We start from the raw sequence: 110,977 nt of genomic DNA on the forward strand, positions 1-110,977 counted from the left end.
CGGTACAGATCCGTACGAGACATTGAAGGAAACTGGACAATCATGTCTGGCATGACCCTTTCGGACCTACGGGCCATTTTGGCCATCGCTGACAAAGGGAGTTTTCGCGGTGCGGCAAAGGCACTTGAGATTGCCGTTTCGTCGCTTAGCCATCAGGTCGCGAATGTCGAAAAGCGCGTCGGCGTTCGGCTGTTTAATCGCACCACGCGCAGCGTCTCGCTCAGCGAAGCGGGCGAAGCCCTCGTGCGACACATTCGCCCGGCTCTCGGCCAGATCGACGCCGCGCTGGAGGCGGTAGACCATCTGCGAGCAACCCCGATGGGGGTTCTACGGTTGAACACGTCTGAGGGTGGCGCGGAACGCGTTTTGCCTCTGGTGCTAGATTTCCTTGCCAGCTACCCTGACATGAAAGTTGATTTGGTAACCGAAGGGCGGCTTGTAGACATTGTCGCGGAGGGATTCGATGCCGGACTTCGTCTTGAGGACGTCATTCCCAAAGACATGATTTCCGTTTCCCTCGGTCAACCGGAATCATTTGTTCTGGTCGCGTCTCCCACTTACCTCGCGGACAAGCAACTCCCCGTATCGCCTGGTGACCTCCTGGTTCACGAATGCATTCGTGCCCGACTTCCGAGCGGCTCCCTTATTGCATGGGAGCTGGAGCGAAACGGTGAGGCGCTGACCGTTGACGTTAAGGGTCGCCTCATCGCGGGAAGCACCGATCTGAGTATTCTTGCCGCCCGACAGGATGCCGGCATCGCGTTCGTCTCCCTCCGTTCGGTGCAGGAGGACATCGATAGCGGGCGTCTGATACAGCTGCTTCCAGATTGGACGCCGCCCTATCCCGGCATAGCCCTGTTCTATCCGAACCGCAGACTGCCTTCCGCCGGGCTTCGCGCGTTCATCGACCACGTTCACGCTTGGCGGAAGGCGCATAGGTAATTAAACCAAGCGGATAAAGGGGACCGACCCTGGACGGGTCGGAGTGCGGCGACCATCCATGATGGCGTCGCAAATGCTTGGGGAGCCTCTTAGGGAAGGTTAAGGCCGACCCCTTCGACCACGTGATGCACCCTATTGGCAGAAAACTTGTCCGCCCTCGCCTTGCTTTCCGTGACCGGGATAACGCCTTCGAAATCGCCGTCAAGGGTCACGGTGGAAACGGTGATCACTGCCTGGGCCGCGAGGCGCGCCTCGAGTTCGGCGTAGCCGGGATACCCCGTCGGCGGTGCCGATAAAAATGAACCACAACGTCGCTATAGTCCGGGTTATCGAAGGACGGTGCGGATCCTTCGAACAGCGCTTTGCCGAACGTCCACGTCGGAGAGTTGTCGTGCCACATGATTTGGGCGATATCCCTCCGGTGGGCGTCCAGCCCTGCCCTTCCCCGCTCGATTTGGAAATAGAACTGAAACCAAAAGCCACGCTCCACTATCGCCGGAGCGGGCAGATTTGACTGGCGATGTCCTGAATCAGATATCCGCTGGCCGAAACTAGGAGATCACGCCGCTCCAGCTCGACGCGTCGGCGAAAGCGCCGTGGACGAGAACCACCGTTGGCTTTGAGCCGCTTGCGAATACGGGCAAGGCTGCAGCGTAAAGAAGCGCTGTCACGAGCAGGGTTTTGGTTGCTTTCAACATTTCCAACTCCTTTTTTTTTGATTGATACGCGACCGTCAACGCGGTTTGAATCGAATGACCGTGTGGGTACGGACACCACTGGTAGAGACTGCGCCAACGCAGTCGGACGAGGATCAAGCCGAAACTGAATCTAGCTTTTCCGAAGAAACGGGTAAGCTATACGGAGGTTTGTCAGGTTCGCCGTGCGGGGAACCATGCTTATGGCGAAAGATCGCCTCGGGCACGCTTATGCTGTGGTTTCGGGATAGCTCGATACGAAGCTAGCAACCCCTGCGAGGGGCGAAGCTTCACGCCTCGAACTGCTGCAATCGCGCAAAGCGCTCGACCAGAAGATCGATAAAAAGCCGGACCTTCCTCGGCAAGTGATTGCGGTTCGGAAAAATGGCGCTGATCGTGAACTCCACGCCCTTGTATCCTGTCATGACGGATAGGAGTCGGCCGGCCGCGATCTCCTCGACAACAACCGGGCTCGGAGCGAGAAAAATGCCGCGTCCCCTCACCGCAAGATCACGCAAGAGATCGGCACTGCTCGAGACGACATTTCCTTTCGCCCGGGCTTCCACGATTGAACCGTCCATGTCGACGAAGCGCCACATGTCGCCGAAGGCGTATAGGGCATAACTAAGGCAGTTGTGATCAACAAGGTCACTGGGTTTTTCTGGCGCTCCGTGCCGTAAGACATATTCCGGCGAACACACGAGCAGATGCCTCCAGGTCGCCAGCTTTCTTGCGATCAGATTCGAGTCCGGCGTCGTCATCCGTATAGCCAGATCGTAGCCGTCATCGATCATGTCCACCATGCGTTCCCCGATATCCAGGCTAATGGTTACTTGAGGATAGCGTTCGACGAATTCGTTCGTTATCGCTGCCAAGCTCTGGACCATCGATGAATTGGTGTAGATGCGGAGTTGCCCCCGAGGGGTCGATGACAACGCTACGACGGCCTCGTTTGCCTCATCGAGATCCATCAATATGGCCGAAGAACGGTCGTAATAGAATTTTCCGGCTTCGGTCAGGCTTAGCTTTCGCGTCGTACGGTGGAGGAGCAGGACGCCGAGCCTCTCCTCAAGGGCTTTGATGTGGTTGGCGACCATCGTTGTGGACATGTTCAACTTACGTGCGGCAGCTGAAAAACCGCCGGTCTCAACGACCCGGCCGAATACTTCCAAACTGGTCAACCTGTCCATGATCTCCGCCCACCTTAAACCGACACTTGATAATCCTTTCATATCTTCGCCGATTATCACAGCTTCAATTCGAGGGCATTTTACGGGCCAAAAGCCGAGCGTCGGATCGTATGCCTTTAGATCGGGAGAATCAAAATGGTTGAAGTGCCTCGACCGGAAGCATTCACAGTCGCTGAAACTGAGAAGGGACTTCGAATTGGCGGGCCACCCGAATTGGCCGCTCCGGTTTCATCGATTTCCGGTAAGCATCCGCTTCAACGTGCGAAGCGCAAAAGATTCCGCTCGCTCATGCTGGCGTCAGCCGTTATTGCAGCGTTTGTCATAGGCGGGCAGACGGGGTATCGATATTTCGTCGTCGATCGATACGTCGAAACAACTGACAACGCCTATCTCAAGGCGGACTCCACCGCCGTGGCTCCCAAGGTTTCGGGATACATTCGAGAAATTCTGGTCAACGACAACGACCCCGTCAAAGCAGGACAACTGCTGGCGCGCATCGACGACAGGGACTTCCAGATTACGCTATCCCAGGCGCGTGCCGACCTAGAAGCGGCAGACGCCGCAATAAGGAACATCGATACACAGGTCAACCTGCAACGCTCTCTGGTCCGGCAGGCAGAGGCTCAATTGAACGCATCCAAAGCCGCTTTGGTTTTCGCCGAGGCAGACGCGGAACGATGGAGCAAGCTTATCACGAACGGTGCGGGTTCTCAATCACGTGCGGAGCAGACCGTCTCCCTCCGGGACCAGGCAAAAGCGGCTGTGAAGCGCGACGAGGCGAACGTGGTTGCGACCAGAGACCGAATTCCGGTGCTTGAGACGCAGAAAAGCCAGGCTGCCGCTCAACGCCACAAGGCCGAGGCTCAGGTTGCCCAAGCGGAACTGAACCTGGCCTACACGCGGATCGTCTCACCTGTCGACGGTACGGTTGGCGCGCGAACTCTCAGGATCGGACAACTCGTGAACGCTGGAACACAACTAATGTCCGTAGTTCCTCTTCATTCGATCTACGTCGTCGCCAACTTCAAGGAAACACAGCTCACGGATATCAAGGTCGGCCAGCCCGTCGTGATCAGCGTCGACAGTTTCCCCGGCATTCAGATCGGCGGCCGTGTGGAGAGCCTATCTCCAGGCAGCGGTTCGGAGTTTTCGCTGCTCCCTACCGATAACGCCACCGGAAACTTCACGAAGATCGTCCAGAGGGTTCCCGTCAAGATCACAGTGGACGCTGGCGATCTCTCAGGCAGCCTGAGGTCCGGCATGTCCGTGGTCCCGCGGATCGACACAGCAGACGGGCGTTCCACGTTCGACGGACTCTGGCCGATCCAGGACTAATGAGTATACCGCGGTTTACATAGATCAGCGCATCCGGGCGTGTATTCTCGCTGTCGCAGATCGCGTCCTCGTAGACCGCCTCTACAGAAGAGGTCCCCGCAATCCTCGTCGGCAGGGACCAGCGAACTGCACGCGATAGCAGGGTCGTCCATCCGCCGGGACGGCTCTGCTCTATCCGTTTCGAAGATATTTGCCCTCACCATTCAAAAGGCAAACCGACGTATAGCTTCCCTTGGAATTGGCGGCCGCTAGCTTGAACGCGCCGCCTTGCATGCAATTGCGCTTTTTCGCTTCGAAGGCATGTAGGCGTTCAAGGCCGATCGCGTGGCCATCCGGCCACCTTGGAGACGAAGTCAATGGTTTTGGTAGAGCAGATTCTCGACAGGGCGAAAGCCCGCCTTGTTAAAATCTCCCCTGACGCTCCGGTGCTCGACGCCGCGACGTTATTCAGGGACGGAGCTGAAATGGTACTGGCGTGCCGCGAGAGCGGGCGACTTGCCGGAATAATCACAAAGAGCGATCTCATGCGCAGCTTCGTACAAAGCGGCAGGCTGGATCTGGCGGTTCCGGTCGCGTCCGTGATGCAGAAGGAAATTGTTAGCTGCGAGCCTGCCGATAAACTTGAGCAGGTCTGGCAGGTGCTTAGCCAAAACAGCTTCAGACACCTTCCGGTCGAAGATCAAAACGGATGCGCGATCGGCGTTGTAAACGCCCGGGACATTCTAGGTGGCCTGTTGCGGGAGGCCGAAAGCGAGGAGGAATTGCTGAAGGAGTACGTTATGGGTGTCGGATATCGCTGAACGAGCGCATAGTCCGCCAGCTTAGGTCCTCGCGCTTTCCTTCATCGCGTCCGCCGTGGCCAGCAGATCGTAACGGCGCACCAGTTCGCTTAATGTCCGGCACTCCATCTTCTTCATCATCCGGCCGCGATGCAGCTTCACCATGATCTCGCTGATCCCCAGCTCCCAGGCGATCTGCTTGTTCAGCAGGCCGTCAGTGACGAACTTGAGGACCTCCCGTTCGCGGGGCGTCAGCTTTCCATAGCAGTTGAGAGCGTTGTCGAGGTTGACACGCTCAGTCCGACGTTCGCTATCGAGATTGATGGCCTTGACGGCTGCGGCGACGACTTTCTTACTATCGAAGGGCTTGAGAAAGAAGTCGGTCGCCCCGGCCTTCATCGCGTCAACCGAAATCCTGACGTCTTCGAAGCCAGTTATGAAGACGACTGGATGGCTGCAGCCCATTGCAGACAGCCTTTTCTGTAGTTCAAGCCCGTTGAAATCAGGCATGTTGATATCGAGAAGTATGCAACCCGGACGCCCCGGATCGAAGCCCGCAAGAAAATCGGCAGGACCGTCGAAAGCTACTGCGGGCATATCGAAAGAGCCGAAAAGATCGATCAACGATTTGCGGACGATGTCTTCGTCATCGACGATTGTGATTAACGGTGAGGCATTCGGCAGTTCCATCGGGTGTATCATTTCAGGTCCTCCCATACTTTCCGTCTATTCTGCGAGTTGTCGGCCCGCCACGGTCTCCGGTGCATCATCATAGCCCGTCTCGACAAAAACGAGAGGCAGCCAAGCTTCGAATGACGCGCCACCCTCAAAGGTGTTTCGCGCCGAAATCACGCCTCCGTGGCTGTGGACGATGGAACGGCAGATCGACAACCCCATACCCATTCCCTCCTTCCGGGTCGTGAAGAAGCTCTCGAAGATTTCCGTCGCAATCCCTTCCGGGATGCCCGGTCCCGTATCGTGAACTTCGATGAAGGCCCGCTCACCGTCGCTTCGGGTGGTGACTTCCACCCGCCCGAACTGCGCTTGCGTCCTCTCGATCGCCTGCATCGCGTTGACGACGAGATTGACGATAAGCTGTTGGATTTGAACCGGATCGACCTCGACCGTCGCGATTTCGGCAGACAGATTGCTGCTGATCGTCACGGATCTGCGGGTCGCTTCCTTCTTGACGAACGTAAGCGCTCCGGCGATCAGTCGGTTGAGGTCGCATGTTTGCCTCTCGGGCACCGCCTTGCTCGCCATATCCTGGACACGCTTGATCACCTCATTCGCGCGCCGGACGCTCTCCTCGATCCTTCCGACGAGTTCCCGCACCTTGGGCAGGTTCGGATCGCTTCGCTGAAGCCAGCGCGCCGCGGTAGCGGCGTCATTCGCGACCACCGACAATGGCTGTCTGACCTCATGTACGATCGCACCGGAAAACTCGCCGAGAATGGACAGCTTGGAAAAATGGGCGAACTCGGATTCCATCTTCTTGAGCTCCCTTTCGATACGCACCTGCTCGGTCATATCGATGATCATCAGCACCGATGTATCGAAATTGGCAGCCGACTGCGGAAAGGAGACCATGAGAGCGGCGTCGATGGTCCTGCCGTCGAAGGTCTTGATTTTAAGCCTTTGATAATGGTTTGGCCGTCCTCGAAAGTGGGCGGACATCACGTTCGAAGAAGCCTCTGGCGTTCCAGCGAAGACATAGGCGACGGGAGCCAACAATTGAGAAATATCCGTGGCTCCGAAAAGTGTCAGCGCGACGTCATTTACCCCCCTCACGATCACAGAATTGTTGGCCTGATCGACTAGTTGCGGATTCTCGACCAGAAACGCGTCGATATCCTCGACACCGCTATGCTTTAGGTTGGTGAAAGCCTCTTCCACGTCGCTTGCGTCCACCTGCAACACTGCGGCTGGGACGTTGTTGAACAGCGTCCGGTAGCGGGCTTCGCTGACCTCAAGCTCTTTGAGCCGACGGCTCATTTCCCTCAAACATGTTGGGTCGAGGTTGTCATTAGGGAACGTCGTCATATTCATATCGTTCACTCCGCCCTTCACCGTCGGTCGAATCGGTACCCGAGGACCGAACACAGCGATGCTGCAAGAATTTAAGTAAGAAGACACCAAATGCGACTAAATGCGATTACGGTTACGCTGGTGAAATTCGAATAATGAATGCTTTGCTCACGACCCTACAGGTCGATTCTTTTAGCAAGTACTATTCGGTCTCAAACGATCCAGATAATGAGCGTCGCGCTCGGCCTCCCCCATGGATCGGGGGATCAACCGTCGTCAGGCCTCGTCTCGGAGAACCACCAACAGGACGATCTTCTCGAAAGAAAGCACGAAATAGAATTTGTAGAGCAGCGGTTCTGGTAGCCCGCGCTTGTCGAACTCGCCGTCCACGCTGCCCTTCATGATGGTGCTGCCATAATGCCGATGGATGGAAATCGCCTCGATCGACAGGGAGACGCCCGCGACATCAGTCTTCGCCCACTCTCCGATTTCGGCGAGACCCTGAACTTCATTCAACTGGTCGTTCACTATCGCGTCGGCGGCGAAGAGTCCCAAAAGGCGCTCGATGTCGCGCGAGTTGATCGCTTCGACAAAGTCCGTAATGACCTTGCGATTCATGAGTTCAGGGGTTGAGTGTGCGTTCATCGGTTCGCCGACCTTCCAAGAGCGGTGTATCATTACGTGGCTGTATCTATTGGCATTTGAGGCATGCTATCGCCTCGTCTGCCGCGTTAGGTAGCTTTGCTCGACTGCTTTCCACACTGTCACTGTCTCATGGACGCATCGGAATGGCATGTGAAACGATGTGAAAAGGCGCTCGTGAGGACAGCGGTTATTTCCCGCCTATTTAACGGCGAGACATAAACTCGGGATCGGGCGTGAAAACGTGTACCGGGGCGAAGCGTCTCCGGGATACAAACCTAACCTACCAGCTAGGTTGGCGGAGGGTATCGGGCCTTTTATACTGAGATTGACTCAGTGTGACGGCACCATGATCTACTCGTTCGGACCATATCGCTTCTTGGCGTCCCAGCGCTCGCTACAGCGCGACGGGGAACCGTGCGAAATCGGCAGCCGCGCTACGGACATCCTGACCCTGTTGCTGGAGCACGCCGGGGAAGTGGTTTCGAAGGACACCATCGTCAGTCACGCCTGGCCTTCAAGTTTCGTTGAAGAAAGCTCGATCAGGGTGCAGATTGCATCGCTCCGAAAGGCCCTGGACGACGGCGACCGGGAGAAGTACGTTCGCAACATACCGGGGCGAGGCTATTGTTTTATCGCTCCGGTCGAAAGGGAAGCGCCGCTAGAAGCGGTCTCGCGTACCTCCCTTCCCGCGACGTCCGCAACACGCCCGACCATTGATGTCCCTCCTCCGCTAAAACGTATTATTGGGCGTGACGGTGTTGTCGCGGAGCTGGTCGCCGATATCCTCGATCGTCGCTTTGTCACCGTTGTCGCATCCGGCGGCATCGGAAAGACGACCGTTGCCGTCGCGGCGGCACACCAGATGCTCGACGAATTCGAGGGCGACGTCTACTTCTACGACTTGGTCGCTCTCAAGGACGCCGCGGAACTTCTGACGGGTCTGGCGAACGTTCTAGGTGTGAACACCTCCGCCCCGAATCTCCTGACATCCATCGTCGGGAACCTGGACGGCCGCCGCCTCCTGCTGGTTTTAGACAACTGCGAGCATATCGTCGAAGACGTCTCGATACTGGCAGAATCACTGTACGATGCCCTGCCGGGTCTTCACATACTCGCCACCAGCCGCGAAGCACTGCGGGTGGAAGGCGAGATACTTCTCCACCTCCAGCCACTCGAAGCACCACCTCCGGGCGCGGCCATTTCAGCTGCGGATATCGAGAACTTTCCCGCCGTCCAGCTTTTCTTCGACAGGGCTGCCGCTGCGGGACTGAGAGGTGAACCCGGCGACGAAGACGCGAGCAAGGCCGCGCAGATATGCCATCGGCTCGACGGCATCCCATTGGCATTGGAACTGGCGGCTGGTCGCGCCGGCGCACATGGGATTTCGGGTGTGGTTCAACTGCTCGAGAACCGCTTTCGACTTCACTGGCGAGGCCGACGAGCAGCGCTTCCGCGTCATCAGACGCTGAGATCGATGTTCGACTGGAGCTACAACCTGCTTACCCGCGAGGAGCAGGCGCTTTTCCGGGCCCTGTCCGTGTTCAACGGGGGATTCACGCCGGAGATGGCGATAGCGGTGGCTGCCTTTATGGAAACTACCGAAGAAGAAGTCTTCGATCTCTGCGAGAGCCTAGCGGAAAAGTCCCTCATCTCGCTTCAGACCGGACAACAGCTTTATCGGCTCACCGAGACCGCCCGCGCCTATGCAGGGGAAGCCCTTCAGCAGCACGAGGGAGAACTCGCCCGCGCCAGCCAAGAACATGCAAGCTATTTTCTTGCCTTCACGCGGAAGCTGACCGAGTTGACCCCGCCTTTCGAGAGATGGGGCGAGCAGCACAGAACCAGCGACCTCCTTGCCAATGTCCGGTCTGCGTTGAGATGGTGTTTTTCCGAGGATGGAAATGACGACGTCGGCGTCGCGCTCATCGCGTCGTCCTGGCCGCTTTTCTACGAAATGGGCCTCCTGACGGAATGCGGGTCGTGGGCGGCGAGAGCGCTCGCGGCGGCGACCGAGCTCGACCTCGCGACTGAAGCGTCTCTTTGCGAAGCCGTGGCCTTGACGGGGACGATGGCGGTACATTCAATGCTTCAGGTCAAGACGGCCTACAGTCGATGCCTGGAGTTATGCCGGGAGCTTGGAGATGTCGGGCGCGAGATGCGCACGCTAGCGGCCTATAACGTATTCATCACCAGGATAGGAAAGTATCAGGAGGGTCTTGAGGCAGCCAGGGATTTCGAGGCTCTTTCGGCCGAGGCGAACATTCCCAAGGCCAGGCTCCTGTGCGGCTGGATGAACGGGACGACGCTTGCCTATCTCGGTTCATTCGCGCAGGCGCGCCATTACCTGGAGGCCGCCGTCCCCAGATATCCCCTTCTCGACCTTTCGTTCACAGCGATGCTACAGCTCGTAAGAGCGCGCTCGCTCTACGCCCGGACGCTTTGGATAGAGGGAGAGACGGACAGGGCCCTTCAGGAAGTCGAGCTGGCGCTGGAGGAATCTCGCACATACGGCAACCCCGTCTGCCTGGCGATCGCGCTCACGCACGGAGCGGGCGTTTTCCTTTGGTCGGGAAATCTCGACAGAGCGCAGGAACTCGCAGCGGACCTTCACAGAATCACTACCAGCAACGGACTTCCTGCCTTCGAGGCCTTGGCAATCGGCATAAAGGGGGAACTGGCTTTGTCGGATGGTCGGCTGGAAGAAGCCGAGGCGTTGCTTAACGAGGCTCTCGTCCGCGCCGACGCCCAAATGCATGCGAACACCGCGACTACCATCGCCGCCGCCCAGTCGGAGTGCGCATTCCGTGCGGGACGACCGAGGGAATCCCTCGATCTGATCGACCGCGCGATCGGCCGGGCGACTGAAACGGGCGAGCGGTTCCAGCTTGCCGAGCTCCTGCGGCTCAAGGCGACGTTCATCGTTCCATCGAATGCGGAATTGGCGGCCGAAACCTTTCGCATTGCGATCTCGACCGCGCGCCAGCAGGGTGCGCGTGCCTTCCAGCTCAAGGCCGCGGTCGGCTTCCGCGACGCGCTTCTACCGGGGACGAAGGACGAAGCACATGCCGCGGTGGCCGAAGCATGCCGCTCCACGCGGCCGGATGATACTTCAGAAGCCGTAGATCGGCCTAGCGTTCCGGCCGCCTGACATCATAGACCGTTCTCGAACCTGTGGCTGATCTCGGCCTTGCCGACCACGTCCGCGATCAGACGGTCGCCCGGACGGATGTCAAGAAGGAAGGGATAGGTGCCGGATGTCACTATATCTCCTTTTTTCAGCCAGGAACCCTCTTCCCGCAGTCGTTCGGCGGTCCACAGCAATGCCCTAAGGGGGCGAACGAGCATGGACGTCACATCCCATGCAGTGCGGCCTTCCCTTTGCACGACAGCACGTACGTCCACATTTCCTGAAAGGTCTACGCACGGGATTGGCGTGGGCTCCATGATGATTTCCGCGTGATCAATCCGCGCCAAACGGCCTGAGTGGTGTCGGCAGCCGTTGAAGGCAACAAGAACCGGATACACGCCAGCGATGGCCTTCGAAACGGACTCGGTGGCGATATCCTCGCCTACAAACGGATATTCACGCGCGATTTCGAAAGCGATGTCGATCTGGTAACCCACGATGTTCTCGTGAACCGGGATACCATCGTCCGTAAACCGTCTACCGCCGTCGGCCTGCATAAGCTGGGGGCATGAAGCGCCGAAATGACGCTGGACGGGTTCGGAGAAACCGAGCACGGCATAGCCCGCCCAGCTCGCGCCGTCATGTCCGCTACCGCGGTGATCTCCACCGATTGAGTTGGGTTTCTCCGGCCTCTCGATATTGAGGGAAGCGCCGTTCGACTTGCGACGAGACCGCAACGTATGAGCGGGAAGCTCGAAGAGGCGTTGGTCACGAACACGGTTTTGAGATTGATATACCCTACCAATCTGTATTCCTGATGCAGTCGTCATGTTCGTCGCCCTCGCTGCGGTATGGTTCGCTGAAATTGCTCGGCTGCAACGCTTTGCAATCCAGCGGAACCACACTGACGTCGAACCACGGGTTACGTAACTGAACTTAGGTATGCCATCGGGGTCACGGGTGCATCTCATGCTCGTTCCATGGTGATTTACCATGTGCGGGCGCTGAGTACACCAAAGTATGCTACCCGGGCGGTTCTCAGGAAATTAGTCTGACCCCGTTCGGCGACATCCGTGGCTCATCGGACTGCAGCCTGTTTACGAGGGAGAAGATGGTGACGGCAACGCTCACAATGCATCCGCGATCATCAACCCTCGACTTGTCGGTTGTTGACGCGCTCCGGATGGCCGAGAGCTGCGCCAGTGGCGATCGGGAGCTACCTTCGCATTCGCTGCCTCATTATTCGGTACGATTCAATTCGCAGATCGTGGAGCTGACCCTGTTGGACCTCATCCACGACCCTTTGGTCGCCAGCCTCAACCGGGCGGACGGCGTCAGCTTCGAGACTTACATGCAACTGCTTCTGAGCGCGGCACGCGTCAAGGCGGAGAGCCTGTCTTAACGAAATCCTCCACGCTCCCGCAAGGATCGGCGAAGTTGAAAGCCCGATCGACGTCCAAACTGCTAGATGCGGCCCAGTCGGATCACTATAAGGCTTCCGTCCAGGTCGGGAGAAACAGTTGACCGAAATACCGTCCGATGCGTTCTACGAGCTTCCGATCCCACTCCGCGATCAGCTTCTTGCCTTTTGGGGCAGCGCAAAAGGCGTTAGACAGTAGCGCGGGCTTCTCGGGTGAAATCGTCTTTCTCGATAACGGCGATAGCGTCTTTCCACGACTGACCTGCGCTAAATTCCCGCGACGGCGCGAAGTCTTCTCACCAGCTGAACGTGCGGAGCGCTTCCTGCGTGAGATCAAGCTGCAGACGGCGGCGCATTATCACCCTAACGTACATTGGCCCTTTGACGTTATCTTTATCCTTGGCACGCCCATCGCCTTTTTCCGGCGGTGGGAGGGCGATCTGTCCGATTTCATCGAGGATCCTCGTTGGGGTGATCTCGGGCGATTGTCGTTGTTGATCCAGCTTTCGGCGAGTCTCGCGCACGGTCACCGTCGCGGCTTGGTTCACCAAGACCTCAAGCCGCAAAACATCTTCGTTCGAGACCTGAGGACGAACTTTTCGCTGCCACCGACCGATTTGTGGTTTCGCCCTTTGGTCGCGGACTTTGGTAGCGTCAATCTTGCCGCAGACATCGGCGTGTTCACTGGTTCGCGCCCGTACATGGCACCCGAACAATGGCACAAGACCGAGCTTGGTGAATGGACCAGCGTGTTCGCGTTTGGAATCATGCTTCACGAGATCATGTGGCGCGAAGTCCACCCGACGGGCGAGCGCAGCCGCGACTGGCATCGGCAGATCAACTCGGTTTTAATCGCTGGCAGAAGAACGACCGTTGGCGAAGATGAGTGGGAGACGGCTGCCCACTCGCGCGATCGCTCCCCATCACGATTTGGCGGAATTGGTGGCGGCAAGCAAATCACCCCGGCTATGCTTTTCGTCGCCGAAATTAGCGGTGGGTGTGGTCGTCCCGGTTTTCGGGAAAAATACCTCGCGTCGCCACTATGTTCAACGACGATGGCAAGACTGAGGATTGTCGACCCCTCCTCATGGCGTCGAAGGACCACCTCTCGTGTCGATACTCGGAACCACCGACATACCCGATCGCAGACGGCCGATATACTCCTTGCTATCGATGACGATTTTCACGGGGATTCGCTGGACGATTTTCGTGAAGTTGCCCGTGGCGTTGTCGGCGGGCAACAGCGAAAACTCGAGTCCGCTTCCCGGTGAAACGCTGTCGACGTGCCCGTCAATGGCCGCATCCGGAAAACTGTCCACCTTGACCGCCACCCGCTGCCCCGGCACGACGTCGGTCAGCTGTGTCTCCTTGAAATTGCCCACGACGTAGACGGCGTTGAGAGGCACGACCGCCATGAGCTGTGTGCCGGCGCTTACCAGCTGCCCAAGACGTATGGTACGCGCGCCGACCGTTCCGTCAATCGCCGATACGATGTTGGTGTAGGACAGGTTGAGCTCGGCTTGGTTTACTCCGGCCTTTGCGCGGTCCCTCTGGGCGATGGCTTGGCTGCGTTGGGTCTCAAGCACTGGAACCTTGTTTTCCGCTGCCACGACGGCCGCCTTGCTATTGTCCACCGCCGCTTTGGCCTGTTCGCTCACCGATTGTGTTTGCTCGGCTCGCGAGAGCGTCCCGGACCCGTTTGTATAGAGATACTCGGACCTTTTGGCATCGGATGACGCAAAGGCGAGATTGGCTTCCGAAGAGGCAAGCGCCGCTTTCGCCTGATCGATCAGCGCATTCTGGAGCACGATCTGCGCATCGACGTTTGCGATGGCCGCCTCGGCGGCTGCGAGATCACCGCGAGCCCGCGACACCGCGGACTGGAAGTCGCGATCGTCGATCCGCGCGACGACCTGCCCGGCCTTGACGTGCTCGTTGTCGGTCACGAGGACCTCGCTGATATATCCGGAGACCTTCGGCGCGACCGCCGTGAAGTCTGCCTTGAGATAAGCGTCGTCGGTCGTGATAATGAAACGGCCAAGGGTGTAGTACTGGAACCCCTCGTATGCGCCATAGGCTGCGGCAAGGAGGATCGACCCGCCGAGCATGAGGCGTCGCATCAATCCACGAGTACCTGAACTGGGCTCTACAGGAAGGTTGACCGTCTCCGATGCCGGAGAGGGCTTCGCTTCCCGATCGGGCTGTGGCAGCCTTAGGACTTCGGGCGAAGCTATGACTAAAGACTCTGCCATCAAAATTCTCCTCATCGAAATGACGTTGATCGCATTCTGGAGAAGTCGGCGTGGATCGACAGCTATACGTTCGGGTACCGGGGTCGCGGCACTGACCGGGAGCACTGTGGATTATCAGCCCCGCGAAGCGTCGCTACCGATGGCGTCATGGATCAATTGGAGAAGCAATGAAGTATCGATCGGCTTGGCTAGGAAGCCTGACGCGCCGTATTTCAGGGCCGTCGCCTGCATTTGATTGTCCGAGTAGGAAGTCATGATCAGGATCGGAGGGCAATCTTCCCGAGACTTCAGCAATCTGAGCATCTCGATGCCCGAAATCCCCGGCATCCTTACGTCGGCGAGAACGCAGCGGAACGATCGGTAGCGGTCACTGTCCAGGAAAAAGTCCGCCGAGCCGAAAAGTTCGCTCGTGTATCCGGCGGTATCGAGAAAGTCCTTGATCGAATTCCGTAGGTGAACGTCGTCTTCGATGATTGCGATGTGTGCGGTTTGCGAGCCAGCCATTTTTGAAACTTGTCACTTTCCGCAGCGGGATTTCAGAAAAACGCGTCAAATAATCGGTTCTTGCAACACGGGACGGCAAATCGGGACTTTTTGATCAGCATGAAAACGAGACGGTTGAGATTCAAACTTCTCCGGTTGTCGCAATACCACGCATTGCAGGAGCGCCGTTATATATACCTCCGTTTGGTTTTTGGTAGGAATAGCCGCAACTTTCAGATACCGCTTTTCGCTCAGGCCGCAGCACACATCCTATTTCCTCCACTTTCGCGCCCTGGGGGAATTGGCTGCTCGTCCACCTGCGCGAAAAACATGCCAACGCCCAGCACGAGAACCTTCAGCGGGAAGAAGACGGTTGGAAACCAATCTACCCAATCGTCTGTCATTGACCAATTCTTTACGGTTGTATGGACGCAGGGCACATACAACATTTTCGGCTTGCAAGAGACGTGCTTTTTGTTGCAGCGATTAGAACACCCGCTCCCGGAGGTCTTGGAGCACTCCACTAAGAAGGGAAGCACACGTAAAACCGCCTGCGAGCAAGGGTACCCTTTCGTACAACTGCAAAACGCCAGCGATCACCTTCACTTTCGTCCCGCAACAAGGGAAACGACCCCCCTCACGGAGAATAACATAAAAAAGCTATCGTATTCGGCTGTACTCGCGCTCTCGGCACTCCTCGCAGTTCCCGCTATGGCCATCGATCCCATTCCGGGTAGCATAACGTACGAGAGGCAGCATGCCACACGCCTCAAAAAGGCCCCCGTCGGTAGCCAGTTCAATCATGACTTTTATTCTGATGGCACTCGCTATTCCGAAACATACGTCGTGCAGTCTGACCGTTCGCTCAAGCTGGTGGACCGTGTCTGGCAGTCAAGTCACTGAACTAGGTTGTAGGACCCGGCAGTCCAGCCGAATCCCACCTAACTGCTATTGCAATTCGCCCCTTTCCAAAGTCGCGATATCGACGACGTCACTGCCTGCCGCGCCGATGCCCGCCCTTCCATTGGTCGGAAGCGTGAAAGCCACCAAGGCCCCACCCCTTCCACGGTTGCCTGCACTGAGCTGACCGCCATGGGCTTCAACGATAGATCGGCAGATGGCAAGACCGATCCCGAGAGCATCGCTTTTGGTCGTGTAGAAAGCTTCGAACACCTTTTCCGGGTCGGTCAGACCGGGACCGTTGTCACCGACGGAGACCTCCACAACCTCACTGTTCACCTTTCTCGCACGTACCTCGATTGACCGACTGCGTGACCGGGTTTCATCAAAGGCCTCGACACTGTTCTTGAGTAGATTCAGAACCACCTGCTCGATTTGAACGCGGTCTGCCAGAGTGTCGGGTAGGTCACCGTCAAGATCGACGTGGACCTTGATTTTCCCCGCGATCAACTTGTCGGCCAGCGAACTCTTCACGTCCTCGATCACTGCTTTCAGCGAAACCGCCTCGCGCTTATGCTCTGTCTGCGAGAAAATGGTTCGGATACGGCTGACTACTTCTGCCGCCGCCTCCACGTCCCGCACGATCCACTCAGCGGTACGTGTCGCCCGCTCGAGGTTTGGCGGCGTGGCCCTCAGCCAGTTCTTGAAGGCGGTTACATTCGAGACAACCCCCTGCAGTGGCTGGTTCAGATCATGTGCGATCGAAATCGAAAGCTCCGATAGGCTCACGGTTCTCGCGGCTTTGGCCAAACGCTCGTCGGCGATCCGGAGGGCTTCCTGCGCTTTCACCTCGTCGTCGATGTCCAAGTTGACGCCGTACCATTGCAGGATTTTGCCACCGTCATCCCGGAAAGGCTCGCTCCTGTCCTCTATCCAGCGATAGACGCCGTCCGCTCTGCGTTGTCTGTAACGCATCGCGTAGGGCTTTCCCTTACGGCGCGCAAGCGCCCAGCGGTTCTCGACTGTTTCCCTGTCGTCGGGATGGACGAGGTCTTCCACCGCCGGACTGATGTCGAGCCGAGAGCCTTCGCTTTTGCGAGAGACGTACAAGCCGTTGTTGTCGACCAACCTTTTGTTGACATAGACAGGCGTTCCGCTGTTGTCGGAAAGGACAATCCCCACGGGCACGGTATCTATCATATGCTGAAGGTAACGTTCGCTTTCGCGCAAAGCGGCCTGTGCTCTAACCTCCTCCTCGATATCGATGGAAACACCATACCACCGGATGATGTTGCCAGTGTCGTCCCTGAGCGGTTCGACGCGCGAGTCAAGCCATCGGAACTGCCCGTCTTTCCTGAGCAACCTTCCCTTGGTATGCAATGCTGTGCCAGTTTCTAAGGCATTCTTGAATTCTTCGGCAATGCGCCTGCTGTCATCCGGGTGTATCAGCTCCGAATACGTTGGCCGAGGTGCAGACGGATTGCTGGGGCTCGGCCCCGGTTCGATCCCGGTCCATTCGACCATTCGGTCATTGAAATGGAAGACGAAACCTTCGGTCGACATCAGCCATATCAACGATGGCACCGTATCCACTATGAGGCGCGTCTCCGTCTCGCTTCTGCGCAGCGCGTTCAGCGCTTCGATCTCGTCGTTGATGTCGAGAAAAACGCCGTACCACTGGACGATCGCCCCCTCGATATCGAGAAGCGGCTGAACGGTAGCATTCGTCCATCTATAGGAACCGTCCGAACGCCTGTGACGGTACTTGAGGCAGAATGACTTTCGTGTGGCAAAGAGCCGACTGACAGTCGCCCTTATCTCCTGACGTTCTTCGGGGTGAACCGCATCCATGAGCAGGCTCTCTAGTCCGCCGACATCTCTTTCTCCAGCCGATAGTCCAAACCATCGGATCAATTGGTCATTGACATAGTTCGTCTTTCCGTCAGGACCCGCGCGCCAGATGAGTGCGGGCACAGTGTTGATGAGCTCGCGGAGCTGCTGCTCGCTGGCCTTCAACGCCGCCTCGGCGTTTTTCTGATCGGTAATGTCGACCGTCGAACCGTACCACGCGGTGATCTTTCCGTTTTCGTCGCGAGAGGCGATCGCGGAATCCCGGAACCATCTGTAGGTCCCATCGTAGCGGCGTACGCGTTGCTCGTCGACAATGGGTTCACCCGTCTTGAGACTGTTGCGCCAGAGCGCCAAGCTTCTTTCCCGGTCATCGGGATGAACGAAGGGTGTCCACCACGCGGTGTCGGTTCCTTCCATCCTCTCCTTCATTTCCTCCGGAGTGATCCCGACGAACTCCGTGGCGGCGGGGTTCACGAACCTCATGCGGCCATCGGGATAGGCCGACCATCCAAGTCCGGGTATATCTTCCAGAGTCGGGCGGACAGTCTTATAGACCTGATCGTAGAAGGATATCGTCCGATAGGAGGTGATAACTGCCCAGATCCCGAATGCGCTTATCGCGTAGGCAGTCCAGCCCCTGATGCTCAAGTTTGCAAGATCGCCTTCTACCCAAATAAGCGCGGCAGCTGCTGCGCTTATGACGATGGCCGTAGCGATACCCCACCTCCAGCCAAAGCAAATAGTTGCGAAAGCGACGGTAATCAGGAGGCCGACAGGCTCGCTCAAAAGGACGGCAAATCCAGCGCCGACCGCACTCGCCGCAAAAGCAAACCAACGGCGCTGCTGTGATGTCTGGAAATCCATCACGCCTTCCAAGGATGATGACAGGACGCGCCGGGCTACGGTAGCGGGTCGTTCATGACCGAGTTCAACCTATACCGATGGTTCGGTGGTCGAAACCTATCTCGTAGGACAGGTAAGAGGCATGATCGGCCCCGCTATTCGACGTTCTCTCGTATATGGGAGGGCAGCGCCTGCCAGGCGGTGAAGAGCTGGTTGAATGTCGTCACCTGCATCTTCTTCATCATGTTGCTGCGGTGCAGCTTTACCGTGACCTCCGAAATGCCCAGCTCGAAACCGATCTGCTTGTTCAGGCTGCCCTCGACCACGAAGCGTAGCACCTGACGTTCCCGGGCGGTGAGACCTTGGTAGAGCGCGATATGCTTTTGCGAGTTCGTTTGAGCCTCGCGCCATTCGAGGTCGGCGCTGATCGCCCTAGAGACGGCATCAAGAAACGTTTGATCGCGCACGGGCTTCGTAAGAAAGTCCTTGGCTCCGGCCTTCATGGCCTCGACGCTCATGGCGATGTCGCCGTGGGCCGTGAGAAATATGACCGGGGTGTGGTTGCCTTGTTTCAGGAGATGATCCTGTAGGTCTAGCCCGCTCAATCCCGGCATACGGACGTCCAGCACGAAGCATCCCGGCCGATCCGGCAAGGTGGCCTCGATCACCTCGCCTGCGGACGCAAAGGATACGGTGTCGATACCGACTGAGCAGAGAAGATTTTCCATCGCCTCCCGCACGCGGGCATCGTCGTCAACCAGCGTCACGATCGGCAGCAGCTCCAACGGCCGCGTTGCAGCCCCCTCCATGGTCATCCCCTCAAAAGCGGCGCGCGCCCACGCGATCCTATCATACAGCGATGTTAACAAGAGAAGCATCGTTTTGGAACCCTGCCCCATCCGCCCGGATCCGAGATCTGGACGGACCGACGAGCTCAACACTCGGCTCCACGCGGTATCGGGCAATGACACCGGCAACTGGCGACGTGATTTTTGGCGCGATTTGTACAAGCTCCCTTGGTTGTCGGAACTGGTTACGGCGCAATTCCGGATGTTAGGATTTCGCTGTGCGGAAAGTCCGCCGGAGTCGGGTTGAGTTCATAACAGGATGCCAACATGTTGCCGGGCGGTTTTGCCTTTGCTGTCAGTCATGCGATCGCGTGTGTTTTCGCGGCGGCCCTCATTGCGCAACCCGTGGTCGCGCAGGAGGTTCTCCGGGTTCCGCTTCTAACGGACATCGCCACGTTCGATCCGGACAACGGATTTGAAATCGGTGCCATGAGCGCGATCAACAACGTCTACGAGGGTCTGGTTCAATACGAGCCGGGCACCGTAAAGGTCGTCGGCCGACTGGCACATTCCTGGGAAGTCTCCGACGATGGTCGCGAATATGTCTTCAGGTTGGTTGACGGCGTGAAGTTTCACGACGGCACCGAGATGAGTGCGTCCGACGTCGTTGCTTCCTTCGACCGAAGGAAGGACGGCAAGCTGGCTCTGTCGTACTTCCTGTCCAACGTCGAAAGACTCGAACCAGTGGACAGATTGACCCTCAAGATCGTCCTCAGGCGCGCGCAACCCTCTTTCATCGACAGCCTCGCGAGTCCTTGGGGTCCAAAGGTGATCAGCCCGCGAGCGCTAGCCGAACACGATAAAGGCGACAAAGCCACCGGATGGCTCGGTGAACACGCCGATGGAACAGGTCCCTATGCATTGGCGGAATTCAGTCGCGGTGACCGCTATGTTCTCAAGAGGAATGACGAGTACTGGGGACAGAAAGCGTTTTTCCCGGAAGTGCAGATTCCGGTCGTCCCGGACATTGGCCAGCAGATACTGCAGTTGAGAGCTGGAGACATCGACGCCGTGCCGACGGGGTATCCTATCGCGCAACTCGGCGGCATTCCATCCGATCTCGCGGTCTCGGCGACCCCGAGCGTAAGCCTCTACACCCTGTTCGCGAAATCCGGCTCGCCCCTCGATGATCCGGAAATCAGGCAGGCGGTGTTGACTGCCATCAATCCGGCTCTCTGGGCGGATGAAGCGTTCGGCCAGTATGCGACCGTGGCCAGGTCGGTCTATCCCCGCGTGGTGCTGGATCCCGGCAGACCGCTCGTCTTCCCTGTCGACATGGAGCGCGCCAAGGCGATAGTCGCACGCCGCGGTCCTGTCAGTCTCGTCATCGGCCAGCACAGCGCCACACCTGGCTATCAGAAAATCTCGGGCCTCCTGATCGCGCAGCTGGCATCCATCGGCGTCAAGGCGACGTCCTACGCGTTGCCGCCGGGAGCCGCGTTCAACTTGAAGCAAGCGACGTCGCCCCCGGACTTACTCCTTACGATCGCAGGTCCGGATGCGGCTCACCCGGTGAACCAGGCAAAGGCGTTTTTCACGAAGGACGCTCCGGTCAACTTCTTCGGACGTTCGATCGACCAAGCCGACCGCCTCATCGAGGAGGCGGGCAGTCTGGGGAACGACGCTCGACGGAACGCACTCTACGAACAAGCCGGACAGATGATCTTCGACGCCGGAATCGCCATACCGCTTGTCGAAATGCAGGATGTCGTGGTCCATACCAACGACATCCGCGATTTCGGCTTGAGACCCGTCTATCCCCCGGGAAACATAGATTACGAGAGCGTCCGCCGATGAGCGTCGGGGTAGGAGAGCTGGTCGGAACCCGTACTCCGCCGTTTGCCACGCTCGAAATCCGTGGCTTGCACGTTTCGATGTTGCGTGGAGCACAGAGGAACGACGTTCTCAAAGGGCTGGAGCTAGAGGTTCATTCCGGGCAGATAACCGCGCTTGTGGGTCGAAGCGGTTCTGGAAAGTCGACCCTTGCTCACGTCATCCTTGGTCTTTTGCCGCGCGACAGCCAGCCTCGGATTAGTGGCTCTATCCGTGTCGTCGGTGAGGAATTGGTCGGTACGAGCGAGCCCAACCTTAGAGCTGCCCGGAAGAGCCTGGTGCGGATCATCCCCCAGGACCCCTTCGACGCGCTGAACCCGACAATGAGCGTTCGAGCGCAGATGGCGGAAGTGTGCGGGGAACTCACAGCGGTCGAACGGCTGCGGTTGGCGGGGATCGCTGACACCGAACGCGTCATGGGCAGCCTTCCGCATCAGCTTTCCGGGGGAGAGAGACAGCGTGTTCTGATCGCTATGACGACGGCCGTACCCGTGCCGCTGATCGTGGCTGACGAACCCACGACAGGTCTCGACCTTGATAACAAACGAAAGGTCACCGCGCTTCTGCGGAATCTGGCAGCACACGGAGCGGCCGTATTGCTCAGTACGCACGATCTCGCAGTAGCGGAGATAGCGGATCAAACGGCAATCCTCGAAGATGGGCGGATCGTCGAGGTCGGGTCGACTTCGACGATCTTCGCCCGCCCCCGCCACCCCTACAGCGTCGGGCTCCTCGCGATCCGGTATGATGGAGCCGTCGACAAATCCGCGCAATTGCCAACCCTCGCCCGAGGCGATCGAGCTATCGACAATTCGCATTTCGAAAACATCGTGCAGCAAAGCGTTCCTTGGGCCCCGTTCTCCTCGAATCGAGAGGAAGTCGTGTTGGACATGCGCCGGGTCTCGAAGGCCTTTCGTACGAGAAGCCTCTTTCGGGTTAGCTCTTACGATGTCCTGGCCGAGATCGACCTCACCGTGAAGGCCGGAGAGTGTGTGGCGCTTCTAGGCGAGAGCGGCATCGGTAAATCCACCCTCCTCAAGATCGCTGCTGGGCTCCTTGAACAGGACCGCGGAACGGTTCGGTTGGACGGCCGCCGCCCTCAACTGGTCTTCCAGGACCCTAAATCTTTCCTGACGCCTTGGGTCCCTATCGGTGAACAGATCGTCGAAGGGTTGCGTTCCGCGAAGGTGGCAAAGGTGCCTCGCGACAAGCGCCTGGCGGAATTGATGGATTTCGTCGATCTCGAGCGCTCGCTTGCCGATGCCTTGCCTTCAGAGCTTTCTGTCGGTCAATGCCAGCGTGCCGCGATCGCCAGAGCGCTTGCGGTTTCCCCGCGGCTCCTCCTGTGTGACGAACCCATCAGCGCGCTGGACACGTCGCTCGCGGCATCGATGCTGAACCTGCTCGGCCGCATCCGCCGCATCTATGGCACCGCGATAGTTATCGCGACGCACGACCTCGCCGCTGCCAGGATCGCCGCGGACAGGGTCTATCGCATTCATGATGGAAAGCTGCTCGAACTCGCAGACATGTCGACCTCCTCGCGGGACGACCGTTGTGATCCATCCGGCAGGGACGCCGGACTATGCTGAGGCCGTTCGGACGAAGACCGACGGGACACTCGGAAGCGTCTAGCAACGGCTGGTCTTTCCGCAGGATTGACATTCCCGGCATGATCGGCCTTTTCGGCTTACTGCTGATCACGGCCACCGCAGCGTTCCCGCAGCTCTTCATGCCATACGACCCGCAACTGCGGGTGGGTCCGGCCTTGCTCCCTCCGTCGATGACGCACCCCTTCGGTACGGACGAAATCGGACGGGACCTTTTTTCGCGGGTCATACTCGGCATAAGGTTCACCTGGCTGCCCGGGATGGCGATCATCGGGGCAAGCTTCGTCGTCGGAACGGCGATCGGGTTGGTATCCGGCTTTGTCGGAGGATGGCTCGACGCGGTCTTCCGGAGGGTAAACGACGTCTTCCTGACGGTGCCGTCGATGCTTTTCGCCATCGCGTTCGCGGCGTTGCTCGGCCCCGGTGTCGAGAATTCAGTGGTCGCGATCGCAGTCTGCTGGTGGCCTTGGTACGCCTGGATCGCACGCGATGAAGTCCGACGTATCTTGGCCTCCCCTCATTACCTTGGGGCAAAGGTATCGGGCGCTTCGCGATGGAGGTTGGTTTTCAGGTACGCCCTACCAGGCGTCGTCCCGGCACTGATCGTGGCAGCCGGCGTGGATGTCTCCAACGTCGTCATGACCTTGTCGTTGATGTCGTTCCTCGGCCTGGGACAGCCTGACCCCGCTCCGGAGCTCGGAGCCTTGGTGTCGCGCTCTCTCGACAGCCTGACGATGTTCTGGTGGCTCCCCATACTCCCGTCGTTGGCGATATTCCTAATATGTTTCTTGGCGAACCTTTTTGCCGACGGGGTCCGCCATGCACTCAAGGGGCGGTAACGCATGCGGTATCTCGGGCGCAAAATCGCGGGTGGCATTCTGACGCTGATGGCGATGACGTTCCTTGTCTTCTGCCTTCAGAGCGTCGTTCCAGCCGATCCGGCCCGCCTCATCGCGGGGCCGGCGGCACCACCCGCCACGATCAAGGCCTTGCGCGCGCAGATGGGCCTGGATGAAACCGTCATCACGCGGTACCGACACTTTCTTACCCGGGTCGCACATGGTGACCTCGGCATCTCGGTCCGCACAAGGCAGCCAGTGGTCAACGATATTCGGAAGCACCTGCCCGCGTCGATAGAACTTGCGGTTGTCGCTCTGCTGCTCGGCATTTCGGTGGCCGTCACGGTGGCGGTCGTCCAGGCCACCTATCCATCGTTGCGCATGCTGCGTCTCGCACTCGTCGGGCTCGGGTCCTTGCCAGTGTTCCTGACTGGCCTGACGCTGGTCCTGGTCGTCTGGTATAAGCTTGGATGGCTGCCGGGTTCCGGCCGCCTCGGTGTCAGAGGGTTCTCCGGTCCGACAGGACTCCTTCTTGTGGACACGTTGATTTCCGGCAACCTGCGCCTTTTCGTGGACGCGGCCGCTCATCTTGTCCTGCCCGCTTCGGTTCTCGCGCTACCCGTCGCGGTCGCGGTCGGGCAGGTCCTGTCAAGCTCGTTGCATGACGTCATGAAGCACGGATACATCCGCACCGCGCGTGCCAAGGGCCTACGGTTCGTATGGGTCGCCGTACACCACGGTCTCCGTAATGCAGCGAATGCGGCGCTTACGATGAGCGGCCTCCAGGCTCGACTGTTGTTCGGTAACATGCTGGTCGTCGAACGCATCTTCGCCTGGCCCGGACTCGGCATGTACATGGTCCAAGCGCTGGCCTACTTGGATCTCCCGGCCATCCTCGGCGTTGCTCTGGTTCTCGGAGGGCTCTACGTCCTCGTCGGGATGATCGTCGAGAGCACGCAGAGGATCGCCGATCCACGGATATCGATCGAGTGAGGTGCGGCGGGCAAACCTATACGCCGGGATAGGAAGGCGCGACGTTTATATAGGTATCAAGTTCAGTCCCGAAGCGGCATTTTCAAGGTCGTATCGATCAGACTCTGGACGCGAAGCGGAATTGGAGGCGGGCGTTGACCTTGGAGCACGTTGCGCGTCTCGGCGCGGTAAGCGTTTCGACATCCGATCGCCTGTTGCCAATCAGGAACTCCGCTCGCGGAAGGAGTGGGCTGACCGATTGGCAGTGTCGCCGCGTCCGCACGTTTGTGTCTGAAAATATCGCTGGCTCCATAAAGGTCCGCGACCTTGCGTCTCAAGCCAAAATCAGTGTCGGGCATTTCGGGAGGTGCTTCACGATCGCGTTCGGGGTTTCGCCGTCCAGCTTCGTGATGGGGGAGCGCATGGCAAAGGCAAAGGCCCTTATGGCGAACTCGAACTGCCCGCTATCGTCCGTCGCCGAACAATGTGGACTATCGGACCATGCGCACTTCTGTCGCCTGTTTCGCCGCTTGGAAGGCCTGCCGCCAAGTGAATGGAGACGGCAGGCAGTGGAATTGCGCGCAGGATCCCAATCGATTCTCTAAGTGTGCAAAGAGGTCGATTCACCGCCATGCACCGAGAGCCTGTCGAACATCCGCACGACGTCTACGACAGACTTCGCATGCATCTTTTTCATCATGCGTCCACGATGCAGCTTCACCATGATTTCGCTGATGCTCATTTCGAACGCGATCTGCTTGTTCATGAGACCTTGGGAAACGTATTCCCAGACTTCCGTTTCACGCGGGGTCAGTCTGCAAAATCGCTGCATTAATTTATCCGCCTCCGCTCTCTTGGCTCTTGCTTGCCTGTCGGCCTCCATCGCTCTTGTTATCGCATCGACGACGGCCTGAGAGTTGAACGGCTTCAGCAGGAAGTCGAAAGCGCCAGCCTTCATCGCTGAAACACTCACGGACACGCTGCCGTTTCCGGTGATGAAAATGATCGGCATCGGATTGCCGCGATGCGAGAGCTCAGCCTGAAGTTCGAGCCCAGTCATGCCGGGCATTTGGATGTCGAGAAGGATACACCCGGCGCTCTCCCCGTCAGCCTCGGACAAAAACTCTTCGGCACTACCGAACCCGACTGCCTCGATCTGCACCGACTCGAAAAAGTTGAGCAGCGAGGCGCGAAGGTTTGGCTCGTCATCGATGACGTAAACCCTCTGTCGACTCACGTCTTTCTCCGGTTGAGATGGCACAGCGAAACTCCTTTTCAATGATGACGGCGAGGTCCGTCCGCGACTTTTGCCTAATTGTCTTCAAGTGATGGCGGTTCAGATTGGCTGTGGCTTCGCTCCAGCCGATCGGAAACGCGCGGCAACCTCATGCGAAACATGACGCCCGACCGACCGCGACCATATTCGAGCGCACCCTTATGGGCTTCGACGATGGATCGGCACATAACAACTTCGGAATCGGCTTTAGTGGTCCGCTTCCTTTGGTCTTCGAGCTTTCCGTTCCCCGATGTCAGGGGTGTTCCTATGTCGAGGACGATCTCGTCTCCGATGTCGGCGATGCACAAATGAACCGCATGCCTTTCCGCTTTCCGTGCGGGTTGTTGCTGTAGGGTGCTCACTAGAAGGGTGACCACCACCTGGAGAAGCTGGAGCTCGTCGCCAAGTGCCAACGCGCGACTAGGCGAGTGGGCAAGGTGCAGGGTCACCGCCCTGGAGAAGCTTTCGCACTGGCTGAACTGGACGGCGCTTTTTGCCAGGGAGTTGATATCCACCAGCGCCAGAGTCGAAACTCGCCTGGCGATCATGCGATCCGCGAAGCCGATTACTTCATCCGCCCAACGGGCACATTCGACAATGCGCGAAAGCAGTACTTCCATTTGCTTGGTCGTATCACGCCCCGAAGCCAGGAGCCTCTGGGCGGTACCGCAATCCGTAACGATTACCGCCAGAGGTTGACGGGTGTCGAGAACAAAGGAGCTTGTCATACGCCCAAGAAGCCTAAGACGCGCGGCGTGCCCACCGCTCTCCTCGAGGTTCTGTAGCCTCTGCTCTTGAGAACCCTTTTCAAACATCCGTTCGGTGTGCGGGGCAAAGTCCACGGTCGCTACCTGTTCCCACGTCGGTTGGTGAAAACCGCGCTCGCGCGCCGCGGTCCTTTCATCGATACACTGGCTGGCTATGTGGGTGATAGCCTACGTAAAATGTTCCCGCGTCGCTACCGCGCCAGTAGCCGTGGTCGACCTATACGGCGGGATAGGTCGGGTAGCTTTTTCCGCTTCGCGTCATTTGCAGACTTCGACGAACGCGAATCTGAGATCAGAAATCGGAGTTTCCTAGTTCTGAATTCCTGTCATCGGTGTCTCGCTCGCGAATGGCGGGCGACATGCAGACAGGAGCTCAAAGCATGATCCAGAAATCGCCCTGGCAACCACCGTGGAAGGCATCGTCCCCGCGTTGCTTGCCCATCTCAATTCTCTCGATGTCGACACGATGCTCAGCTTCTATCATCCAGAAGGCATTATCATCGACGCGGCGGGTAACGCCCACTAAAGGCGGAACGCGATCGGCGCGGAACTCGAAAAGTATTTCTCTCTCTGGGTCTTCAAATGTCGATCACGCAACGGCATAGTCGCGGCGGATACGGCACTTCTGATCCTCGACTGGTCCTATATCGGCACCGCCCGCGATGGCACGGAGATCAACATGGTGGCGACCGCGACCGACATCGCGCGCCGGGGCGACGATGGTTGCTGGCGGTATCTGATCGACAATCCCTTCGGCTCCCAGAAGCGGGTCCGGGCCTGATGGATAGCGCCGCTACCAGGAATCCACGTGGCTCGGACGAGCGCGGTGCAGGCACTTGGCGCGGCGTTATCACCACGGGCATCTATTGCCGGATTTCCTGTGGTTCTCGGGTGCCACGCGCGGAAAACCTCCGTTACTTCCATTCGTCGGCCGAGGCTGTGTCCGCAGGATTTCGACCCTGTCGACGGTGCCGACCGAATGAAGGTAGCTTCGAGCAGCGGCATATCGAAACCATCGCCGAAGCGTGCAGGCTGATCGATCTAGCCGACAGCCCTGTCTCAGTATCGGCGCTGGCCCATGCTGTCGGCATGAGCGAGGGTCATTTCCACCGCCTGTTTCGCAGTCATACAGGAATGACCCCACGAGCCTATGCCGAACAGAAGCGGATGGCGCTGGCCCGCAGCCAGCCCGCGCGGTCGGCCCATCACTGAGACCCTCTACGAATCCGGCTACGGTTCCAGCGGCCGCTTCTACGCCATCACCAACAAATCCCTCGGCATGACACCAAGTCACTTTAAGGATGGGGGCTCCAAGGAGACCCTGCATTTCGCTGTCGGAGATACCTCGCTCGGAGCGATCGTCGTCGCCTCCAGCGCAAAAGGCATCGCCGCCATTCTGATGGGCGACGATGCCGAGGCACTGCTTCGCGACCTCCAGGACCGCTTCCCGAAGGCGATTCTAGTCGGCGGCAATGCAGACTACGAGCGTACCATCGCCCAGGTCGTCGGTTTGATCGAGGCACCGAATCTGACGACGAATCTGCCCCTGGATATCAGAGGGACAGTCTTTCAACGACGGGTTTGGCATGCTCTGCAATCGGTGCTAGCCGGCGAGACGATCTCCTATGACGAGATAGCGCGGCGCGTGGGCCACCCTCGTGCCATCGGTGCGGTCGCCAGTGCCTGCGCCAGCAATCCTCTGGCGGTTGCCATTCCCTGTCATCGGGTTGTTAGGCACGACGGAACGTTCTTTGGCTATACCTGGGGCCTGGAGCGAAAGAGCGCACTGCTGGGTCGCGAGGGTAAAATTGCTGATTGAACAAGTTTTCCAACGTTCTAACGGCCGCATTCTCTTTGAGACCATTTGACATTTAACGACTGTTTAACGCGGACATAGTTACGCTCAGAACTCGTTGATCAGAGCCAGAAGATAACGGTTGCCGCGCGAGCGATGGCGGAGAGGAAGGCCATTGGGCATCTGTCGTAGCGCGTAGCGACACGCCGCCAGTCTTTGAGACGCCCGAACATTATCTCGATCCGGTTGCGCCGTTTGTAGCGGCGTTTATCGTATTTGATGGTTTTATTGCGGGATTTCCGACCCGGAATGCAGGGAGTGATCCCCATCGCTTGTAAAGCTTCACGATACCAGTCGGCATCATAGCCACGGTCGGCCAGTAGCCATTTGGCCTTGGGAAGTTCATCAAGCAAAGCGGCAGCACCGGTGTAATCGCTGACCTGACCGGCCGTTATGAAGAAAGTGATCGGGCGACCATTCGCATCCGTTACGGCATGAAGCTTGGTGTTCATGCCGCCTATCGTGCGTCCAATCAGGCGGCCCGAGCCCCCCTTTTTACCCGCAGGCTGGAAGCCGTGCGGTGGGCCTTGAGATAGGTCGCGTCGATCATGATGGTCGTGCGCTCTGCAGCCTCAGGCACAGCCAAGCCTTCCATCATCTGGAGAAAGATGCCCTTGTCTCCCCAACGTTTCCAACGGTTATAAAGCGTCTTGGAGGGGCCATATTCCTTTGGCGCATCGCACCACCTGAGGCCGTTGCGGTTGACGAAAATGATGCCGCTCAGAACGCGTCGATCATCAACGCGCTGGCGACCATGGCTCTTGAGGAAGTACGGCTGAAGACGAGCCATTTGCTCGTCCGTCAGCCAAAACAGATGACTCACCAGCAGGCTCCTATACGCCCGTCTGAATTATGGCCGTCAATTCAAATCAATGGGTCCTGACCCTAATCTTCAAAGTGCCGAACGGATAAAACTCTGTATTTGATTGTGCCTGCGGATCGCGCAGTGGCGCATGATTTGCGGGGCAGGCTTTGCAGCCTGCCCCTCTTGGATCAGCCGGCGGCCTGGACGAACGCCAGAAGGTCCGGGTTGATGACGTCGGCGTGGGTCGTGCACATGCCATGCGGGTAGCCGTCGTAGATTTTCAGAGTCCCGTTTTTCAGCAGCTTGATGGCGAGCTTGGCGGAGTCATCGATCGGCACGATCTGGTCGTCCGAGCCGTGCAGGATGAGCGTGGGAACCGTGATCGACTTGAGGTCTTCCGTGAAATCCGTCTCGGAGAACGCCTTGATGCTGTCGTAGTGCGCCTTCGCGCCGCCAACCATGGCCTGTCGCCACCAATTCTGGATGACGCCCTGGGAAACCTTGGCGTCCGGCCGATTGAAGCCATAGAAAGGGCCGGAAGGAATATCGAGGAAGAACTGGGCGCGGTTGGCGACCAGGTTCTTGCGGAAATCGTCGAACACCTCGATTGGCAGACCTCCGGGGTTCGCAGCGGTCTTGACCATGATCGGCGGAACCGCGCCGACGAGAACGAGCTTGGCGACACGGCCCTTGCCGTGCCTGGCGACGTACCTCGCGGCTTCACCACCGCCCGTCGAGTGGCCGATGTGAACCGCGTTGCGGAGATCGAGATGTTCGGCAACGGCTGCGGCGTCCGACGCGTAGTGGTCCATGTCGTGACCCTCGGCGACCTGGCTCGAGCGGCCGTGGCCACGCCTGTCATGGGCCACGACGCGGAAGCCCTTTTCCAGGAAAAACAACATCTGGGCATCCCAGTCGTCGCCGCTCAACGGCCATCCGTGATGGAACACGATCGGCTGACCGTGGCCCCAGTCCTTGTAGAAGATTTCCGCGCCGTCTTTCGTTTTCACAAAGCCCATGTCTTGTTTCCTTTCAGTGGTTTTCTGCGTGGCGGCCGCCATCGCGATATTGGGGATTACGGTTGCGACGCTCGCTCCGAGGCCAAGCGCCAACACCTCGCGTCTCAAGGGGCCCGTGCCCCGTGAGGTCTCTTTTTCCGTCATTTGTCTCTCCATGATCCGGTATTGACGAGCCTTGGCCCGCTCGCCTCGATGGGCAGAGCCAAACTCAGCGCGTCGAAGGTGACGCAGGATCGGGAGCTACGCGAGTTATACATCTGTATGCCGTGTGGCCCGTGGCAGGAAACGGAAGCGATTCCGCGTCAGGTGAAAAGCGACGCGTCGCATTCCCCTTTGAAAGTCGCCCCCTTTATAGGCTTCGTCCGTTCAGAACGGATACTCCCGTATATCTTCCTCGCTGCCCGCTCCCGCCTTAGCGTCCGTTCGTCGGCGAATTCCCGCTCGACAAAAACCCAAAGCTGGGAGTGATAAGATGCAACCCCGTTTCGATATCAATGCTGTCGAGCCCGACAGCTTCAAGGCGATCATGGGACTGGAGATGTACGTCCAGAAGTCCGGCATCAACAAACGCTACATTGATCTCGTGAAGATCCGTACGTCGCAGATCAACGGCTGCGCCTACTGCGTGGACATGCATACCAAGGAAGCGAGGAAAGCCGGGTTCTCGGACCAATGGATCGCCCTGATCGCGGTCTGGAAGGAATCCGCTCTCTATGACGAGAAGGAACGCGCGGTGCTGAACTGGGCGGAAAGCTTGACGAACGTCTCGATTACGGGTGTCCCCGACCCTGACTACGAGCAGTTGAGGAAGCATTTCGGCGAAGCCGAGATTGCCAAGCTGACGACCGCCATCAGCACGATCAACGTCTGGAACCGCATGGCGCTCGCCTTGCGTCTGCAGCACCCGATCGACCATCGGACCGTCCCGGCAGCGGCTTGACGTCGATCCACTATTCAAGGGCATGGTGGCGTGGCGAAGCCGATTTCGGAGCGAGCAGCCACCATGCCGGAGTGCACTACAGACCGAACAGACTGCGTATCTTCCCCGACAGGGTGATCGAGGTGCTGTTTTCCATTCCCGGCTGGTCGAGGAGATGCTTTTCCTTCTCGAGCCGATGCGCGAGAACGAACCCGAGCTCCTCGGCGATTTCCGGGCGTTGCCCGAGAAACGGAGCGAGGGTATCCTTCTTGATTTCGTATGCGGTGACCGGGGTCAACGAACGGATTTCAGCAGCCTCGATTGCCCCCATCAAAACGCCCCGTTCTCCGAAAAAATCTCCGGGGGAAAGTCTCGTGAGTTCTGTGTGGCGGCCGCTTTCCTCTATCTCGACGATAACGACGCCCTTCTGGATGAGCAGGAGCGAGGTCAAGGAGGTTCCCTGACGGGCGATCACGGCCCCCTTCGGAAAGACAACCTGCTTCATCGCAGCGCCCAATGACGCTCGCTCGTCTTCCCTGAGCGAATGAAACAGTGGAATGGATGAAAGACAGTCGACCGCGCTTTGCCCACGCGAAGCCTGTTCCCAGTATGGGAGCGGCCCCGTCCATTGTGTTGACGAGCTCAACACCAGGTTCGCGGAGCGCGCGTGACGATAGACCAGATCGTATATCTCGTTGCGAGCGTCGGAGACCTTGCCGACGTCCCTCACCCGACTGACAAGATCTATCGTGACGCCGTCGCCTTCCAGGGCGGTGATCGCCACGCTCGGAGGCGGCGAGTGGACAATATTCGTGCACCCGAGTAGCGCCGTTTTCATGGTTTCACCGATCACCTCGGGTCTTTCCGTCGGATGAAAGCGCACGGTCACCACAATGCCGTGGCTCTCGTCCGGGCTGCTGTAGTTCGTGAGTCTCGCTTTCGCCAGAATGCTGTTCGGCAGGATCACGATGTCGTTCGTGCCGTTGAGCAGATGTGTCGAACGCCAGTTGGTTTCGATCACCCTTCCTTGGAGATTGTCGTCCAGAACGATCCAATCACCGACCACGTAGGGGCGGTTGAGGTTCAGGGCGATGCCGCTGAACACGTCGTTGAGGGTACTCTGCAGCGCGAGACCGAGTACGATCGCGAAGACGCCGGACGTGGCGATCAACGTTCCCACCGGAACATTGAAGACATACGCGACTATGGATAAGGCGGTGCCGATGTAGATGACGCCAGAGAGTAGGTCCCTGACCAGTCTGCCTTCGCGAGGCCGTCGATTGAAGACGAGGAATTTCCGGACTACCGTCACCAGGAGAAGCGAGATGCTTATCCACCATGCCGCTTTGGCGATCGCCACACTGACCGCGTCTATGCCTCCGACGGCTCCGGGCCTATAGGGCTCGATACCTCTCGAAAAGAACAGGCCTGATAGGGCGACGAAGACGACGGCATCGAGGATGAGCTTGGCCTTGGTCTGGTGGCGCAGCAGAACTCTAAGCGGGACCGAGACCGCCAGAAGCAGACCGACCTGGATCACGAACTCCGACAACATCGGCATGATGGTTGTTCCCGCAGATGTCGTCGGGCATGGAGCCGCGACCCATGGTGGATTAACGCAGTCCGACCGCGTCACCCGGCATGGGTGTCACGGTCGGGTCAGGCAACGAGATCTAGGCGGCCTTGGCTGAATTCGCCCATTGCTCGATACCAGTGGGGCCAAGGCTGGCCTGGCCAACGGGGACCAGCGAGTTTTCCTCCAACGCGCAGCCGAAATAGCCTGCGCTGGAATCCGGAGTGACCTTGCGGGAATCGCCGACGGACCGGAGGTATCGACCGATGATGTCGCACATCCGGCCTTTTTCCGGTCCGGCGACATCAACGATTCCGTTGGCGGGTGCTTTGCCGACCGTATCGGCGAGGAAGCCTGCCAGATCATCCGCTGCGATCGGCTGGAAGTTTGCCGTCGAAAGGCGCGCCTCGCTGTCTGTCGTTCCGGCATCCGCGATCATTGCCATGAATTCCATGAACTGAGTCGCGCGGACGATGGTATAGGGGACGCCGGACCCTTCGATCAAAGCCTCCTGGGCTGCCTTGGCGAGGAAGTAACCGTTACCCGGAAGACCATCGGTGCCGACGATCGAGAGTAGCACGTGGTGCTGCACTCCGGCCTTCTTCTCGGCGGCGAGCAGGTTTCTGGTCGAGGTCTTGAAGAAATCCAGGACTTCACCGGGATCAAAAGAAGGCGGGTTCGTGACGTCCACGACGACGTTGGCCCCCTGTAGCGCGGCGTCCAGCCCCTCGCCTGTACGGCTGTTCACACCCGTGCTTGGCGATGCGACCACGACTTCCAAAAACCGCGCCGACAATATGCTAGCGAGCTTGCTGCCGATAAGGCCTGTGCCGCCTACAACTACGATTTTCATTTTAATTCTCCTTGAATTTGTTGGTCAGTCGAGGCGCGGCTCCAGCTGCGGACTGCCCGCGGTCTGCCTCCAGACAATCGCGCCGCACGCTGACCCTAGCAAGATATACATCGGGATGCCGCACAGCCGCTTCGTGGTTCCGCGCCCTGCCTGAGCCGTTACGGATGGGAGTGCTGGTTGGCCTGAACGTCGTCGGGCCCGCCGGGGCCGTGCGGATGTTCCACGCTGTAGCTATGTGTCGTCCTTGGGATATCTGCGGCGGGCAGCCGGCCATCCATCCCGTAGAAAGCGACGTGTAATCCCCAGTAGGCAGTGCAGAAAACGACGAGAGCGGTCGAGAGGCCGATGGGGATATTCACGAGACGCCGCTTGAGCGCCGTCATGAGATCGACGCCCGTACGGTGATCGGCCGCAACCGCGATGAGGATCGCCATGATCAGGCCGTGCCCGATGAGGTCGACCCGGCCGAAAGGCCATACGGCGGCCGTGAAGATCACGAGGAGGGCGATAGCCGACAGCCTGCGTATCAGGGGCGTCCACAGAAGGCCGAATCCGAGAGTGAACTCCGTGACGCCTGCCATCGGTATGAACACGTCCCTCGGCATTCCGAAAGTGAGAAACGGCTTCTCGACGACGAGGGGGTAGAACCAGCTCGGGAACGCGAACTTCTCGAGGCTCGACCACATGAGGGCGATCGCCAGTCCCCACCGGAGCGCCTCGAAGCGGCGTCCCCTCAGTTCCTCGTTTTTGAGCGGCTCGAGGAGCAGGTATCCCGCCACGCCGAGGCCGAGCGCGAGATAGTCGAAAAGATGGAAAAGCTCGTAGTCTCTTAGTGCGAATATCCAAAGCGCTATGATTCCAAGCCCGGCGAGCGGCATCGTCCGCCGCGAAAATATGCAGCAGGCAATAACGAGCTGAAGCCAGGAAACCCATTCGGCGGGTGTCTTGAGGTCGGGCGTCAGATACACACCACCGACGGCAAAGATCGCGACGAAAAACGCGGCGATGATCGAACGAATGTAGTCGTCCTGCCGTGCCCAGAGCGGGTCTGTCGCCCAATTGAGCGCTCCGATGGCTTTCGCGCCGAAGGGGCTAACCTCCACCAGACGCGTCAGGACGAAAATCACAAGGACAAGACATATGCCGACCCAGAACCAGGTGTCGTGTAGAGTGTTCTCGATCGGCGCTGGAGGCGCGCCCACGATATACGGGGCGAACCATTTGACGTGGGCTTGGGCCGACATGGGTTGTAACACGATGGCGGCCGCTGCGGGCCACGCCCACAGCATCGGGTGATTACGGCTTTGCATGGAAGTCGCCTTCTCGGAATGGCGGTTTGATGGATCGATCAGGCAGCGAGGAGCTCGTCCGCCGGGCCGAAGAATTCGTAGTGAACACGCTCTCCCGGAACACCTGCTCTCGCCAGAGCGGGAACCAGCGCGCGGAGGAACGGCTTGGGTCCGCAGAGGTAGAACTCGGAGGTTTCGAAGGGTGTCGCGGAGCGCAGCCAGTCGACGGTGATGAACCCGTCATAGTCATGGGAGAGCCCGACTGCGTCTTGGGTGGACGGCTCGCTGTAGAAGGTTTTCACGTTCACCCGGGAACGGGCAGCGGCGAGGCTCCTGACATGTTTGTCCATCGCGTGGGTGGCGCTGTTCAACGCGCCATGGATGAAGTGTGTTTCCAGGTCCGGATAGTCGCGAGCGATCGCCTCGAGCATGCTGACCATTGGAGTCAGCCCTACCCCGCCGGACAACAATACGACCGGAGCCTTTGGTTCTTCCGGGAGATAGAAGTCCCCTGCCGGAGGTGTGGCGTCGACAACCGAACCGATATCCGTGTGGTCGTGCAGGTAGATTGAGCCGCCCTGTCCGGAGGTCTCGCGCTTCACAGAGATGCGATAGAATTCGTCGTTCGGACCGCATGAAATGGAGTAGTTCCGCTTGGCGACCGTTCCGTTCTCCAGAGGCAGCCGGAAAGTCAAGTATTGGCCGGGCCGGTGCCGGATGACCCGACCGCCGTCGGACGGCTTCAGCACGAAGGACGTGACGACGTCGCTTTCCTTGGTCTTCGAGACGATCGTGAAGTTCCGCCACCCGTTCCAGCCGCCGTTCCGGTTCTCGATATCGGACCGCAGATCGCTCTCGCGGCCCTTGAGGATGTCGGCAAGAAACCAATACGCCTCTCCCCAGGCAGACAGAATGGCAGGCGTCGCCGCATCTCCCAGAATGTCCTTGATCGCCGCCATCAGGGCTTCGGCGACGTAGGGATAGTGCTCCGGCAGGATGTGGTAGCCGATATGCTTGTGTGCGATACGCTCGACGACCGGACCCAGCACGCTGAGGTTCTCGATGTTCCGGGCGTAACCGAGGATCGCTGCGGCTAGCGCGTGAACCTGTGAACCACCCTCGCCCTGGTTGGAATGGTTGAACAGGTTCCGGATATGCTCGTCCTTGAAGAGCCGCGCGTACATGGCCTTGGTGATGTCGCTACCATGGGCCTCGAGGGCCGGAACACTCGCCTTTACGAGTTCTATGGTTTCTGCGGACAGCTGGCGTGGCATGATCTCAATTCCTTCTTGGGTCAGTTGTGATAGGTGCCGAGCGGGTAGCGGTCGTAAAACTCGACGCGCAGCTTCACCGCTCCCACGAGCTCCAGGCTGTGGCTTGTATTGGGAGGGATGACACCCGGTATGCCGGGTTCAAGGATCCGGGGCTCGGAAATACCGGGCTCGAGGTAGTGGACCGCGCCCTCTTCGACGCGGACCACACCCCATGTCCCGGATTTGAGAGCGTGGTCGGTGAGAAGCGCGCGCGGCAAGCTCTGCTCGTCGAAGAGAGCCGAGATTTTGTAGGGCGTGGGCGCGAGCGGTATCGGCTCGCTTGTCACCGATGCGGGAAGCTCCTCGCCGCATATCATGATCGAAAAACGGGAAGCGATCCTCTTCGCTCTCGCCTGCATCTCGAACGCTATCTCCGGCGCAACGAGCTCGTCGGTCGTCTCACGCCAGATCTCCAGCCACTTAATGAACATCAACGGCCGGAACTTTTCGGCATGGGCAAGATGCATCGATAACGGATTGCCCTTGTAGCGCCCGGTGGTGAGCATCAGCGACGACCAGAATTCCGAGAGCCGCGTCAGATGTTCGGCCCAGTCCTCGACCACCGCGAAAACCGCACCGAGGTCCTCGTCTGCTTTCACCCGGTCGTAAAATTTCGCCAGTATCCGCGAAATGTCCGTCTCAGTTAGCTCTACCGACATTGCCGACTCCTAAAGGGGTATCTGAGATACTCCTATTACGTTCTACAAAAAGGTGCTATTGAAATACACCTTTTAAACATGGGCGTTTTGACGCAGGTTTCTATGAGACTGACCAAATACACGGACTACGGTATCCGGGTCTTGATACACCTTGGTACATCAGGCGGAGAGCTCGGCTCGATCCGCGAGATCGCCCGCACGTTCGACATCTCCCAGGACCACCTCAAGAAGGTCGTCCAAGATTTGTCGGCCGCAGGTTTCATTGAATCCGTGAGGGGTCGGAACGGGGGAATCAGGTTGGCCCGTCAACCGGACGAAATCAATCTCGGGTCTGTACTCCGCCACACCGAGAGACTGGATGAACTCGTGGAATGCGGTGGATGCCCCATCGCTCCCGCCTGCGGCCTGCCCCCCATCCTTGCGGAGGCGTCGGCAGCATTCGCCGCCGTGTTCGACAAGTACACGGTTGGCGACCTTGTCAGGCGGAGACCTGAAATCCGGCTTCTTCTCCGGTCAGCGTAGAAAACACTTCGGAGGTGGACCGGATCGAAAAGCTCACACGAGCGCCTACGTCCGTGTTTTCAGCCCAGATCCGTCCTCCGTGGGAAGTCACAATCGACTCGCAGATCGAAAGCCCCATTCCCATACCGCTTTCTTTGGTAGTGAAGAACGGCATGAAAATTCGGTCGATATCCTCGATTCCGCTTCCGGTGTCCGAGATCTCGACGACTGCGCCGAGGTCGGACGCCAGCGTCTCTACCGTTATCATGCGCTCGCGGCCCGTCGCCACCGCCATCGCCTCGCTGGCGTTATGCAGGAGGTTCACGAGTACCTGCTGTATTTGAATGACATCGATGGAAATCGGATCCAGTGATCTTTCGAGCTTTAATTCCAGGCGAACGCCTTTCGATGCCAATTCCTCTGACATCATATCTTTCACGCCTTGAATGAGCAGGTTGATATCGACTCTCTCCCGCCCTTCCGACTTGTGCTGGAACAGTGCCCGGATGCGCTTGACGACTTCGGTGGCGATGTTGGCGTCCCTGACGACACAGTCGGCGCTCTGCTTCGCCCGCTCGATATTCGGCGACGCCATCTCGAGCCAACGCCTGCACGCGTCGGCGCTCATGATCACTGCCGCCAGAGGTTGGCTGAGTTCATGTGCGATCGAGGCGGAAAGTTCTGCCATTCCCGCATAACGGGACGCCTTGGCAAGTTTTTCCTGAGAGACCCTTAGTGATTCTTGAGCGACGAACTCGTTTTCGATATCAACCTGCAAGCCATACCATTGGATGATTTTGCCATTACTGTCTCTCAGCGGTTCCATTCGCGCCTCAAGCCAGCGCCAGCTGCCGTCAGAGCGCCGTTGACGGAACCGCCTGAACCAGGGCTTGCCGGAGCGGAAGCTTTCCCGGATCGTCGTCTCCACGTCCTCCCTATCATCTGGGTGAATAGTCGCGTGGATGATCCACTTCAGAGCATCACCGTCGCGCTCGGCGATCTGATCGACGGTTACACCGGACCACTCCTCAAGCTGCCGACTGAAATAGGTGGGTTGTCCATCAGGCGATGACACCCACAATAATCCAGGCATCGTTTCGACAATGAGCGCGAGCCGTGCTTCACGCTCAGCTATCGTAATCTGGGCAGATACTTCATCATCGATGTCCTGCGCGACGCCAAGCCATCGTTCAACGGTGCCATCATCGCCAGTTAACGCGTTCGCTTCGCCTTTCGTCCAACGGTATCCACCGTCGGCACGTACTTGTCTATACCTCTGTTTGAAGCGAGGTCCGCCAGATAAAGCAGCTTTTAGGCCCGATGTAACCTGCTCGAGGTCATCAGGATGAATAACTCGCGCTAACGCGCCCTCGAGCGAGGACTGCTCTATAGTATGTGAAATGGAAAATCCGACCTGAGCTTTTAGCGCCTCATTAAAGTAGGTAGGATTTCCGAGCGTATCGGCAGCCCAGATTGGAACCGGAACCGCGTCGATAAACTTTTGCAGGGCGCGCTCCCGCGCTTGAGACGCTTCAGCCTCCAGTATGGCTTCGTGGATATCTACACAGGTACCGAGCCAGAAGACGATCTCACCTTCTGCATTGATCTGCGGTCTTGCAGTAGTCCGAATCCACCTGAACTTTCCGCTACTGGTCCGAACTCTATGTGCAACGTTATAGACGTCACCATTACCAACGGCTACCAACCACGCCACTTCGAGGTCACGATAGTCGTCTCCATGAACCAATTCGCTCCAAGAAAACTTGCCCTCAACATCTCGTGCTCCGACCTTCGAATTTGGAAATCCGGTGTACGCCTCCAAGGACAGACTCTGGCAAATTAGATTTCCGTTCGGCCACGCCGCCCAGCCAAGTCCGGGGATCATGTCCACGAGCTCTTTTATCGCTTCAACCGAGATCCTACCTGAGATCACCCGAGCTTCCCACAGACGCGAATTAGACAGTTCAACGACACCTTCCGTGTCGAGTCGACAAGCAGCAAAGTGCGTGTCGTATCTGGAGCGAACTTATATCCGGTATGCCTTAAACAGGGTAAGGCCGCAAGACTAGGTAGTTGCTCTCGCGGCCTTTAATCATTATGTTTATCAACGCGAACGCCGCTCAGACGATTTTCAAGTCGATAAAATAGATGCCCACGCCGTCACTTGGGACGACAGCACAATGAATTCATGCAGATGCGCGTTGTCAGACACCCCTAGCAATGAATTCATTTAAAGTTGTCTGGCAAATCCGCACACTGCCGTCCGGGACAAGAGTATCAGCCTCCAGACGAGATCCAAAATAAAGCGCGTCCGGGTCTGCTCTGACGACCCTGTCGTCGCCCTTTGCCTTGAGATAGCGAGATACAACTTCATTCATCGGGGCGCGGTCCGGACCGGCGATTTGAACGGTGCTGTTGGTTGGTCCTTCCGTAAGGATTTCGCATAGCGCATCTACCAGATCGGACGCGGCAACCACCTGAACATTCGCAGTGGGAATATAGGTTTCGCCGTGGCTGCCACCATGATCGGCAATGGTACCAAGATACTCCATAAACTGGGTGGCCCTGACGATGGTGAATGGCACTCCTGATCCCTCGACCATGTTCTCCTGCGCTATCTTTCCTTTCGTGTAGGCATTGTCTGGAAGTTTGTGTATCCCGACGATTGACAGCAAAACGTGATGGCGCACATGGGCTTCTTTCTCCGCGACAATCTGGTTCGAGGTGGATTTGTTGAAAAAGTCCAGGATGCCCTGTGGGTCGAAGGTCGGTGAGTTGGTTACGTCGAGCACGGCATGCGCCCCCGCCATCGCCTCATCAAGGCCCTCCCCGGTAACGCTATCAATGCCGTTACTCGGTGAGGCCGCAATCGCCTCATGCCCGGCCGCTGTTAGTTTCGAGACGACTTTTGAACCGATGAACCCGGTTCCGCCCATTATAACGAATTTCATTAACTAGCTCCCTAACCTGGTCCATCCCAACAGCATACTTAGACAGCACTGATAGACCGATTTTGAGTTTCTCGGAGGATTGCGCTGCGATTGCCCCATACGTCAGTCGCCGGCTTGCGTTCATTCGGTCGACTATTTTTTGTCTGGAGTGGTCAATTCAATCTCTTTCGTATCGACGACGAAGACGGCCAAAAGCTTGGCTGGTTTTGTTTCGCTTCCATTAGCGCTGACGCCGTGATGGTCGCCGGGATTTTCGATGAAATTCTCTCCAGCTTTGTAGGTCTTTTCTGGGCCACCGCCTACCTTGCTCCTAATTTCGCCTTCTAGAACAGTCGCGTAGATGAAGGCGCTCTTGGCATGTGTGTGGGCGGGCGAGTATCCGCCGGGGCCGTACTCGACCAATACTCCGCGCATGCTCTTGCCTGGCACATTTGGCAGTTCGTGGTTGAAGACCAGCGTAACCTTCGCATTCTTCGACCCGTCCGCCGCACTTACGGGATAGATGGTCGCCAATGCGAAAAGTGCTGTGAAGGCTGTCTTTTTAAACATGGATATCTCCTCGGGACTTTGAACCGCATGCCGCGGCACCTCAGTGAGAATAGAGGACCATCCGTGCACATTGGAGATATACAAACGTTTGTGTGAAGGTCGCGGTAACCTTCGTAGAGAGCTTAATACAATGCAACGATACAGGTATACTGTTCCGGGTGCCTGCCTTTGGGAAGGAACATGGGTGAGCAGGAGCTCTTAGAGATCGATATTACCTGTTGGGTGCTGCGAACCAACGCAGGCTAATTTAACGGTGACGCAAACGCCTGGCGGATCTTTATTGAGAGAGCGCCGCGGAGCCAACGTCCGGAGAGTTCAGCGGGTCGCCCGAAGGTATGCGAGGAAGGCACGCATCCCTGCCCCGATGTGGCGGTGGCGCGGATAGTAGAGACAAAGCCCCGGATAGGGCGGGGTCCAGTCAGCGAGCACCTGGCGAAGCGATCCGTCCCGCAGGCTTTCGTTGGCCATCCACCGCGTGACGTAGGCCAAGCCATATCCTTCACGCGCCGCCGCAAGGAGAAGCCGCGAATGATCGACGACCAGATTGCCGGATGTCTCGACGGCGAGTGTCTCGCCCCGTCTCTGGAATTCCCATCGATAGATAGAACCGCCCGACATACGCAGTTGGACACACTTGTGAAGCGCGATATCGGACGGCTGCGCTAACTCGGGTGCATTGTCGAGATAGCCGGGAGACGCAACCACGATGTGCTGCTGATCGGGGCCGATCGGGATCGCGACCATCTCCTCGGGCACAAGCTCGGCGAGCCTGATACCGCAGTCGAATCCGCCTTCGGCGATGTCGACCAATCTTGTATCGGACACGATCTCGAACCGCATGGCTGGCTGGATAGCCATGAACTTCGTCAGGAGCGGCATGAGCACCTGCTCGGCCGCGTTTGCATCGGTATTGATCCGCAGAAGCCCGGCGGGCGCGGCATTCATGTCTTCGATTTCTTCGACCGCCAGCCCGATCTCGCTGATCGCAGGCACGAGTCTCGAGGCGAACCTGCTCCCGGACTCAGTCAAAGACACATTTCGGGTGGATCGGTGGAAAAGCTTCACCTTGAGACGCTTCTCGAGGCCTGCCACTGCGTGGCTCAGTGCGGAAGCGCTCTGATCAAGCGTACGGGCGGCGGCCCTGAAGCCACCATGCTCGGCGACAGCCAGAAAAGCCGCCAGTTCGCCCGGCGGAAGCGAACTGACTGTACGGAATACCTCATCAATACGTACATCTCTAGCCATCTAGTTCACGACTGCCACAGGTGTATCTCTATGACAAGCGATTAATTCAAAGGAGAATGACTATGAGCGCAGACATCCCGTTCGGGTTCGCTTCGACCGCAAACGAAGTGCTGGAGGGTATAGACCTCTCCGGAAAGAACATCATCGTCACCGGAGGTTCGGGCGGGATCGGTCTCGAGACCACCAGGGCCCTTGCGGCCGCCGGCGCTTCCGTGACGATCGCCGCCCGTCGTCCCGACGATGCCCGCGCCGTTGCCGAGAGGATCGCGTCGGAAATCACAAAGGGGAGCGTGAGCGTTCGTCAGCTCGATGTCGCAGATCTGTCGTCGGTGCGTGCTTTCGTTGAGGGCTGGGACCAAAAGCTCGACGTTCTGGTCAACAACGCTGGCGTCATGGCAATCCCCGATCTGCAGCGCACGCCCGAAGGCCGCGAGATGCAGTTTGCGACCAACTACTTGGGGCATTTTGCCCTCGCCCTCGGCCTGCGCACTCATCTGGCGAAGGCGAACGGAGCGCGCGTGGTCTCTGTCGCATCGGTTGGCAGCCTGTTCGCGCCCGTTTTCTGGGACGATCCGGACTTCCGCTTTATCCCGTACGATCCCCTGCTCGGCTATGGCCAGTCGAAGACAGCCTGCATCCTGATGTCCGTGGGGATCACACGGAAATGGGCAAACGAAGGCATTGCGTCGAACGCCCTTAACCCGGGAGCGATCGCGACCAATCTGCAAAAGCACACGGGCGGTCTCCGTACTCCGGAACATCTCCGCAAAACTACCGAACAGGGTGCGTCCACCACGGTGCTTCTGGCGGCCTCGCCTCTCGTCGAAGGCCGATCCGGCGAATACTATGACGACTGCCAGAAAGCTTCGGTCGTCGAAGAGCGCGGCAACGGTCCGTTCAAGGGGGTCGGGCACTACGCGATCGACGAAGACAACGCCGAACGTCTGTGGGGCATGGCAGAAACCATGCTGGGCGTGAAGGAATGAGCGGCCCGCTGAACGTCGGCTTCATCGGCATCGGCGACCAGGGCGCGCCGATGGCGGTCGCGATCGCTGAAAAATTCAACCTGCACGTCTGGGCCAGACGAAATTTCTCCTACGAGAGCCTTGAGGGCACTTTATTCACGCGGCATGAATCGGCGGTCGAACTGGCGACGGCGGTGGACGTGCTCTGCGTCTGCCTACGGTCCGACCACGACCTGCTTGAATTGCTGCAAGGGGGAGTGCTTGACGCCCTGCCCTCCGGCGCGATCCTTATGAACCATGCCACCGGGGACCCAGGTGAAGCGAGGGCCTTCGAGGAAACCTGCAAAGCAAAGGAAATCCGCTTCGTTGATGCCCCGGTCAGCGGAGGACGGCCCGGAGCGGTCGCAAGGACGCTCACTTGCTTCGTGGGGACGGATGCCGCCACTCTGGAAAAGTGCGGCGAAATCCTTTCCACCCATAGCACGCACGTCGTTCACATGGGTGGAGCGGGAACCGGGCAAGCCAGCAAGCTCTGCAACAACGCTCTCACCGTCTCGAACCTGCGGAACGTCGTCGAGGTTTTTTCGATCGCCGACGCGTTCGGCGTGTCCCCGGCAAGCCTGCAGAAGGCTTTTTCCCACAGCAGCGGCGGAAGCTTCATCCTTGACGCTCTCGGCACTAAGGTGACGCCGCAGATCGCGGCCCATATCGCGAAGCTCAACCGCACCGACGTCGAAGAGTTTGCAGCGGCTGCGAAAAAGCTAGGTCTGGATGTCTCCGCTATCGAGGCTTGGGCTCTCGGAGGTGCTGCTGGCCTGGAACGTGTGATCGCTAGACTGTCCGCACGAAGCTGAAGACCGATCACACCGATCTAAAGCAAAACACCCCGACGGCGAACGCTGCTAGCGGGGTGTCTTTTCTATTCGGATGCGTACTTCCGCCGACGCGCCGGCGCGGTCACGCCGCCTCGTCCACCGGGTTTCCCTGGTCGATGATCTGCCCGGGTCCGCCTGTCTCGACCGCTTCCGGCTTGATCCGGAACCAGGTGACATACAGCGCCGGCAGGAAAATCAGCGTCAGGACCGTACCGACGACAATGCCGCCCATCATCGCGTAGGCCATGGGTCCCCAGAAGACTTCACGCGAGATCGGTATGAGCGCCAGCGTCGCCGCCGCGGCCGTCAACATGATCGGCCGCATGCGATGTTCGGTCGCCTCAATCACTGCTTGCCAGGCTGGCGTGCCTTCGGCTTTCAGCTCTTCGATCTGAACGACCAGGATCACCGAATTTCGGATCAGGATACCCGCCAGGGCGAGGATTCCGAGGATGGCCACGAACCCCAACGGGGCATGGCTGAGGACCAGCGCGGCCACAACGCCAATGAGGGCGAGCGGCGCGACGGCAAAAACCAGAAAGAGCCGATTGAAGCTTTGAAGCTGGATCATAAGAACCGTCGCCATGATGAAGAGCATCAGCGGGACGACCGCAGCGATCGGACCCTGCGACTTCGCGCTTTCTTCGACCGTCCCGCCGACCGCAAGGGAATACCCGGGTGGCAGGGTCTCCGAAAACTTCTGGATCTCGGGGCCAAGCTGTTTGACGATGGTGTCCGGCTGGGTCGGACCGGAAACCGCGGCCTTGACCGTGATGGTAGGAGTACGGTCCCGCCGCCATATTTTCGGAGGTTCGAGTTCATACCGCAGCGTGGCAACTGCCGAAAGGGGAACCGCTTTGCCGTTGGACGCAGGGACGAGCACGTTGCTTAGCGTCTCAAGCGAACCTCGTTCCGCGGCGTTTGCCCGGCCGACAACATTGATCAGGTAGATGTCGTCCCTGATCTGCGTGACAGGCGCGCCTTCGACAACCGTATCGAGGGTAGTCGCGATTTCCTGGGACGTGACGCCGAGCTGGCGGGCCTTGTCCTGGAGAACGTCGATCTTGACGACGCGCTCGGGCTCGTTCCAGTCGAGGATCGTGTTGTGGAGCAGCGGATGCCTGCTGACCAGGCCGAGCAACTCCTGACCAAGTGATCTCAACTCGTCGATATCGGGCCCGCTGACCCGGTAGTGGATCGGTTTCCCGATCGGCGGCCCGATATCGAGGAGTTTCACGTAGGCATCGGTGCCGGGAAACATGTCCTTGAGATACTGCTGCAACTTGGGGCGCAACCTGTCGCGCGCCTCGAGGGACTTGGAGACGATGACCGTCTGCCCGAACGAGGTGTCCGGCGTCTGGACGTCGAACGCCAGGATGAAGCGGGGAGCTCCCGTGCCGACGTAGGTCGACCAGTGAGCGACGTCTTCGTTGCCCGATAGGGTGTCCTTCTCGAACGTCTGCATCTGACGGTTGATCTCCGCGAACGAGGTGTTGTGCGGCAGATTCCAGTCCACGATCAGTTCATGGCGATCGGAGTTTGGAAAGAACTGCTGCTGGACGAGGCTCATCCCGGCGATGGACAGCCCAAAAGCACCGACGGTAAGGGCGATCGTCACCCATCTCCACCGAACGGCTGCGGAAAGTACCCGCGAGAAAACTCGTGCGGCTATTCCCTTTCGCGCCTTGTGGCTTGCCATCGTCTTGGGAAGGAGGGTCACCCCGAGAAGTGGAGTAAAAAGGACAGCGACGATCCACGACACGACGAGCGATACCGCGATCACGACGAACAGCGTAAACGTGAACTCCCCGGCGGCGCTGCTGTTGAGGCCGATGGGGATGAAGCCCGCAACCGTCACCAGCGTCCCGGTCAGCATGGGGAACGCCGTTGTCGTGTAGACGTGGGTCGCCGCCTTCCTGATATTGTCGCCCGCCTCAAGCCTGGCGACCATCATTTCGACGGCGATCATGGCGTCGTCAACAAGAAGTCCGAGGGCGATGATCAGCGCGCCGAGTGAAATACGCTGCATCGAGATGCCCGTGTACTCCATGAAAACGAACGTCATCGCCAATACGAGCGGGATAGACACGGCCACCACGAGACCCGCGCGCACGCCGAGGCTTATGAAGCTGATAAAAAGAACGATCACCACCGCCTCGAACAGGGCCCTGGTGAAACCGGATACGGCTTCTTCGACGACGGCGGGCTGGTCGGAAACCAGATGGACGTCAGCGCCCACGGGCATGTTCGCCTCTATCTCCGAAACCTTTCGCTTGAGCGCCTCGCCAAACTCCAGCAGGTTGGCTCCCGTACGCATGCCGATTGCCAATCCGAGCGCGGGCTCGCCGTTGTAACGGAACAGTGTGGCAGGAGGGTCGGCATAGGCTCGTCGGATCGTGGCGATCTCGCTCAACGGAAAAAAGCGGTCTCCGATCCGTAAATTGATCGCACCGAGGCTCTTTTCGGATTCGAACGATCCGCTGACCCTGAGGGCGATCCTTTCGGCCCCGGACTCGACGACGCCCGAGTGCGTCAGCGCGTTCTGCGCCTGAAGCGTCTCGATCACGGTCTGACGATCTACGCCTAGCGCCGACAGCTTACGGGTGGAGAACTCGAGGTACACCACTTCGTCCTGAGCTCCGAGGATTTCCACCTTGCCAACGTTCGGCACCGTGAGAACCTCGGCGCGAGCGTTCTCGACGAGATCACGCATCTCGCGCTGAGTCACGCCATCTGACGTGAAAGCGTATATGTTGCCGAAAACATCGCCGAACCTGTCGTTGAAGAACGGACCCCGCACTCCGGCTGGAAGGGTCGCCTGAATGTCGTTGATCATGTTCCTGACGAGGATCCAGTTCTTCTCGACCTCGCTCGCTTTTGTCGACGGGAGAATATCCAGGAAAATGGTCGTCCTGCCGGATACCGTCATGCTGCGAGTGAAGTCGAGTGCGGGGAGTTCCTCGAGCTTCTTCTCGATTCTGTCGGTGACTTGCCTGGCCATTTCGTCAGCAGACGCACCCGGCCATTCCGCTTGTATGATCATAGTCTTGATCGTGAACGAGGGATCCTCCTCTCTCCCGAGTTTGATGTAGGAGAACGCGCCCGCGATCACGAAGACGATCATGAAATACCAGACAAGCGATCTGTGCTCTAACGCCCAGTCGGATAGGTTGAACGATTTCATGGCTCGCTCCTCTCGGAAAGTCGGATGGCCTGACCTTCTACCAGACTGTTCACGCCAGCCAGGACGACACGCTCTCCGTCGTCGAGACCCTGCAGCACCGTCACCTCGTCTGTGGAGAGACTGGCCTCCTCTACCTCGATCACCCGTTTCGTGACGGTTCTCCTGTCCTCGTCTACGATCCAAACGAAAGCGCCGTCCCCGGTTCCGACGGCCCGTCGAGGCACCGTGACCCGGGTACTGTCTGATGGTGCCAGATAGGCCGTCGCGACCGCGCCGATGCGGAAACCGTTGCCCGGCGACAAAAGGGTGATGCGCACGCGGCGGGTTCTGGTGAGCGGATCGGCCGACGGCGCGAGTTCCCGGACTAAACCGCGCACAGCCATCTGATCGTCAAGCTGCAGCCTCAGGACAAAAGGGGTCCCGATCCTCAGACCACCGTACACCTCGTCGGGAACGTCGATCACGACCTCGCGCTCGTCCGGTTGGGCTATCGTGACAACGGGCGCTCCGGCGTCGGCAGTCTGCCCTACCTCAGCGGACGTCCTCGTGACGATACCGTCGAATTGCGCCCTCAACGTCGTGTAGTCGAGTTGTTCCCGCGCTTTTGCCAGGATGGCTTCCGCTTTGCCGACATTGGCTTGTGCAGACTTCAATGCCTGCTCGGCCTGTTCGAATATGGCGGTGATGCCGAGCCCGGCGTCCGCAAGTGTCCGCTGCCTGTCCCTCGTAACCTGAGCGTTGGCCCTTCTGGCCTCCGCGTTTCGAAGGTCGGCCTCTGCGGCGCTCACCTCGAGCGATTGCGAGGACGATTCAAGGGTGGCCAGGACCTGACCGCGGGTCACGAAATCGCCGACTTCGACCGGCCGGGAATTGACGTTGCCGAGTATCCTGAACCCTAGATCGGAGGAGACATGGGCCTCTACCACTCCCGGATATCCCCCGGCGCTTCGGCCGATACCGACGACTGCCGAAATGATGGGTCTGGGACCGCTTGTCTTTTTCTCCTGGCCTTGGTCCGAACACCCGGCAAGGGTGAGGACCGCCAGCAGGATGACGGTTTTCTTGATTGTCATCTCTCTTACTCGGGTTTGACCAGGACCGCCCGGCCAGGTGAAAGAAACTTCCCGCCTTCGACGATCACAGTATCGCCGACGGATATGCCGTCGGCGACTTCGACAGAGGACGTCCTGTGTTTGCCGATCGTGATCTTCCGGAGTGAAACGGTTTGCGTGCCCGGGTCCACGGTCCAGACCGCCGGAGCGTCGCCGACGACCGTGAGGGCCGACCACGGGACCTCGATCGTCGACCGTTGTGGAGATTCGAACGCACCGACGATCGGCGCGCCGAGCGGCCAGTTCTGCTCCTCGCCCATGTTGACCTTGACCTTGATCGTTCCGGTCAAGCCGTCGATGGTCGGCGATATCTCGCGGACGGTCCCTGTGATCTCGCGTGTCGGTTCGGATATCAGACTGAGGGCGAGCCTATCTGCCGGGGGATAGCGGAGGTACAAAGCCTCCTGGACATCGAAGACGCCGTCACGCTGACCGTTCCGCGCCAGCGTGAAAATGGGTTGGGCCGCTTTCGCGATTTGTCCGACCTCGGCGTTCCTGGCCGTGATGACGCCATCGGCATCGGCTTTCAGCTCAGTGTACCCGAATAGCTGACGGGCGTTATCCAGCTGCGCCGTGGCGGCGGCGACATTCTCCCTGGATGTCGCGAGGTCCTCTTGCGCCTGATCGATCGCCGCCTGGGTCGTCACGCTCGTCTTGCTGAGGTTACGCTGCCTTTCGAAAGCGAGGTTGGCCAATTTCAGTTGCGCCTCTGCCGACTCGAGATTGGCACGGGCGACGTTGATGTCCGCTTTCTGCTCTTCGGCATCCAACCGAGCGAGGAGGTCGCCCGCCCTCACCCGGTCTCCGACGTCAACGTGTCGTTCGACAATCCTCCCGTTCACGCGAAATGAAAGTTCGCTCTCCACGCGGGCACGAACCTCCCCTGTCAGGTAGGTGGCCTCGACCGTCGAAGCCGGGCGGACCGTAACCGCTCGCACCACGATCGGAGGCGGCTCGGGCTCCGCTTTGCCTCCGACCACAGAGAGCGCCGTGAAGCTGGCTGCGATCAGGATGAACCCGATATTTTTGGACATAGTCGAGCCTCGCGCGAAGTGACTTCGAACGTCGTTTGAGTGGCCGCTGTATCGCGGTGGTGATTTGGGGCGTTCTGGGTCGGCCGCTGCGCGGCGTGTACCCCACTGTTCGCCCGATAGAGGCTGAGTTCGCAACGTAGCTGATTTCGGCGTCACCCGTCGTCGGATGGAGGTCGAGGCTCGCTGCTGTCTCTACTGTGAATGGATTTTAGCGTCCCCTGCCCCGACATGAAGATATACATCGGTTGGGGTTGTTTCGATCATGCCGGAGCGTGGCAGGGATATCCGCGAAAGGCTTGGGTGAGGCGCAGTCGTGTGACGATATCCCTTGCGATCGCTTCAAAAATCGCGTCTTCTTTCTGAAACGTCTAGCGAGGCCAGCAAGGCATGACGAGAGAAACACCCGGGGGAAGTGTCGATGGAGAGGCTGCGACCGAGGAAAAATCCCTGGGCTCCGCGCTCGATGAAGTCGGCTGGACGCCCGTTGGGAAGCGCATCAAGGTAAAAACGGGCAAAGATCAGCCGCCTATATAGAAACGCTATGGCGGTGCGGTTTGAACGCCTGATCTGGCGACTGGACGGTTAGCTCAGCGAGCTGGACCAGTGGTTGCTATTGCCGTGGACTTGGGCAGGGCGATCGACGCTGCAACGCCCCGTGGCTGGCGCGGATGGGCCAGCCATCTCCCTTGAGCCAGGCCGGAAAGGCGTTGACGGAACGATGGAGATGCCTCGACCTGCGACACGGAGGAAAGCGCTGCGCCTACATCCGGGACCTTTTCGCACGTAGGATTCTTTGCTCTCCACTCGAAGAGCTGCGTGCCCTTGTTCTGGCCGTTTACGAACAAGTCGTCGTCGATCCCGACCGTAAAATCCGCGTGGATCGGATCGGAAAAGCCGATGAAAAGCATTCTCTGGTGCCAGGTTGTCAGCGATGTTTGGTATTGGACTTCGACAAGAGCCACGGTGCCATCCCAATGCGCTCTTGCCAGAGGCGACCGCTCGGTACTCAGCGCCGCGTCCGTATAGGCGTAAATTTCCGGTAACGCGAAAAAAGCTTCGATCTCACGGGTAGTCTCACCCCCGAGATCCGGCTCGAGTTCGGTCTTCGAGCTGAGCGGACCGTACGAGGACTGGCGGCTACATGAAGCCCCGATAGTTTCGGAGCTCTTGTAACAGAACGAATTACGACAGACCGCAATCTCAATCGAGGCCAACGTATCTGTCGAGCGACGCAGCTTCTGGATTCTGCCGTAAAGGTCGAACGCGTAGTCCCGATAGGATATTGCCGTCATAGAGCTGCCTCTTCGCGTTTCATTGGAGGGCGGAACGGCGGTCGCGACGCCATCGTCCCGGGTCCGCCGTTATGTGATGTCCAAATGATAAGGCTACTTGGCAGCGAGTCGATATATACGAGCGTTTAGGACCGCCCCTGGCGATAGGCCATCAGGCGATGCTCATTCCGCCGTCGACATGTAGTTCGACGCCGTTCACGAAACTCGCTTCCGGGGAGACCAGAAAGAGCGCCGCATTGGCGATTTCCATCGGCTGGCCGAGCCGTCCGACAGGGATCATGTTGGCCATTGCTTCCAGGAAAGCGGGCCGTTCCCGTTCGCTTACCCCCAGCTTTGCCAGAATTTCGGTGTCGACCGGTCCCGGGCTGATAACGTTCACCCGGATTTTTCTCGATTTGAACTCCTTCACCCAGTTTCTCGCGAAGGCGCTCATAGCGGCTTTCGTGCCGGCATAGACTGCATGGTTGTCCAGCACCTTGGTGGCGGCCAGCGAGCTCGTCAGAAGGATGCTGCCACCGTCATGCATCGACGGAACGATCGTCTGGACGCCGAAAAAGACACCACGTGTGTTAATCGCGAAATGGTGGTCGAACTCCGCGGGAGTGACCTCGTTGGACGGCTTGAGATCGATCACCGCGGCATTCGCCACGTAAATATCCACTCCGCCAAAGAGACGCTTGGCTTCGGAGGCTACAGACTTGTGATGTTCAAGATCGGCGACATCCCCTCGTATACCTATCGCCCCATGGCCGATATCAAGTACTGCGGCGTCGAGAGCGTCTTGACGACGCGCCGTTACGATGACCTGCGCTCCGTTTGCGGCAAAGAGTTTTGCCGATTCCTTGCCGATGCCGCTGTTACCGCCAGTGACGATGGCGACTTTTCCTTCAAGCTTTTTCATTGTCTATTGCTCCTTTGTCGGAGCTCGAAATAGCAACTCGGCAGGACGTCCAGTAGGTATACGTCAGGCACATCATTTTTGCGTAGGAGTTTGCAATGCGCGATCTACTCGAAGAGACACCTGGGCTACTTGCGTTCGTGAAGGCCGCAGAGAGCGGCTCCTTTACCTCAGCTGCCAAATTGCTTGGGACGACGCCTTCGGCGGCATCGCGAAGCATTTCCAGACTCGAGAAGCAGATCGGGGCCAGGCTCTTTCTGCGATCCACACGGGCCCTTACCCTCACACCCGATGGCCATTTGTTCCTGGAACGCGTCGCCCCTCTGCTGAAAGAGCTGGCGCACGCGGGGGACGTCCTTTCCAGAGGCATTTCTGGGCGGCTCAAAATCAGTTTCCCGAATGAGCTCGCCGCAGTTCTAATTGACGCGGTGATAGAGAAGGTCGCGAAGCCCAACCCCGAACTCCGTTTGGAGATCGGAATTTCCGATCGGTTCGTTGATGTCATCCGCGAGGACTACGACGTCGTGTTCCGTGTCGGACGTCTGCCGTCGAGTGAACTGTCCGCCAGGAAAATTGCCGACATGGAGATGGTGATCGTCGCGTCTCCCGAACTTCTCGCGTCACGCGGCCATCCGCGAACCGTGGCCGACCTGTCCTCCTTCCCGTTCGCGCGGTACGTGTCGGGAGCGAACGGATTCCAGATAGCGTTCGAGGACGGCTCGATAGCCGCGCCGCCCGGTGTGATCGACTGCGATTCGGGCTTTGGCCTTCATCGCGCGGCCCTACATGGGATCGGAGCGGCGTATCTTATGCGGTATATCGTTTCGGACGACATAGAGTGGGGTAGATTGGTGGCCATATACCCCGGAGTCGATCTCCCGGTACTTCCACTGAGCGCGGTCCACGCCTTCGGGCTCCACCCGCCTCACAAAGTGGTGGCGTTGTGCGATCTGGTCGAGGGTGTACTTCGCGGTGCAGTGCTGGAGGGTAACCCTGATAAGCGCCGCCGCGGTTAGGCGACGGCGCGCGTGTGCCTCAGGGCTGCGCCTTTACCGGCAGCCGGAATGGAGCGCCGAGCCGGTTGAAGGCGTTCATAGCTGCGATCGCGATCGTGAGATCGACCAGATCTTTGGGCTCGAAGACCGCTGAGACGGCGGCGTAGGCTTCATCGGAAGCATGCGTTTCGCTGACAAGTGTGACCTCTTCGGCCCATGCCAGCGCCGCGCGGTAGTTCTCGGGAAAAAGGTGCGGCACCTCCTCCCATACCGGGACCAGAGCGACCTTGTCAGCGGCCATAGTCTTGAGAAGGTCGCGGGTGTGGAGGTCGATGCAATGCGCGCAGCCGTTTATCTGGGAGACGCGCAGGAACACCAGGTGGATAAGTTCCTCGGGAAGATTCGTGTTGTGTGAAACGTAATGATGGACCCCGAAAAGCGCTTTGGCTCCGGCGGGAGCTATTTCGTGCCAGTTGAGGCGTGTGGTCTGGTTCATGATGATCTCCTTGGACTGCGCCGATGGTCGGCACTGATCCAATGACGAGACGACGATTGAAGGCGTGACATGTCGACGTTATTTATTTTCCGATTTCGATGTCGCTCGCGCAGAATGGCGGGTTTATCATCAGGGAAGTCGAGTCCAAGGAAAGCGATATGTGGCACTACGGCGATAGCGAGACGGACCAGGTTCAAAACAGTCGTACGCGGACGACAGCGTTTGAAGAGCGCTCCTCGGTGTCGCTTGAGGACCGGAAACTGAATGAATTTACGCTGCAGCGAAAACGCTTGCTGCACCTAGGTTACCGTATGCTGGGGTCGGTCACCGAGGCGGAAGATGTCCTGCAGGACGCATGGCTGCGTTGGGCACGCGCTGACGACGACATTCGCACCCCGGCTGCCTATCTCACCCGTATTGTCACGCGGTTATGCCTCGATCGAATGGCGTCGGCGCGAGCGCGTCGCGAGGTCTATGTCGGTCCATGGTTGCCAGAGCCGCTGATTGAAACCGCCGACACGTACGAGGTCGTTCCCGACGATGTCACTGTTACGCTGATGTTGGCGTTGGAACGACTATCACCGCTCGAAAGGGCGGCTTTCCTGCTTCATGACGTATTCGACGTGGCGCTGACCGAGGTGGCGGTTGTGCTTGAGCGTGATCCGACCGCTGTTCGACAACTTGCTTCCCGGGCGCGTAAGAATGTTCAAAACGCACGTCCACGATACAATATCGGGGCAGCGGAGGCAGATGAGATTGCGCGCGCTTTCTTTGCTGCGTCGCGCGACGGTGACGTCGCGGCGCTTTCGGAATTGCTGGCACGCGACGTCCAGATACACACCGACGGCGGCGGGAAGGTTCGCGCGTTCCGGGATGTTATTTACGGCTTGGAGCGCGCACTGCGCCTCTTCGTTTCCGCTCGGAAAAAGGCCGTGCTTTCACCGACTTTCCTTCGAACCGTCACCATCGACGGCCTGACGGGATATGTGAGCCTAGACACGAATGACGTATTGCAAACGACGGCTTTGGACATTCGCGATGGCAGGATCTTCGCGATCTATATCGTCAAAAATCCCGACAAACTGACGCGTGTTAACGTGTAGGGTCCGCGCAGGCTTCCCCCCTTGGCTTCGCTTTTCCTGTTTTCGTTGGGAGCAGCTGGGCGTGACCGGTCTCCTCCTAGCAAATCGCGATGAGTAATCTACAATATTCGAGGTCGACCTCATGAGTAAACTCACGAAGGCGTTGAGCGAGGGAAAGCTCTATGTCTGCCTCAAATTAGAAGCCACCGAGTTCAAGCCCGTCTATAGGACCACTGAACTTCTTCCCGACTTCGATTTCATTCCGTACGACGGTGGAAGCGTTAAGGACTACCCAGTCTGGCACGAGTTTGATCTCTCGAACGAAGCGATTTTCATCCACAAGCTGATCCTAGACGACTACGGATACTTTGTCGAAGATGACCCACATGATGATCCAGAATATGAGCTGCCCAAGGCAACGTCTGAAAGCACAGGGAGGCTTGCCTTGGAACTTCAAATAGCAGACCGTTTTGGGTGCCGAGCACTGGTGAGAGGAAGCCTGTCCGGAACTTCCATGGAGATGAACATGGACGTGCGGTTCGATTTCACCATGTGCTCCTACTCGGGAGACAGCCGGCTTATCGGATATGCGGCCGAAGCGATCGCCGAAGGTTTTGCGTTCGAGGAGGAGGGAAAACTCAAGCAAGCGTTTTTCTCATACTTTTCGGCAATCGACAGCTTTATTGAGGCGGAGCGGGAAAAACTCAACCGGGGGCTGCCCGAGGACAAGCGCACTAAGCCTGGTATACGACTGATAGAAAAACTGCAGGCGGTAGTTAAAGGTAACATGCCACCGCCTATTGGCGGCCTCGACAAAGTGAAGGTGTGGGGAGACGTTAAAAACGGCTTCGACAAATGCGAGAAGCTCCGGAATGCTATCGCACACAACACGAAACGCACCCGATTACGCAGACCGACGTGGATCTGTGCTTTGCCGTATTCGCCATCGTTGTGGCAATGGTGAAGAATAATCTCTACGACGAAAAACAGATCATTATGCATTACGGTGTCGGCGACGACTGATGCGATGCAGCGAGATTTACGCAGAATTTAATCTGTCGAACTGCGTTGGCCACTCGCTGCCCGACTTGGATCGGTGGGTCCGGCACGCGGTCGGTATGCCGACTCGTGAGAATATCGACCGTAAGCGGCTGCCCTTCTATGAGCGAGTTCGATCTGTAAAGCGCCATAAAAGCATACAGCGGCTTTCCGCGAAGCCACGGCCTACGAGAACCCAGCATCGGCCGATACGCAAAGTGCGCTCGAGGCCGGGTTCGGGCCATCTGCACGTACCTCAATCAACCAGCACAGGGCCGCGTATCGCATACGAGCGTATAATTGCGCGCGAAATGCGTTTCTTTCATATCTGGAGCATTGACCAACGATCACGACGCCAAGCCGCTGATCGGGCCTTGACCGGAGATTGCAGGATGCGGCCACGTTTTGACATCGGTGACTGCCGAGATAGCCTTTTCAATTTGCGCCTGGTGGACGGATTCGTGATCGAATCCGGCGTGGATGAACGACTCATCGCGCCGATCGGCATTCGAGCTGCGCACATTGACGGCTGCGAAAGCTCCATCGATTTCCACGTCCAGAAGGCCCGAATGCTCGGCAAAGCCGAAGCTTGGCTTTCAATGACTTCGCAGTGGCGAAGGGCGTCGATCTACAATCCTGTAGAGCGGGCCGTATTGAACTTCACGGAGCTTCTGATGCAGACCGCAAACGGCATTTGGGGTCAGGCTTATGACGCTATCCGGGATTTCTTAATTCCCAAGGATATCGCACGTCTGATGATCGCGGTGAGTGCAGCAAGAATGTGGGATCAACTGGCACTGCTTGCGCGAAGCGATCCTCGATCCCGCAATACTGGCATGGCAGCGGCGCGGCCTCAATCCTGAGCCGCGAACGGCTCCGGGGCGACTTGCCTCCGGGCCCGCGCACCCCACTCGAAATCTGTTCTCCGTTATCAACACCCACGTTTTCGGGAGTGTAAAGACATGCGCTCGAACTATCCGGAGCAGAGACCTTCTGCCCCACTCATTCCGGCTTCCGTCTACTTCACCATTATCTTGACGATGGTGGGGCTCGCTTCGGCGACGGTTTACATCGGCGCTAGGGATAAGCCGCGACAGACGCGGGTATATCTGGCGCAGGACTTCGCAAACCTCCAGCCAAAGATTTCCGGTCGCAAGGTTGCATCCGGCTCGCTGTCGGTGTCACCAGCAGCGACCCTAAAAATTGAAAAAGCCGTCTCGGGCGGTGGGGCCCAAGGCGTCATCGTGGTGGATCGTTCGTCCGCCGTGACTCTATCCGACGTCGCCTCCCGTTAGTTCCACACTCACCCGCCACAGCCGCTCGGCATCTTCGGGGTCGATGGCATAGGGACGCACGCCTTTGCGCTCGGTTTCTTCGATTGCGGCGATGTCGCTGTTCTCACAGTAGAGGCCTCCCAAGCCATCGAGAAGCGGCGACGTCGCACACCAGACGGTCGTCGCAGCACCTTGGGCGAAATTCTTCATATCCGCCTCGGGGTCGATGATGGGCTGCCCATTCTGGTCAATTGCGCCGAAAGCGTCCACCTCTTGAGGCGACAGATGGCGGGCCAGCGGCCCGACGATCGAGCCGGGATGGACCGAAAACGCCCTGATGCCGTGAGTTTTTCCTCGAGCGTCGGCAGCGACGGCGAAGAGGGCGTTTGCAGTTTTTGACTGTCCGTAGGCTTGCCACTTGTCGTATGGCCGCATTTCGAACCGCAAGTCATCGAAATGGACACCGTCGATCTGGTGTCCACGCGACGACAGAACAACTATCCGCGCACCCCGCGCGGCCTTCATCGCTGGCCATAAGAGCGTCGCGAGCCTGAAATGGCCGAGATGGTTGGTGGCGAACTGGCCTTCGTTGCCGTCCTCGTCGCGAAAGAGCGGCGTCGCCATCACGCCCGCGTTCAGTATCAGGCGATGGATGGGGCGGCCCGTTTCCAGAAATCGCGTCGCGAAGCGTTCCACGGACATGCTGTCCGTGAGTTCCATCTCATGGACTTCTGTCCTGGGGATGCCCTTGAGCGCGCTTTCGGCATCTGCCACGCGCCTCGCGGGGACAACCACTTCGGCCCCCTTGGACACGAGGACACGCGTCGTTTCGAGACCGAGCCCTGACGCGCCGCCCGTGACAAGGACGACCTTGCCTTGCAAGTCGATGCCGTCAGCCACCAATTGAGCAGTGGCAGCCGGACCCCATTTGGTCCCGAGTGGTGTTTGAGCGTTGTTTTTCATGATTACCTCGCTTTCGTCTGTAACGAGATATGGCAAATCGAGACAAGACAAACTATGTTCAATGCTCCTATAATTTGTAGCGAACGTCCGGAATGTCGTCCGATCCCTTTTCAGACATCTTGCGGCTGACCCGCGCGCGTGGAGTTTTGTCGGCAGGTCTCCGCGCGAAAGGACGCTTTACTGTCCGCGTCGAAATGCACGACGGCATGAAATTTAACGCGATCACGGAGGGCGCATGCTTCCTTGACGTGGATGGGCACGCAAGTTACAAACTTGAAAAGGGCGACTGCTTCCTGCTGACAAGGGCCACGCCCTTCACCGTCGGCAACGACCGTTCAAGCAAGGTGCTATCCGCCGCCCAGGTATTTGCCCATGCGACCGCCGGCTTCGCGCAACTCGACAATGGAGACGGGCCGTCGGCGACATTCGTCGGCGGCAGGATGACATCGGACAGGAACATGGAGTTTCTGACCTCCTCCCTTCCAGCAGTCATTCTATTGAGAGCCGGAACTGCGACCGCGGAATGGATAAGGGGGCTGCTTCTACGGTTGGAAGCCGAAATGGCCGAGGCACGCCCCGGGGCCGAGATCATATGTGAAGAGATCATGCATATGATCTTCGTTGAGATGATCCGGAGCCACGCCAGTGACGGCGAGGCTGTCGGTTGGATTGCCGCCCTTTCCGATCCTCAGATCGTCAAAGCGCTCTCAGCGATGCATGCTGAACCCGGTAGAAACTGGCGGGTCGCTGACCTGGCCTCGGCAAGCGGTCTCTCAAGATCGCAGTTCGCCGAACGCTTCGCACGGATCGTCGGAGAACCTCCGCTGGAGTACCTAACGCGGTGGCGCATGACGCTTGCCCGTGAAGCGCTTAGAGATAGGACCGCGACGATCGCGAAGGTCGCCAACGACGTGGGCTACGGCTCGGAGGCGGCTTTTGGAGCCGCCTTCAAACGGGTTTACGGAACCTCGCCGAGACGATCTGTCGAAGGAGATCGTGTAGTTAAGCGGCAACACGATGCCGCTCGGCTCGAAAGCGGCCGGACTGCTAGGCAAAGTTGATTTAGACCCGCGTGTGATGCGCGGTGGCGTCAGACTTTGATCTGCCGCTCCAGCTCCGCCGAGGCGGTGGCATAGCGATTGCCACCAAGTGCCAAGCGAGCCGACGGAGTCGTGGACCACCGGTCGAAAAACATGGTACCCATGCGATCTGGATGGGTCGGAACCAGGGAGTCCTGTTCCAAACGTGCCCCGAACCAGGTCGCCATCCTGTCGGCGGTGACCACCCTTGTGTCGTTCGTTACGGAAAACGCCCTGCGCAGCCAGTGCGCGATGGCGTCGCGCTCGGGCCCCGCGATCTGAACCACCGCATTTCTCGGCTTTTCCAGTGCGATCTCGGCCAGAATACCACCCACATCGTCGGCGGCGATAGGCTGCAGAAGCGCGTCGGGGGGATTTACCGAGTTCTGCTTTGCGAACCCCCCGGAAATGGTTGGCAGGAACTCGAAAAACTGGGTGGATCTGACGATCGTGAAAGGGGTCCCGGAAGATCGGGCCACTTGCTCCTGTCGCGCCTTGGCGGCGTAGTATGGGTTGCCGGGCAGATGATCTACTCCCACGATCGACAACGTCACATGGTGCTTAACGCCCGCCTCTATCTCCGCCTTCGCGACGTTCCTTCCCGAAACGACGAAAAAGTCCCGAAGCGTCTCCTCGTCGAACGAGTGGACATCCGACGCGTCGACGACAACGTTCGCCCCGGAGAGGGCCTGCAGAAGTCCCTCCCCAGTGATCGTGTTCACTCCGGTTCGGCGGGAAGCCGCGACGACCTCGACGTCGAGACCCTTCAGCCTTTCGACGACCCTTGCTCCGATCATGCCGCTTCCGCCGAGCACGACTACTTTCGAAAATTCGGACATTTTAAATACTCCTGTGACTGATGATTGCGTCTTGGTGGGCATCTTGCAAAATGCCGTAGGTCCGGCGGATCATACGCCGCTCCTCAGGACGATGAGTTGATCGATGAGGTTGTCGCTGAGCACGAAGTAAAAGAGCAGGATCAGCGGTTCGGGCAGACCGGGGGCGTCGAAATCGCCTGTTATTTTCGCTGAAACGATCGCACCAGAGGACCGGAGTCGTATATCAAGGATGATCGCACGAACATGGAAGCCGATGATGTCCTGTTCGGCCCAGCCGATGATCTCGTCAATGCCGGACAACTCCTGCATCTGGTCATTGATGACGGCATCACTGGCGAAGCCTCTGACAACTCCGCCGAGATCTTCTTCGTTCAGAGCGGTAAAGAAATTGTCGATCGTCTCCGGCAGTACCTGAACGGGGAGGATGACCTGTAAGTTTTGCGATTGTCGGTATGCCATTGATCTATCTCCGGGGCGTCTATGCCCGGAGGAATACGCCATCATCACGGACTGTACGCAGTTAATGGTCGTTAAATTTCGTTATGCGTCTAATAAAGCATAATATTTTCAAGAATTCGGCGTGCGACGCGCCTGAGCGTTATCTTTTGTTTCTTCACCCCAACAAAACTTCAGACGCACAACATACCTTTTCGCATTCCAACGTCTCTTAACTCGCCGACACGAACTTTCTCGCCGAAAGTGATGTGGTCAACAGCGAGGAGATTCAGACATGCAACTCAGCACCGACATCCATATGGCCAGCCAGTCGCCCGCACCGCAGCAGACCGTCCATCTGGTCGAAAGCGACCTCGCAAGCCGCGCCGCAGTGGCCCGCTTGCTTCGTGACAACGGCTACGACGTGGCCGAATATGACGATAGCGAAGAATTCGCTTCCGCTTCAGATGGGCCCCGCGCCGGGTGCGTCGTGATCAGCGCGGATCAGGGCAGCATGGATCGCGGGATGATCCGGGACCAGCCCGGCGCTACCCTCCCCGTCATCTATGTCAGTCAGGTGGACGATGTTCGCGCCAGCGTCGAGGCGATGAAATCCGGTGCGGTGGACTTCCTGCTCAAGCCGATCGACAAGCACGCCTTGCTTCGGGCTGTCGCAGCGGCGTTCGAGCTGGACCATCGGGAACGGAGCGCCTTCATTGCCCGCCAGTCGATCAGGTCCTGCGCAGTCAGCCTCACCCCCCGGGAACGCCAGGTTTTCGAAGCCGTCACGAGCGGACTGATGAACAAGGTCATCGCCTATGACCTCGGTATCAGCGAGATCATGGTCAAGGTTCATCGCGGGAGAGTGATGCGGAAAATGAATTCGCGCACATTGCCGGACCTTGTCAGGAAGTACGACGTCCTTCAGCAGACACTCGCCGAATCGACAGAGCTGCGAAAGATTACGGCCCTCAACTAGATGCGTATTGCGATGCATACTTTGGTTTGCATCGCGCAACGTTGCGCGGGGGCGTATCGTGGCAAAGCGCCCTCGGGAATCCAGAGGCCGCAGTGTTCAACAGCGGCCGCTTCCAACCTGTAAGAACCGGTCGCCTCCGCCGGGAAACCCGGCTGCTGCAGGAGATCGCGAATGTCCTACAGGTTCGGGTCGTTCAGGCTTCTGCCGATAGAACGACGACTGGAACGCGACGGCGTTCCAGTGTCGATCGGAAGCCGTGCGTTCGACCTTCTGTCGGTTCTCGTGGAAAACGGCGGTACTGTTGTCTCCAAGCGCGATCTGACCGCCAGAGCCTGGCCGGATACCGTCGTCGACGAGGTGAGCCTGCGGGTGCATATCTCGGCACTGCGGAAATCGCTCGGGACGAACGATAGCGGCGCGGCGTTCATCAGCAACGTGTCCGGTCGCGGCTACATGCTTTCGGCGGAAGTCGAGACCGACGTCGCACGAGGTGACACGGTTACTGCACCGATAGCGAAAACCGAAAATCACCTCCCCCCGCCGCTCCTCCGAATGGTTGGGCGGGAGGCGGCATTGGAAGAGACTTGCGAGCGTCTTGTATCCCATCGGTTCGTCACCGTTCTCGGCGCGGGTGGAATGGGCAAGACCACGCTCGCGATCGCCGTGGCCCACAAGATGTCGGATGGTTTCCGGGATGGTGTTCTTTTTGTCGATCTCGCTCCGGTGACGGATGGAGCCTTGGTCGCGACAACCGTCGCCTCCCATTTCGGAGTCGCAGCTCCCGCGCAGGCGGCCGTTGCCGTGGTCTGCAATTTCCTCAAGGAGAAGAGAATCCTCCTGCTGCTCGACAACTGCGAGCATGTCATCGAAGCCGCGGCAGAGTTGGCGGAACGGGCGCACCGTTACTGCCCGGAGCTTTGCATTCTCGCGACCAGTCGCGAAGCGCTCCGGGTCGAAGGCGAGCAAGTCTACAAGATCACTCCTTTGACGACGCCAGCCGCTGACGTGGTCGGCGATGACACCCGCCGTTTTCCGGCGGTACAGTTGTTTCTCGACCGGATGGCCGCGGCAGGTGGCGCGACCGAGGTCGGGCAAGGTGAAATCGATCTTGCAGCGGAGATATGCCGCAGGCTAGACGGGATGGCTCTCGCCCTAGAGCTGACGGCGGCGCGCGCCGCGTCTCACGGCCTTTCCCGGACACTCGAGTTGCTCCAGCAGAGGTTTGGAATCCATTGGGGCGGCCGTCGGACCGCGCTTCCACGTCACCAGACCGTGCTGGCCCTGCATGATTGGAGCTATAACCTCCTGTCACCGGACGAAAAGCTAGTCCTGCGGAGAGCCGGATGGTTGAGCGGGCCGTTCACCGCCGAGGCGGCGTCGAAAATATCTCGAATCGAGACCGACGACGTGCTCGACTCGCTGGCGGACAAATCGCTGATCTCCCGTGTCCTGAGCGCAAACGGCGCGCTGAGATACAGGCTGGCGGAAACGACGAAAGCATACGCGCTCGACAAGCTACATTGCGACCCGCCGGAGGTGGAGCGCGTGGCACGCGCCCATGCGGAGTATTTCCTCGACCTACTCAGGGTCCATGCCCAAAAGGCGGACCCGTTTCATCTGAGCGGTGTATCGAAAATCCTTCCCGAGGCGTTGGCGAATGTCAGAAGCGCGATCGATTGGTGTTACAGCGAGGCTGGTGACCCGGAGCTCGGAGCCCAACTCGTCGCCTATTCGTCCCCGCTGTTCCTGGAGCTATCCCTTCTTGAGGAATGTTTCAGGTGGAGCGATCGGGCGCTCTCGTCGCTCCCTTCGGTTATGATGGACGAGGTCGCGGAGGCTTTGCTGCATCAAGCCCGTGCGGTTTCGGGGATCATCGTCAGAGAGGCGCGGGATATCGTCACCGCTTCGTTCGAACGCGCCCTGGAAATCGCCGATAGCCTCGGTAATCTCAGGCTCAGGCTCGAAATCATCGCAGGCTTCAACATTTTCCTCATGCGGGCGGGGAACTGCTACGCCGGCGCGCGAATAGCCGATGCCGCCGAGACAGCATGCATGGGATCGTCCGACGTCGTCGCCAGGCGGCTCGTACTCTGGATGAAGGGAATCTGCCATGCCTACAACGGTGACTTCATCGGTGCCCGCCGGGTCCTCGAAGAATCATGTCCGGTCGGCGGCTCCGTCGATCTCGATCTGACACTCGTGGTGTTCACCCAATTCATTCGGGCAAAGGTCCAGCTCGCGCGCGTACAGCTTCTCCAAGGCGACGGTAGGCGGTCGGAAATCACCGCTCGCGACGCGATCGACAGCGCCGCCGCCTACAGCCATCCCATTCCGCTTTGCATCGCCCTCGCGTACGCCGCTTCAAATGCCATCTGGAAAGGCGATCTGGCGGTCGCCAACGGCATGATCGAAAGGTTGGCCGAAGTTTCGCAACGACATTCCCTTGCCGCGTTTCATGCGGTTAGCAAAGGGCTTAGCGGGGAAGTCCGCGTGCGCCAGGGCTCTGCGGCGGAAGGCGTGACGATGCTGGTAAGCGCGATCGAAGTCATGACATCCCGAAATCACGAACATATGCTGGTGAGCTTTCATGCTGCCTTGGCAGAAGCATATGCCGCCCTCGGGGAAGTATCGCACGCAATTCGGCACATCGAGACCGCGATCAGCACCGCGCGGACTGGCGGAGAGATATTCCAGATGTCCGATCTCCTGCGAATAAGGGGCACGTTACTGATTTCAGGCCCCCTCGACGGGCACATGGACGAGGGCAATGCGGACCTCAGAAAAGCTTACGTGACGGCCTGCGACAGCGGAAATTCGCTTCACGAGTTGCGAGCTGCCACAACGCTCAGACGAATGCTGAACTCATCGGAAGCCGAAGAGATGTTCGAATCGACGCTGGCAAAGCTTCCTCATGAGGAACGGCTTTTCTACATGGACCTCGTCCAATCCCCACCTTATGGCAGCGGTCAGAGCGCCGACGGCCAAGTGCCGCGCATGAGCGATATCAGCGCCGTTTCGACAGAGCTGTCTGAAAGTGCATTAGGACGTCGACCTCCAGTCGCTCCGGTGAGTTATTGCGCTGAGTGCGAGCCGTAATTTTCGCGTCGTGGCTCCCCAGCTCGACATCTCCCGATCGGCGCTCAGTCGCGCTTTGGCCAGACTCGAGGCTGATCTCGGGGTGCGTCTGTTCCGGCGGACTACGCGAAGCGTGTTCCTCACGGATGAGGGCGAGGCCTTTCTGTCGGAGATACATGGTGCCGTTGGCACGATCGACCGATTGAACCGCTTCCGCTCGACGCCGAGGGGAACGCTCCGCATCAGTACGAGTGAAGGGATGGCTCTTCAGTTTACGCCGCCGACCCGAAATGTCCCTCGACATCGTTGCCGACGGCAGGTTCGTCGATATCGCAGCGGCGGGTTTCGACGCATCATATCGGGACAATCGTCGTCCCGATATCTGTGCAGCGTGACAAGCGCCTATCTAAGCGGTTTATCGAAGGTCCCGACTTTGACCTTGAACATCGAGGAAAATCCCTCGGCGTACTCCTGCTCGTTGAGACGGCCCTTTCCGTCCTTGTCCAGTTCGCCCCACGTCTTCTGGACGTCGGACGCGCTTGCCTGATAGCCGTCGGATCTGACCTGTGTCTTGGCGTCGATGTACTCTTTCTGGTCGACGAAACCGTCGCCATTCGTATCGTCACGCTCGAAGTTGCTTTTGGCGAGCCGGGCGAGGAACGCGGCCGCGATCCCGTCGTTTCCGAAGCTGCCGCCAGAGCTGCTGATTGTCGGCGCTGGTCGCTCTTCGGGTGCTTCGCCGTTGTCCTTGATTTTCGCTTTGGGTACGAAAAGTTGGTAGATGTCTGAAGCTGATCCTACTCGCATGGAATCTCCATCTCCGGTTGCGGGACATCTATCGCCTCCCGGGCTTGCGCGAAGCTGGGGCGATCCGTGCTGAAAGCATGCTTCCGCTCATATCCGAACACCGCGAAATTCAGGCCCGCTCCGAGGTACTGTGACGGGTACCCTTCCTGTCCGAAATCGGCAGGGGCTTGTAATGGCCCTCGTGGCCAACGCCGAATTCCTGTGCCTTGTAGGCAAACCCCAGCATGACGACGCCTCCCAGCAGGTTCCCGATGGTTACCATCGAGAGGTTATAGAGAGCGCCAGACACGCTCACGCCGTCCGGCGCGTTGCCCATCAGCGCCAGCGCGAACGTGAACTGGTTCGCCACGGAGTGCTCGAAGCCTGCGGCCACGAATATCATGATGGGCCAGAAGATGAGGGCGATCTTGGCGGCATCGTTCTCCGTTCTGCCACACATCCAGATGGCGAGACACACCAGCCAGTTCGCCAGAAATCCTTTTGCGAGCAGCACCAGCGGCGACGCCGACATTTTCGTGACAACCGCCGCATAGAAAGGCGCGCTTCCGTCCCCCAGAAGGACGCCGCCGCCCGCCGCGCGGAAGACCGCCGCCAGAAGTATCGCTCCGGCCAGGTTGCCGATCCAACAAGCCGTCCAGACTTTCAACACGTCGGCAGTCGAAACCCGACGCTGGAACAGCGCGAAGGACATGTACATCGCCGTACCCGTGAAAAGCTCGGAGCCCGCGAACACGACGATCGTCAGGGCAGAGGCGAACACAGCCCCCATGACCAGATGCGACCACGCCTGGTCGAGGTGAGCGCCGACCGTGAACATAACGATGTCGCCGAAGCCGATGTAAGCTCCTGCCAGAATTGCGCCGATGAAAAATCCGGAAAGCTGGTTGTTCACCATCTCGGCTTTGTGAGACCCCGCCTCAGCGAATTTCGTCATCGTTTCGATGTACATGGCGCTTGTCTCCGATTTTGCCCGCTGCATGATGCGGCCTAGCCCATCGTTCGAAACTACGGGATCGGCTTTCGGCACATCTACGCATACTTGAGTATGTCTCACGCGAACGCCGCTACGTGTGGTCTTCTCTCTGCAAAGACGAATGGAGATGGTGATGACCGACAAGCGCCCCGACGGTATCGAGGACTACAGCGGCCCGGCTGGCGGATGGGATGCCTTGAGGGCTACCGCGGAAGCTCTTATCCATGAAAAGATCGTCGTACAGGGCTCGATGACCCTGCTTAAATCGAACCAGCCTGACGGCTTCGATTGCCCCGGGTGCGCCTGGCCCGACCCGAAACACACGTCGTCCTTCGAGTTTTGCGAGAACGGCGCGAAGGCCGTCACATGGGAATCCACCGCCAAGCGCGTCGGACCGGACTTCTTCGAGCAGCATCCCGTCAGCGAGCTGTGGGGTTGGAACGACTACGAGCTTGAGGGCAAGGGTCGGCTGACACACCCGATGGTCTACGACAAGGCCACGGACAGATACCGACCGATCACCTGGGACGAGGCGTTCGACGTTATCGGCACCAAACTCAACGCACTTCCCGATCCCCGGATGGCCGAGTTCTACACGTCGGGGCGCGCTTCGAACGAGGCGGCCTTCCTGTATCAGCTTTTTGTCCGCGCATACGGTACGAACAATTTCCCCGATTGTTCCAATCTCTGCCACGAAGCGACGAGCGTCGGCCTGCCCGCTTCTATAGGGATCGGAAAGGCCACAGTCGTTCTGGAAGACTTCGACCAGTGCGACGCCATTTTCAGCTTTGGCCACAATCCGGGAACGAACCATCCGCGCATGATGACGACGCTGCACGACGCATCACGGCGCGGCGTCCCGATCATCGTCTTCAATCCCCTCAAGGAACGCTCCCTGGAGAAGTTTGCCGCTCCCCAGAACCCGGTGGAGATGGTCACGCTGACTTCCACACCCATCGCCTCGGCCTATCATCAGGTAAGGAGCGGTGGCGACGTTGCCGCGCTCAAGGGCATCATGAAGCGGGTGGTGGAACTTGATCAGGAAGACCTGGCCAACGGAGGCAGCGGCCTGCTCGACCGCGAATTCATCGAGACCCATACGGCTGGCTTCGACGCGCTACTGGCCGACCTCGCGAACACCACCTGGGACCTCATCGTAAAGAAGTCCGGTCTGACGAGGGCCGCGATCGACAGCGCGGCCCTCGTCTACGTGCGTTCGGAGCGTGTCATCGTCTGCTACGGCATGGGCATCACGCAGCATCGCAACGGCACCTCCAATGTACAGCAGCTTGCCAACCTCCTCATGATGCGCGGCAACATGGGGAAGCCCGGTGCTGGCATCTGCCCGCTCCGGGGTCACTCGAACGTGCAGGGCGATCGTACGGTCGGCATCACCGAAATCCCGAACAAGTTGCTGCTCGACGGCATGGAAAGGGCCTTTGGCTTCCGCCCGCCCGCCGAGAAGGGACACAACGCCGTCGAGGCCATCGACGCGATCATCGCCGGACGATCGAAAGCCCTGATCTGTCTTGGAGGAAACCTCGCGGTCGCCATGTCCGATCCCGACCGGGTATTCGCCGGAATGAGGAAGCTCGAACTCGCGGTCCATCTATGCACGAAGCTCAATCGGTCCCATCTCCTGATCGCCGAGAACTCTTTGATTCTACCCGTACTCGGGCGAACCGACGTCGATTTTCAGGAGGGCGGACTTCAGTCGGTTACCGTCGAGGACTCGACATGCATGGTTCATGCGTCTCGGGGCTTCTTGAATCCGCCAAGCGAACATCTCCGCTCCGAACCGTCCATCATCGCCGGAATGGCAAAAGCTACCCTCGGCGAAAGACACGGCATCGACTGGGATGGCATGGTCGCGGACTATGACCGCATTCGCGACAAGATCGAGACCGTGTTTCCCGACTTTTACGATTTCAACAAGCGTATACGCGAGCCGGGTGGCTTCCACCTCGACATACCCGCCTCACGGCGGGAATGGCGGACGAGCAACGGCAAGGCGAACTTCATAGTCGCGCTGGAGATCGAGGAAGACCCTCGCCTCTCCTACCCGGACATCATTACGTTAACGACCGTTCGGAGCCACGACCAGTACAACACGACTGTCTACGGTTTGAACGACCGCTACCGCGGGGTGTTCGGCCGCCGGGACGTCGTCTTCATGAATGCCATCGACCTCGAGGAGCGTGGGCTGGAAGACGGCTCGAAGGTCGACATCGTCGCCGCTCCGGACGACGGTGAGGACGAGAGCGTGAAGCGGGTCGTCGCTGGCTTCACGGCAGTAAAATACGACATCGCGCGCGGCTCGGCGGCAGGCTATTTCCCGGAGTTGAACGTGCTGGTGGCGCTAAGCCATTTCGACAAGAAATCCGGGACGCCCTCCTATAAAGCGACCCCGGTGCATATCAGGGCGGCCTCTTGACGCCATGGTGACACGCGCGCCGATTTGTACGGCACGCCTGCGGCGTCATACCTTGTTTATGGGCGTCTCGTTCTTCGCTGCTGCCTGCGTGTTCCGCCGGAACTCCCAGCCGATCTTTCCCTCTTCGGCTTTGTAGAAATATTGGCTGTTGATCAACCATCCTTTGAGGGAGCGACGCGGAAGGATACAAGCCAGCAGGACAAGCGGCAACGAGGTCACGAGATGGACCCAAAATGGAGGGTTGAATGCAATCTCGATCCAAGAGGCCGCCGCAACCGCCGGGATACAAGTGAAGCAGATGACGAAGAGCGCGGGGCCGTCCGCCGGGTCGGCGAAGGAGTAGTCCTACCCGCACGCTGAGCACTTCGGTTTGAGCGTCAGGAAATCGTCGAAAAGCTTTCCCTGACCGCGCCGGGGGCACCTCGCCCGCATACCCGTCAGGACAGGAGGAAGAGGAGGCCAGTCATTCCCGGCCATGTCAGCACCATAGAAAATTGAAGGCATTCGATCATGTATGTGCGCGCGTTCAACTTGCGATCCGGCTTTTTGTCGCTGCACTCGAAAGAAATTGGCGTCGGCTATAGTTCCCCGCACAGCAGTTTTTAGGTCAGGCATTCCCGGACGCCTTTCGGCGTACCGTGACAGGTACACCGACGTGTATCTTCCTCCCTTACCGCAAATCTCTAAGGCTTTCTCCGATCCGAGGTAAATAAGGGCGGAAGGGAATCGATGTCGCTGCAGTCTCAGTACGAGTTCTTGGTGCTCTTGCTATTGGTGGTCGTGATCCTGGAGCTGATGGCTCGATATCTGCGGCTTCCTCCGGCTGCGGCGATGATCGGCGGCGGCGCGGCACTCGCCTTTGTCCCCGGCATCCCGAGTGTGACCTTCGATCCGCACTTGATCCTCGTATTGTTCCTGCCGCCGCTGCTGCTCAGCAGCGCCTACGCCACGGTGTGGCGTGACTTCAAGCGCCACTCGGCCACCATCGTCTCCTTGGCCGTCGGCGCGGTGTTCTTTACGTCGGCGTGTGTGGGTGTGGCGTTCCATGTGATGTTTCCCGAACTTCCCTGGGCCGTCGGATTTGCGTTGGGTGCGGCCGTCTCGCCTCCCGACGCGGTTGCAGTGAAAGCCGTTTTAGAGAAGCTTCGCCTTCCCACGCGGGTCACCACGGTGCTCGGCGGCGAAAGCTTGGTGAATGACGCGAGCGGGTTGGTGCTCTTCCATTTTGCGGTCGCCTGGACTGCAGCGGGCTCTTTCAGTGTTCCAGAGGCACTCGGCATGTTCGCGTTGGTCGCCTGCGGCGGCATCGCCGTCGGCTACTGCCTCGGCCATGCGGGTATGCTGGTGCTACAGCGACTGGCAAGCAGCGAGATCGTCATCACCGGAACCATGCTGCTTGCAGCGTCCTCCTACATAGCCGCCGAGCGGATCGGCGTTTCCGGTGTGCTATCGACAGTGACGACAGGCCTGATACTCGGATGGCGGCAACACGAGATTTTCTCCGCAGCGACTCGAATTGCCGCCCGTAGTTATTGGAAAATTCTCGTCTTCGTCCTCCAGTCGATCCTGTTTATTCTTGTCGGACTGTCCCTGAGGGAGACCTTGGATAGGATCGCCACCAGCGATCAGGCGATGACCGAACTCACATTTCCCGCCGGGGTGATCGTCGGGGTCGTATTGATCTCGAGGTTTATCTGGCTGTTCGGCTCGGACGCCTTATGGAGGCTAGCGCGCCGCCTTGGCCTACGCGCTGGAATGCAGCCCGACTTTTCGATCACGATGATCCTCGGCTGGGCGGGTATTCGGGGGCCGGTCACCCTCGCGGCCGCGCTGGCTCTCCCCGAGGATTTTCCCGGCAGGGATTTCATTCTGGTATCGGCGTTTGGCGTGATATTCGTGACGGTTTTGATCCAGGGGCCGACATTGCCGCTCTTGGTGAAGTTCTTGCCCTCGACCGGATCGCAAAGCGCGGAGCGGCTTGCCCGAGACGAGGCGACGGCGAGAATGAGGCTGTCCCAGGCTCAATTCAAGGCGTTCTCGGCGGCCGTCAGCTCGCAAACTTCCAACGAGGAGCGCTGCTTGCTTGAGCACTACCGGAACCGTGCCGACCGCGAAGCCTCGTCGCTCGCCGGGGCTGCGGGAGCACGCGCCGCCATGCCACCGTCCGCAGCGATGTTGGCAGCGATCAAAGCCGGCCGCGCCGAGCTACTCAAGATGTATCGGACTGGCGAAATCAGCGATCGCGCGCTCGTCAAACTCGAACAGGATCTGGATGCGCAGGAATTCGGCATAGAACCGCGTTGAGGCGCGGACCTCACACCTTGTTCGCCGAAAGGTGGCACGCCAACCATTGGTATAGCTGTCATGCTCGATTGGTCCAAACTACGTTCGATGTGTCGTCGTCAAAGTCCTTCTGGAGAGACCCGCGGGGCTTACGGCGGACGCGCCGATTCGATAGGGTTTCCGGGCCAGAGATACACGCCAAACGACGATAACTCTCTGCGATAACATCTTGAGGTCTAACACATGCGGTTGATTCTGGCGGCCATGATCGCCTCCGTACTAAGTATTCTCGCCTTCAAGTACGCGGATCACTCGATCGGCTACAGCCTGTTCCTGCAAGAGGCCGGTAAAACCGAGGGTGCGACGCCACTCTCGTGAAAGGTGACATGCGTGGTGGCGACGTTCAGGTGACCGCAGCAGGAATCTGGCATGGAGAACGCCCAAGCATCGACGATGGTCGCTCGCCGGATTGCTAAAAGAAACCGTCTTCCAAGGAAGCACGCCGTCCGGATATTCGGTGGAATAGTTGAATTCCTCCTTCAGCTCGTCATCGTCCCAGACGCTGGCAGCGGCATGCTTGTGATTGAAGACGATTCGGGCTTCTTCTTCTCCGTTCTTCGTAGATACAAGAAGCCGCCCGATCGCTTGGAGGCTTGGATGGCCATGTCGGGAACCGTCAGTGGAAACAAGCCAACACCTTGAACCGCACCGGGTTTGCCGGAGGCTCCAACTTCTGAGAGAGTGGAGCCGATATGAGCAAGACAACGAACAAGTTTTCACCCGAAGTCCGCCAACGCGCCATCCGTATGGTGCTGGATCACGAGGCTGAGCACCCATCGCGGTGGGCTGCCGTTTCATCTATTGCGGGCAAGATCGGTTGCTCGCCAGCCGCGCTGCGTGAATGGGTGAAGAAGACCGAGGTCGACAGCGGCAAACGAGCAGGCTTGCCGAGCGACGCGGCCGAGAAGATGAAGGCTCTTGAGCGCGAGAACCGCGAGCTTCGTCAGGCCAACGAGATTTCGCGCAAGGCGTCTGCTCATTTCGCGATGGCGGAGCTCGACCGCCCCTTCAAACGATGATCTCGTTCATTGACGAACACCGTGGCGTGTTCGGGGTCGAGCCGATCTGCAGGCTTTTGCCGATTGCCCCATCAACCTACTACGAGAACGTTGCCAAGCGCCTGGATGTGGATCGCCTGTCGGTCCGGGCCCGCAGCGATATCGGTTTGAAGATCGAAATACGCCGGGTGTTCAACGAGAACTTCCAGGTCTATGGCGTGCGTAAAGTCTGGCGGCAGTTGCAGCGAGAAGGCTACGACATCGCCCGCTCCACTGTTGCTCTGCTCATGAGGGCAATGGGACTACAGGGCATCATCCGCGGCAAACCCGTCAAAACCACCGTGTCGGACAAGGCCGCGCCTTGTCCGCTCGACCGGGTGAACCGGCACTTTTTCGCGCCGTCGCCCAACATGCTCTGGCTTTCTGATTTCACGTATGTGGCCACTTGGCAGGGCTTTGTTTACGTCGCGTTCGTGATCGATGCCTTCGCTCGCCGCATCGTCGGTTGGCGAGCAAGCCGGACTGCCCATGCGGGTTTCGTTCTCGATGCCCTCGACCAGGCGCTTCATGATCGGCGGCCCGTCCACCGTGGAGGACTGGTTCACCATTCCGACCGCGGATCGCAATATGTGTCCATTCGCTATTCCGAACGGCTGGCGGAAGCGGGCATCGAGCCGTCGGTCGGGAGTGTTGGAGGTTCCTATGACAACGCTCTCGCTGAAACGGTCAATGGTCTTTACAAGGCCGAGGTCATCCATCGGCGAGGACCGTGGCGAAACTTCGAAGCCGTGGAGTTCGCCACGCTGGAATGGGTAGATTGGTTCAACAACCGTCGCCTTCTGGAGCCCATCGGCAACATACCGCCAGCCGAAGCCGAAGAACGATATTACGCCATGCTGGACGCACCGGCCGTGGCAAGCATAACTTAAACGAAATGGCCTCCGGCAAACCCGGTGCGGTTCAGTTGGCATGCTTCGTGATTTAGCTATGCAGCGCTGGCCACGGAAGGAAACGGCGACTAGGGCTAGGCTGCTTTCTCAACGATATTTCCCTGGAAAGACAATGTCCTGATCTACTAGCACATTGAATTTATAGCCGGGCCGGATTTGCAGCGTCGGCTGTACATCCATATTGCGCTGGATCGTGCGGTCGGCCACTCGTCCGAAGGTTTCGGCAAAATTGCGCCTTGCCGCATCGGATGCCGTATCCTGGGTCGCAAGGGTTGAGCTCTGCGGAACAGCCATGTCGATGCCGGTTTCTGCGCCGTTTGGCGAGCGCCGTGCCGACGTTGTTTATCGTCGTCACGATCTCGTTTTTCCTGATGCATTTTGCGCCCGGTGGTCCATTCAATCTCGAACGTCCCCTCCCCCCACAGACCATGGAAAATCTGATGAGAACCTATCATCTGGATGAGCCACTATGGCGCCAGTATCTCATCTATCTCGGCAATGCCGTCACCGGCGATTTTGGCCCAAGCTACATCTATAAGGACAACACCGTCGCGCAGCTGATCGGCAAGGGCCTGCCCTATTCGCTCGAACTGGGTTGTTATGCTCTGTTGCTGGCTCTGGTGGGCGGCGTGCTCGCCGGCACGCTCGCAGCACTCAGGCAAAACAGCGCTTTCGATTTCTCGATCATGTCAATCTCGACAGTGGGCGTCACTGTCCCGAATTTCGTCGTGGCCCCTGTTCTCACGCTTGTATTTGCCGTGCTGCTCGGGCTTCTTCCGGCAGGCAGCTGGGGTGACGGGTCGCTACGCTACCTCATTCTTCCGATGATCGCACTTGCGCTGCCGCAGCTTGCGGTCATTGCCCGGCTGACGCGCGGTGCCATGATCGAGGCACTGCGAATGGACCACATCCGCACGGCCAAGGCCTATGGCCTTCCCGTGCGCAGCGTCGTCGTTTTCCACGCCATGCGCGCGGCAATGCTGCCGGTCGTTTCCTATCTCGCTCCCTGCGCCGCCGCGCTTTTGACTGGCTCGGCAGTCATCGAAACGATCTTCACCATTCCCGGCGTCGGCCGCTACTTCGTTCTCGGCGCCATCAATCGTGACTATACGCTGGTGATGGGAACCGTTGTTCTCGTCGCCATTTTCGTCATCCTGTTCAATTTAGTCGTCGATATTCTCTACGGCCTTCTTGATCCGAGGGTCAGACATGACTGATAGCCCCGGCACTAACCCTCATTCGCAACAAATCAAAAGCCGCAGCCTGTTCCAGCTGGCAGTCCTGCGTTTCAGACGCAACAAGGCAGCCATGGCGGGTTCCGTCATGTTGCTCCTTATTACTCTGTTCTCGTTTGTCGGGCCTCATTTCCTGGCACATACCTATGATCAGGTGTTTTCCTCCTATGTCTCGGTGGCACCCAGTCTCGAGCCACGCCCGGATGTGAATAACCTTCAGGACGTGATGGAGGGTGTTGCGAGCCGGGCCCGCGTCGAGCTGAAGGAATTTGCCGTTGAAGGCCAGACTTTCACGGCGACCATCGCCTCCAGCAGCGCAATCGATCCGCGGGCAACACGCTACTTCGACCGTGCCAATGAATTCAGAAATACCAGGGTGATTGCGACCGAAGACGACGGACGCACGCTGAAGCTGGAAGGCGACGTCAACCGCGAATACTTTTTCTTCGGTACAGATTCCAACGGCCGCGACATGCTTGCGCGCGTCATGCTTGGCGGTCAGATTTCGATTGCGGTCGGTGTCCTGGCGAGCCTCGTTTCCTTGGGAATCGGCGTGGTCTACGGTGCAACAGCGGGCTATATTGGCGGGCGCGTGGACAATGTGATGATGCGCTTCGTCGAAATACTCTATTCACTGCCCTTCGTCTTTCTGGTTGTGGTTCTGGTCGTCTTTTTTGGCCGCAGCTTCATCCTGATCTTCCTCGTCATCGGCGCGGTGGAATGGCTGGACATGGCGCGCATCGTGCGTGGCCAGACACTCGCCTTGAAACGACGGGAATTTGTCAGTGCGGCGCAGGCTCTGGGACTAAGCGACTGGCAGATTATCCGCCGTCATATCATCCCCAATACGATCGGGCCCGTTGTCGTGTTCGTGACGGTCGTCGTGCCCAAAGTCATTCTTCTGGAAAGCTTCCTGTCCTTCCTCGGTCTCGGCGTTCAGGCGCCGCTCACAAGCTGGGGCGCGCTGATTTCCGAAGGTGCCAACAATATCCAGTCCGCCCCGTGGCTTCTGATATTCCCGGCGATCTTTTTCGTGCTGACCCTGTTTTCGCTGAATTTCGTCGGCGATGGGTTGCGTGATGCACTCGATCCCAAGGATCGTTGACATGAAGACGACAACTGACACCATTCTTTCCGTTCGCGACCTGAAGGTCGACTTCAACACACCGGACGGAACCGTCCATGCCGTCAAGGGCATCGACCTTGACGTCAAACAGGGCGAAACGCTCGCTGTCGTTGGCGAGTCCGGTTCTGGCAAAAGCCAGACGATGATGGGCATCATGGGATTGCTTGCATCCAATGGCGCCATCAGCGGCTCCGCGAAATATCGCGGAAAGGAACTTCTTGGACTGCCTGTCGGCGAGCTGAACAAAATCCGTGGCGCGAAAGTCACCATGATCTTCCAGGAGCCGATGACCTCGCTCGATCCTCTCTACCGGATCGGTGCGCAGATTGCCGAGCCGATCATTCACCACCGCGGTGGCAGTAAAAAGGAGGCGCGCGCACGCGTTCTCGAACTGCTGAGGCTCGTCGGAATTCCGGAGCCCGAGCGGCGTATAGACAGCTATCCTCACGAGCTTTCCGGTGGTCAGCGCCAGCGCGTCATGATCGCCATGGCGCTCGCGAACGAGCCGGACATCCTGATTGCGGATGAGCCGACCACCGCCCTCGACGTTACGATCCAGGCCCAGATCCTTATCTTTTGAAGTCGCTGCAGCAGCGTTTCGGGATGGCGATCGTGCTGATCACGCATGATCTCGGTGTCGTCCGCCACTTTGCCGATCGCGTCGCGGTCATGCGACGGGGGGAAATCGTAGAGGCTGGGACCACGGAGGATATCTTCGAGCGCCCGAAGGCGGATTATACCCGGATGCTTCTCGATGCCGAGCCCCGAGGGAACAAGCCTGCAGTCAGCCGAGAGGCTCCGATCGTGCTTTCCGGCCAGAACGTAACGATCGATTACACAATTCCGGGCGGCTTCCTGTCGAAATCGAGCAAGTTCCGGGCCGTTGATGGCGTGAACGTCAATCTTCATCAGGGACAGACGATCGGCATTGTTGGCGAATCCGGGTCAGGCAAATCCACGCTCGGTCGCGCTCTGCTGCTCCTGATCCAGGCCGATGGCCGGATTTTTTTCGGAAAACAGGAAATCACCGGGCTTGATCGAAAGGCCATGCGGCCGCTACGGCGGCATCTCCAGCTCGTGTTCCAGGACCCCTATGGTTCGCTTTCGCCGCGACAGACAGTAGGCGAGATCATCACCGAGGGGCTCTTCGTCCACGACCGGGACCTCAACCGTGCGGAACGGGACAGGCGCGCAATCGAGGCGCTGAAGGAAGTGGGCCTCGATCCCGCCGCCCGCAACCGCTATCCCCATGAATTTTCCGGGGGGCAACGCCAACGTATCGCCATTGCCCGCGCCATTATTCTCAAACCAGAGGTCATCATTCTTGACGAACCCACGTCGGCGCTGGACCGGTCCGTTCAGGGCCAGGTTATCGACCTCCTGCGTGATCTACAGAAGGCCCACGGCCTTTCCTACATCTTCATCAGCCACGACCTGTCCGTCATCAAGGCCATTTCAGATTACGTCATCGTCATGAGAAACGGAAAGATCGTCGAGGAGGGAGAGACAAACGCCATCTTCAACCGGCCTTCGGCTGAATATACGAAAACACTGATCATATCCGCGTTTTCGGCGGCGGTGGTGGGATGACTAAAAATTCGGCCACTAGTAACTCGCAGTGCGGTTAACTCGACTATGCAAAGCCAGGAGACATTAAACAGGCCCCTCCTCAGTCGATGTCGCATCCGTTCCGAAATTCGGGCAGTCGAACTGCGACGAGGTCGCCATGTCAACCGCGCAGCATTCCACCCTGACTGACAGCAGAATGGAAAAACCTCGGCGGAACCGATTTATTTCCTGGTGAAAGTTTCGTGTGGTCGATTTCGCTTTCGCAGAAACCTTTGCCGCGAAGGGTTGGGGCTGGACGACTGACGCACATATTGGAGGAGTGGACGCCGCTCCTGACGCCCGTGGCCCTTTATTATTCCGGGAGGAACAGCCCACCGGCCGCCTTCACTGCGTTCATCCAGACGCCCGCGAATTTGCAGAAGAGGACTCGCGCTGGTATTTGGCTGGTCAGGCTCCGCATCGTTACTCACGGAGCACCAAACAGGGGGCGCCCTCTGGGCGCCCCCTTCCATCAAAAGTCCATTCCCGCTCCGGCGGGTGCAGGCGCGGCATCCTTCTTCGGCTTTTCGGCTATCATCGCTTCGGTCGTCACCAGAAGGCCTGCTACAGAGGCGGCATCCTGAAGCGCAGTACGAACGACTTTGGCCGGGTCAATAACGCCCTGCGCGTAGAGATCACCGTATTCGCCTGTCTGTGCGTTCCAGCCAAAGGAGAAGTCCGTCTTCTCGCGCAGCTTGCCGACGATAACGGAGCCTTCCGCGCCGGCGTTTTCGGCGATCTGACGGACGGGTGCCTCGATTGCACGGCGGACGATATCAACGCCGACCCTCTGATCCTGGTTGGCCGTACCGAGATTGTCGAGCGCCTTGACAGCGCGCAGCAGCGCGACGCCACCGCCAGGCAGGATGCCTTCCTCTACCGCCGCACGAGTGGCGTGCAGCGCATCGTCGACGCGGTCCTTCTTTTCCTTTACTTCGACTTCCGTCGAGCCGCCAACCCGGATGACGGCAACGCCGCCGGCGAGCTTGGCGAGACGCTCCTGCAGCTTTTCGCGGTCATAGTCGGAAGTGGTATCCTCGATTTGAGCGCGGATCTGCGCAACACGGCCGTCGATCTCGGACTTGGAACCTACGCCGTCGATGATGGTGGTGTTCTCCTTCTCGATAGCCACCTTTTTGGCGCGTCCGAGCATGTTGAGCGTGACGTTTTCAAGCTTGATGCCAAGGTCTTCGGAAATGACGGTACCACCGGTCAGGATGGCGATGTCTTCCAGCATGGCCTTGCGGCGGTCGCCGAAGCCAGGCGCCTTGACGGCAGCGATCTTGAGGCCGCCACGCAGCTTGTTGACGACGAGCGTTGCAAGGGCTTCGCCTTCGACGTCTTCAGCGATGATGAGGAGAGGCTTGCCCGACTGGACCACGGCTTCGAGGACCGGCAGCATGGCCTGCAGGTTCGAGAGCTTCTTTTCTTGGATAAGGATATAGGGATCCTCAAGTTCGACCCTCATCTTGTCCTGATTGGTGACGAAGTAGGGGGACAGGTAGCCGCGGTCGAACTGCATGCCTTCAACGACTTCGAGTTCGGTTTCAGCGGTTTTGGCTTCTTCAACGGTGATGACGCCTTCGTTGCCGACCTTCTCCATCGCCTCGGCAAGATAGCGGCCGATCTCCGTATCCCCGTTCGCAGAGATTGTTCCAACCTGGGCGATTTCGGAATTGCTGGTTATCTTACGAGCGTTGGTCTTCAGCTCCTTGACGACAGCATCGACCGCAAGATCGATGCCGCGCTTCAGGTCCATCGGGTTCATTCCGGAGGCTACCGCCTTGGCACCTTCCTTGACGATCGCCTGGGCGAGGACAGTTGCGGTCGTGGTGCCGTCGCCGGCCAGATCGTTTGTCTTCGAAGCGACTTCGCGCAGCATCTGCGCGCCCATGTTCTCGAACTTGTCTTCAAGCTCGACTTCCTTCGCGACCGACACACCGTCCTTCGTAATACGCGGTGCGCCGAAAGACTTGTCGATAACAACGTTACGACCCTTGGGGCCAAGGGTGACTTTCACGGCATTAGCGAGCACATCGACCCCTCGCAGCATGCGTTCACGGGCATCGGTGTGGAACTTGACTTCTTTGGCAGCCATTTTTTTAACTCCTCAATAGGCAGCTATCTGACTGATGGGCGTAGGGTAGGACGCTCAGGCGGCTTTCTTCTGCTCAGCCTGGGCGCCGATGATGCCCATGACATCGCTTTCCTTCATGATCAGCAGGTCTTCGCCATTGATCTTGATCTCGGTGCCTGACCATTTGCCGAACAGGATGCGGTCGCCCACCTTGACGTCGAGCACCTGGATCTGTCCGGCATCGTTGCGCGCACCGGGCCCAACGGCGATGACCTCGCCCTCCTGCGGTTTTTCCTTGGCAGTGTCGGGGATGATAATACCGCCTTTGGTCTTTTCTTCGGATTCGACCCGGCGGACGAGAATGCGGTCATGAAGCGGTCGGAACGACATATTTTCCTCCGTGAGACAAAAAAGATGACGTCTGTTTCTTACCGGGCCGGGGGTGGCCGGCCCGGAAGTGCGAACCTCGTCCGAGCGTTCGCGCGCAAAAATCTGGTTTGGCGATTTTTGAATTTCAAGAGGTCGACGCAAAAAATCAGCACTCATGATAGTCTGCTGCTAATGCGCTGAAAAGGAACGAAATTCTGACGGTTCGCGTTGAGAAGACCGTTGATACCTGGAAAATTTTGCGCCACACTTTGTCGTGTCACGAAAGGAGATGAAGCATGCAGTTTTCATCCGATCTCGAACGCCAGCTCAATGGCTATGGCCTCACCACTGCCCACATCCTTTATCGGATCCCGGATTTCGAGGCCGTGCTCCAGACCTTTGTCTGGCAGGATTATGACCTGGCCCCGGACTTCCCCGAAATGCACAAGTTCCTTGACTTTTGGCAAACGAGGCTCGACGGCCCCCTTCACTCCGTCCGCTTTACCCACCAGCGTTTGATTGGGCCGAATGAATGGCGTCGCATTGACGGCGAGTTCCGTCTGCAGTGACAGGTAACCGACACAACACTCGGGCGGCCGGGGATATAGACGCAAAAGCAACGGGCATGCGCCGGGGAGCATCCACCCGTCGAGGGACTGCTTTTCATCCGGTCACACCGGCGGGGCTAAACCTGTTCCGTTTTGGGGCTGGATCACGGCCTCCGGCGTGTGTGGTCCTCGCCAGTATTCTCCAGCGCAGCCATGATCGCGTTCTTGATCTCGTCCTCTATTGCCTTCCGCTCGTCGGGCGACATTGCGGCAAGGTCGCTTTCCGTTAATCCGCGCGCCTCGAGATACTGCGCCCTGATTTTTTCGCCAAGGCTCATATGCGCCCATTTGCTCAGTTCTTCCTCCGGGCTTGGCCCGCCGTTCTGCAAAGGCGCCTCATCAATGTGTCCGGCCGGCTCTCCCTGGAGCGACCAGAGTACATTTGCAAGATTGGAGGAGAGGGGCGCGGGGGCGCCTCCAAAAGAAGCCGCAACTGGCCGCTCGGCAGCCTGGCCGGGGGCTGTGTGAGTGACCTCCTGCGGCCGCAAACGTGTGTAAATCGCGGCGGTTCCGCCAATCCGGTCGATTGCAGACATTCGATTCTCCTTCACTCGCAACGTGGAGAAACTCGCTTGCGTCTGGCTTGCCATGGGACGTGGGGGAAGTCATTAATCCGGGATGACCCTATCCCGGGCCGTCAGTTACGCGAAGCCTGTTCACTTGAAAGCGAACGTCGCAAAGCACCCTCGCCCGATCTGTCGCTTACCGCGCGTGGTCCTTGGAACGGCTTGACCTTTCGTTGTGGAAGCCCCCGATCATTCGCGCCGTTACGAATACGTGTTGTGCAAAGCACTTCCGCGACCCAAGTCAGCCCCTAGCCGCTCCCAGTTTTGATCCTCGCGATTGCCTCTTGATACATAAGCAGCCGCACTTCCAAAGCCCCGTGCGACCGGCTCATGCTACTACGGACACTGCGGAACATTGGCCCGTTCCTGAGGTTGGAATGGCAATGAAGTGGAGGAAAATCAATGACAGACGCAGGAGCTGAAACAAGCCTCCGGCCCTTTTCCGGAGAGTTTCGATGGGCCGGTTATATGCTGGGCTTTGGACTCGGCGGCTTCTTCGATGGCATTGTGTTGCACCAGTTGTTGCAATGGCATCATCTTTTAAGTGGACTTGAGCAGGCACGCCTGGATATTCGCCTTCTCATTCTTTGGGATGGTATTTTTCATGCGCTGATGTACCTCATCGCCATCATTGGACTTTGCTTGCTCTGGAGAGCCCGTAACGAATTCCCTGCACCGGGAGCGGATCGTCTTATGTTTGCCAATGCCGTTGTCGGCTTCGGTGGATGGCATGTCCTTGACAGTATTGTGTCACACTGGCTGCTGGGAATTCACCGGGTCCGTATGGACGTGGATAACCCGCTTTTTTGGGATTTGCTCTGGTTTGCCATGTTTGGACTTATCACTCTGACTATTGGCTGGATAATGCGCCGAAGCGGGTCAAAAAGGGGGAGTGGTGTGCCCAGATCGCCGTTTTTGCTCGTCGTGGCGGCACTGACCGCGGGGCCGCTCGCTTTGCTGCCGCCGTCCGATCAATCACAGGTGGCGGTCCTTTTTTCACCCGGCACAAGCGAGCTGGATGCGTTTGCTGCCATTGCCGCGGTAAACGGCAGGATCATTGCCTCTGACCCGTCGGGCCAATTGTGGGCAGTGGATATGCCGGCGGATGGAAATCCCTTGGAGCTCTATCGCCACGGTGCACTGTTGGTAAGCAACGCCGCTCTGCCCCTCGGCTGTTTCAACTGGACCAGAGCCTAGCAAAGAGGGTGATCCGGCCGGAACAAACTAACGATGGTTCGCGCGATTTTGCTGTGCGACTGTCTCACTCGCAACCCCGTATAGACCTCGAAAAGGTGATCATTGCGTCTAACGCCGCGGGTTTTTTCCGCGGCGCCCAATGTCCACAATCCGGTATTACGTAGCTCCGCGTCAGGTTGGGAACCAGTTTCGGCATTTTGTCGATGATTTGCCGCGGGCCGGGCATATTGAAGCGAGGGTACCGCTCTCCCACGATATAAACAGCCGGAAGGCCCACGTTTAAACCGTGGAGCGAGCGTCACAGGTACCGGTTCACATCGAGGTTGCCATAGTAGTTCAAGCCGCCACTGAAGCTGGTTCTTTCGACGACATCAACGTGACGTGCGAACTCCATACCCACTGAACCATTGGATGGCGGCACAACAAGCCGGTCTCGCACCGAACGCTTTTCAATGCTATTGCTATCGCCACAGAGGGGAGTGACACAATCATGGATTCGATAATTCCCGGCGCGGCCAATCTCAGCCTGTTCGTCAGCGCCACGCTTGTTCTGCTTCTCGTGCCTGGGCCGGCGGTTCTTTACATCTTCGCCCGCTCGGTCGAGCAGGGCCGTTCTGCTGGCCTCGTCTCGATTCTGGGCATTCACGCGGCCACACTCGTGCATGTCGCCGCGGCTGCTGCAGGGCTGTCGGCGCTCCTGGCGTCTTCCGCGATCGCCTTCAGTGTGGTGAAGTATGCCGGCGCGGCCTACCTGATTTGGTTGGGCTTCAAGAAGCTTTTCGGTCCCGCGAGCATTCCCGATTTTAACGGCGCAGACCAGCCGCGCAGTCGCGGACGCATTTTCCGCGAGGGTTTCCTGGTCAACCTCCTCAATCCGAAAACAGCGTTGTTCTTCCTCGCCTTTCTGCCGCAGTTTGTTGAGCCCCAGCGTGGCCATGTGGCAATGCAGGTTGCGTTCCTCGGGGTTCTTTACACAGTGATCGGAGTGCTCACGGACGGCGCCTATGCACTCGCTGCCGGGACGGCGGGTAATTGGCTGAAGCGCAGCCCGGTCTACCTTAAAGCTGAACGCTGGGTCAGCGGGTCCATCTACATCGGCCTCGGATTGACGGCCGCATTTTCGGGAAACCACAAAAAGTAGGTTATGATAATACCTGCAGGCGACGAGGGCCGGAAGCTAACGTGGCGCCGGAGTGATGGTAGAGGCTTGCGGTCGCAAACGTGGCCGGTCAATGGGATCCCTCACTTCGCAAACACAAAGAGACCCAAGGTAATTGCATTGCGTCATAAACGCTCTGTGTCGGTTCGATGCCTGATGGATCCTCAAAACAGCCAAGGGCAATCGCGACGAGGTTTGGCCGGAATTCCGGGAGCCAATATACCGTAGATGCGCAGCAAGGACAAAAGCGGAACTCCAACTTCTTTCCGCTTTCGCCCCAGCGTAGAAATGCCTTATGGTTGCCGGCTGCGGTCACCTGGCCGGCCTCGTAAAACACGGCAACGCCGAACGCGGAGCCGGTACGGCGCTGGCATGCCCGACAGTGGCAAATTGATACCTTCACCGGTTCGCCATTCGCCGTTAGTGTCAGCTGTCGACATGAGCAATAAGCCAGACGCATTATGTGGTTGTCCCGGGTTGCGCTTTTTTCCACCCTGCATCACGTTCCAAAAAGTAAGCGGCACGCGTAAAAGTGACCAGCCATTTGTTTTCTGAACAGCGCTGCAATCGTTGACCGCTGTGAGGTGTACGCGTGATCTGTTGCGACCTCGCCAGGGTCAGTTTCCATCTCGATCATCTTGCCGCAATGTCACTCTTAAACCTTCTTGCCTGACCGTGCTACCGGCATTCCTCGAGCGGCAACAAGACCGGTCTCCCTTCCTTCAATCTCGGGCCGTCAGGGCGGTTTGATCGGCGCAGGTCGATGCGCCAGCCATCAGGCCCGGGTGCAACCCTAACAGCAAAAGCAACGCAACGGCGCCCATCGACGCCTTCACGTCCGCCGTAAACGGCGCCATCGGTTCGATTCATGACGCTCGCCCACAACATCAAGGCGCACGGATGCAGGCGGTCAGTGTAGTGCGGCGCTTGCCGCGTGCCGCTCATCCTTGTCGTGCAGCGCGAAGCGATCAACCATATCAGCACTCGCTTCGTTGAATCCGAGAACCTCGACCTCGTCGCCCGCCTGACGGAACCTCAGCACGACCTTGTCCAATGCGCCAATTGCGGTGATGTCCCAGAGATGAGCCTTGGCGAGATCGATGATGATCCGTTTGCCCTTATCGGTGAAGTCGAACGCGTGGATAAAGGCTTCTGCCGACGCAAAAAAGACCTGCCCCACTACTTCATAGGTGACACTATTCTGTTCGGGATTCTCCTGACGCGTGACCTTGAAAAGACGAGCTACCTTGCCAGCGAAAAAAATGCCCGACAGCAGAACGCCGACAATTACGCCTTTTGCCAGATCATGTGTTGCGACGACAGTGATGACCGTCGCCAGCATGACGACGGATGACGGAAGCGGATGGCGTCTCAGGTCGAGGATCGACCGCCAAGAGAAAGTGCCGATTGAAACCATAATCATGACTGCAACGAGTGCGGCCATGGGGATGATCCGGACGAGATCGTTGAGGACGACGATCAGAAACAGCAGGAAAGAACCAGCCACGAACGTTGAAAGACGTCCTCGACCACCGGATGTTACGTTGATGACCGATTGTCCGATCATGGCGCATCCGCCCATGCCGCCGATCAGTGCCGAGGCGATGTTCCCCGCGCCCTGTCCAACGCATTCTTGGCTCTTGTTGCTCGGCGTGTCCGTCATATCGTCGACGATCTGCGCGGTAAGCAGCGATTCCAGCAGGCCGACAGCAGCAAGTGTCACCGAGTATGGGAAGATGATCTGCAGCGTCTCCCAGGTCACCGGAACCTGAGGAAGCATCAGGAAGGGGACAGAAGACGGCAGTTCGCCGAGGTCACCGACGGTGCGCAGGTCCATGCCGAACCACCAGGCCATGGCCGTGAGAACCACGATGGCCACAAGCGGCGATGGGATCGCCGTGGTCACGTATGGAAAGAGGTAGATGATGGCAAGACCGCCTGCAATCATCATGTAGGTGAGCGTCGGGACCCCAACGAGTTCGTGTAACTGGGCCATGAAGATCAGGATCGCAAGCGCATTGACGAAGCCTGTGATGACAGAACGGGAAACGAAGCGCATCACGCGGCCCAGCCTCAGCCATCCCGCAGCGATCTGGATGATGCCCATCAGGATGGTGGCGGCAAAGAGATACTGAAGACCGTGGTCCTTGACGAGCGAGATCATGACGACAGCAGTCGCCGCCGTGGCGGCAGAGATCATGCCCGGCCGGCCGCCTACAAAGGCCGTCACGCAGGCGATTGCGAAGGAAGCGTAGAGGCCGACCTTGGGGTCGACACCCGCAATCACCGAGAAGCCTATCGCTTCCGGGATAAGCGCGAGAGCGACGACGATACCCGAAAGTAGGTCGCCACGTATGTTGGAGAACCACTCCTGACGGTAGTTTGAAAGAGTTTGCATAGGAATATTTTTCACAGTTGAGGCAACGGGCCGAGCGAAACTCGGTCCTCGAAATGGCATAGGTTGCGTTGCTGTGTTGTCTGGCGGATCGGCGGCCAGAAGAGCCACCCGGAGTTTCACCGGGTCCTTGTGGATGACGCTAACTAACTCACGCAGGATCGGTTTGCAATGATCGACCCGGTCCGAGCCTGCCAGAAAGGCAGACGTGGTGGTCAAGATTGCAGATGCGAGGCCGTTTACCTGGAATGATCCTCATAAAGGGCCAACGGCAGACAGGCCGCCTACAGTTGATCGACCATAGAAGCGGCCGGTTGCGGCGTCGCACCTTTGAAGAAGATAATCTGTCCGCTGATGCGCCCCTTTTGTGAACCTAAAGAGGGGCCGTGAACCGACATCCATTCTCGGACGTGGGTCGGCTTCAAAATTAGTTCCCAACGTAGGACTGACGGGGATTGGAAAGTGTTAATCGAAACACGCGTGACGCTCGCCGGGCGCGGCTGACCGAGGGATCGTTCCTACCGTTCGGGCGCGGCGCCTCGAGCAGTTGCTCTAGCGAACCGACGGAATCGATGAAGATAACGCGTCATCGTTTCGGATAGCCGAGAGAAAATGGGTTATGCGATGCGACGACTTGCGAGTGTCAGAGAGCGTAACGTTTCTGAAAAGACCAGCCCAGTCACATTTGACCGCTTCGGCCAGGGGCTGATCTCCGGCTATCGGCCTTAAGTGGCCGTAACCACGCACGAGAACTCCATTGTCGCCGATCGTTATCGTGAGCTTGCGCATGTTAGCATCGGCCAACTGATTATTAGATATTCACGGCAAATGGGTCGCCTACATGACATCGCCGGATCAAGCTCGCGGCGGGCAACTTGATCCGGCGATAGTGCCGGTCATTACTCCGGCAATTAAATGAGGTTGACCGACACCAAACTCTCAAGGCGCACGACAGAAAACTTGCAGCCGTAGGTGAGTTCCTGATCGCACACGAAGGCCGGTCCAGGCGTGCCACCCCTTTACGGGTGTCTCTCAGTTTCCGTCTTCTTGTTCGAGAGCGTCGCGAACCTCTGCGATTTTCCCTGTATCTGTTCCAGCGCCTAAAATGCTCTTCGCTTCGGCAAGCTCCCCGTCGGTGACCGGCCTGTTTGCCAACTGTTCCAGCGCCGAGACAAGGGCAGCTTCGCTAAGCGCGGGATCCGTGGGCACGGCCCCCACCCCGTACTGGATTTCGAATTCCGCATATGACTTCACGTAGGCTGCAAGCGCCGCCATCTTGGGGTCCTGGGAATTCAGATAGGCATGGTAGTTTCTCTTCATCGAGTTGAGGCTGCCAGTGCCGGGCTTTGCGCTGTGCGTTTTGGATTTCTCGGCGTGAGATTTTGGAGTTTTGTCGGGGTGATGCGATTTCAATGATGCCGAAGAGCCCTTGTGCGCGGATGAATTCGAGGACGCCCGGCTTTCGCCGGCGCCAGATTTCCCTCCGCCATGGCCTCCCCCGTTGCCACCGCCGTTTCCTCCTCCATTACCACCGCCATTGCCGCCGCCGTTCCCGTCCTTCGCAAATGCTGCGTGCGTGAAGCCGGGAGTGTCTCCCGCCATGGGGGCAAGGGCCAGGACGAGCCCAAGGCTTGCGGTACCGATCAGCGAGGAGATTTTCATGAGCAGGTCCTTTTCATGGTCGGTCACCGCATGTGCAGAGCTGCGGTGCCAGCAAATCGTTACGCACTACAATATTGCCGAAATCTCGGGTTTCTACTCCACTCCGACCTATGCTCTGGGCATTCGGACCATAGTCCGATTGATCGCGACCGATGGTCGCTGATTGTATGGACCGGACGACGAGCTCACATCGGGGAAACCGGTGCCTCCCGCGGGCATGGTGGACACCTTGCGTTGACGGGTAGCTATGAAGGATTGGGAGATGAGTGCTGATAATGCGCATTCTGCGGACAGGCCCTAACCAGGAGGCGCCGATAACGAGCCCGGTGGCACGCTGGAATTCCCAGTCACTCGCACGGCAGTTCCTGCTTGCGGGCGGTTTTGTCGCGATCTGCGCAATGGTGGTCGTGGGCTATTTCGTTGCCAGTCTGATCGAAAACGCCGTGACACGTAACTCCGCGGCAACGACCGCGCTTTACGTCGACAGCGTGATTGCTCCTCTGTTGCCTGACATGCAAACCACCCAGAGCCTGGACGATTCGATAACACGGGCCCTGGATGAGACCCTTGGGCAGGGCGCGCTTGGAAAACGACTGTTTTCGTTTCGGCTCTGGCGCAGGGACGGTACTATTCTCTATTCCAGCGAAAAAAGCCTTTCCGGCAAGCAGCTCCCACTGTCCGGCGACCTTAAAACGGCCTTTACCGGCCGGATGACAGCGAGGTTCAATCGGATCGATGGCGTCGAGAGCGATGCCGAACGCGATAGCGAAAAGCCACTTCTGCAAATCTACAATCCGGTCTTGCAGCCGTGGTCGGGCAATGTCGTCGCCGTCTCTGAATTTTTTGAGGTCGCCGACGAATTCGAATGGAGTCTTAAACAGGCCCGCCTCCTGAGCTGGCTCGCGGTCGCGGCGTTCACGACCATATTTTTTGGCCTCTTGTCGATTATAGTCCTTCGTGGAAGCCGAACCATCGACAGCCAGCGCAGGGCCCTCAATGACCGCATCGATGAACTCTCCGCCCTGCTGCGGCAGAACGAGGCCTTACGCGCGCGTGTTCAGCGTGCGACACAAAGGGCCACCTCCCTCAACGAGAGTTACTTGCGCCGCATCGGTGCCGACCTGCACGACGGTCCCGCACAATTGGTCGCCTATGCATCCTTGCGCCTTGACAGTCCGAAGCTTGCCGATCCTCGTACTTCTGCCGAGGAGCGGGAAGCATCCTTGACAAACATCAAGACAAGCCTTGATGACGCCATGGCAGAAATAAGGGCCATTTGCAGCGGGCTCATGTTACCGCACATAGAAACGGACAGCCTTGCCGAGCTGCTGAAGCGCGCGATTGTTGCCCACGAGCAGCGCACGGGCGTCACTGTCGACCTCTTGCTCAACGAAACACCTGCGTATCTTTCCAGGGCTGCAAAGATCTGTATCTATCGCTTTGTTCAGGAGGCCCTGAACAATGGCTATCGCCATGCGGGCGGCATTGGACAAAAGGTTACACAATCATCCGAACGCAGCCAGGTTACCGTCGAAGTAGTGGACGAAGGGCACGGTTTCAGTATGAGCGACGTTTCACCCGAGAAACTCGGCCTCGCGGGTCTTAGGGACCGCGTTGAAAGCCTGGGCGGAGTCTTCCATCTCTTTTCATCCGATCGTGGGACCATCGTGCGGATGTCGCTTAACATCGAGGAAATGGAACAGGCATGACCGCAGAGCAGATCAGTCTGGCAGTTGTGGACGATCACCCTCTCTTCAGGGAAGGTGTTATCCGAAGCCTGACCGAAATGGACGAATTCAAGATCGTTGGCGAGGGTAGCAACAGGGACGATGCGCTGCGCATAGCCGCGGAGCACCGACCGGACATCCTGCTGCTCGATATCTCCATGCCTGGAGGCGGGCTGGAAGCTGTCCCGCTTATACTTGAACAGGTCCCGGCCCAAAAGATCGTGATGCTGACGGTTTCCGAGGCAGGTGATGACGTCATGACAGCTCTAAGGACCGGGGCAAAGGGTTACGTCTTGAAAGGAGTCGGGTCCCGTGCACTGGCTGATATCATTCGAACCGTCGCGGCAGGTGACAGTTACGTTGCTCCGACGCTGTCGGCACGTCTGATTTCCCAAACCGGGTCAGGCGCCCAAGCCAATCCCTTTGTCGCACTCACGGAGCGGGAACGGGAAGTGCTCGAGCTGGCATCTGCAGGATTAAGCAACAAGCATATTGGGCTGAAACTGGATTTGCACGAAAAGACGATAAAGCATCACATGACACAGATCTTTAGCAAGCTCGGCGTGAGTAACCGGACGGAAGCCGCGATGGCATTTCGTGACGAGATTGACCGGCGCCGTTAGCGGAGGAAGGCCCTGAGCCGCTGCTCGTCAGAGAACGTTGCATCGCGATTGACGATTGTTCTGCCCTTTGCATCCTTCATCACGTATCGGCCGCGCTGAACGCTTTCGCTGATGCCATCCTTGTGGCGGACAGTCAAAGTACCGCGACCTGCATTCGCCGCGTCGTCGACATCGGCCTGGGTTTTCCCGGCATTTCCGGTGCCTGGCGACTGGCTGCTATCGTTTCCCTTGCCGCCCGAGTTACCATTGCCATTGCCGCCACTGTTACCGTTGCTGCCTCCGTTTCCGCTGCCCCCTCCATTGCCGCCGCCACCTCCCCCGCTGCCTCCACCGCCGCCATTTCCGTTGCCACCACCATTCCCGTTTCCGGCCTCAGCCATCTGCTCGTGAAATGCAGCGGAGAAACCGTGAATTTTAATCGTATAGGGAAGAGCCGTGTTAAAGAGGGTCAACAGCAGACACGGGAAAACGGCGATCAGTTTGCGGCGTGGTAACACCTCCAGTCTCCTTCGGATTCTATCTGTATGCCAAGGCTGCGGAAATCTGCGCACCGATGGTGCAAAACTCTGAGCCCGTACAAGTCGTCACTACACCTTGGAGGGTCAAGTCCAAATATGTGACAAAAGGTTTGACGGGACTTCAGCAGACATGCGAAATAACTTTCGTCTCCCTTCGATCAGACCAAGGTCGGGAATAAAGTGGACCAAGGTCGGGCAGCATGCTTGGCACGCAGTATCCTTTGAGAAATGTGAAAGACATTTCACCAGGCCGCACGCCGAGACGGAGCCTGTTTCTTGGCCGTGCGATGACTATCGTCCAACCGGGAGGCAGCGCTGGCAGGAAGTCCAAGAATGTCAGTTCGACATTCGATCCATAACCGGCGCCGCGGCAACGCGCGAACCACTCGACCCGACAAAAGTGAGGCGAGCCTTACCGCCAGCATCTCTGGAAGGTTCGGTCTTAAATCTAGACGGCACCCGTGACCCGTTCGATTATGCGACGGCATGACGACTGCACACTGCTCATATCAGCCAAAGGACGCGACGCCGAGAGCAGAATGGATCGTCCCGTCGGACGTAAGCGACCACAGGTATGTGAATTGAACTATAAGGCTTCCCCCTGGCGCCAGCCTGATCTATCCTGTTAGCCGACATGACAGTCGATGTGCATCCGGACGGCGAGGGTCGCCAAGGCAATGTCCGGCCACAAGCGACTTCGAAACTCGGCCGGACTCTCAATGGAGAGTCGTCATGTCGGAACAATCTGCTGCATTGCCGTCCCTACCCTTCGCACCCGTCGACGTTTGCGACGGAATACATGCTGCTGTCGCCTTCGAGGTGCTACGCGATCAATATAGCCTGCAGGCCGCGACGATTGCGGCGTGGTGCGCCATCGACGCGCGCAGCCACGGTGATGAGGTCCGGTACCGTTTCTGGTTCGGCGTGTTTTGCGACCTTCGCAAGGCCTCGCCTGTCTTTTCTCTCCTGCCACCCACAGCCTCCAAACTGCGGCCGTTGTCCCCTGAAGGAACCGATCTCCTGTCTGCACGCGGCAGAGGCGGCGATGTCGATCGCCTGCTTCACTCCAAGGATATCGGGAGCGCTATTATTCGTCAAATTCGATCAATCATCGAAAACTAATATTGGAACTGGGACGCAATTCTTTCGCAAAGTCTCCGAAACGCCAGTCAACCAGACAAACGTGAGGGTGAACTATGAAATGGAAAATTCTGTTTGTTACATTAAGTGTAACAGTGACGATTGCCGACAAGGCGAGTTCCGAGCAGTTGATCGTCAACAGCTACGGCGGACCCTACGAAGAGATTATCCGCAGCCGGATCATTGAACCCTTTGAAAAAGAGTTCAATGTGAAGGTTATTTATGACGCCGTGGGGTCCGCGTCGCAAGACTCAGATTATCCGCCGGAAACCCATCATCAGCATGAATCAATCAAGGCCGACCGATTCAAATATGTCGTTGGACGCCGAGTCCGCCTTGTCCGATTCTCCGTTTCATGATTGCACAATCCTACCAGATCTATGTCGAACGCATCGACGACAGGAAAAACATGGCCCGCTTTTATGCCATGTCGATCGAGCCCAACCTGTTCGGCGAGGCCTGTCTCATTCGTCGATGGGGTCGGATCGGTGCTGCAGGTCAAAGGCGGGAGCATCATTTCGCGCGGGAGGAAGAAGCGGTCAGGCTCTTTCTTCAGCTTCTGCGAAAGAGACGGTCGCGCGGATACAGGCCGAAACCGCCTGTCCGGCAAGCTGAAATCGCTGACAGATAGCGAAGGGTGCGCCAAGGGGCGACGCTGTTCCCACGGGATGGCCCGGCGTTGAAGACGAATGCGGATCCCACCGCTTCCCTCAATCAGGAAACGGGGCCCGTTCCGGCGACCGCGGATGCAAAGCGAAGCTTCGGGTTTGAACCGCCGGTCGATCCGGCGCGTCAGACCAGACGACAGGGCAAGAGCCGCCTCAGAAGGGCGGCTCGATGTCGATGACACCCTCCTGCTCGGCCATGATCACCGCCAACTCGGCGCATGCGAGTTCCAGCTCGACCTCGATTTCGCGGCGTTCGTCGCGGTACACGGCGTTTCGCAATTCGGCCCGCAGTTCTTCAATGTGTTGTTCCAGAAGCATCGTCGTCGTCTCCTTGAGTTTGTGAAAGACGACGCGCGCGGTCAAGGGGGCGTGGCGGGGTCAAGGATCGCGCCAGCGACCGGCGGAGCCGGCGAGTGGGGGAGCCGATTTTGTTGGAGCGCAGGGTACCGGAGCGAAGGCAAAATTGGGGGCACCGCTCGTCCTTGAGGCCGGCATGCCGCCATGGCATCCTCAGACGGACTGAGCAGACATTTCCTCTCCGTATCGCACCCGAACCCGAAGATGGGCTCGATGCCCGTCTTCGGGTCACTGATACGTTGAATAACTGTGGAGATCCGGGGCTTTCCGAACGAATTGCCGCAGCGTGTCGATGACAGGTCGGGTCGGCAATGGCAGTGATTCTGCATCTAACACGATGCGGAGACAGAATATGACCACGACCAACGAAATCGCCGACAAGATCGCGGCCGAACACAGCCTTACAAAGGCGCAGGGGAAAGCCATCGTCGAGGCGGTGATTGCTTCCATCACCGAGGCCGCGGTTGCCGGCAAAGAGACGTCGCTGCCCGGCTTCGGCAAATTCAAGGTGAAGGACACTCCGGAGCGCGAGGCGCGCAATCCGGCCACTGGCGCGACAATCAAAGTTGCCGCCGCGAAAAAACTGGCTTTCACGCCGGCCAAGGCTCTCAAGGATGCGCTGAACAAGTAATCTTACAAGGCAAGGCAAAAAAAACAGCCCGGCAAGCGTGCCGGGCTGTTTCGTTCTAGGCTTGCATCAGCAGGCAGATGTCACGTTTATAAGATCCTGGATAATCGTATCGCTGATAACGTGATGCGCTTCACGGACATGGTCGTCGAGCAGCTCGTGAAGAATGCTCGATGCCAACGGTATGAAGTCGAAACCGCGTGCCATTGCTGCGGACAGCAGTTGCGACAGTGTTTCAAATTCCTTCAGCTCAGCGCCCAGCCAGAGTTCAAAATTCCCGCCTTCGGCATCCGGAAAGGCCTGGAGAAAGAACGTCTGAAGCGGGCGGTCGTAGCCGATGATCGCATCTGGGTCTGAGTGGAGGGATGCGGTTGGGTGACAGTAATCGTGTAGCGGCTCAAGGCGGCCTCCTTTGAATTCGGGGAGCGCCGGCCCCGATTTCGGGGCCGGCGGTCCGGTTCAGGCCGGGCTGTTCCAGAGGATGACTTTCTTGCCGGGCTCGCCGCCGGGCGCCGGGGCAACGTTGCCGAAGATCACGCCGATCTCAGGGGCTTCGATCTTCGTGGAGATGTATTCCTCGCCAGTCTGGCGGGAGATGCGGTTCCAGCCTGCGCCGATCTCAAAGCCGGTCTTGCGATGGATGATGCGGTAATCAGGGGCCTCGTCGCTCGCCTTGCTGGCGTTCGGGACGAGGGCGATCGGGGCGTTGACCCGGATGGTGGCAAAGACGCCTTCGAGAGTGCCGTCGGTCTTTTCGGTGAGGGTTGCGATCGTGGTAGCCATGGGATTGTCTCCTTCGTTGCATCGGGACCATTCCCGATGGCGCCCGAAGAAGGGGCTGTGCCGCAGGCGTCACCGAAGCAAAGCGAAGGGGAACCCCCTTGCGGGGTTGACGCTGATCGCGGCCGGTCCCTTAGAAAGGCGACATAAAGAACGGGAATGGTCCTTGATTGCGACGGCGGCGGGGAGACCTCGCCCTGGCTGCCCTTGCGGATCCCGCCAAGTACCGCGCTCGTGGCATGCGTGAGTGGCATTCGGATCAACGAACCTCTGCCACCGGCCAAGCCGAGGGGACGGGAGCGACAGGGAACGTCATGATCCCGGTCTGGCTGGGCCGGATGCGCCCCGCCTTGAAATACACCACGACAGATGACATATTATACGCGACACTTGACGCGGAGGACGATGATGGCCCTCGCAGCTAACACCCCTTCCACAACGGTCGCTGGTGGGGAGTTGCAGAAGATCGAAGCCCTGCTTGGCGGTTCGCGCGTGCTTGCGCGCCGGCTGACCAGTGCGCTTGGTGCGCATGAGCTGCTGTTGCACGGCCTGCCTGCCTTAGCGCTCGATCACCTTGTCGGCAATCTTGTTGTCCTAGGCAAGAACGAATCGCTGGAAAAAGCGGTCGGCATGAGCCTGCGCACCTGGCAGCGCCGGAAGGACGCGCTGTCCAAGCCGCTCAGCCAGGAACAGAGCGGCCGGGTCTGGAAGTTCGCCGAGATCCTTGCCAAGGCGACGGATGTCTTCGGCTCGCAGGCGGAGGCCGAGCAATGGCTGGAACGCCCAGCGATCGGGCTTGATCAGCGCCGGCCGATCGATCTTCTCGGCACGCCCGCCGGCGTCGAATTGGTCGAGGATCATCTCGACCGCCTGAATACGGCGTCTATGCATGACCCTTCTACCGATTGCGCTCGGCGGAACCAGGCTTGTGGCATGGCGGCTCGATCAAGCCATCCATGCGGCGACATGGGATAGTGGCGAAGGCGCCTATCGGGTTGGCGGACGCTGGAACAGCAAGGGCGTGCGGGCGGTCTACTGCTCGCTCGATCCAGCGACGGCGATCCTTGAGGTGGCGGTGCACAAGGGATTCCGGGCACTCGATACGGTCGCCCACATGATAACGGCGGCCGTCGTTGCCGACCCCACCGATGTCCACGTCGTTGATCCGGCGACCGTACCCAATCCCAACTGGCTGCGGCCGGGCATTCCCGGCGCGGGACAACAGGCCTTCGGAGACGCGCTGCTGCGCCGACACCGGTTCGTCGCGGTCCCCAGTGCGGTCTCGACGCACAGCTGGAACCTGATCTTTCTAGCGGGTGGCGGAGCAGGTGCCTATGCTCTCGAATTCCAGGAGGCGTTCGCGCTCGACACGCGGCTGCACCCACCCGGATCCTAGACCGTCGGGACGTGGATGAAGCCTGCTCTGAAGGCAGCGCCGCGACGGACATCAGTCCAGGCGGTTGAAGTGCCACGCCTGAAGTAAGGCAGCCACATCATGAAGGCCTTGCTGAAGCGGCCGAGGATCGGACTGCCTTGCTTTTTCACCGCGCACATCCTGCCATTCCCGAAGACAGGGATAACCGGTCAGCTGGCTGAGGCGAAGTTCATGGCTCATCGTCGTAGCCTTCGCCGCGCGCCAGCCGATCGAGCGCATCTTCATGCCGATGCCAGCTAACACGTCGGCGTCCTGAATGCGTGATCCCGGCTTCAGGTCACACAGGGCGATCCTGAGAGACATAATGATGGCGGCTACGATTCAGAGGCCCTCTTCAACGATGATCTTGAAATATGATGGCAAAATCTCCATACTGCCATCATTCCTATCAGTTATGCAGGAGGTGCTATCATGCCCGCCGTAACAATCCGAAACATACCCGAGGAAACGCATCGCGCCATCAAGATCCGTGCGGCACAGCATGGCCGCAGCGCCGAGGCCGAAATGCGCGACATTCTGGAAATGGCCGTTCGGCCCGCAACCCGTCTCCGTCTCGGCACGGCACTCGCCGAGGCCAGTCGTCGCATCGGCCTCACCAACGAGGACGTCGATGCCCTTGAGCAGACCTTTGATCGCACGCCAGCCCATCCCATGAGCTTCGAATGATTCTGCTAGACACCAATGTCGTCTCGGAGACGATGAAGCCTTTTCCGAGCCAAATGGTACAGCGCTGGCTCGACGAGCAAGCTGCCGAGACCCTCCATATTTCGAGTATCACGATCGCGGAGGCCATGTTCGGCATCCGCACCATGCCCGATGGTCAGCGCAAGCAGAGGCTCGCGGAGGCTCTCGATGTCTGGATCGGCCTGTTCGAGGGACGAATTTTGCCCTTCGATCTCGATGCCGCCAAACACTATGCCAATCTCGGATCTTCGGCCCGTGCATCGGGAAAGGGATTCCCGACACCCGACGGCTACATTGCGGCCATCGCTGCATCCAAGGGCTTCGCAGTCGCGACCCGTGACGCCAGCGCGTTTCATGCCGCCGGTCTTGAAGTCATCGATCCCTGGACGGTCGAGTGAGGGCGACCCGTCACCGGCAAGTGCGATGATCCGAGCATAGTCGATGTTGCCGGCGGTATACGTCTGAAGCGTCGCCTCGTCTTACTTTGTGCGTTCGATTGAAAAGAGGTTTCGGCGTTGCCGTGTGGGCCGCGCTTTCGGCTTCAACCGCTAATGGTGGCGACAACCGATCGACGTGCCGCGATCCTGCCTTCGCCCGTCCTCAAAGCGAGCCGATCAACATCATCGCAATCGCCCTGCGGGGGGCCGAGCCAACCAAGGCGCGGTAACAATCACGACAAGCGCCCCGCAGTTCATTCCGATAGGAGGCGGATCGCCCCGACTTTGGTCCCGCTGAGGATGATGGCTGGCGAAGCGAGACCCCGGACGGAGGCGTGGGTCGGGCGCGCCTGCACGCCTGCGACCCACCTTGGAGATGCTTGCGTTTTGACACAGGCTATCAGGCGCCGTCTCCTGAAGCCTGCCAGACCGGGATGCCGAGCTGGCGTGCCTTGTCGGCGAGATTGCCGGTGATGCCGTTTCCGGGAAAGACTATCAATCCGGCGGGCATGACTGAAAGCATCTCGTCATTGCGCCGGAAGGGCGCAGCCTTGGCATGTTTGGTCCAGTTGGGCTTGAAGGTAATCTGCGTCACTTGGCGCGCCTCCGCCCAGCAGGCGGCGATGCGTTCAGCGCCTTTCGGCGAGCCGCCGTGCAAGAGCACCATGTCGGGATGCTTAGCATGCGCCTGATCGAGCTTGGCCCAGATGCGCTCATGATCGTTGTAGTCCATACCGCCGGCGAATGCGATCTTGGTTCCGGCAGGGATCAGCACCTCGGTTTCGGCGCGGCGTCGGGCGGAGAGGAAGTCCCGGCTGTCGATCATCGCCGCCGTCATGTTGGCGTGGTTGACCTTGGAGCCGCTGCGCGGCCGCCAGGACGATCCGGTCTGCGCCTCGTACAGGTCGGCACTGAAGTCGCGCATGAACTCGAAGCTGTTGCGGCGTTCCAGGAGCGTGATGCCTTCGGCGATGAGGCGTTCGAGTTCGACGCTCTTCACCTCCGAGCCGTCCTGCTCGCGCTGGCCTGTGCGCTGCGCCTCCTCGTTGCGGTCGAGTTCGCGCTGGATGCGCTCGCCGGCCCGGTGGAAGAGATTGGGGATCGACCAGAGCAGGTCTTCGAGATCGGGTTCAAGCCGGGTGTCGCCGAGCATCTCGGCGAAGGCATCGAAGATCGTGGTGATCGAAGACCGGACCTGCGGCTCCTCCGGCAATGGCCGCGGATCAGGCTCGTCCTGGAACCGACGATAGCCAAAGACCTGCATCTCGTAGATGAAGCGATCGGTCGGGGAGGATGCGTGGTGGGGCTCGAAGCTGTCGTCGGGGTGAAGGATCAGGTCCATGGTGGTCTCCGTCGGTTTGGGCCGCGCCTCTCGCGGCCTGGCGGCGAACCCGATCACGCGGGCCGTGGCCGGAACCGCCAGCGAAGTGCCGCGGCCCAGCGAAGCGCCGGGCGGCGGAGGGAGGGTTTCTTGATCCGCGCGGAATGACGGACCGCACCCGCGGTCTGGCAGGGGAAGAAACCCGACCGACCCGCTGAAGGCCCGGGGCCCGCGTGGTAAGGGTCGCCTCTCGGCAGGCCCGCGGGCGCGCGCCCATCCCGAATGAGGCCAATGGATTGCGCCTCGCCAGTGCCGCGGCCGGGCCCTCCCCCAACCTCTGTCCCCGACGTCAGGCTGGAAGAAAAGCCATCGCGTCTTCCGGGACGAGTTGTGCCCTGAGGTTTGCCGTCAGCCGGTCCGGGCCCAGCCAGCGAAGATCTTCATTGAAGTCGCCGAGCTCCGGCGACAGCACCAGTGGCAGGATCCCGCACTCCTGCGCCCGGCGGCTCATGCCCTCGATCCCATGCCGGCCGGCGGCATCCGCGTCTGCGGCGATATAGATGCGCCGGCATCCGGGCGGGAAACGGAAGGCGGCAAGGTGGTTGGCCGTGAGCGCCGCCACTATCGGCATGCCGGGCATCACGTGTGCGAGCGACAGCATGGTCTCGAGCCCCTCGCCTGCCGCCATCACCGGCACAGGCGCATTGACCGGAAAGCCAAAGCGGACGCCGTTACCGAGAAGCCCGCCAAGTGCGCGGCGCGGACCGTTGACCTTCGCCTCGCCGGCGCCGTCGGGATCCAGCCAGCTGCGATGCACGCCGGTGATTGCGCCGGCGGGGTCGGTCACCGCTGCGATCAGGGCCGGATAGCTGCTCGTATGGCCCGTGACGAGATCACGATAGTAGCAGGACGGATGGAAGCGCAGCGCCGCATGCGTCGATGCCCGTAAGATGCCGCGCCCGCGCAGATAGGTGTCGGCAAGCGTGCCCGCCAGAGGCTGCGTCATCCGGAACAGCCGCTGTGCCTGCACGCCCGTACGCCGTTCCACCGGGGCGAAATCATAAGCATCGGTCCCGCGAGAGGACACCGGCTCTGGTCGAGGCAGGCTGAGGAAATGACGCGCCTCGTCTGCAACGTCCCGGAAGTCGACGAGACCGCAAGTCTCCCGGATCAGATCGAGCAGATCACCGAACTGGCCTGTCGCCGCGTCGGTCCAGCGGCCGGCGCGCGGGCCGACGAGGTGCACATAGAGCGACCGGCCCATTCTGTTGCTGACATCGCCAACGAGCCAGTAGTTGCCGGCACGACGGCCGGCGGAGAGATAGTGCCGGCAGACCGCCTCCGCGTCCCGCGCGAGACGGCCCGCCAGATCCGAGGCGGAGTGCATGGCAGACCTCCATCATGACCGGTGTGCGACATCGACAAGGCGATGACGATCATTCAGCTTCGACAGGATCGCCGTGCCATCACCTGCGACAGGCACAAAGGAACGGAGCTTCCAACTGATCATCTCCTCGGATCGGCGCGTGTGGGTCGGCGAGAGCCGGGCCACCTTCATCAGCATCGCACGCGCCGATTGAGGCGACTGGACCCGGGAGGTGATTGAGCGGGATAGAAACAAGACCTGGGCGACCTCTGTTGGTTTATAGGCATCCTTCCGGAGCCAGCGGCCTTCGGCGTCGCTGCCGCCGAAAACCTCCGCCATGACCTGTCTCAGGTCGGCGGTGGCGATGCCTTTACCTTGCTCCAGCGACCTGATCTGTTCGGCACCATGAATAAGTGCCCCGGCGCTGGTTCTGGCCATAGGACGCGGAGAGGTGGAAACGTTTTGAGGATGCGAAATGATATTCATAGGGGGACGCTCCAGGAGTGAGGAAAGAACTGCAAGGTCCGGTGTCCTGCCGACTAGGTCGGAGGCCACATCGGGGCGGCCGTGGAAGAGTCGGGGATCGGCAGGTTGAACCGCCGGCGATCGCGCCTAGCACGATGGGTTTACGATGAAGCCAGCGGGATTCTCTCGATCCGGTGGCAGGTAGGCGTCGTAAGGATTGCCGTCGGCCAGATGACCAAACGGCGTGAAGAAAAATTCGCCGTTACTGCGGCCGACGCCGCAGAGCACGTAACGCGGCTCGCGTGTAGTGGCATCGAGGCATTCCATGAGAGCAAGATTACCATCGGACGCGGCGCGCAGCAGCGTGTCGAAATTTGCGCGGGCATGATCGGGAATAGCCATTGGGTGCTCCAGACGAAAAGAGGCCCGGCGCTTGACCGGGCTCTGGGATGACGATGGGTTTTGCAGACGCGGCCGGCTCTGAGCCAGGCGCGCGCATGAACATGTCAGGAGGCGCTCTCCAGCAGCTTCTTGGCTTTGCCTTCGAGTTCGAGACGCGTGTCCTGATTGGTCTTGGTGCGCGCCAGCGCGGTGATACCCTGCACGAAATCAAAGATCGATTCCGGCGGCCTCCCCTCTTCCGACAAGACCATTTCGATCACCTTGCCGGTCTCGCCTTTCGAGAAGCCGCGCCGACGCAGGAAGCTCTCACGGTCGTCATCCTTGCGCGCGACGATCCGCTCGCGCGCCGCCTTGATGCCGGCGATGAACGGAGCGGGTGAGGATTTGGCGAAGCTTGTCAGCGCGGGTGCTGCTTCATGCGCAAAGCGCTGGGCGGCGAACTTTGAATGTCGGATGGTGATCTCCTCGAAATTTTCCGTTCCCCACAAGTTGCGGTTGGCGCAGACCGCCCGCAGATAGAAGGAGGCGATGCCGAGGGTCTTCGATCCAACTTCCGAGTTCCAGGTATAAAAGCCGCGGAAATAGAGATCGGGTTCGCCGTTCGGCAGTCGTCCGGCTTCAATCGGATGGGTGTCGTCCACCAGGAACAGGAAAACGTCTCGGTCGCTGGCGTAGAGCGTGGTCGTATCCTTGCTGATGTCGATGAAGGGATTGTGCGTCATCTTCGCCCAATCCAGGACGCCGGGCACTTTCCACATGGTGTCACCGGTCCCATTGCCGGCTACCCTCATCACGGCGGACACCAGTTCATGATCCCAGATGCGGCCGTATTTCGGTCCGGTGACGGCGCGCAGTTCAAGGCGCCCATCGTCCATCTCGAGGGTCTTGACGAGCTCGGCACGTTGATTGAGCAGGCCATGCTGCAGGTTGATCGCCGCAAGCGGGGCCGGCAGTTGGCGCATATAGGTGGCCGGTGCGCCAACCAGGCTGCAGAGCTGGCCATAGCTCCAGTGGGTCGGAGCGATCGGTTGTCGCCGACCGGGAACGAGAAGTTCAAGCCGCTCCGCATTGTCGCGGGTTGCTTCGACACGGATCGCAGCGCTTTCGATGGTGCGAGCATGAGCCCGTTCGGCGCGGGATCGAACGGTGTCGTAGAGATCTGTGAGTGACAGGAAGCGTTCGTCGTCAGGGCGCGAAAACCATTCCGAGGAAACGCGGCCGATCCGCTCACCGCGCGAGATATCGACCTTGAAGCTGGAGGAAGCCGGTTGGGCATTGGAAGCAAGTGGGGTCATTGCATTGTCTCCATGAAACGGAAACCCGGCGCGATGGCCGGGCGAGGTTGAGGGAAGTGGGAAGAGGAAAGATCAATCGGACGTTAGCCGGTGGTGCGCCGATCGGATCGCCGAGAGCGCCGCCTGGAACTCGGCAGTGCCAATGACGTCGGAAAAATCCATCGTAGTGGCGATGGAAAGGCAGGCGGCGTGGACTTCATCGTCGGTCACCGCTTCGGGTGATAGAGCTTTGAAGGCCGGATCGATTTCGAGCAGGGCGGCGATTGCGTCGCGCACGCCAGCCTCCTGAAGCCTGGCCAGGACGTGGGAAGGCGTTGGTCGGGCGACCGGCTCTTCAGGATCTGGTTCTTCGGTGAGAATGGCTTCTCCTCGGGCAATCGCCCAGGCAGATCGAGCTAGCCATTCGAGCGATGGCGGCCGGGCCGAACTGATGTCATCCAACAACATCTTCAACAGTCCGAGCAGGATCTCGAAATGACGCGCCCGGCGCTGGACAGGTTCGTCGAACTGCTGCGGGATCTGGAGCGGCGGACCCGCATAGGCCGCATGTGTGCCGTCCCAGATGCCGGTGACATGAACTGGACCGGAGGAGTCGAAGTCCTTCTCGGCGATCTCCCAGCTGTCGTCGTCAATGGCGGCACGGCAGGCCGCCTCCAGCGTGTCGGCCGCGTAGGTGCGGTGCCGGAAGACCGGCAGGTGGTAGGTGGTCTCGATCGTGAAGTCAGGCATAGATGCCTCCTGAAACGGAAAAACCCGGCGCGATGGCCGGGCTGTTTGGAAGAAGACCCGACCGCAACGCGATCGGGTCAGGCTGATGGATGCTGGTGAACCTACTCGGCCGCCGCGAGATGCTCGCCGTCCATGCCACTTTCGGTATCGCCGGTGTCATCGTCCGATGTTTCCGGCTGGTCGAGCAGGAAAGCCGGTAGGTCCTGAGCTTCCCCAGTCTCAGCATGATCGGAACCGACGGTCTCTCTGAGGGCATCGCTTTCGCTGATGCCGTCGTCACTCGTCATGCGAAGCGGTTCCGGTAACCAGCCGCAACCTGTCATCAGTCGTTCGGCCTCGCGGGCCATGTCGGTCTTCTTGAGATGGCCGATCAACTCGGCCGCCTGGTCGCCCTTGGCTTCTCGGACCGCCTGGAGGATGCGCGCCTTGGTGACGCGGCCAAGATAGTTCTCGGCGGTCGGAGTCCAGCCGGCTCTCACGATGTCGAAACCGATCGAGCGAGCCAGTTGATCGGCATGAGCGATCGCCCGGGTCCGCTTGTTCCAGGGTTCGATCACCGCGTTGACCGATAGCGAAGCGCAATGGGCAAAAAGAGCTTGCCGGCTGACCTCGTCGAGCTTGATCAGGAAGTCCCAGAGATCATTCGGATTCTTGGGAAGATCCTGGCCCCAGCCTTCGTGCCGCTGCTCTATCTCTTTCGCCCAGACCGTATCTCCGAGGCCGGGCGTCTGGGCGAAGCGAGCGCTTTGCAGCGTCACCTCCAGGCATGAATCTGAGCCGTAGACGTAGAAGGTCTTCAGGACGAAGGCATGCAGGACCGCAATGAAGGCGATGACAGGATCGTTTGCGAGCGCGTTGCGCAAAGCGACCGTGCGCGCCGCCGTCAGATCGAGAACCATGCGGTCGGGAAGTGGCTTGATCGCTTCGTCCTCGTCGTCTGGTTGGGTGTCCTCGCCACCGGCGGCGCCTCTTACCGAGAGTTCATTGCCACGATCGTCACGATCGTGACCGACATCACTCGAGAGATCGGCTTCACTCTTCAGTTCGTCCTCGGGCCGCACGAAGCCTCGCTCGATCTTGAGCTCGCCACTGGCGCCGAGCGACACAAAGACACCGCCGTGGGCGATCTCTTGCGGATCGAACAGATATGGGCGATCGTTGAGCCGGTCGAGCTCTGCGCCGAGCTCGTCCAGCTTTTGTTCGGTCGTTTCCGAGAACTCATCTGCCTCCGAATATTCCGCGTCGAGCTTGTCGTATTCGGCACGCGTGGCATCATAGCGCGCCAGTTCGTCTTCCGTCATTTCCGCCTGCTCGCCGTAGAAGCGGCGCAGGCCGGACGTGTGACCGTAGGGAAAGTCGAAAGCCGCCTCCACCCACTTCCAGCCTTCGCTCACGCGGATCGCCTCGGCGTCGGCCTTCAGCTTTTCCATCACGAGCTGCTCGAGCAGCGCCGGATCCTGCAGCCAGCCGCCCTGATCCTGGTCGAACAGATCGCGCATGGTGACGCCGCCCGCGGCCTCGTAGGATTCGATGCCGACATAGACTGCGCGGCGGTCGCTGGCGCGGATCGCGGTCTCCGTCAGTAATCGGCGGATATAATAAGGTTCACGGCTATGGGAGCGGGAGACCGTATCCCAGACCTGCTCCTGGCGAACATGGTCGTTGGTGATCGAGAAGGCCATGATCTGTTCGAGCGTCATCTCGTCCTCCGCATAAAGATCGAGAAGCCGTGGTGAGACGGAGGCGAGCCGCAGCCGCTGCTTGACGGTGGTAACCGAGACGAAGAAGCGCGCGGCAATCTCCTCCTCGCCGAGACCCTGGTCGCCCAAGGTCTGGAAAGCGCGGAACTGATCGAGCGGATGAAGGCTGACGCGCTGGACGTTTTCGGCAAGGGAGTCCTCGACTTCAAGCGTTTCGCCCTTGCTGACGATGCAGGGAACGCCTGCCGTCTTGGATAAACGCTTCTGCGCAACCAGGCGCTCGAGGGCGCGATACCGGCGCCCGCCGGCGGGAATGCGGTAGATGCCAGTCTCGTTGCCATCGCCGTCGAGTTCGGGGCGGACGTTGAGGCTGGTGAGCAGACCGCGATGGGCGATGTCTTCCGCCAGGTCCTCAATCGAGATGCCCGCTTTGATCTTGCGGACGTTCTGCTGGCTGAGCACCAGCTTGTTGAAGGGAATATCCCGGGCTGCACTAAGGGTGATTTTCTGGGTGGCTTGTGCCATATCAGTTTCTCCATGGCGGACCGGCCGGAACCATCTCCAGCCTCCTAACCCGCCACAAATCCCACTTCCCTCCTCTCCCTCTATGCCGCCCGCCTGGAGCTCGCCGTACCTCACGCTCATCACCTGACTGATAAGGCCGTTTTAACCCGACTTCCCGGAACTGTCTGGGCGCCGGCGAGAATTCATGGTCGATGAGCTCATTCAGTCCGTCGATAATATCAGCGGGCCGAACCGACAGGACGCCTTGCGGACTTGGCACCGCCGCCCAGGTGGTCCAGACTGTTCCGGCAAACAAATTGCAGGAAGCCGTTGCAGTGCCCGAGGCTCATCACGACATGTTGGAAAAGCTGCGCCGCCTGGCGGCGAAGGATCGCCGCCCGACCGTCGCGCCCGACGGGATCGGCAGCTATTCCACGCTTTTTACCTTTGTCACGCGCGAACGCGAACGCATCGCTGGCTCGGCCTTTTCACAGGTTTCGATCGTCACCATCCTGGAAGGGTCAAAGGAAGTCGTGAGCATGGGACGGCAGCGACGCTTTTCGGCCGGCACGGCCCTCGTGCTGCCAGCCGGTTGGCGCGGCGATGTCGTCAATGATCCCGATCCGCAGACTGGTGTCTATCGGGCGATCTTCATCGCCTTCCCAAACGAGTTGACACGGCGGGCAGCGAAGGCTTTTCCACCTTGCCGGATCGCTTGCCAGACAGAGTTGACGCTCGACCCGTTACTGGCCGCGGCCATCAACCACGCCGGCCAGGGCATCGCCAACGGCAATGTGCCGGTCCCTCTGCTCGAGCACCGCCTTCTCGAAATCCTGATGGTGCTCGCGGTACGCGGCGCCCTGCCCGGTTTGCCGGAAACGACCGCCGAGGCGGTGCGAGCGCTGGTGCGCTGGCAGCCGGATCGCGCCTGGACCGCCGATCTGATCGCCGAGGAGCTCGGCACGAGCAACGCCACGCTGCGTCGCCGCCTGTCACGCGAGGGTGCTTCCCTGCGAGATGTTGTGGCGAGCGAACGGGTGGCCCTCGCAAAGACCCTCCTTGCAGAAGACGGGCTGTCGCTGCGGGAAGCCGCGCTCGCCACAGGCTATCGCTCGCCGCGCCGCTTCACCGATCGGCTTCGCAGCGCGTGAGCGTTTGCAGCTCCATATTGAGCGTTTTCGTGCACCGCCAGCCGGTACGACTTTGTTAGACCATGCCCTTGCAGCTCACCGAAGCAAACGCGAAAGGGCAACATCATGAAATCCATGCTCATACTTCTGAACGTCACCGTCGTCGCAGCAATCATCGCCACCCCGGCCCTGTCGGCCGATCTCAAGGTGACGTTTTCAAAGAGCAATGGCCCGATGCTGTCGCCGGAAAATGCCTCCTGCATTTCGACATCGTCCAGCAAGTCAGTACCCGGCCCCAACAAGAGCCTTGCCGTCTCCTGGTCGAATGGCCCCAGGGGCACGCGATCCTATGCGTTGACGATGGTCGACCCGGACGTACCCGCTGATTTCTCGCTGTTCAACAGGGCGGATAAAATCATCCCGGAGGATTTCAGGCGGATGGAATTCGTTCACTGGGTGCTGGCCGATATTCCTCCATCGCGCACGAGCCTTGGTGAAGGCACGGACGGAAACGGTCCGTCCGCCAATGGCCTGCCGCTCGAGCGCACGGCCCATGGGCGGCGCGGGCAGAACGGCACCGGCGGCGGCAACCTGGAGGATGGACCACATGGTGGTTATGTGGGCCCGTGCCCGCCGTGGAACGACGAGCGTGTCCACAGCTACCACGTTACGGTCTATGCGCTCGATGTCGACCGGCTGAACCTTCCCGATCTCTTCACCAGCGCCGATCTCATCGCTGCCGCGAAGGAGCATATCTTGGCATCGGGCAGCAGGGACCTGTTTTACACATTGAATGCAAATGCTGGGAAATGACCGGGACGAGATGGGATGCCGAAGCGCGGGCCGAGCCGGAAACCGCGCATTGGATGCGAAATCTGATTGTTTGCCTCGTTGGCTCGTTCACGACGATCGTGGCGATGACGCTCCTGCTCCCCTTCCTGCCGCTCTATGTCGAGGAGCTCGGCGTCAGCGACAAGGCCGCGATCGTGCAGTGGTCGGGCATCGCCTATGGCGCCACCTTCTTTGCCGCCGCGTTCGTAGCGCCGCTCTGGGGACGGCTTGGCGATATTTATGGCCGAAAGCTGATGCTGATCCGCACCAGCCTCGGCATGACAGTTGCCATCTCGCTAATGTGCGTGGCGGGCAATGTCTGGCAGCTGGTGGCGGCGCAAACGCCGAAGCATCGCTCCGCCTGGGCGCTGGGCACGCTATCCGCCGGCGCCTTCACCACCATTATTGCCTCCCTGTTTGGTCGCTTCATGTGGCACGGCAACGAGGCGCGGAAAGGTCGCCGTAAGTTCTTCGGCATTGAACTGTTTTGGGAACTGCCTGTCGCTCTCGGCATGGCAGTCATCGGCGAAAGTGCCGCCGCCTATGCCGATCTTGGTCAGCCTGCCTCAACCGGGCTGATTGCGCTTTTGGCCTATCTCGGGCCGCGTGGTGTCGAAGCGCTCTTCCATATGGTTTGACCGACGCATGGCCGGTTGATCAACTCTGTTAGTATCGTCAAAGCCGTCCGGTTCGCGCCGGGCGGCTTTTTGCGTTTCGGTCGTCAGCGAAGGCCAGATAGCTTTCGCAAATCGCTATTGATGCGTGATTGCCATCCCTTGCCCATCGCCTTGTAATGCTCCACCAAATCAGGGTCGAGACGGATAGTAACCGGCGTTTTAGGTGCGTCCGCCTTCGGCCTACCACGGCGCGCAATCTCCCGGTCGATGCTCTTGGCAAGGTCGGGAAATGCTTCGCCAAAGGGCTTGGCTTGCGCCATCTCTTCATCCGTGGCTTCGGGCGCGTCGGGGTCCGACGCAATCATCCGCTGAATTTCCACCTCTTCCTTCTCAGTGAGGGGGCGTTTCGAAGAAAACTTTACGGGCATTAGAGCCTCCTTTCCTTGGCGCTGGCTGGCCGCATGGAAATGACGGACAGAGCCTGCGAACCTAACGGGCGAAACACCACTGCGATGATGATGCGGCCCTGAAACTCACCTACGGCCATGAAGCGGTTTTCCTTGGCAGGAAGGACAATAGAGCCCGCAAAAAACTCAATCGTCAAATCGGCAAAATCGAGACCGTGTTTCTCGAGATTCGTCAGCCGTTTCGTTTCGTCATAAGTGATTTTCATAATCTGTACGTACAATAATTACGCGGCCCGCGCAAGCTTTTTGTACGTACACAATATACAATCTAGCTCGTGCCGTTTCGTGCGGCAATCATCCGCCGCCGCAGCCAAGACACGGTAAGAGTGGCTCCATGGATATGATCGGCCGGAGTTTGCCGTAGCGAGGCTGTAACGCGCACCCGTCCAGCATACCCACGCGTTTGCAGCACCAGGACGGAAAAATATTTTATTACGGCAGAGAAAAGATAAGAGATACCGATGTTGTGAATGCAAATGGTCTTTACACAACCGTATTTTCGCATGCAATACGGCAGATCGATGCTTATTGTGAGAGCATCGGACAGAACTTCGTTTTGATCGTTGACGAGCATTCTGCTCGGAAAGAACTATTGGAGACTGCCGCTAAAACTATGTACGGGAATGCTCCGACGCGGAAGCTTTTGAGTCCGCCATTTGAAGTTGAGAGTTACCTTAATCAGAACATGCAGGCTGCAGATTGGATTGCCACTATCGTAGGGCGCCTGTGGTCGTACCGCATCTGCACTGATGATTACAAAATGCTTGAGCCCTATGAAAAATACTACTGGCAGAGGCTGCATGCAGTTACGACGCATAGCACAGTCATGACCCGGCCCAAGAAGTCTGCGCCAACATTTTCAGGATCGAAAGGAAAAATCGGCTCCTTAGGTGCCGTTTTGCAACAGGCAATTATTCAAAAAGAAACATTGGTCGTAGCGGAAAAAACCACGGTCGTAGTGCAAGATTCTCTGCCTAGGAAGGTCTAGATCAACCGAGCGCGCACCATTGTTTGCTCGTTGATGTGAAGTTTAGGCGAATCGTTGTTCGATGAACTGACGAAGTTTGGCATGGGCCTGACCATTTCGATCTGCCATCCCCCTAGAGTAACAATCTCGTTCCGCGTCGTCTGTCGTGAGCTTAGTGGTACAACAACAGTCAGGGCGGCAGGCATTCGACACTTTTTAAAGAAGCGTAATGGTTGCGTGGAAAAAAAGAAGTCCAGACGGCGACCAAGCCGCTGATTTCGTTTAGAATCAGCGGCCCGTACGGAGGCCGCCATCGCTTTGCGCCAGGATCGTTTACAGGTGTCCATGGGCGGCGTTGGCATCGCAGGCGTCGAGCTTGCAAGCAGGTTTTCAGGCACAAACGCCGCAGCCGATAGCCGGGTTTGTTCGCAGGAAATTTTCGCGCGGCAATAATTCATTGAAAATTCCGGCTCTTCACCTTGAGCGTTTCGATATGGAGATCAGGCACGAACATGTCGCGCGGGACAACGGGCTTCGGCCGATCGCGTGAATCCGGCCCGCCGCCTCCGTGGGCAAACTCATCGCCGCGACCAGCCGGCAGCCTGAACTCCGTATCTCGATCGGCAAGGCCAACCAGATCGCCTGAGAGATCGAAGAGTTGCTGGGCGACGAGATGGACGACCTCCCCTTCCCGCTGAATCCGTCCGTTGATCGCCATCATCGAAGATCCCAGCACGATGCGCCTGCGTTTCTCGAACAGGGTGGGCCAGACAACGACGTTGGCCGGTCCGGTCTCGTCCTCGATGGTGATGAACATCACACCCTTGGCCGATCCCGGCTTTTGCCGCACAAGAACAAGGCCAGCCGTATAAACCCAACGCCCATCCCGCGCATTCATTGCCTCAGCACAGGTGATGATGTTGCGTGCCGACAGGTCCTCGCGGAGAAAGGCGACAGGATGCTGGCGCAAAGTCAGCCCGATGTGGCTGTAGTCCTCGATGACATTATGGCCGTCCGTCATTTGCCGAAGCGCCACCTCTGGCTCCTGCTGCTCGGCAATCGCCGTCGCCTCGCGTTCGGCTGCGGCTGCAAACAACGGCAAGGGCTCGTCGCGCAGCGCCTTGATCGCCCAGAGCGCAGCGCGTCGTTCGAGTTTCAGCGATGGCAGAAAGGCGTCGGCCTCCGCGAGTTGAACAAGCGCTTCGGTCGGCACGCTGGATCGGCGCCACATGTCATCGACTGAGGCGAACGGGTTGTTCATGCGCGCTGCAACGATCCGTGCGGCGTCCGCGACAGCCAGCCCTTTCACCTGCCGAAACCCGAGGCGCACAGCATGACGATCGCTGCCTCCAATCCTTTCCAGCGTGCAGTCCCATCGCGAGCGGTTGACGCAGACCGGCCGCACCTCGACGCCATGCTTGATCGCGTCCCCGACGATCTGGGCCGGAGCATAAAATCCCATTGGCTGGCTGTTGAGAAGGGCTGCACAAAAGACGTCGGGGTAATGGCACTTGATGTAGTTCGAAGCGTAGGCAATCAACGCAAAGGAGGCCGCATGACTTTCCGGAAAGCCGTATGAGCCAAAGCCCTCCAGCTGCGAAAAGGTCTTTTCGGCGAACTCGGCCGAATATCCGTTCTTGACCATGCCTGACACCAGCTTGTCCTTGAAGCGCGAGACGCCGCCGGTGAACTTGAAGGTCGCCATGGATTTGCGTAGCTGGTCGGCCTCACCGCCGGTAAAGCCGGCACAGACCATGGCAACACGCATGGCGCTCTCCTGAAACAGCGGCACACCAAGTGTCTTGCCGAGCACTGCCTCCAGCTCAGGGGTCGGATATTCGACCGGTTCCTTGCCTTCACGACGGCGGAGATAGGGATGCACCATGTCACCCTGGATTGGACCCGGCCGCACGATCGCCACCTGCACGACGAGATCGTAGAAGGTGCGCGGTTTTAACCGCGGCAGCATCGCCATCTGCGCGCGGCTTTCGATCTGGAACGTGCCGAGCGTGTCAGCCTTGCGGATCATCGCATAGGTCGCGGCATCTTCCTGCTCGATCTTCGACAGATCGAGATTCTCGCCCTTGTGTTCGCGGATCAGATCGAAGGCCTTGGCCATGCAGGTGAGCATCCCGAGCGCCAACACGTCCACCTTCATGAACTTCAGTGCCTCGACATCGTCCTTGTCCCATTCGATGATCTGCCGGTCTTTCATCGTCGCCGGCTCGATCGGCACGAGATCGTCCAGCCGGTCATGGGTAAGAACAAAACCGCCGGGGTGCTGCCCCAGATGCCGCGGAGCACCCATCAGCTGCTGCGCGAGTTTCAGGGTGAGCGGTAAGCGCCGGTCGTCGGGGTTGAGATTGAGCTCACGGATGTTTCTGTCGGGTACTTCTTCCGACCACGACCACATGCCTGACGATAGCGCCTTGATGACATCCTCCGGCAAGCCAAGTGCCTTACCGACATCGCGGATCGCGCCCTTGGCGCGGTACCGCGTAACGGTGGCGCAGAGGGCCGCCTTATCCTTGGTGTAGGTCTTGTAGATCCACTGGATGACCTCCTCGCGCCGTTCATGCTCAAAGTCGACATCAATGTCCGGCGGCTCGTCGCGCTCCTGACTGACGAAACGCTCGAAGAGCAGATCATTGGTCGAGGGATCGATTGAGGTGATGCCCAGAATATAGCAAACAGCACTGTTGGCGGCGGACCCCCTGCCCTGACAGAGAATGCCCTGGCTTCTGGCAAAGCGCACGATCGAAAACACCGTCAGGAAGTACGGCGCGTATTTCATGGTGCGGATGAGATCGAGCTCGTGGCGTACGGTCTTCAACACATCCGGCGGCAGACCTTCCGGGTACCGGTCCGGCGCACATTCCCAGACATAATGCTCGAGCGATCCTTGAGCATCCTTGCCCGGAACGATGGCTTCCTCCGGGTACTGATAGGTCAGCTCCTCAAGCGAGAACTTGCAGCGATGCACGATTTCCAGGGTTCGCGCGAGTGCTTGCGCGTAGCGCGGAAACAGGCGTGCCATTTCCTCCGGTGGCTTGAGGTAGCGGTCGGCGTGGCGTTCGCGCTCGAAACCGACATCGTCGATCGTGGTGTTGTGCCGGATACAGGTAACGATGTCCTGCAATTGCCGCCGGCCCGGCTCATGAAACAGCACATCATTGGTGACGACGGTTCTGACCTTGAACCGAGCCGCCATGTTGGAAATCTCATGCAGCCGCAACTGGTCGTTCGGTCGCCGACGCAGACAGAGAGAGACGTAAGCGCGATCACCAAACACCTCAGCCATTTTTCGAAGCTGGATCGCGCAAAGATCATCCGGCAGATCCGGCACCAGAATGCCGATCATCCCCTCGGAGTAAGCGACGATATCGTCCCAGTGCAGGATGCAGTTGTTCTTGCCGCCGCGCGATTTGCCCAGCGTGATGAGGCGAGTGAGGCGCGAATAGGCGGATCGGTCCATGGGATAGACCAACACAGACATCCCATCCGCGAGATCGAGCCGACAGCCGACGACCAGGCGCAAACCGGTGGCGCGAGATGCTTCCAGGGCGCGGACGATCCCGGCCAGCGAATTGCGATCGACGACGCCGAGTGCTTCGATGCCCAGCTGTTTCGCCGTCTCGAACAATTCCTGTGCAGAGGAGGCGCCGCGCAGAAAGGAAAAGTGGGTCGTGACCTGGAGCTCGGCGTAGCTCATGCGAAGATCCCGTGGCAGAACCAGCGATGGGACCCGGTCTCGGGATCCACTCCGTCGCCGGAGCGGAACACCCACAAGCGCTCGCCTGCCTCGTCCTCGATGACAAAGTAGTCCCGTACCGCGTCCATTTCGGCGTCGCGCTGCCACCACTCCCCGAAGATGCGTTCCGGGCCGTCGGCGCGTTTG

Annotated in this window: 105 protein-coding genes, 8 pseudogenes and 2 other annotated features (2 of these 115 only partly in view); of the genes and pseudogenes, 54 read left to right on the top strand and 59 right to left on the bottom strand. The window is 59.0% G+C overall.

The features are described 5' to 3' along the window. Positions 1–53: the 5' portion of an SDR family oxidoreductase gene (locus tag FHW77_RS23905; protein ID WP_286086136.1), read on the bottom strand. Its footprint begins 886 nt before the window's first position; the window shows 53 of its 939 coding nt (coding positions 1–53); the start codon lies at positions 51–53; its stop codon lies beyond the left edge, outside the window. Between FHW77_RS23905 and FHW77_RS23910 the strand changes: the two genes are divergently transcribed. Continuing rightward, positions 43–942 (top strand): LysR family transcriptional regulator, encoded by a 900-nt coding sequence (locus FHW77_RS23910; RefSeq protein ID WP_044460223.1) that lies wholly within the window; start codon positions 43–45, stop codon positions 940–942. The genes FHW77_RS23905 and FHW77_RS23910 overlap by 11 nt on opposite strands. A gap of 551 nt (positions 943–1,493) precedes the next feature. Here the strand turns inward: FHW77_RS23910 and FHW77_RS26605 are convergent. Continuing rightward, the gene (locus FHW77_RS26605; RefSeq protein WP_286084903.1) at positions 1,494–1,640 is read right to left on the bottom strand and encodes a hypothetical protein; all 147 of its coding nucleotides are present in this window, start codon (positions 1,638–1,640) and stop codon (positions 1,494–1,496) included. Positions 1,641–1,927: 287 nt separating this feature from the next. Continuing rightward, positions 1,928–2,827 carry a LysR family transcriptional regulator gene (locus tag FHW77_RS23920; protein ID WP_034495556.1) on the bottom strand — a complete coding sequence of 300 codons (900 nt, stop codon included), beginning with the start codon at positions 2,825–2,827 and terminating at the stop codon, positions 1,928–1,930. Positions 2,828–2,962: 135 nt separating this feature from the next. Here FHW77_RS23920 and FHW77_RS23925 point away from each other — a divergent pair, with 135 nt between their 5' ends. After that, positions 2,963–4,162, top strand: a complete 1,200-nt coding sequence (locus FHW77_RS23925; protein WP_182590816.1) for an HlyD family secretion protein — start codon at positions 2,963–2,965, stop codon at positions 4,160–4,162. 356 nt (positions 4,163–4,518) lie between these two features. Beyond that, complete coding sequence (locus FHW77_RS23930) at positions 4,519–4,962, top strand: CBS domain-containing protein (RefSeq protein WP_034495477.1); 444 nt, start codon at positions 4,519–4,521, stop codon at positions 4,960–4,962. A gap of 21 nt (positions 4,963–4,983) precedes the next feature. Here FHW77_RS23930 and FHW77_RS23935 read toward each other — a convergent pair whose 3' ends face one another. The 3 genes from FHW77_RS23935 to FHW77_RS23945 form a co-directional block, all read right to left on the bottom strand. Beyond that, positions 4,984–5,643, bottom strand: a complete 660-nt coding sequence (locus FHW77_RS23935; RefSeq protein WP_044460226.1) for a response regulator transcription factor — start codon at positions 5,641–5,643, stop codon at positions 4,984–4,986. A 24-nt stretch (positions 5,644–5,667) separates the two neighbouring features. Beyond that, positions 5,668–6,990 (bottom strand): sensor histidine kinase, encoded by a 1,323-nt coding sequence (locus FHW77_RS23940; protein ID WP_131258990.1) that lies wholly within the window; start codon positions 6,988–6,990, stop codon positions 5,668–5,670. Positions 6,991–7,245: 255 nt separating this feature from the next. Beyond that, positions 7,246–7,614: a nuclear transport factor 2 family protein gene (locus FHW77_RS23945; RefSeq protein ID WP_131258988.1), complete on the bottom strand. Its 369-nt coding sequence runs from the start codon at positions 7,612–7,614 to the stop codon at positions 7,246–7,248. A gap of 346 nt (positions 7,615–7,960) precedes the next feature. On the opposite strand from FHW77_RS23945, the gene FHW77_RS23950 reads away from it, so the two are divergent. Continuing rightward, positions 7,961–10,762, top strand: coding sequence for an ATP-binding protein (locus tag FHW77_RS23950; protein ID WP_182590817.1), 2,802 nt, complete (start codon positions 7,961–7,963; stop codon positions 10,760–10,762). Between the two features lie 2 nt (positions 10,763–10,764). On the opposite strand, the gene FHW77_RS23955 is transcribed toward FHW77_RS23950, so the two are convergent. Beyond that, entirely contained in the window at positions 10,765–11,571 is an 807-nt protein-coding gene (locus tag FHW77_RS23955; protein WP_131258986.1) for a hypothetical protein, read from the bottom strand. A 281-nt stretch (positions 11,572–11,852) separates the two neighbouring features. Between FHW77_RS23955 and FHW77_RS23960 the strand changes: the two genes are divergently transcribed. Further along, complete coding sequence (locus FHW77_RS23960; protein WP_034495464.1) at positions 11,853–12,143, top strand: hypothetical protein; 291 nt, start codon at positions 11,853–11,855, stop codon at positions 12,141–12,143. A gap of 137 nt (positions 12,144–12,280) precedes the next feature. Continuing rightward, positions 12,281–12,925: pseudogene (locus FHW77_RS26990) on the top strand (protein kinase domain-containing protein); the annotation flags it as partial. Between the two features lie 321 nt (positions 12,926–13,246). Here the strand turns inward: FHW77_RS26990 and FHW77_RS23970 are convergent. The 4 genes from FHW77_RS23970 to FHW77_RS23985 form a co-directional block, all read right to left on the bottom strand. After that, positions 13,247–14,269, bottom strand: coding sequence for an HlyD family secretion protein (locus FHW77_RS23970; protein WP_502709249.1), 1,023 nt, complete (start codon positions 14,267–14,269; stop codon positions 13,247–13,249). A gap of 258 nt (positions 14,270–14,527) precedes the next feature. Beyond that, a complete protein-coding gene (locus tag FHW77_RS23975; RefSeq protein WP_034495459.1) occupies positions 14,528–14,917 on the bottom strand; it encodes a response regulator transcription factor in 390 nt (129 codons plus the stop codon). A gap of 927 nt (positions 14,918–15,844) precedes the next feature. After that, positions 15,845–18,511, bottom strand: a complete 2,667-nt coding sequence (locus tag FHW77_RS23980) for a PAS domain-containing sensor histidine kinase (protein WP_182590819.1) — start codon at positions 18,509–18,511, stop codon at positions 15,845–15,847. Between the two features lie 134 nt (positions 18,512–18,645). Next, positions 18,646–19,389, bottom strand: a complete 744-nt coding sequence (locus tag FHW77_RS23985; protein ID WP_353618996.1) for a response regulator transcription factor — start codon at positions 19,387–19,389, stop codon at positions 18,646–18,648. Between the two features lie 216 nt (positions 19,390–19,605). Here FHW77_RS23985 and FHW77_RS23990 point away from each other — a divergent pair, with 216 nt between their 5' ends. From FHW77_RS23990 to FHW77_RS26995, 5 genes are all read left to right on the top strand, one after another. Continuing rightward, positions 19,606–21,135, top strand: a complete 1,530-nt coding sequence (locus FHW77_RS23990; RefSeq protein ID WP_182590820.1) for an ABC transporter substrate-binding protein — start codon at positions 19,606–19,608, stop codon at positions 21,133–21,135. Beyond that, the gene (locus FHW77_RS23995; RefSeq protein WP_182590821.1) at positions 21,132–22,763 is read left to right on the top strand and encodes an ABC transporter ATP-binding protein; all 1,632 of its coding nucleotides are present in this window, start codon (positions 21,132–21,134) and stop codon (positions 22,761–22,763) included. Before FHW77_RS23990 ends, FHW77_RS23995 begins: the two co-directional genes overlap by 4 nt. An 80-nt stretch (positions 22,764–22,843) precedes the next feature. Beyond that, positions 22,844–23,620: an ABC transporter permease gene (locus FHW77_RS24000; RefSeq protein ID WP_286086138.1), complete on the top strand. Its 777-nt coding sequence runs from the start codon at positions 22,844–22,846 to the stop codon at positions 23,618–23,620. 3 nt (positions 23,621–23,623) lie between these two features. Beyond that, positions 23,624–24,613 carry an ABC transporter permease gene (locus FHW77_RS24005; protein WP_182590823.1) on the top strand — a complete coding sequence of 330 codons (990 nt, stop codon included), beginning with the start codon at positions 23,624–23,626 and terminating at the stop codon, positions 24,611–24,613. 266 nt (positions 24,614–24,879) lie between these two features. Then, a complete protein-coding gene (locus tag FHW77_RS26995) occupies positions 24,880–25,197 on the top strand; it encodes a helix-turn-helix transcriptional regulator (RefSeq protein ID WP_353505112.1) in 318 nt (105 codons plus the stop codon). Here the strand turns inward: FHW77_RS26995 and FHW77_RS24015 are convergent. Then, positions 25,194–25,853 carry a response regulator transcription factor gene (locus tag FHW77_RS24015; RefSeq protein ID WP_051674101.1) on the bottom strand — a complete coding sequence of 220 codons (660 nt, stop codon included), beginning with the start codon at positions 25,851–25,853 and terminating at the stop codon, positions 25,194–25,196. The two genes, FHW77_RS26995 and FHW77_RS24015, sit on opposite strands and share 4 nt — an antisense overlap. Before the next feature lie 50 nt (positions 25,854–25,903). After that, positions 25,904–26,710, bottom strand: a complete 807-nt coding sequence (locus tag FHW77_RS24020; protein WP_182590824.1) for a sensor histidine kinase — start codon at positions 26,708–26,710, stop codon at positions 25,904–25,906. Between the two features lie 705 nt (positions 26,711–27,415). On the opposite strand from FHW77_RS24020, the gene FHW77_RS27000 reads away from it, so the two are divergent. Continuing rightward, positions 27,416–27,847 (top strand): Ada metal-binding domain-containing protein, encoded by a 432-nt coding sequence (locus tag FHW77_RS27000; protein WP_182590825.1) that lies wholly within the window; start codon positions 27,416–27,418, stop codon positions 27,845–27,847. Beyond that, the gene (locus FHW77_RS24030) at positions 27,786–28,454 is read left to right on the top strand and encodes a methylated-DNA--[protein]-cysteine S-methyltransferase (protein ID WP_182590826.1); all 669 of its coding nucleotides are present in this window, start codon (positions 27,786–27,788) and stop codon (positions 28,452–28,454) included. The genes FHW77_RS27000 and FHW77_RS24030 overlap by 62 nt, the downstream gene beginning before the upstream one ends. A gap of 98 nt (positions 28,455–28,552) precedes the next feature. Here the strand turns inward: FHW77_RS24030 and FHW77_RS24035 are convergent. Further along, a protein-coding gene (locus FHW77_RS24035) for an IS5 family transposase (RefSeq protein WP_182590827.1) occupies positions 28,553–29,313 on the bottom strand; the annotation gives its coding sequence in 2 pieces (ribosomal slippage) (positions 28,553–28,989 and positions 28,989–29,313; 762 coding nt in all). A 170-nt stretch (positions 29,314–29,483) separates the two neighbouring features. Further along, the gene (locus tag FHW77_RS24040) at positions 29,484–30,314 is read right to left on the bottom strand and encodes an alpha/beta fold hydrolase (protein WP_081859327.1); all 831 of its coding nucleotides are present in this window, start codon (positions 30,312–30,314) and stop codon (positions 29,484–29,486) included. A gap of 472 nt (positions 30,315–30,786) precedes the next feature. On the opposite strand from FHW77_RS24040, the gene FHW77_RS24045 reads away from it, so the two are divergent. After that, on the top strand, positions 30,787–31,254 hold the full coding sequence (locus tag FHW77_RS24045) for a carboxymuconolactone decarboxylase family protein (protein WP_034495437.1): 468 nt from the start codon (positions 30,787–30,789) through the stop codon (positions 31,252–31,254). Positions 31,255–31,330: 76 nt separating this feature from the next. Here FHW77_RS24045 and FHW77_RS24050 read toward each other — a convergent pair whose 3' ends face one another. The 5 genes from FHW77_RS24050 to FHW77_RS24070 form a co-directional block, all read right to left on the bottom strand. After that, the gene (locus FHW77_RS24050; protein WP_182590828.1) at positions 31,331–32,794 is read right to left on the bottom strand and encodes a mechanosensitive ion channel family protein; all 1,464 of its coding nucleotides are present in this window, start codon (positions 32,792–32,794) and stop codon (positions 31,331–31,333) included. Between the two features lie 112 nt (positions 32,795–32,906). After that, the gene (locus tag FHW77_RS24055) at positions 32,907–33,659 is read right to left on the bottom strand and encodes an SDR family oxidoreductase (RefSeq protein WP_182590829.1); all 753 of its coding nucleotides are present in this window, start codon (positions 33,657–33,659) and stop codon (positions 32,907–32,909) included. 158 nt (positions 33,660–33,817) lie between these two features. Next, on the bottom strand, positions 33,818–34,969 hold the full coding sequence (locus FHW77_RS24060; RefSeq protein ID WP_286086139.1) for a hypothetical protein: 1,152 nt from the start codon (positions 34,967–34,969) through the stop codon (positions 33,818–33,820). A gap of 38 nt (positions 34,970–35,007) precedes the next feature. Continuing rightward, complete coding sequence (gene hmpA / locus FHW77_RS24065; protein ID WP_034495431.1) at positions 35,008–36,222, bottom strand: NO-inducible flavohemoprotein; 1,215 nt, start codon at positions 36,220–36,222, stop codon at positions 35,008–35,010. Positions 36,223–36,242: 20 nt separating this feature from the next. Further along, a complete protein-coding gene (locus FHW77_RS24070) occupies positions 36,243–36,920 on the bottom strand; it encodes a TehB-like domain-containing protein (RefSeq protein ID WP_182590830.1) in 678 nt (225 codons plus the stop codon). A 102-nt stretch (positions 36,921–37,022) separates the two neighbouring features. On the opposite strand from FHW77_RS24070, the gene FHW77_RS24075 reads away from it, so the two are divergent. Beyond that, positions 37,023–37,442 carry an RrF2 family transcriptional regulator gene (locus FHW77_RS24075; protein WP_034495520.1) on the top strand — a complete coding sequence of 140 codons (420 nt, stop codon included), beginning with the start codon at positions 37,023–37,025 and terminating at the stop codon, positions 37,440–37,442. On the opposite strand, the gene FHW77_RS24080 is transcribed toward FHW77_RS24075, so the two are convergent. The 4 genes from FHW77_RS24080 to FHW77_RS24095 all read right to left on the bottom strand — a co-directional run bounded on the left by FHW77_RS24080 (position 37,399) and on the right by FHW77_RS24095 (position 42,166). Continuing rightward, positions 37,399–39,306, bottom strand: a complete 1,908-nt coding sequence (locus FHW77_RS24080) for a PAS domain-containing sensor histidine kinase (RefSeq protein ID WP_182590831.1) — start codon at positions 39,304–39,306, stop codon at positions 37,399–37,401. The two genes, FHW77_RS24075 and FHW77_RS24080, sit on opposite strands and share 44 nt — an antisense overlap. A gap of 319 nt (positions 39,307–39,625) precedes the next feature. After that, on the bottom strand, positions 39,626–40,372 hold the full coding sequence (locus FHW77_RS24085) for an SDR family oxidoreductase (RefSeq protein ID WP_034495426.1): 747 nt from the start codon (positions 40,370–40,372) through the stop codon (positions 39,626–39,628). 132 nt (positions 40,373–40,504) lie between these two features. After that, on the bottom strand, positions 40,505–40,921 hold the full coding sequence (locus FHW77_RS24090) for a cupin domain-containing protein (RefSeq protein ID WP_034495423.1): 417 nt from the start codon (positions 40,919–40,921) through the stop codon (positions 40,505–40,507). Positions 40,922–41,236: 315 nt separating this feature from the next. Beyond that, positions 41,237–42,166, bottom strand: a complete 930-nt coding sequence (locus FHW77_RS24095; RefSeq protein WP_182590832.1) for a LysR family transcriptional regulator — start codon at positions 42,164–42,166, stop codon at positions 41,237–41,239. Positions 42,167–42,228: 62 nt separating this feature from the next. On the opposite strand from FHW77_RS24095, the gene FHW77_RS24100 reads away from it, so the two are divergent. Both FHW77_RS24100 and FHW77_RS24105 read left to right on the top strand, forming a co-directional pair. Further along, entirely contained in the window at positions 42,229–43,152 is a 924-nt protein-coding gene (locus tag FHW77_RS24100; protein WP_182590833.1) for an SDR family NAD(P)-dependent oxidoreductase, read from the top strand. Next, positions 43,149–43,985, top strand: a complete 837-nt coding sequence (locus FHW77_RS24105; RefSeq protein WP_052808838.1) for an NAD(P)-dependent oxidoreductase — start codon at positions 43,149–43,151, stop codon at positions 43,983–43,985. Before FHW77_RS24100 ends, FHW77_RS24105 begins: the two co-directional genes overlap by 4 nt. 103 nt (positions 43,986–44,088) lie before the next feature. Here FHW77_RS24105 and FHW77_RS24110 read toward each other — a convergent pair whose 3' ends face one another. From FHW77_RS24110 to FHW77_RS24130, 5 genes are all read right to left on the bottom strand, one after another. After that, positions 44,089–47,190, bottom strand: coding sequence for an efflux RND transporter permease subunit (locus FHW77_RS24110; RefSeq protein ID WP_182590834.1), 3,102 nt, complete (start codon positions 47,188–47,190; stop codon positions 44,089–44,091). Further along, on the bottom strand, positions 47,187–48,263 hold the full coding sequence (locus tag FHW77_RS24115) for an efflux RND transporter periplasmic adaptor subunit (RefSeq protein WP_034495419.1): 1,077 nt from the start codon (positions 48,261–48,263) through the stop codon (positions 47,187–47,189). Before FHW77_RS24115 ends, FHW77_RS24110 begins: the two co-directional genes overlap by 4 nt. A 5-nt stretch (positions 48,264–48,268) precedes the next feature. Further along, entirely contained in the window at positions 48,269–49,336 is a 1,068-nt protein-coding gene (locus FHW77_RS24120) for an efflux RND transporter periplasmic adaptor subunit (RefSeq protein ID WP_182590835.1), read from the bottom strand. A 587-nt stretch (positions 49,337–49,923) separates the two neighbouring features. Then, complete coding sequence (locus FHW77_RS24125) at positions 49,924–50,628, bottom strand: hypothetical protein (protein WP_034495415.1); 705 nt, start codon at positions 50,626–50,628, stop codon at positions 49,924–49,926. A 151-nt stretch (positions 50,629–50,779) separates the two neighbouring features. Continuing rightward, a complete protein-coding gene (locus FHW77_RS24130) occupies positions 50,780–51,529 on the bottom strand; it encodes an SDR family NAD(P)-dependent oxidoreductase (RefSeq protein WP_034495413.1) in 750 nt (249 codons plus the stop codon). Positions 51,530–51,624: 95 nt separating this feature from the next. Here FHW77_RS24130 and FHW77_RS24135 point away from each other — a divergent pair, with 95 nt between their 5' ends. Continuing rightward, positions 51,625–52,542: a LysR family transcriptional regulator gene (locus FHW77_RS24135; RefSeq protein WP_051674090.1), complete on the top strand. Its 918-nt coding sequence runs from the start codon at positions 51,625–51,627 to the stop codon at positions 52,540–52,542. A gap of 19 nt (positions 52,543–52,561) precedes the next feature. On the opposite strand, the gene FHW77_RS24140 is transcribed toward FHW77_RS24135, so the two are convergent. Next, positions 52,562–53,017 carry a carboxymuconolactone decarboxylase family protein gene (locus tag FHW77_RS24140; protein WP_034495411.1) on the bottom strand — a complete coding sequence of 152 codons (456 nt, stop codon included), beginning with the start codon at positions 53,015–53,017 and terminating at the stop codon, positions 52,562–52,564. A gap of 158 nt (positions 53,018–53,175) precedes the next feature. On the opposite strand from FHW77_RS24140, the gene FHW77_RS24145 reads away from it, so the two are divergent. The 4 genes from FHW77_RS24145 to FHW77_RS24160 all read left to right on the top strand — a co-directional run bounded on the left by FHW77_RS24145 (position 53,176) and on the right by FHW77_RS24160 (position 56,432). Then, positions 53,176–54,120 (top strand): sigma-70 family RNA polymerase sigma factor, encoded by a 945-nt coding sequence (locus FHW77_RS24145; protein ID WP_081859326.1) that lies wholly within the window; start codon positions 53,176–53,178, stop codon positions 54,118–54,120. Positions 54,121–54,241: 121 nt separating this feature from the next. Further along, complete coding sequence (locus FHW77_RS24150) at positions 54,242–55,063, top strand: hypothetical protein (RefSeq protein WP_034495409.1); 822 nt, start codon at positions 54,242–54,244, stop codon at positions 55,061–55,063. Between the two features lie 466 nt (positions 55,064–55,529). Next, positions 55,530–56,000: a carboxymuconolactone decarboxylase family protein gene (locus FHW77_RS24155; protein ID WP_182590836.1), complete on the top strand. Its 471-nt coding sequence runs from the start codon at positions 55,530–55,532 to the stop codon at positions 55,998–56,000. A 99-nt stretch (positions 56,001–56,099) separates the two neighbouring features. Further along, on the top strand, positions 56,100–56,432 hold the full coding sequence (locus tag FHW77_RS24160) for a hypothetical protein (RefSeq protein ID WP_034495405.1): 333 nt from the start codon (positions 56,100–56,102) through the stop codon (positions 56,430–56,432). Here the strand turns inward: FHW77_RS24160 and FHW77_RS24165 are convergent. Then, on the bottom strand, positions 56,409–57,374 hold the full coding sequence (locus FHW77_RS24165; protein WP_182590837.1) for an oxidoreductase: 966 nt from the start codon (positions 57,372–57,374) through the stop codon (positions 56,409–56,411). The genes FHW77_RS24160 and FHW77_RS24165 overlap by 24 nt on opposite strands. A gap of 92 nt (positions 57,375–57,466) precedes the next feature. Here FHW77_RS24165 and FHW77_RS24170 point away from each other — a divergent pair, with 92 nt between their 5' ends. Beyond that, the gene (locus FHW77_RS24170; protein WP_081859318.1) at positions 57,467–58,435 is read left to right on the top strand and encodes an AraC family transcriptional regulator; all 969 of its coding nucleotides are present in this window, start codon (positions 57,467–57,469) and stop codon (positions 58,433–58,435) included. 29 nt (positions 58,436–58,464) lie between these two features. On the opposite strand, the gene FHW77_RS24175 is transcribed toward FHW77_RS24170, so the two are convergent. Both FHW77_RS24175 and FHW77_RS24180 read right to left on the bottom strand, forming a co-directional pair. Continuing rightward, the gene (locus FHW77_RS24175; RefSeq protein ID WP_182590838.1) at positions 58,465–59,292 is read right to left on the bottom strand and encodes an SDR family oxidoreductase; all 828 of its coding nucleotides are present in this window, start codon (positions 59,290–59,292) and stop codon (positions 58,465–58,467) included. 69 nt (positions 59,293–59,361) lie between these two features. After that, on the bottom strand, positions 59,362–59,751 hold the full coding sequence (locus FHW77_RS24180; protein WP_034495401.1) for a Cif family virulence factor: 390 nt from the start codon (positions 59,749–59,751) through the stop codon (positions 59,362–59,364). A gap of 271 nt (positions 59,752–60,022) precedes the next feature. On the opposite strand from FHW77_RS24180, the gene FHW77_RS24185 reads away from it, so the two are divergent. The 3 genes and pseudogenes from FHW77_RS24185 to FHW77_RS27005 all read left to right on the top strand — a co-directional run. Next, positions 60,023–60,706, top strand: coding sequence for a response regulator transcription factor (locus tag FHW77_RS24185; RefSeq protein WP_051674086.1), 684 nt, complete (start codon positions 60,023–60,025; stop codon positions 60,704–60,706). A 240-nt stretch (positions 60,707–60,946) separates the two neighbouring features. Next, on the top strand, positions 60,947–63,802 hold the full coding sequence (locus FHW77_RS24190) for an ATP-binding protein (RefSeq protein ID WP_182590839.1): 2,856 nt from the start codon (positions 60,947–60,949) through the stop codon (positions 63,800–63,802). A gap of 10 nt (positions 63,803–63,812) precedes the next feature. Next, positions 63,813–63,878, top strand: a pseudogene (locus FHW77_RS27005) (hypothetical protein); the annotation flags it as partial. A gap of 305 nt (positions 63,879–64,183) precedes the next feature. Here the strand turns inward: FHW77_RS27005 and FHW77_RS26840 are convergent. Both FHW77_RS26840 and FHW77_RS24200 read right to left on the bottom strand, forming a co-directional pair. Next, positions 64,184–64,588 (bottom strand): EF-hand domain-containing protein, encoded by a 405-nt coding sequence (locus tag FHW77_RS26840; RefSeq protein ID WP_034495397.1) that lies wholly within the window; start codon positions 64,586–64,588, stop codon positions 64,184–64,186. Between the two features lie 109 nt (positions 64,589–64,697). Continuing rightward, on the bottom strand, positions 64,698–65,537 hold the full coding sequence (locus FHW77_RS24200) for a formate/nitrite transporter family protein (protein WP_051674083.1): 840 nt from the start codon (positions 65,535–65,537) through the stop codon (positions 64,698–64,700). Positions 65,538–65,694: 157 nt separating this feature from the next. Here FHW77_RS24200 and FHW77_RS24205 point away from each other — a divergent pair, with 157 nt between their 5' ends. Continuing rightward, positions 65,695–67,995 (top strand): FdhF/YdeP family oxidoreductase, encoded by a 2,301-nt coding sequence (locus FHW77_RS24205; protein ID WP_034495491.1) that lies wholly within the window; start codon positions 65,695–65,697, stop codon positions 67,993–67,995. A 45-nt stretch (positions 67,996–68,040) separates the two neighbouring features. Here the strand turns inward: FHW77_RS24205 and FHW77_RS24210 are convergent. Then, positions 68,041–68,472: pseudogene (locus tag FHW77_RS24210) on the bottom strand (DUF983 domain-containing protein). 252 nt (positions 68,473–68,724) lie between these two features. Between FHW77_RS24210 and FHW77_RS24215 the strand changes: the two are divergent. The 4 genes from FHW77_RS24215 to FHW77_RS24225 all read left to right on the top strand — a co-directional run bounded on the left by FHW77_RS24215 (position 68,725) and on the right by FHW77_RS24225 (position 72,265). Continuing rightward, a complete protein-coding gene (locus FHW77_RS24215; protein ID WP_182590841.1) occupies positions 68,725–70,299 on the top strand; it encodes a Na+/H+ antiporter in 1,575 nt (524 codons plus the stop codon). Positions 70,300–70,521: 222 nt separating this feature from the next. After that, the gene (locus FHW77_RS26845; protein ID WP_256366760.1) at positions 70,522–70,656 is read left to right on the top strand and encodes a hypothetical protein; all 135 of its coding nucleotides are present in this window, start codon (positions 70,522–70,524) and stop codon (positions 70,654–70,656) included. Between the two features lie 51 nt (positions 70,657–70,707). Continuing rightward, positions 70,708–70,980: a hypothetical protein gene (locus tag FHW77_RS24220; protein WP_182590842.1), complete on the top strand. Its 273-nt coding sequence runs from the start codon at positions 70,708–70,710 to the stop codon at positions 70,978–70,980. A 50-nt stretch (positions 70,981–71,030) separates the two neighbouring features. Next, a protein-coding gene (locus tag FHW77_RS24225) for an IS3 family transposase (protein WP_182590843.1) occupies positions 71,031–72,265 on the top strand; the annotation gives its coding sequence in 2 pieces (ribosomal slippage) (positions 71,031–71,325 and positions 71,325–72,265; 1,236 coding nt in all). After that, positions 71,312–71,428: a sequence feature (AL1L pseudoknot), on the top strand. Its footprint overlaps the gene before it by 117 nt. A gap of 108 nt (positions 72,266–72,373) precedes the next feature. Here the strand turns inward: FHW77_RS24225 and FHW77_RS24230 are convergent. After that, positions 72,374–72,592: pseudogene (locus tag FHW77_RS24230) on the bottom strand (TrbI/VirB10 family protein); the annotation flags it as partial. Between FHW77_RS24230 and FHW77_RS24235 the strand changes: the two are divergent. From FHW77_RS24235 to FHW77_RS24245, 3 genes and pseudogenes are all read left to right on the top strand, one after another. Then, positions 72,535–73,503 (top strand): ABC transporter permease subunit, encoded by a 969-nt coding sequence (locus FHW77_RS24235; protein ID WP_182590844.1) that lies wholly within the window; start codon positions 72,535–72,537, stop codon positions 73,501–73,503. The pseudogene FHW77_RS24230 and the gene FHW77_RS24235 sit on opposite strands and share 58 nt — an antisense overlap. Continuing rightward, positions 73,496–74,626: an ABC transporter permease gene (locus FHW77_RS24240; RefSeq protein ID WP_182590845.1), complete on the top strand. Its 1,131-nt coding sequence runs from the start codon at positions 73,496–73,498 to the stop codon at positions 74,624–74,626. The genes FHW77_RS24235 and FHW77_RS24240 overlap by 8 nt, the downstream gene beginning before the upstream one ends. A 1-nt stretch (position 74,627) precedes the next feature. After that, a pseudogene (locus tag FHW77_RS24245) lies at positions 74,628–76,237 on the top strand (ABC transporter ATP-binding protein). A gap of 490 nt (positions 76,238–76,727) precedes the next feature. Here the strand turns inward: FHW77_RS24245 and groL are convergent. Both groL and groES read right to left on the bottom strand, forming a co-directional pair. Continuing rightward, entirely contained in the window at positions 76,728–78,353 is a 1,626-nt protein-coding gene (groL, locus tag FHW77_RS24250; protein ID WP_182590846.1) for a chaperonin GroEL, read from the bottom strand. A gap of 54 nt (positions 78,354–78,407) precedes the next feature. Beyond that, the gene (groES, locus tag FHW77_RS24255) at positions 78,408–78,722 is read right to left on the bottom strand and encodes a co-chaperone GroES (RefSeq protein ID WP_006699024.1); all 315 of its coding nucleotides are present in this window, start codon (positions 78,720–78,722) and stop codon (positions 78,408–78,410) included. 275 nt (positions 78,723–78,997) lie between these two features. On the opposite strand from groES, the gene FHW77_RS24260 reads away from it, so the two are divergent. Further along, on the top strand, positions 78,998–79,270 hold the full coding sequence (locus tag FHW77_RS24260; RefSeq protein WP_006699025.1) for an usg protein: 273 nt from the start codon (positions 78,998–79,000) through the stop codon (positions 79,268–79,270). Between the two features lie 143 nt (positions 79,271–79,413). Here FHW77_RS24260 and FHW77_RS24265 read toward each other — a convergent pair whose 3' ends face one another. Further along, the gene (locus FHW77_RS24265; protein ID WP_182590847.1) at positions 79,414–79,845 is read right to left on the bottom strand and encodes a hypothetical protein; all 432 of its coding nucleotides are present in this window, start codon (positions 79,843–79,845) and stop codon (positions 79,414–79,416) included. Positions 79,846–80,277: 432 nt separating this feature from the next. On the opposite strand from FHW77_RS24265, the gene FHW77_RS24270 reads away from it, so the two are divergent. Further along, positions 80,278–81,072 (top strand): DUF2243 domain-containing protein, encoded by a 795-nt coding sequence (locus FHW77_RS24270; RefSeq protein ID WP_182590848.1) that lies wholly within the window; start codon positions 80,278–80,280, stop codon positions 81,070–81,072. 490 nt (positions 81,073–81,562) lie between these two features. After that, positions 81,563–82,213, top strand: coding sequence for a LysE family translocator (locus FHW77_RS24275; RefSeq protein WP_034499734.1), 651 nt, complete (start codon positions 81,563–81,565; stop codon positions 82,211–82,213). 88 nt (positions 82,214–82,301) lie between these two features. Here FHW77_RS24275 and FHW77_RS24280 read toward each other — a convergent pair whose 3' ends face one another. The 3 genes from FHW77_RS24280 to FHW77_RS24290 all read right to left on the bottom strand — a co-directional run bounded on the left by FHW77_RS24280 (position 82,302) and on the right by FHW77_RS24290 (position 86,288). Beyond that, the gene (locus FHW77_RS24280; protein WP_210277062.1) at positions 82,302–82,691 is read right to left on the bottom strand and encodes a GFA family protein; all 390 of its coding nucleotides are present in this window, start codon (positions 82,689–82,691) and stop codon (positions 82,302–82,304) included. A gap of 450 nt (positions 82,692–83,141) precedes the next feature. Beyond that, positions 83,142–84,629 (bottom strand): SulP family inorganic anion transporter, encoded by a 1,488-nt coding sequence (locus FHW77_RS24285; RefSeq protein ID WP_182590849.1) that lies wholly within the window; start codon positions 84,627–84,629, stop codon positions 83,142–83,144. Positions 84,630–84,703: 74 nt separating this feature from the next. Beyond that, positions 84,704–84,759 (bottom strand) — a sequence feature (sul1 is cis-regulatory element that is thought to sense ions involved in sulfur or methionine metabolism; They are found in Alphaproteobacteria). Between the two features lie 899 nt (positions 84,760–85,658). Further along, complete coding sequence (locus tag FHW77_RS24290; RefSeq protein ID WP_182590850.1) at positions 85,659–86,288, bottom strand: hypothetical protein; 630 nt, start codon at positions 86,286–86,288, stop codon at positions 85,659–85,661. Here FHW77_RS24290 and FHW77_RS24295 point away from each other — a divergent pair. From FHW77_RS24295 to FHW77_RS24305, 3 genes are all read left to right on the top strand, one after another. Further along, positions 86,287–86,451 carry a hypothetical protein gene (locus FHW77_RS24295; RefSeq protein WP_182590851.1) on the top strand — a complete coding sequence of 55 codons (165 nt, stop codon included), beginning with the start codon at positions 86,287–86,289 and terminating at the stop codon, positions 86,449–86,451. The two genes, FHW77_RS24290 and FHW77_RS24295, sit on opposite strands and share 2 nt — an antisense overlap. Positions 86,452–86,563: 112 nt before the next feature. Further along, positions 86,564–87,997 carry a sensor histidine kinase gene (locus FHW77_RS24300; protein ID WP_182590852.1) on the top strand — a complete coding sequence of 478 codons (1,434 nt, stop codon included), beginning with the start codon at positions 86,564–86,566 and terminating at the stop codon, positions 87,995–87,997. Then, positions 87,994–88,638 (top strand): response regulator, encoded by a 645-nt coding sequence (locus FHW77_RS24305; protein ID WP_182590853.1) that lies wholly within the window; start codon positions 87,994–87,996, stop codon positions 88,636–88,638. The genes FHW77_RS24300 and FHW77_RS24305 overlap by 4 nt, the downstream gene beginning before the upstream one ends. Here the strand turns inward: FHW77_RS24305 and FHW77_RS24310 are convergent. Further along, the gene (locus tag FHW77_RS24310; protein WP_182590854.1) at positions 88,635–89,135 is read right to left on the bottom strand and encodes a hypothetical protein; all 501 of its coding nucleotides are present in this window, start codon (positions 89,133–89,135) and stop codon (positions 88,635–88,637) included. The two genes, FHW77_RS24305 and FHW77_RS24310, sit on opposite strands and share 4 nt — an antisense overlap. 753 nt (positions 89,136–89,888) lie before the next feature. Between FHW77_RS24310 and FHW77_RS24315 the strand changes: the two genes are divergently transcribed. From FHW77_RS24315 to FHW77_RS24325, 3 genes and pseudogenes are all read left to right on the top strand, one after another. Then, entirely contained in the window at positions 89,889–90,278 is a 390-nt protein-coding gene (locus FHW77_RS24315; RefSeq protein ID WP_034499720.1) for a Y4oE-related protein, read from the top strand. Between the two features lie 74 nt (positions 90,279–90,352). Beyond that, a pseudogene (locus FHW77_RS24320) lies at positions 90,353–90,547 on the top strand (ABC transporter substrate-binding protein); the annotation flags it as partial. Between the two features lie 176 nt (positions 90,548–90,723). Then, positions 90,724–90,927: a WGR domain-containing protein gene (locus tag FHW77_RS24325; RefSeq protein ID WP_376784495.1), complete on the top strand. Its 204-nt coding sequence runs from the start codon at positions 90,724–90,726 to the stop codon at positions 90,925–90,927. 190 nt (positions 90,928–91,117) lie between these two features. Here FHW77_RS24325 and FHW77_RS24330 read toward each other — a convergent pair whose 3' ends face one another. Beyond that, positions 91,118–91,282: a hypothetical protein gene (locus tag FHW77_RS24330; protein ID WP_022557193.1), complete on the bottom strand. Its 165-nt coding sequence runs from the start codon at positions 91,280–91,282 to the stop codon at positions 91,118–91,120. A 376-nt stretch (positions 91,283–91,658) separates the two neighbouring features. On the opposite strand from FHW77_RS24330, the gene FHW77_RS24335 reads away from it, so the two are divergent. Both FHW77_RS24335 and FHW77_RS24340 read left to right on the top strand, forming a co-directional pair. Beyond that, positions 91,659–91,952, top strand: a complete 294-nt coding sequence (locus FHW77_RS24335) for an HU family DNA-binding protein (protein ID WP_175477733.1) — start codon at positions 91,659–91,661, stop codon at positions 91,950–91,952. Between the two features lie 123 nt (positions 91,953–92,075). Then, the gene (locus FHW77_RS24340; RefSeq protein WP_182590855.1) at positions 92,076–92,306 is read left to right on the top strand and encodes a hypothetical protein; all 231 of its coding nucleotides are present in this window, start codon (positions 92,076–92,078) and stop codon (positions 92,304–92,306) included. A 102-nt stretch (positions 92,307–92,408) separates the two neighbouring features. Here FHW77_RS24340 and FHW77_RS24345 read toward each other — a convergent pair whose 3' ends face one another. After that, positions 92,409–92,732 carry a DUF736 domain-containing protein gene (locus FHW77_RS24345; RefSeq protein ID WP_006699035.1) on the bottom strand — a complete coding sequence of 108 codons (324 nt, stop codon included), beginning with the start codon at positions 92,730–92,732 and terminating at the stop codon, positions 92,409–92,411. Between the two features lie 405 nt (positions 92,733–93,137). Here FHW77_RS24345 and parS point away from each other — a divergent pair. Further along, positions 93,138–93,622: pseudogene (gene parS, locus FHW77_RS24350) on the top strand (type II RES/Xre toxin-antitoxin system antitoxin). Next, the gene (locus tag FHW77_RS24355) at positions 93,619–94,125 is read left to right on the top strand and encodes an RES family NAD+ phosphorylase (RefSeq protein WP_006699037.1); all 507 of its coding nucleotides are present in this window, start codon (positions 93,619–93,621) and stop codon (positions 94,123–94,125) included. The pseudogene parS and the gene FHW77_RS24355 overlap by 4 nt, the downstream one beginning before the upstream one ends. 51 nt (positions 94,126–94,176) lie before the next feature. Here the strand turns inward: FHW77_RS24355 and FHW77_RS24360 are convergent, their stop codons facing one another. Beyond that, positions 94,177–94,407, bottom strand: coding sequence for a hypothetical protein (locus tag FHW77_RS24360; protein ID WP_142187739.1), 231 nt, complete (start codon positions 94,405–94,407; stop codon positions 94,177–94,179). A 168-nt stretch (positions 94,408–94,575) separates the two neighbouring features. On the opposite strand from FHW77_RS24360, the gene FHW77_RS24365 reads away from it, so the two are divergent. After that, positions 94,576–94,830, top strand: a complete 255-nt coding sequence (locus tag FHW77_RS24365; RefSeq protein ID WP_006699039.1) for a FitA-like ribbon-helix-helix domain-containing protein — start codon at positions 94,576–94,578, stop codon at positions 94,828–94,830. Next, entirely contained in the window at positions 94,827–95,246 is a 420-nt protein-coding gene (locus tag FHW77_RS24370; protein ID WP_142187740.1) for a type II toxin-antitoxin system VapC family toxin, read from the top strand. The genes FHW77_RS24365 and FHW77_RS24370 overlap by 4 nt, the downstream gene beginning before the upstream one ends. A gap of 439 nt (positions 95,247–95,685) precedes the next feature. Here the strand turns inward: FHW77_RS24370 and FHW77_RS24375 are convergent, their stop codons facing one another. The 7 genes from FHW77_RS24375 to FHW77_RS24405 all read right to left on the bottom strand — a co-directional run bounded on the left by FHW77_RS24375 (position 95,686) and on the right by FHW77_RS24405 (position 103,088). Further along, positions 95,686–96,627: a DUF2493 domain-containing protein gene (locus FHW77_RS24375; RefSeq protein ID WP_142187741.1), complete on the bottom strand. Its 942-nt coding sequence runs from the start codon at positions 96,625–96,627 to the stop codon at positions 95,686–95,688. 328 nt (positions 96,628–96,955) lie between these two features. Beyond that, entirely contained in the window at positions 96,956–97,993 is a 1,038-nt protein-coding gene (locus tag FHW77_RS24380) for a DUF7146 domain-containing protein (RefSeq protein WP_182590856.1), read from the bottom strand. Between the two features lie 12 nt (positions 97,994–98,005). Further along, a complete protein-coding gene (locus FHW77_RS24385) occupies positions 98,006–98,458 on the bottom strand; it encodes a hypothetical protein (protein WP_142187743.1) in 453 nt (150 codons plus the stop codon). Between the two features lie 126 nt (positions 98,459–98,584). Then, a complete protein-coding gene (locus tag FHW77_RS24390) occupies positions 98,585–98,839 on the bottom strand; it encodes a DUF6117 family protein (RefSeq protein WP_142187744.1) in 255 nt (84 codons plus the stop codon). A 104-nt stretch (positions 98,840–98,943) separates the two neighbouring features. Beyond that, entirely contained in the window at positions 98,944–100,134 is a 1,191-nt protein-coding gene (locus FHW77_RS24395; protein ID WP_182590857.1) for a DUF932 domain-containing protein, read from the bottom strand. Between the two features lie 72 nt (positions 100,135–100,206). Continuing rightward, complete coding sequence (locus FHW77_RS24400) at positions 100,207–100,863, bottom strand: hypothetical protein (protein ID WP_142187745.1); 657 nt, start codon at positions 100,861–100,863, stop codon at positions 100,207–100,209. A 101-nt stretch (positions 100,864–100,964) separates the two neighbouring features. Continuing rightward, positions 100,965–103,088 (bottom strand): ParB/RepB/Spo0J family partition protein, encoded by a 2,124-nt coding sequence (locus FHW77_RS24405; RefSeq protein WP_142187746.1) that lies wholly within the window; start codon positions 103,086–103,088, stop codon positions 100,965–100,967. 314 nt (positions 103,089–103,402) lie between these two features. Here FHW77_RS24405 and FHW77_RS24410 point away from each other — a divergent pair, with 314 nt between their 5' ends. From FHW77_RS24410 to FHW77_RS26615, 4 genes and pseudogenes are all read left to right on the top strand, one after another. Continuing rightward, complete coding sequence (locus tag FHW77_RS24410) at positions 103,403–104,218, top strand: helix-turn-helix domain-containing protein (RefSeq protein WP_142187861.1); 816 nt, start codon at positions 103,403–103,405, stop codon at positions 104,216–104,218. A gap of 105 nt (positions 104,219–104,323) precedes the next feature. Continuing rightward, positions 104,324–105,010, top strand: coding sequence for a YbhB/YbcL family Raf kinase inhibitor-like protein (locus FHW77_RS24415; protein WP_142187747.1), 687 nt, complete (start codon positions 104,324–104,326; stop codon positions 105,008–105,010). Next, positions 105,007–105,450 (top strand): annotated as a pseudogene (locus FHW77_RS26610) (MFS transporter); the annotation flags it as partial. The gene FHW77_RS24415 and the pseudogene FHW77_RS26610, both read left to right, overlap by 4 nt. 6 nt (positions 105,451–105,456) lie before the next feature. Beyond that, the gene (locus tag FHW77_RS26615; RefSeq protein ID WP_286086147.1) at positions 105,457–105,666 is read left to right on the top strand and encodes a phage holin family protein; all 210 of its coding nucleotides are present in this window, start codon (positions 105,457–105,459) and stop codon (positions 105,664–105,666) included. A gap of 83 nt (positions 105,667–105,749) precedes the next feature. On the opposite strand, the gene FHW77_RS24425 is transcribed toward FHW77_RS26615, so the two are convergent. After that, positions 105,750–106,073: a BrnA antitoxin family protein gene (locus FHW77_RS24425; RefSeq protein WP_142187748.1), complete on the bottom strand. Its 324-nt coding sequence runs from the start codon at positions 106,071–106,073 to the stop codon at positions 105,750–105,752. Continuing rightward, positions 106,073–106,318: a BrnT family toxin gene (locus FHW77_RS24430; RefSeq protein ID WP_077986022.1), complete on the bottom strand. Its 246-nt coding sequence runs from the start codon at positions 106,316–106,318 to the stop codon at positions 106,073–106,075. Before FHW77_RS24430 ends, FHW77_RS24425 begins: the two co-directional genes overlap by 1 nt. Positions 106,319–106,515: 197 nt before the next feature. Here FHW77_RS24430 and FHW77_RS24435 point away from each other — a divergent pair, with 197 nt between their 5' ends. Beyond that, complete coding sequence (locus FHW77_RS24435) at positions 106,516–107,100, top strand: DUF3800 domain-containing protein (protein ID WP_182590859.1); 585 nt, start codon at positions 106,516–106,518, stop codon at positions 107,098–107,100. Here the strand turns inward: FHW77_RS24435 and FHW77_RS24440 are convergent. The 3 genes in view from FHW77_RS24440 to FHW77_RS24450 are tightly spaced (each overlapping or abutting the next) and all read right to left on the bottom strand, a layout consistent with a single transcriptional unit that may run on beyond the window. Next, entirely contained in the window at positions 107,097–107,537 is a 441-nt protein-coding gene (locus FHW77_RS24440; protein WP_142187750.1) for a hypothetical protein, read from the bottom strand. The genes FHW77_RS24435 and FHW77_RS24440 overlap by 4 nt on opposite strands. Next, complete coding sequence (locus FHW77_RS24445) at positions 107,534–110,791, bottom strand: error-prone DNA polymerase (protein ID WP_182590860.1); 3,258 nt, start codon at positions 110,789–110,791, stop codon at positions 107,534–107,536. The genes FHW77_RS24440 and FHW77_RS24445 overlap by 4 nt, the downstream gene beginning before the upstream one ends. Further along, positions 110,788–110,977, bottom strand: the final stretch of a protein-coding gene (locus FHW77_RS24450; RefSeq protein ID WP_182590861.1) for a Y-family DNA polymerase. The gene runs 1,322 nt beyond the window's last position; only the last 190 of its 1,512 coding nucleotides appear in the window; its start codon lies beyond the right edge, outside the window — the gene reads right to left on this strand; its stop codon occupies positions 110,788–110,790. Before FHW77_RS24450 ends, FHW77_RS24445 begins: the two co-directional genes overlap by 4 nt.

The organism is Agrobacterium sp. RC10-4-1 (genome assembly GCF_014138475.1).
Classification (GTDB): domain Bacteria; phylum Pseudomonadota; class Alphaproteobacteria; order Rhizobiales; family Rhizobiaceae; genus Agrobacterium; species Agrobacterium pusense.

What these genes read in the sequence shown, in the direction of transcription:
- FHW77_RS23910 (WP_044460223.1), top strand. Translation starts at nt 43, where the DNA reads ATGTCTGGCATGACCCTTTCGGACCTACGGGCCATTTTGGCCATCGCT.
- FHW77_RS26605 (WP_286084903.1), bottom strand. Translation starts at nt 1,640, where the DNA reads ATGTTGAAAGCAACCAAAACCCTGCTCGTGACAGCGCTTCTTTACGCT.
- FHW77_RS23920 (WP_034495556.1), bottom strand. Translation starts at nt 2,827, where the DNA reads ATGGACAGGTTGACCAGTTTGGAAGTATTCGGCCGGGTCGTTGAGACC.
- FHW77_RS23925 (WP_182590816.1), top strand. Translation starts at nt 2,963, where the DNA reads ATGGTTGAAGTGCCTCGACCGGAAGCATTCACAGTCGCTGAAACTGAG.
- FHW77_RS23930 (WP_034495477.1), top strand. Translation starts at nt 4,519, where the DNA reads ATGGTTTTGGTAGAGCAGATTCTCGACAGGGCGAAAGCCCGCCTTGTT.
- FHW77_RS23935 (WP_044460226.1), bottom strand. Translation starts at nt 5,643, where the DNA reads ATGATACACCCGATGGAACTGCCGAATGCCTCACCGTTAATCACAATC.
- FHW77_RS23940 (WP_131258990.1), bottom strand. Translation starts at nt 6,990, where the DNA reads ATGAATATGACGACGTTCCCTAATGACAACCTCGACCCAACATGTTTG.
- FHW77_RS23945 (WP_131258988.1), bottom strand. Translation starts at nt 7,614, where the DNA reads ATGAACGCACACTCAACCCCTGAACTCATGAATCGCAAGGTCATTACG.
- FHW77_RS23950 (WP_182590817.1), top strand. Translation starts at nt 7,961, where the DNA reads ATGATCTACTCGTTCGGACCATATCGCTTCTTGGCGTCCCAGCGCTCG.
- FHW77_RS23955 (WP_131258986.1), bottom strand. Translation starts at nt 11,571, where the DNA reads ATGACGACTGCATCAGGAATACAGATTGGTAGGGTATATCAATCTCAA.
- FHW77_RS23960 (WP_034495464.1), top strand. Translation starts at nt 11,853, where the DNA reads ATGGTGACGGCAACGCTCACAATGCATCCGCGATCATCAACCCTCGAC.
- FHW77_RS23970 (WP_502709249.1), bottom strand. Translation starts at nt 14,269, where the DNA reads ATGCTCGGCGGGTCGATCCTCCTTGCCGCAGCCTATGGCGCATACGAG.
- FHW77_RS23975 (WP_034495459.1), bottom strand. Translation starts at nt 14,917, where the DNA reads ATGGCTGGCTCGCAAACCGCACACATCGCAATCATCGAAGACGACGTT.
- FHW77_RS23980 (WP_182590819.1), bottom strand. Translation starts at nt 18,511, where the DNA reads ATGGATTTCCAGACATCACAGCAGCGCCGTTGGTTTGCTTTTGCGGCG.
- FHW77_RS23985 (WP_353618996.1), bottom strand. Translation starts at nt 19,389, where the DNA reads ATGGGGCAGGGTTCCAAAACGATGCTTCTCTTGTTAACATCGCTGTAT.
- FHW77_RS23990 (WP_182590820.1), top strand. Translation starts at nt 19,606, where the DNA reads ATGTTGCCGGGCGGTTTTGCCTTTGCTGTCAGTCATGCGATCGCGTGT.
- FHW77_RS23995 (WP_182590821.1), top strand. Translation starts at nt 21,132, where the DNA reads ATGAGCGTCGGGGTAGGAGAGCTGGTCGGAACCCGTACTCCGCCGTTT.
- FHW77_RS24000 (WP_286086138.1), top strand. Translation starts at nt 22,844, where the DNA reads ATGATCGGCCTTTTCGGCTTACTGCTGATCACGGCCACCGCAGCGTTC.
- FHW77_RS24005 (WP_182590823.1), top strand. Translation starts at nt 23,624, where the DNA reads ATGCGGTATCTCGGGCGCAAAATCGCGGGTGGCATTCTGACGCTGATG.
- FHW77_RS27000 (WP_182590825.1), top strand. Translation starts at nt 27,416, where the DNA reads ATGGATAGCGCCGCTACCAGGAATCCACGTGGCTCGGACGAGCGCGGT.
- FHW77_RS24030 (WP_182590826.1), top strand. Translation starts at nt 27,786, where the DNA reads ATGCCGAACAGAAGCGGATGGCGCTGGCCCGCAGCCAGCCCGCGCGGT.
- FHW77_RS24040 (WP_081859327.1), bottom strand. Translation starts at nt 30,314, where the DNA reads ATGGGCTTTGTGAAAACGAAAGACGGCGCGGAAATCTTCTACAAGGAC.
- FHW77_RS24045 (WP_034495437.1), top strand. Translation starts at nt 30,787, where the DNA reads ATGCAACCCCGTTTCGATATCAATGCTGTCGAGCCCGACAGCTTCAAG.
- FHW77_RS24050 (WP_182590828.1), bottom strand. Translation starts at nt 32,794, where the DNA reads ATGCCGATGTTGTCGGAGTTCGTGATCCAGGTCGGTCTGCTTCTGGCG.
- FHW77_RS24055 (WP_182590829.1), bottom strand. Translation starts at nt 33,659, where the DNA reads ATGAAAATCGTAGTTGTAGGCGGCACAGGCCTTATCGGCAGCAAGCTC.
- FHW77_RS24060 (WP_286086139.1), bottom strand. Translation starts at nt 34,969, where the DNA reads ATGCAAAGCCGTAATCACCCGATGCTGTGGGCGTGGCCCGCAGCGGCC.
- hmpA (WP_034495431.1), bottom strand. Translation starts at nt 36,222, where the DNA reads ATGCCACGCCAGCTGTCCGCAGAAACCATAGAACTCGTAAAGGCGAGT.
- FHW77_RS24070 (WP_182590830.1), bottom strand. Translation starts at nt 36,920, where the DNA reads ATGTCGGTAGAGCTAACTGAGACGGACATTTCGCGGATACTGGCGAAA.
- FHW77_RS24075 (WP_034495520.1), top strand. Translation starts at nt 37,023, where the DNA reads ATGAGACTGACCAAATACACGGACTACGGTATCCGGGTCTTGATACAC.
- FHW77_RS24080 (WP_182590831.1), bottom strand. Translation starts at nt 39,306, where the DNA reads ATGATCCCCGGACTTGGCTGGGCGGCGTGGCCGAACGGAAATCTAATT.
- FHW77_RS24085 (WP_034495426.1), bottom strand. Translation starts at nt 40,372, where the DNA reads ATGAAATTCGTTATAATGGGCGGAACCGGGTTCATCGGTTCAAAAGTC.
- FHW77_RS24090 (WP_034495423.1), bottom strand. Translation starts at nt 40,921, where the DNA reads ATGTTTAAAAAGACAGCCTTCACAGCACTTTTCGCATTGGCGACCATC.
- FHW77_RS24095 (WP_182590832.1), bottom strand. Translation starts at nt 42,166, where the DNA reads ATGGCTAGAGATGTACGTATTGATGAGGTATTCCGTACAGTCAGTTCG.
- FHW77_RS24100 (WP_182590833.1), top strand. Translation starts at nt 42,229, where the DNA reads ATGAGCGCAGACATCCCGTTCGGGTTCGCTTCGACCGCAAACGAAGTG.
- FHW77_RS24105 (WP_052808838.1), top strand. Translation starts at nt 43,149, where the DNA reads ATGAGCGGCCCGCTGAACGTCGGCTTCATCGGCATCGGCGACCAGGGC.
- FHW77_RS24110 (WP_182590834.1), bottom strand. Translation starts at nt 47,190, where the DNA reads ATGAAATCGTTCAACCTATCCGACTGGGCGTTAGAGCACAGATCGCTT.
- FHW77_RS24115 (WP_034495419.1), bottom strand. Translation starts at nt 48,263, where the DNA reads ATGACAATCAAGAAAACCGTCATCCTGCTGGCGGTCCTCACCCTTGCC.
- FHW77_RS24120 (WP_182590835.1), bottom strand. Translation starts at nt 49,336, where the DNA reads ATGTCCAAAAATATCGGGTTCATCCTGATCGCAGCCAGCTTCACGGCG.
- FHW77_RS24125 (WP_034495415.1), bottom strand. Translation starts at nt 50,628, where the DNA reads ATGACGGCAATATCCTATCGGGACTACGCGTTCGACCTTTACGGCAGA.
- FHW77_RS24130 (WP_034495413.1), bottom strand. Translation starts at nt 51,529, where the DNA reads ATGAAAAAGCTTGAAGGAAAAGTCGCCATCGTCACTGGCGGTAACAGC.
- FHW77_RS24135 (WP_051674090.1), top strand. Translation starts at nt 51,625, where the DNA reads ATGCGCGATCTACTCGAAGAGACACCTGGGCTACTTGCGTTCGTGAAG.
- FHW77_RS24140 (WP_034495411.1), bottom strand. Translation starts at nt 53,017, where the DNA reads ATGAACCAGACCACACGCCTCAACTGGCACGAAATAGCTCCCGCCGGA.
- FHW77_RS24145 (WP_081859326.1), top strand. Translation starts at nt 53,176, where the DNA reads ATGTGGCACTACGGCGATAGCGAGACGGACCAGGTTCAAAACAGTCGT.
- FHW77_RS24150 (WP_034495409.1), top strand. Translation starts at nt 54,242, where the DNA reads ATGAGTAAACTCACGAAGGCGTTGAGCGAGGGAAAGCTCTATGTCTGC.
- FHW77_RS24155 (WP_182590836.1), top strand. Translation starts at nt 55,530, where the DNA reads ATGCGGCCACGTTTTGACATCGGTGACTGCCGAGATAGCCTTTTCAAT.
- FHW77_RS24160 (WP_034495405.1), top strand. Translation starts at nt 56,100, where the DNA reads ATGCGCTCGAACTATCCGGAGCAGAGACCTTCTGCCCCACTCATTCCG.
- FHW77_RS24165 (WP_182590837.1), bottom strand. Translation starts at nt 57,374, where the DNA reads ATGAAAAACAACGCTCAAACACCACTCGGGACCAAATGGGGTCCGGCT.
- FHW77_RS24170 (WP_081859318.1), top strand. Translation starts at nt 57,467, where the DNA reads ATGTCGTCCGATCCCTTTTCAGACATCTTGCGGCTGACCCGCGCGCGT.
- FHW77_RS24175 (WP_182590838.1), bottom strand. Translation starts at nt 59,292, where the DNA reads ATGTCCGAATTTTCGAAAGTAGTCGTGCTCGGCGGAAGCGGCATGATC.
- FHW77_RS24180 (WP_034495401.1), bottom strand. Translation starts at nt 59,751, where the DNA reads ATGGCATACCGACAATCGCAAAACTTACAGGTCATCCTCCCCGTTCAG.
- FHW77_RS24185 (WP_051674086.1), top strand. Translation starts at nt 60,023, where the DNA reads ATGCAACTCAGCACCGACATCCATATGGCCAGCCAGTCGCCCGCACCG.
- FHW77_RS26840 (WP_034495397.1), bottom strand. Translation starts at nt 64,588, where the DNA reads ATGCGAGTAGGATCAGCTTCAGACATCTACCAACTTTTCGTACCCAAA.
- FHW77_RS24200 (WP_051674083.1), bottom strand. Translation starts at nt 65,537, where the DNA reads ATGTACATCGAAACGATGACGAAATTCGCTGAGGCGGGGTCTCACAAA.
- FHW77_RS24205 (WP_034495491.1), top strand. Translation starts at nt 65,695, where the DNA reads ATGACCGACAAGCGCCCCGACGGTATCGAGGACTACAGCGGCCCGGCT.
- FHW77_RS24215 (WP_182590841.1), top strand. Translation starts at nt 68,725, where the DNA reads ATGTCGCTGCAGTCTCAGTACGAGTTCTTGGTGCTCTTGCTATTGGTG.
- FHW77_RS26845 (WP_256366760.1), top strand. Translation starts at nt 70,522, where the DNA reads ATGCGGTTGATTCTGGCGGCCATGATCGCCTCCGTACTAAGTATTCTC.
- FHW77_RS24220 (WP_182590842.1), top strand. Translation starts at nt 70,708, where the DNA reads ATGGAGAACGCCCAAGCATCGACGATGGTCGCTCGCCGGATTGCTAAA.
- FHW77_RS24235 (WP_182590844.1), top strand. Translation starts at nt 72,535, where the DNA reads ATGCCGTATCCTGGGTCGCAAGGGTTGAGCTCTGCGGAACAGCCATGT.
- FHW77_RS24240 (WP_182590845.1), top strand. Translation starts at nt 73,496, where the DNA reads ATGACTGATAGCCCCGGCACTAACCCTCATTCGCAACAAATCAAAAGC.
- groL (WP_182590846.1), bottom strand. Translation starts at nt 78,353, where the DNA reads ATGGCTGCCAAAGAAGTCAAGTTCCACACCGATGCCCGTGAACGCATG.
- groES (WP_006699024.1), bottom strand. Translation starts at nt 78,722, where the DNA reads ATGTCGTTCCGACCGCTTCATGACCGCATTCTCGTCCGCCGGGTCGAA.
- FHW77_RS24260 (WP_006699025.1), top strand. Translation starts at nt 78,998, where the DNA reads ATGCAGTTTTCATCCGATCTCGAACGCCAGCTCAATGGCTATGGCCTC.
- FHW77_RS24265 (WP_182590847.1), bottom strand. Translation starts at nt 79,845, where the DNA reads ATGTCTGCAATCGACCGGATTGGCGGAACCGCCGCGATTTACACACGT.
- FHW77_RS24270 (WP_182590848.1), top strand. Translation starts at nt 80,278, where the DNA reads ATGACAGACGCAGGAGCTGAAACAAGCCTCCGGCCCTTTTCCGGAGAG.
- FHW77_RS24275 (WP_034499734.1), top strand. Translation starts at nt 81,563, where the DNA reads ATGGATTCGATAATTCCCGGCGCGGCCAATCTCAGCCTGTTCGTCAGC.
- FHW77_RS24280 (WP_210277062.1), bottom strand. Translation starts at nt 82,691, where the DNA reads ATGCGTCTGGCTTATTGCTCATGTCGACAGCTGACACTAACGGCGAAT.
- FHW77_RS24285 (WP_182590849.1), bottom strand. Translation starts at nt 84,629, where the DNA reads ATGCAAACTCTTTCAAACTACCGTCAGGAGTGGTTCTCCAACATACGT.
- FHW77_RS24295 (WP_182590851.1), top strand. Translation starts at nt 86,287, where the DNA reads ATGAGCAGGTCCTTTTCATGGTCGGTCACCGCATGTGCAGAGCTGCGG.
- FHW77_RS24290 (WP_182590850.1), bottom strand. Translation starts at nt 86,288, where the DNA reads ATGAAAATCTCCTCGCTGATCGGTACCGCAAGCCTTGGGCTCGTCCTG.
- FHW77_RS24300 (WP_182590852.1), top strand. Translation starts at nt 86,564, where the DNA reads ATGCGCATTCTGCGGACAGGCCCTAACCAGGAGGCGCCGATAACGAGC.
- FHW77_RS24305 (WP_182590853.1), top strand. Translation starts at nt 87,994, where the DNA reads ATGACCGCAGAGCAGATCAGTCTGGCAGTTGTGGACGATCACCCTCTC.
- FHW77_RS24315 (WP_034499720.1), top strand. Translation starts at nt 89,889, where the DNA reads ATGTCGGAACAATCTGCTGCATTGCCGTCCCTACCCTTCGCACCCGTC.
- FHW77_RS24325 (WP_376784495.1), top strand. Translation starts at nt 90,724, where the DNA reads ATGTCGATCGAGCCCAACCTGTTCGGCGAGGCCTGTCTCATTCGTCGA.
- FHW77_RS24330 (WP_022557193.1), bottom strand. Translation starts at nt 91,282, where the DNA reads ATGCTTCTGGAACAACACATTGAAGAACTGCGGGCCGAATTGCGAAAC.
- FHW77_RS24335 (WP_175477733.1), top strand. Translation starts at nt 91,659, where the DNA reads ATGCGGAGACAGAATATGACCACGACCAACGAAATCGCCGACAAGATC.
- FHW77_RS24340 (WP_182590855.1), top strand. Translation starts at nt 92,076, where the DNA reads ATGCGCTTCACGGACATGGTCGTCGAGCAGCTCGTGAAGAATGCTCGA.
- FHW77_RS24345 (WP_006699035.1), bottom strand. Translation starts at nt 92,732, where the DNA reads ATGGCTACCACGATCGCAACCCTCACCGAAAAGACCGACGGCACTCTC.
- FHW77_RS24355 (WP_006699037.1), top strand. Translation starts at nt 93,619, where the DNA reads ATGACCCTTCTACCGATTGCGCTCGGCGGAACCAGGCTTGTGGCATGG.
- FHW77_RS24365 (WP_006699039.1), top strand. Translation starts at nt 94,576, where the DNA reads ATGCCCGCCGTAACAATCCGAAACATACCCGAGGAAACGCATCGCGCC.
- FHW77_RS24370 (WP_142187740.1), top strand. Translation starts at nt 94,827, where the DNA reads ATGATTCTGCTAGACACCAATGTCGTCTCGGAGACGATGAAGCCTTTT.
- FHW77_RS24375 (WP_142187741.1), bottom strand. Translation starts at nt 96,627, where the DNA reads ATGGACCTGATCCTTCACCCCGACGACAGCTTCGAGCCCCACCACGCA.
- FHW77_RS24380 (WP_182590856.1), bottom strand. Translation starts at nt 97,993, where the DNA reads ATGCACTCCGCCTCGGATCTGGCGGGCCGTCTCGCGCGGGACGCGGAG.
- FHW77_RS24385 (WP_142187743.1), bottom strand. Translation starts at nt 98,458, where the DNA reads ATGAATATCATTTCGCATCCTCAAAACGTTTCCACCTCTCCGCGTCCT.
- FHW77_RS24390 (WP_142187744.1), bottom strand. Translation starts at nt 98,839, where the DNA reads ATGGCTATTCCCGATCATGCCCGCGCAAATTTCGACACGCTGCTGCGC.
- FHW77_RS24395 (WP_182590857.1), bottom strand. Translation starts at nt 100,134, where the DNA reads ATGACCCCACTTGCTTCCAATGCCCAACCGGCTTCCTCCAGCTTCAAG.
- FHW77_RS24400 (WP_142187745.1), bottom strand. Translation starts at nt 100,863, where the DNA reads ATGCCTGACTTCACGATCGAGACCACCTACCACCTGCCGGTCTTCCGG.
- FHW77_RS24405 (WP_142187746.1), bottom strand. Translation starts at nt 103,088, where the DNA reads ATGGCACAAGCCACCCAGAAAATCACCCTTAGTGCAGCCCGGGATATT.
- FHW77_RS24415 (WP_142187747.1), top strand. Translation starts at nt 104,324, where the DNA reads ATGAAATCCATGCTCATACTTCTGAACGTCACCGTCGTCGCAGCAATC.
- FHW77_RS26615 (WP_286086147.1), top strand. Translation starts at nt 105,457, where the DNA reads ATGTGGCACGGCAACGAGGCGCGGAAAGGTCGCCGTAAGTTCTTCGGC.
- FHW77_RS24425 (WP_142187748.1), bottom strand. Translation starts at nt 106,073, where the DNA reads ATGCCCGTAAAGTTTTCTTCGAAACGCCCCCTCACTGAGAAGGAAGAG.
- FHW77_RS24430 (WP_077986022.1), bottom strand. Translation starts at nt 106,318, where the DNA reads ATGAAAATCACTTATGACGAAACGAAACGGCTGACGAATCTCGAGAAA.
- FHW77_RS24440 (WP_142187750.1), bottom strand. Translation starts at nt 107,537, where the DNA reads ATGAATTATTGCCGCGCGAAAATTTCCTGCGAACAAACCCGGCTATCG.
- FHW77_RS24445 (WP_182590860.1), bottom strand. Translation starts at nt 110,791, where the DNA reads ATGAGCTACGCCGAGCTCCAGGTCACGACCCACTTTTCCTTTCTGCGC.